The 80,878-nt window shown below is 57.4% G+C and carries 66 protein-coding genes, 6 tRNA genes, 1 pseudogene and 1 riboswitch; of the genes and pseudogenes, 24 read left to right on the top strand and 49 right to left on the bottom strand.

Annotation, left to right across the window (positions count from 1 at the left end; genetic code table 11):
• Positions 1-46: 46 nt before the first annotated feature.
• From ACN1C3_RS27600 to ACN1C3_RS27590, 3 genes are all read right to left on the bottom strand, one after another.
• Positions 47-122, bottom strand: a tRNA-Val gene (locus tag ACN1C3_RS27600).
• Positions 123-310: 188 nt separating this feature from the next.
• Positions 311-387: transfer RNA gene (locus tag ACN1C3_RS27595), tRNA-Asp, on the bottom strand.
• Between the two features lie 18 nt (positions 388-405).
• Positions 406-481, bottom strand: a tRNA-Val gene (locus ACN1C3_RS27590).
• 160 nt (positions 482-641) lie between these two features.
• Here ACN1C3_RS27590 and rdgC point away from each other — a divergent pair.
• From rdgC to sugE, 3 genes are all read left to right on the top strand, one after another.
• On the top strand, positions 642-1,562 hold the full coding sequence (rdgC, locus tag ACN1C3_RS27585; protein WP_419118892.1) for a recombination-associated protein RdgC: 921 nt from the start codon (positions 642-644) through the stop codon (positions 1,560-1,562).
• A gap of 166 nt (positions 1,563-1,728) precedes the next feature.
• Entirely contained in the window at positions 1,729-2,694 is a 966-nt protein-coding gene (locus ACN1C3_RS27580; protein ID WP_419118891.1) for a bile acid:sodium symporter family protein, read from the top strand.
• A 120-nt stretch (positions 2,695-2,814) separates the two neighbouring features.
• Positions 2,815-3,132 carry a quaternary ammonium compound efflux SMR transporter SugE gene (sugE, locus tag ACN1C3_RS27575; protein WP_419118890.1) on the top strand — a complete coding sequence of 106 codons (318 nt, stop codon included), beginning with the start codon at positions 2,815-2,817 and terminating at the stop codon, positions 3,130-3,132.
• A 61-nt stretch (positions 3,133-3,193) separates the two neighbouring features.
• On the opposite strand, the gene ACN1C3_RS27570 is transcribed toward sugE, so the two are convergent.
• The 3 genes from ACN1C3_RS27570 to ACN1C3_RS27560 all read right to left on the bottom strand — a co-directional run bounded on the left by ACN1C3_RS27570 (position 3,194) and on the right by ACN1C3_RS27560 (position 7,637).
• A complete protein-coding gene (locus ACN1C3_RS27570) occupies positions 3,194-5,068 on the bottom strand; it encodes an MFS transporter (RefSeq protein ID WP_419118889.1) in 1,875 nt (624 codons plus the stop codon).
• Between the two features lie 84 nt (positions 5,069-5,152).
• Positions 5,153-6,304: a TDT family transporter gene (locus ACN1C3_RS27565; protein WP_419118888.1), complete on the bottom strand. Its 1,152-nt coding sequence runs from the start codon at positions 6,302-6,304 to the stop codon at positions 5,153-5,155.
• Between the two features lie 121 nt (positions 6,305-6,425).
• Positions 6,426-7,637, bottom strand: coding sequence for an MFS transporter (locus ACN1C3_RS27560; RefSeq protein WP_419118887.1), 1,212 nt, complete (start codon positions 7,635-7,637; stop codon positions 6,426-6,428).
• Positions 7,638-7,728: 91 nt separating this feature from the next.
• Between ACN1C3_RS27560 and ACN1C3_RS27555 the strand changes: the two genes are divergently transcribed.
• Both ACN1C3_RS27555 and ACN1C3_RS27550 read left to right on the top strand, forming a co-directional pair.
• Positions 7,729-8,274: a TetR/AcrR family transcriptional regulator gene (locus ACN1C3_RS27555; protein WP_419118886.1), complete on the top strand. Its 546-nt coding sequence runs from the start codon at positions 7,729-7,731 to the stop codon at positions 8,272-8,274.
• A 138-nt stretch (positions 8,275-8,412) separates the two neighbouring features.
• The gene (locus tag ACN1C3_RS27550) at positions 8,413-11,883 is read left to right on the top strand and encodes a NahK/ErcS family hybrid sensor histidine kinase/response regulator (RefSeq protein ID WP_419118885.1); all 3,471 of its coding nucleotides are present in this window, start codon (positions 8,413-8,415) and stop codon (positions 11,881-11,883) included.
• 112 nt (positions 11,884-11,995) lie between these two features.
• On the opposite strand, the gene rmuC is transcribed toward ACN1C3_RS27550, so the two are convergent.
• Entirely contained in the window at positions 11,996-13,360 is a 1,365-nt protein-coding gene (rmuC, locus tag ACN1C3_RS27545; RefSeq protein WP_419118896.1) for a DNA recombination protein RmuC, read from the bottom strand.
• A gap of 175 nt (positions 13,361-13,535) precedes the next feature.
• Positions 13,536-13,859: a sel1 repeat family protein gene (locus ACN1C3_RS27540; protein ID WP_419118884.1), complete on the bottom strand. Its 324-nt coding sequence runs from the start codon at positions 13,857-13,859 to the stop codon at positions 13,536-13,538.
• Between the two features lie 903 nt (positions 13,860-14,762).
• On the opposite strand from ACN1C3_RS27540, the gene ACN1C3_RS27535 reads away from it, so the two are divergent.
• From ACN1C3_RS27535 to ACN1C3_RS27525, 3 genes are all read left to right on the top strand, one after another.
• Positions 14,763-14,987 (top strand): hypothetical protein, encoded by a 225-nt coding sequence (locus ACN1C3_RS27535; RefSeq protein ID WP_007898912.1) that lies wholly within the window; start codon positions 14,763-14,765, stop codon positions 14,985-14,987.
• Positions 14,988-15,261: 274 nt separating this feature from the next.
• Positions 15,262-15,744 carry a hypothetical protein gene (locus tag ACN1C3_RS27530; protein ID WP_419118883.1) on the top strand — a complete coding sequence of 161 codons (483 nt, stop codon included), beginning with the start codon at positions 15,262-15,264 and terminating at the stop codon, positions 15,742-15,744.
• 145 nt (positions 15,745-15,889) lie between these two features.
• Entirely contained in the window at positions 15,890-17,161 is a 1,272-nt protein-coding gene (locus ACN1C3_RS27525; protein ID WP_419118882.1) for an OmpP1/FadL family transporter, read from the top strand.
• Positions 17,162-17,263: 102 nt separating this feature from the next.
• On the opposite strand, the gene ACN1C3_RS27520 is transcribed toward ACN1C3_RS27525, so the two are convergent.
• The 4 genes from ACN1C3_RS27520 to emhR all read right to left on the bottom strand — a co-directional run bounded on the left by ACN1C3_RS27520 (position 17,264) and on the right by emhR (position 20,398).
• Complete coding sequence (locus ACN1C3_RS27520) at positions 17,264-17,893, bottom strand: CoA transferase subunit B (RefSeq protein ID WP_419118881.1); 630 nt, start codon at positions 17,891-17,893, stop codon at positions 17,264-17,266.
• Positions 17,894-17,895: 2 nt separating this feature from the next.
• A complete protein-coding gene (locus ACN1C3_RS27515; RefSeq protein WP_419118880.1) occupies positions 17,896-18,594 on the bottom strand; it encodes a CoA transferase subunit A in 699 nt (232 codons plus the stop codon).
• Between the two features lie 119 nt (positions 18,595-18,713).
• Entirely contained in the window at positions 18,714-19,598 is an 885-nt protein-coding gene (locus tag ACN1C3_RS27510; protein WP_419118879.1) for a DMT family transporter, read from the bottom strand.
• Between the two features lie 167 nt (positions 19,599-19,765).
• Positions 19,766-20,398, bottom strand: a complete 633-nt coding sequence (gene emhR / locus ACN1C3_RS27505) for an efflux system transcriptional repressor EmhR (protein WP_419118878.1) — start codon at positions 20,396-20,398, stop codon at positions 19,766-19,768.
• 263 nt (positions 20,399-20,661) lie between these two features.
• Here emhR and emhA point away from each other — a divergent pair, with 263 nt between their 5' ends.
• From emhA to ACN1C3_RS27490, 3 genes are read left to right on the top strand one after another with little or no spacing between them, the layout of a single operon-like run.
• Entirely contained in the window at positions 20,662-21,819 is a 1,158-nt protein-coding gene (gene emhA, locus ACN1C3_RS27500) for an efflux RND transporter periplasmic adaptor subunit EmhA (RefSeq protein ID WP_419118877.1), read from the top strand.
• A 3-nt stretch (positions 21,820-21,822) separates the two neighbouring features.
• The gene (gene emhB / locus ACN1C3_RS27495; protein ID WP_419118876.1) at positions 21,823-24,987 is read left to right on the top strand and encodes an efflux RND transporter permease subunit EmhB; all 3,165 of its coding nucleotides are present in this window, start codon (positions 21,823-21,825) and stop codon (positions 24,985-24,987) included.
• Positions 24,984-26,444 carry an AdeC/AdeK/OprM family multidrug efflux complex outer membrane factor gene (locus tag ACN1C3_RS27490; RefSeq protein ID WP_419118875.1) on the top strand — a complete coding sequence of 487 codons (1,461 nt, stop codon included), beginning with the start codon at positions 24,984-24,986 and terminating at the stop codon, positions 26,442-26,444. The genes emhB and ACN1C3_RS27490 overlap by 4 nt, the downstream gene beginning before the upstream one ends.
• A gap of 449 nt (positions 26,445-26,893) precedes the next feature.
• Here the strand turns inward: ACN1C3_RS27490 and ACN1C3_RS27485 are convergent.
• From ACN1C3_RS27485 to ltaE, 7 genes are all read right to left on the bottom strand, one after another.
• Positions 26,894-26,970: transfer RNA gene (locus ACN1C3_RS27485), tRNA-Arg, on the bottom strand.
• Between the two features lie 72 nt (positions 26,971-27,042).
• Positions 27,043-27,119: transfer RNA gene (locus ACN1C3_RS27480), tRNA-Arg, on the bottom strand.
• 108 nt (positions 27,120-27,227) lie between these two features.
• A tRNA-Ser gene (locus ACN1C3_RS27475) sits at positions 27,228-27,318 on the bottom strand.
• 62 nt (positions 27,319-27,380) lie between these two features.
• Complete coding sequence (csrA, locus tag ACN1C3_RS27470) at positions 27,381-27,569, bottom strand: carbon storage regulator CsrA (RefSeq protein WP_002554426.1); 189 nt, start codon at positions 27,567-27,569, stop codon at positions 27,381-27,383.
• A gap of 185 nt (positions 27,570-27,754) precedes the next feature.
• Positions 27,755-28,996: an aspartate kinase gene (locus ACN1C3_RS27465; RefSeq protein ID WP_419118874.1), complete on the bottom strand. Its 1,242-nt coding sequence runs from the start codon at positions 28,994-28,996 to the stop codon at positions 27,755-27,757.
• A gap of 93 nt (positions 28,997-29,089) precedes the next feature.
• On the bottom strand, positions 29,090-31,708 hold the full coding sequence (gene alaS / locus ACN1C3_RS27460; RefSeq protein WP_419118873.1) for an alanine--tRNA ligase: 2,619 nt from the start codon (positions 31,706-31,708) through the stop codon (positions 29,090-29,092).
• 146 nt (positions 31,709-31,854) lie between these two features.
• Positions 31,855-32,859, bottom strand: a complete 1,005-nt coding sequence (gene ltaE, locus ACN1C3_RS27455) for a low-specificity L-threonine aldolase (RefSeq protein WP_419118872.1) — start codon at positions 32,857-32,859, stop codon at positions 31,855-31,857.
• A gap of 215 nt (positions 32,860-33,074) precedes the next feature.
• A riboswitch (FMN riboswitch) is annotated at positions 33,075-33,246 on the top strand.
• Between the two features lie 122 nt (positions 33,247-33,368).
• Between ltaE and ACN1C3_RS27450 the strand changes: the two genes are divergently transcribed.
• A complete protein-coding gene (locus ACN1C3_RS27450) occupies positions 33,369-33,881 on the top strand; it encodes a 6,7-dimethyl-8-ribityllumazine synthase (protein ID WP_419118871.1) in 513 nt (170 codons plus the stop codon).
• Positions 33,882-34,009: 128 nt separating this feature from the next.
• On the opposite strand, the gene astE is transcribed toward ACN1C3_RS27450, so the two are convergent.
• The 14 genes from astE to acs form a co-directional block, all read right to left on the bottom strand.
• The gene (astE, locus tag ACN1C3_RS27445; protein ID WP_419118870.1) at positions 34,010-35,020 is read right to left on the bottom strand and encodes a succinylglutamate desuccinylase; all 1,011 of its coding nucleotides are present in this window, start codon (positions 35,018-35,020) and stop codon (positions 34,010-34,012) included.
• Between the two features lie 12 nt (positions 35,021-35,032).
• Positions 35,033-35,320 carry a topoisomerase II gene (locus ACN1C3_RS27440; protein ID WP_419118869.1) on the bottom strand — a complete coding sequence of 96 codons (288 nt, stop codon included), beginning with the start codon at positions 35,318-35,320 and terminating at the stop codon, positions 35,033-35,035.
• A gap of 64 nt (positions 35,321-35,384) precedes the next feature.
• Positions 35,385-36,731 (bottom strand): N-succinylarginine dihydrolase, encoded by a 1,347-nt coding sequence (astB, locus tag ACN1C3_RS27435; RefSeq protein WP_419118868.1) that lies wholly within the window; start codon positions 36,729-36,731, stop codon positions 35,385-35,387.
• A 186-nt stretch (positions 36,732-36,917) separates the two neighbouring features.
• On the bottom strand, positions 36,918-38,387 hold the full coding sequence (gene astD / locus ACN1C3_RS27430) for a succinylglutamate-semialdehyde dehydrogenase (RefSeq protein WP_419118895.1): 1,470 nt from the start codon (positions 38,385-38,387) through the stop codon (positions 36,918-36,920).
• On the bottom strand, positions 38,384-39,418 hold the full coding sequence (astA, locus tag ACN1C3_RS27425; protein ID WP_419118867.1) for an arginine N-succinyltransferase: 1,035 nt from the start codon (positions 39,416-39,418) through the stop codon (positions 38,384-38,386). The genes astD and astA overlap by 4 nt, the downstream gene beginning before the upstream one ends.
• Before the next feature lie 82 nt (positions 39,419-39,500).
• Positions 39,501-40,520: an arginine/ornithine succinyltransferase subunit alpha gene (gene aruF / locus ACN1C3_RS27420; RefSeq protein WP_419118866.1), complete on the bottom strand. Its 1,020-nt coding sequence runs from the start codon at positions 40,518-40,520 to the stop codon at positions 39,501-39,503.
• A 217-nt stretch (positions 40,521-40,737) separates the two neighbouring features.
• Positions 40,738-41,958, bottom strand: a complete 1,221-nt coding sequence (locus tag ACN1C3_RS27415) for an aspartate aminotransferase family protein (RefSeq protein ID WP_419118865.1) — start codon at positions 41,956-41,958, stop codon at positions 40,738-40,740.
• Positions 41,959-42,334: 376 nt separating this feature from the next.
• Positions 42,335-43,315 carry a transcriptional regulator ArgR gene (gene argR, locus ACN1C3_RS27410; RefSeq protein WP_419118864.1) on the bottom strand — a complete coding sequence of 327 codons (981 nt, stop codon included), beginning with the start codon at positions 43,313-43,315 and terminating at the stop codon, positions 42,335-42,337.
• 122 nt (positions 43,316-43,437) lie between these two features.
• Positions 43,438-44,202 carry an ABC transporter ATP-binding protein gene (locus ACN1C3_RS27405; RefSeq protein ID WP_419118863.1) on the bottom strand — a complete coding sequence of 255 codons (765 nt, stop codon included), beginning with the start codon at positions 44,200-44,202 and terminating at the stop codon, positions 43,438-43,440.
• Positions 44,203-44,229: 27 nt separating this feature from the next.
• On the bottom strand, positions 44,230-45,342 hold the full coding sequence (locus ACN1C3_RS27400; RefSeq protein WP_419118862.1) for a succinylglutamate desuccinylase/aspartoacylase family protein: 1,113 nt from the start codon (positions 45,340-45,342) through the stop codon (positions 44,230-44,232).
• 2 nt (positions 45,343-45,344) lie between these two features.
• Positions 45,345-46,043, bottom strand: coding sequence for an ABC transporter permease (locus ACN1C3_RS27395; RefSeq protein WP_419118861.1), 699 nt, complete (start codon positions 46,041-46,043; stop codon positions 45,345-45,347).
• On the bottom strand, positions 46,040-46,729 hold the full coding sequence (locus ACN1C3_RS27390) for an ABC transporter permease (protein ID WP_419118860.1): 690 nt from the start codon (positions 46,727-46,729) through the stop codon (positions 46,040-46,042). Before ACN1C3_RS27390 ends, ACN1C3_RS27395 begins: the two co-directional genes overlap by 4 nt.
• 91 nt (positions 46,730-46,820) lie before the next feature.
• Positions 46,821-47,597: an ABC transporter substrate-binding protein gene (locus ACN1C3_RS27385; RefSeq protein WP_419118859.1), complete on the bottom strand. Its 777-nt coding sequence runs from the start codon at positions 47,595-47,597 to the stop codon at positions 46,821-46,823.
• A 722-nt stretch (positions 47,598-48,319) separates the two neighbouring features.
• Entirely contained in the window at positions 48,320-50,275 is a 1,956-nt protein-coding gene (gene acs / locus ACN1C3_RS27380) for an acetate--CoA ligase (protein ID WP_419118858.1), read from the bottom strand.
• Between the two features lie 417 nt (positions 50,276-50,692).
• Between acs and ACN1C3_RS27375 the strand changes: the two genes are divergently transcribed.
• A complete protein-coding gene (locus tag ACN1C3_RS27375; protein ID WP_419118857.1) occupies positions 50,693-50,956 on the top strand; it encodes a DUF2790 domain-containing protein in 264 nt (87 codons plus the stop codon).
• A gap of 289 nt (positions 50,957-51,245) precedes the next feature.
• Here the strand turns inward: ACN1C3_RS27375 and ACN1C3_RS27370 are convergent, their stop codons facing one another.
• Positions 51,246-51,743: a hypothetical protein gene (locus ACN1C3_RS27370; RefSeq protein WP_419118856.1), complete on the bottom strand. Its 498-nt coding sequence runs from the start codon at positions 51,741-51,743 to the stop codon at positions 51,246-51,248.
• Between the two features lie 677 nt (positions 51,744-52,420).
• Here ACN1C3_RS27370 and ACN1C3_RS27365 point away from each other — a divergent pair.
• The gene (locus tag ACN1C3_RS27365) at positions 52,421-53,668 is read left to right on the top strand and encodes a ribonucleotide-diphosphate reductase subunit beta (RefSeq protein ID WP_419118855.1); all 1,248 of its coding nucleotides are present in this window, start codon (positions 52,421-52,423) and stop codon (positions 53,666-53,668) included.
• 96 nt (positions 53,669-53,764) lie between these two features.
• Here ACN1C3_RS27365 and ACN1C3_RS27360 read toward each other — a convergent pair whose 3' ends face one another.
• The 3 genes from ACN1C3_RS27360 to ACN1C3_RS27350 all read right to left on the bottom strand — a co-directional run bounded on the left by ACN1C3_RS27360 (position 53,765) and on the right by ACN1C3_RS27350 (position 56,566).
• Positions 53,765-54,652, bottom strand: a complete 888-nt coding sequence (locus ACN1C3_RS27360) for an RES domain-containing protein (protein WP_419118854.1) — start codon at positions 54,650-54,652, stop codon at positions 53,765-53,767.
• Positions 54,653-54,803: 151 nt separating this feature from the next.
• Entirely contained in the window at positions 54,804-55,718 is a 915-nt protein-coding gene (locus ACN1C3_RS27355) for a sce7725 family protein (RefSeq protein WP_419118853.1), read from the bottom strand.
• A gap of 11 nt (positions 55,719-55,729) precedes the next feature.
• Entirely contained in the window at positions 55,730-56,566 is an 837-nt protein-coding gene (locus ACN1C3_RS27350) for a sce7726 family protein (protein WP_419118852.1), read from the bottom strand.
• 554 nt (positions 56,567-57,120) lie between these two features.
• On the opposite strand from ACN1C3_RS27350, the gene ACN1C3_RS27345 reads away from it, so the two are divergent.
• Both ACN1C3_RS27345 and ACN1C3_RS27340 read left to right on the top strand, forming a co-directional pair.
• Complete coding sequence (locus ACN1C3_RS27345) at positions 57,121-57,654, top strand: Bro-N domain-containing protein (RefSeq protein ID WP_419118851.1); 534 nt, start codon at positions 57,121-57,123, stop codon at positions 57,652-57,654.
• Positions 57,655-57,773: 119 nt separating this feature from the next.
• The gene (locus tag ACN1C3_RS27340) at positions 57,774-58,487 is read left to right on the top strand and encodes an HNH endonuclease (protein WP_419118850.1); all 714 of its coding nucleotides are present in this window, start codon (positions 57,774-57,776) and stop codon (positions 58,485-58,487) included.
• Positions 58,488-58,749: 262 nt separating this feature from the next.
• Here the strand turns inward: ACN1C3_RS27340 and ACN1C3_RS27335 are convergent, their stop codons facing one another.
• Both ACN1C3_RS27335 and ACN1C3_RS27330 read right to left on the bottom strand, forming a co-directional pair.
• The gene (locus tag ACN1C3_RS27335) at positions 58,750-62,262 is read right to left on the bottom strand and encodes an alkaline phosphatase family protein (protein ID WP_419118849.1); all 3,513 of its coding nucleotides are present in this window, start codon (positions 62,260-62,262) and stop codon (positions 58,750-58,752) included.
• Between the two features lie 54 nt (positions 62,263-62,316).
• Positions 62,317-63,294 carry a hypothetical protein gene (locus ACN1C3_RS27330; RefSeq protein WP_419118848.1) on the bottom strand — a complete coding sequence of 326 codons (978 nt, stop codon included), beginning with the start codon at positions 63,292-63,294 and terminating at the stop codon, positions 62,317-62,319.
• Between the two features lie 232 nt (positions 63,295-63,526).
• Between ACN1C3_RS27330 and ACN1C3_RS27325 the strand changes: the two genes are divergently transcribed.
• Positions 63,527-64,489 (top strand): hypothetical protein, encoded by a 963-nt coding sequence (locus tag ACN1C3_RS27325; protein WP_419118847.1) that lies wholly within the window; start codon positions 63,527-63,529, stop codon positions 64,487-64,489.
• Positions 64,490-64,516: 27 nt separating this feature from the next.
• Here ACN1C3_RS27325 and ACN1C3_RS27320 read toward each other — a convergent pair whose 3' ends face one another.
• From ACN1C3_RS27320 to bglX (ACN1C3_RS27305), 4 genes are all read right to left on the bottom strand, one after another.
• Complete coding sequence (locus ACN1C3_RS27320) at positions 64,517-65,227, bottom strand: DUF6933 domain-containing protein (RefSeq protein WP_419118846.1); 711 nt, start codon at positions 65,225-65,227, stop codon at positions 64,517-64,519.
• 48 nt (positions 65,228-65,275) lie between these two features.
• Complete coding sequence (locus ACN1C3_RS27315) at positions 65,276-65,638, bottom strand: hypothetical protein (RefSeq protein ID WP_419118845.1); 363 nt, start codon at positions 65,636-65,638, stop codon at positions 65,276-65,278.
• Positions 65,639-65,845: 207 nt separating this feature from the next.
• Positions 65,846-68,116 (bottom strand): beta-glucosidase BglX, encoded by a 2,271-nt coding sequence (gene bglX, locus ACN1C3_RS27310; protein WP_419118844.1) that lies wholly within the window; start codon positions 68,114-68,116, stop codon positions 65,846-65,848.
• Between the two features lie 189 nt (positions 68,117-68,305).
• Positions 68,306-70,597: a beta-glucosidase BglX gene (bglX, locus tag ACN1C3_RS27305; RefSeq protein WP_419118894.1), complete on the bottom strand. Its 2,292-nt coding sequence runs from the start codon at positions 70,595-70,597 to the stop codon at positions 68,306-68,308.
• A 259-nt stretch (positions 70,598-70,856) separates the two neighbouring features.
• On the opposite strand from bglX (ACN1C3_RS27305), the gene ACN1C3_RS27300 reads away from it, so the two are divergent.
• The gene (locus tag ACN1C3_RS27300) at positions 70,857-71,174 is read left to right on the top strand and encodes a helix-turn-helix domain-containing protein (RefSeq protein WP_419118843.1); all 318 of its coding nucleotides are present in this window, start codon (positions 70,857-70,859) and stop codon (positions 71,172-71,174) included.
• On the opposite strand, the gene ACN1C3_RS27295 is transcribed toward ACN1C3_RS27300, so the two are convergent.
• The 3 genes from ACN1C3_RS27295 to ACN1C3_RS27285 form a co-directional block, all read right to left on the bottom strand.
• Positions 71,156-71,713, bottom strand: a complete 558-nt coding sequence (locus ACN1C3_RS27295) for an AAA family ATPase (protein WP_419118842.1) — start codon at positions 71,711-71,713, stop codon at positions 71,156-71,158. The two genes, ACN1C3_RS27300 and ACN1C3_RS27295, sit on opposite strands and share 19 nt — an antisense overlap.
• 92 nt (positions 71,714-71,805) lie before the next feature.
• Positions 71,806-73,350: an amidase family protein gene (locus tag ACN1C3_RS27290; RefSeq protein ID WP_419118841.1), complete on the bottom strand. Its 1,545-nt coding sequence runs from the start codon at positions 73,348-73,350 to the stop codon at positions 71,806-71,808.
• 134 nt (positions 73,351-73,484) lie between these two features.
• Positions 73,485-74,543, bottom strand: a complete 1,059-nt coding sequence (locus tag ACN1C3_RS27285) for an MBL fold metallo-hydrolase (protein WP_419118840.1) — start codon at positions 74,541-74,543, stop codon at positions 73,485-73,487.
• Between the two features lie 203 nt (positions 74,544-74,746).
• Here ACN1C3_RS27285 and ACN1C3_RS27280 point away from each other — a divergent pair, with 203 nt between their 5' ends.
• Together ACN1C3_RS27280 and ACN1C3_RS27275 are read left to right on the top strand one after the other, a co-directional pair.
• Positions 74,747-75,355 (top strand): TetR/AcrR family transcriptional regulator, encoded by a 609-nt coding sequence (locus tag ACN1C3_RS27280; RefSeq protein WP_419118839.1) that lies wholly within the window; start codon positions 74,747-74,749, stop codon positions 75,353-75,355.
• A 191-nt stretch (positions 75,356-75,546) separates the two neighbouring features.
• Entirely contained in the window at positions 75,547-76,086 is a 540-nt protein-coding gene (locus tag ACN1C3_RS27275; RefSeq protein ID WP_419118838.1) for a DUF1003 domain-containing protein, read from the top strand.
• Between the two features lie 33 nt (positions 76,087-76,119).
• Here ACN1C3_RS27275 and ACN1C3_RS27270 read toward each other — a convergent pair whose 3' ends face one another.
• Positions 76,120-77,067, bottom strand: coding sequence for a LysR family transcriptional regulator (locus ACN1C3_RS27270; protein ID WP_419118893.1), 948 nt, complete (start codon positions 77,065-77,067; stop codon positions 76,120-76,122).
• Positions 77,068-77,092: 25 nt separating this feature from the next.
• Here ACN1C3_RS27270 and ACN1C3_RS27265 point away from each other — a divergent pair, with 25 nt between their 5' ends.
• Together ACN1C3_RS27265 and ACN1C3_RS27260 are read left to right on the top strand one after the other, a co-directional pair.
• A complete protein-coding gene (locus tag ACN1C3_RS27265; RefSeq protein ID WP_419118837.1) occupies positions 77,093-77,812 on the top strand; it encodes a CTP synthase in 720 nt (239 codons plus the stop codon).
• A complete protein-coding gene (locus ACN1C3_RS27260; protein WP_419118836.1) occupies positions 77,809-78,132 on the top strand; it encodes an antibiotic biosynthesis monooxygenase family protein in 324 nt (107 codons plus the stop codon). Before ACN1C3_RS27265 ends, ACN1C3_RS27260 begins: the two co-directional genes overlap by 4 nt.
• On the opposite strand, the gene ACN1C3_RS27255 is transcribed toward ACN1C3_RS27260, so the two are convergent.
• The gene (locus ACN1C3_RS27255; protein WP_419118835.1) at positions 78,129-78,458 is read right to left on the bottom strand and encodes a DUF2025 family protein; all 330 of its coding nucleotides are present in this window, start codon (positions 78,456-78,458) and stop codon (positions 78,129-78,131) included. The two genes, ACN1C3_RS27260 and ACN1C3_RS27255, sit on opposite strands and share 4 nt — an antisense overlap.
• Before the next feature lie 239 nt (positions 78,459-78,697).
• Between ACN1C3_RS27255 and ACN1C3_RS27250 the strand changes: the two genes are divergently transcribed.
• Both ACN1C3_RS27250 and ACN1C3_RS27245 read left to right on the top strand, forming a co-directional pair.
• On the top strand, positions 78,698-79,837 hold the full coding sequence (locus ACN1C3_RS27250; RefSeq protein WP_419118834.1) for a glycerophosphodiester phosphodiesterase: 1,140 nt from the start codon (positions 78,698-78,700) through the stop codon (positions 79,835-79,837).
• 65 nt (positions 79,838-79,902) lie between these two features.
• Complete coding sequence (locus ACN1C3_RS27245; protein WP_419118833.1) at positions 79,903-80,217, top strand: PepSY domain-containing protein; 315 nt, start codon at positions 79,903-79,905, stop codon at positions 80,215-80,217.
• Positions 80,218-80,343: 126 nt separating this feature from the next.
• Here ACN1C3_RS27245 and ACN1C3_RS27240 read toward each other — a convergent pair.
• Positions 80,344-80,745, bottom strand: a pseudogene (locus ACN1C3_RS27240) (hypothetical protein); the annotation flags it as partial.
• Positions 80,746-80,878 lie beyond the last annotated feature (133 nt).

The raw sequence follows: 80,878 nt of genomic DNA, 5'->3' as shown, positions 1-80,878 counted from the left end.
GTATTCTAACCGACTGAACTACCGCTGCGCGTAACACTAAAAGTAATGGTGGGTGATGACGGGATCGAACCGCCGACCCTCTGCTTGTAAGGCAGATGCTCTCCCAGCTGAGCTAATCACCCTTCACCTTCGATGCGGGGCGCATTCTCTCACAGATTTTCATAACGTGCTGATTTAAATAATAAATTTATTAAAAAAGCTGAAATCCGACGAAACATTGCGCTTTAACACAAAAAGTAGACAGCAAAAAGCCCGCACTAGGCGGGCTTCCTGTGGTGACCTGGCGTTCAGCGTTCCAGGTTACCGAATATGGCGCAGCGGACGGGACTCGAACCCGCGACCCCCGGCGTGACAGGCCGGTATTCTAACCGACTGAACTACCGCTGCGCGTAACACTAAAAGTAATGGTGGGTGATGACGGGATCGAACCGCCGACCCTCTGCTTGTAAGGCAGATGCTCTCCCAGCTGAGCTAATCACCCTTCACTTTCGGTGTGGCGCGCATTCTACGGAGCGACCCAACCTCTGGCAAGCACTTTTTAAATATAATTTTTTCAGGCCTTCCAAAGGCTTAGGAAGGGTTGGCCTATGGAGCTTCGAAGCGAATAATGCCCCCCTTTGTATAAAGGAGAGATTCACCCCATGTGGTTCAAAAACCTGCTTATCTATCGCCTGACCCAAGATCTGCCTTTTGATGCTGAGGCGCTGGAAACCGCACTGGCCACCAAACTGGCGCGTCCATGTGCAAGCCAGGAGTTGACCACCTACGGTTTCGTCGCGCCGTTCGGCAAGGGCGAAGATGCACCTCTGGTGCACGTCAGCCAGGACTTCCTGCTGATCGCCGCGCGCAAGGAAGAACGTATTTTGCCGGGCAGCGTCGTTCGTGACGCACTGAAAGAAAAGGTCGAAGAGATCGAAGCGGAGCAAATGCGCAAGGTCTACAAGAAGGAGCGTGATCAGCTCAAGGATGAAATCATCCAGGCCTTCCTGCCCCGCGCCTTTATCCGTCGCTCAGCCACGTTCGCTGCCATTGCGCCAAAACAGGGTCTGATCCTGGTCAACGCTTCCAGCCCGAAACGTGCCGAAGACCTGCTGTCGACGCTGCGTGAAGTGATCGGCTCGCTGCCGGTTCGCCCGCTGACCGTGAAAATCGCCCCAAGCGCGACCATGACCGACTGGGTAAAAACCCAAAAGGCTGCGGACGGCTTCTTCGTGCTCGACGAATGCGAACTGCGCGATACCCATGAAGACGGCGGCATCGTTCGTTGCAAACGTCAGGACCTGACCAGCGAAGAAATCCAGCTGCACCTGAGCACTGGCAAAGTGGTGACTCAGCTGTCTCTGGCCTGGCAAGACAAACTGTCTTTTGTGCTCGACGACAAGATGGTGGTCAAGCGCCTGAAGTTCGAAGACCTGCTGCAGGATCAGGCGGAACAAGACGGCGGCGACGATGACTTAGGCCAGCAGGACGCCAGCTTCACCTTGATGATGCTGACCTTCGGCGAATTCCTCCCGATGCTGGTCGACGCACTGGGCGGCGAAGAGCTTCCGCAGGGTATCTAAGAGCCGCCGCACTATTGGGGTGAGCAACGAAAATCTAATGTGGGAGCGGGCTTGCTCGCGATGGCGAACTATCAGTCAACATCACTGTTGAATGTAAGTGCCTCATCGCGAGCAAGCCCGCTCCCACATTGGACCTGTGGTTTTATTGAATAACAAGGAACAGGCCATGCGTGCACTGGCTGCATTGAGTCGCTTTGTCGGAAACACCTTCGCTTACTGGGTGCTGATTTTCGCCGTGCTGGCCTTCTGGCAACCGAGTTGGTTTATCGGTTTGAAAGGCGCCATCGTGCCGCTGCTGGGACTGGTGATGTTCGGCATGGGCCTGACCTTGAAGATGGAAGACTTCGCTGAGGTCGCCCGCCATCCATGGCGTGTCGCCCTGGGTGTCGTTGCACACTTCGTGATCATGCCGGGCGTGGCCTGGTTGCTCTGTCAGGTATTCCACCTGCCGGCGGAAATCGCCGTCGGGGTGATTCTGGTGGGTTGCTGCCCAAGCGGTACTTCATCGAATGTGATGACCTGGTTGGCCCGCGGCGACCTGGCGTTGTCGGTGGCCATCGCCGCTGTCACCACCCTACTTGCCCCGCTGCTGACCCCGGCGCTGATCTGGCTGCTGGCATCGGCCTGGTTGCCGGTATCGTTCATGGAGTTGTTCTGGTCGATCCTGCAAGTGGTACTGCTGCCGATCGTGCTCGGGGTTATCGCCCAGCGCGTGCTCGGTGCACGGGTTCGACATGCTGTTGAGGTATTGCCGCTGATCTCGGTGGTGAGCATCGTGATCATCGTTACCGCAGTGGTTGCCGCCAGCCAAGCGAAGATTGCCGAGTCCGGCCTGCTGATCATGGCCGTGGTGATGCTGCACAACAGCTTTGGCTTTCTGCTCGGTTACTTCACCGGACGTCTGTTCAAGTTGCCACTCGCACAACGCAAATCCCTGGCGCTGGAAGTTGGCATGCAGAACTCAGGCTTGGGCGCGGCACTGGCCAGCGCGCACTTTTCACCATTGGCGGCAGTCCCGAGCGCCCTGTTCAGCGTTTGGCACAACATTTCCGGGGCGCTGCTGTCGACGTATTTCCGCCGGATGAGCGAAAAGCAGGACCGCGAACTGGCCGCTCAACAAGCAACGGACTGATCGGGAAAACTTGATCCCCAGGTTAATAATGGGCACTATACTGCGCATCGCGAGGACGACCTCGCGGCTCAATCGAGTCATTAATCTGGGGACGACCCCGTCATTCGATGGAGGTCCTTCATGTCCTGGATCATTCTGTTTTTCGCCGGCCTGTTCGAAGTTGGCTGGGCCGTCGGCCTGAAATACACCGACGGTTTCAGCCGCCCTCTTCCTACCGCTCTGACCATTGCCGCCATGGCTGTCAGCCTTGGCTTGCTTGGCCTGGCCATGAAAGAACTGCCGCTGGGCACCGCCTACGCGATCTGGACGGGTGTTGGCGCGGTCGGTACGGTGATCGCAGGAATCATTCTGTTTGGTGAGTCCATGGCGCTGTTCCGGTTGGCCAGCGTGGCGTTGATCATTGCCGGGTTGGTGGGCCTGAAGGTCAGCGCCGCTTGAAGCCGTAAAATAGAAACAAAAATGCCCGCAGCGATGCGGGCATTTTTTATGCGCACAGAAACTAGCGAACCGTTCCCCGCAGCTGCCCAACCAACGCCTGCAAGTGCGCCGGCTCCGCGACTTCCACGGCTACCGCCGGCCCCGCCACCAACGTCACCCGCGACCAGAGTCGACGAAAGAGCCCCTTGCCCGGATCGCGACTGAAGAAACTGCCCCACAAACCCTGCAAGGCCAACGGGATCACCGGCACTGGCGTCTCTTCCAGTATGCGAGTCAGTCCGCTCTTGAACTCATTGATCTCACCATCGGAGGTCAACTTGCCTTCTGGAAAGATGCACACCAGTTCGCCGTCTTTCAGGTACTGGGCGATCCTCTTGAAGGCTCTTTCGTAGATCTGAATATCTTCTTGGCGTCCGGCAATCGGAATGGTCCCAGCAGTGCGGAAGATGAAGTTCAACACCGGCAGGTTGTAGATCTTGTAATACATCACAAAGCGAATCGGCCGACGCACCGCACCACCAATCAGCAAGGCGTCGACAAACGAGACATGATTGCAGACCAGCAGCGCTGCGCCCTCATCGGGGATCAGGTCGAGATTTCGATGCTTGACGCGGTACATGGAATGACTGAGCAGCCAGACCATGAAGCGCATGCTGAACTCGGGAACGATTTTGAAGATGTAGGTGTTTACAGCGATGTTCAACAGCGACACCACCAGGAACAACTGCGGGATCGACAACTTGGCGAAACTCAGCAGCACGATCGAAACAATCGCCGAGACCACCATGAACAAGGCATTGAGAATGTTGTTCGCCGCAATCACCCGCGCCCGCTCGTTCTCGGCGGTGCGCGACTGGATCAATGCGTACAGCGGCACGATATAGAATCCGCCAAAAATACCCAGGCCAAGAATATCGATCAGCACCCACCAGGCCGGACCGTAGCTGAGCACCGCGATCCAGTCATTGGCCTGGACGTTCTGCGGGAAACCGCCGGAGTGCCACCATAGCAGCAGGCCAAACACCGTCAGACCGAACGAGCCGAACGGCACCAGGCCGATCTCCACTTTGCGCCCGGAGAGCTTTTCGCAGAGCATCGAGCCTGTCGCGATGCCCACCGAAAACACTGTCAGAATCAGCGTTACCACGGTTTCATCGCCGTACAGCCACTCTTTGGCGTAGGCCGGAATCTGCGTCAGGTAGATCGCCCCGACAAACCAGAACCACGAGTTGCCGACAATCGAGCGGGACACCGCGGGCGTTTGCCCCAGGCCTAGACGCAAGGTGGCCCAGGACTGGCTGAAAATGTTCCAGTTCAGACGCAGCTGGGGAGTGGCCGCTGCTGCCCGGGGGATGCTGCGACTGGCCAGATAACCCAGCACCGCAACACCGACGATCGCCGTGGAAACAATCGGTGCGTAATGACTGGAAGACATCATGATCCCGGCGCCAATGGTCCCGGCCAGAATCGCCAGAAAGGTGCCCATTTCCACCAGACCGTTACCGCCCACCAGTTCATCTTCGTGCAACGCCTGGGGCAGGATCGAATACTTCACCGGACCGAACAACGCCGAGTGAGTGCCCATGGCGAACAGCGCCACCAGCATCAGCGACAGGTGATCAAACATGAAGCCCACCGCGCCGACCGCCATGATGGCGATTTCGCCGAGTTTAATCAGACGGATCAACGCGTCCTTGGCGAACTTTTCGCCAAATTGTCCGGCCAATGCTGAAAATAGAAAGAACGGCAGGATGAACAGCAACGCGCAGAGGTTGACCCAGATCGAGCGGTCACCCTCGATGGTCAGCTTGTACAGAATGGCGAGGATCAGCGACTGCTTGAAGATGTTGTCGTTGAACGCCCCGAGGGATTGAGTAACAAAAAACGGTAGAAAACGCCGTTTGCGAAGCAAGGTGAACTGCGACGGGTGACTCATCTTCCATGTCCCTGAGTGGCTTGGATGCTGTTATTGGAATGTCGATCTTCGATCCAGGCCACAACCTTACCTAATCTTTGCCGGTTATTTTTTTAATCCTGCAATGCACGGCGAAACAAACAGCTCGCCTCGGTAGGCGCCTTGTACGGTTCGTTTTGACACGATCATCCACATAATCGCCAATGCGAGCACCAAGACACTGCCAAATACACTGAAGAACGTCAGGTTCAAGGTGCTGGCCAGCTTCAAAGTGGCCAGAGAATAGACGCCCAGAGGGAAGGTAAAACCCCACCAGCCAAGATTGAACGGGATCCCGGCACGCATGTAACGCAGGGTGATCAGCACTGCAATCAACATCCACCACAACCCCAAACCCCATAGCGTGATCCCGGCCACCAGCCCCAGCCCGGCGGCGATTTCGCCGATGCCTGGCAAACCGTTGGCGGCGAAAATTGCCGGCGCATCGGCGCCCAACAGCAACATGCCCAGCGCCCCGGTACCGATCGGCCCAAGGGCCAGCCAGCTTGAGGCGGCCATATTTTCGTGGGGCAGTTTATGCAGGGCCATACGCAACAACAGGATGGTCAGAATGCTAAAGGCCACCGGCAATGAAAACGCCCACAGCACATAGCTGGTGACCAGCACCACAAGCTGCGAATGGGCATCGAGCAGATGCGGTGCCAGCAAACCGCCGCTGGCCGCTGCGACTTCAGCGGCTACCACCGGCAGCAGCCAGACCGCGGTCATCTGGTCAATGCTGTGCTCCTGGCGGGTGAACATCATGTACGGAATCAACACACCACACGCCAGTGACATGGCCACGTCCAGCCACCACAGGACTTCGGCCAGTTGCACCACGCCCTCGCCCCAACGCGGCACACCGAACAATAAAAAACCGTTGATGATGGTCGCGAGGCCCATGGGGATGGTGCCGAAAAACATCGACACCGTGGAGTGCCCGAAAATCCGCCGGGCTTCATCGAAGAACAGCGCCCAACGTGCTGCGTAGAGACTGCTGAACAAGACAAACAGCACGATATTGAACAGCCATAAACCCTCAGTGAGAGCATGCAATCCGGGGATTTGTACCGGCAATTGGGCCAAGGCTAATGCCAGCACGCCGGTGCCCATGGTCGCGGCGAACCAATTGGGGGTGAACTGGCGAATGACTTCGCGCGGATGCTGCAAATGGCTTAACGGCCGCAAACCGGTGTTGATGCTATTGGGGTATGTCATGGTGAACTCCTGTCCTCTTGTGAGGTGGAGCCCATGTTAGAACCGCTTCGAATATCTATATAACGGGTAATATCTCTAACTGTTATCTATTTAGTAGATATACGAATAAGGCTACCAGCTGCTACAGGGAAATGTGTGGAGCCGGAAGATCCTTCGCCGGACGCTGAAACATCAACCCCAACAACGCACCGAGGGACAGCATAATCAACAGTGCGCCGTATCCATCGGTGGTCGCGATCAGGCCAAAACTGCGCGTCAGGCTCCCCGCGAGCAAAGACGGCAGGCAGAACGCCAGGTAACTGAGCACATAAAACGCCGACATCAACCCGGCGCGCTCATGGGGCAAGGCCAGCGGCACCACACTGCGCAAGGCGCCAAGAAAGCCTGCGCCAAAACCGCTGCCGCCCACCCAGGTGCCAAAGAAAAACAACGGTAGGCTCGCGCTGTGAACTGCGGCCAGGATCAGGACAACGCCGACTGCCAACAGGCTCGCTCCCAGACGCAGCACTTTGTCGGCAGGCCGATTACGCAAGGAGAAAATCGCCACGGCCCCGCTCAGCGTTAACACCGCCACCAGGCCGCCACCGATCAGGTTCGAGGTCGAGCCGGTCGACGCGCGGACCAGCGAAGGCGCCAGCGACAGATAAAAACCACTCATGGCCCAGACCGCAACATCCACCGGCAGTGCCAGCCACAACGCCCGCCGCGCTTGAGGAGGGACATGCAAGGTCGGACGCAGCGAAGCCCAGGCACCCGGTTGCCGACTGACACTTTCCGGCAGACGCCAGACATACAGCGCTTGCAACACAAACAACCCGAATAGAATCCAGTACACCAGCTGCATAGGTTGCGGCGCGAACTCCACCAGCAGACTGGTGCCCATAGCGCCACACGCCATGCCCAGCAACGGCGCCACACTGTTAACCAACGGCCCTTGCTGGCGATCGGTGTCGAGCAACGCCGCACCCAGCACGCTGGTCGCCATGCCGGTGGCAAAGCCTTGCGTTACCCGCGCAGCAATCAACCAGGCCACACTCTCGGCATTGATAAACAGCAGCATCGCCAACATATCCAGTAGCAACGCGGCGAAGATCACCGGTTTGCGTCCGAGGTGATCCGACAGCGAACCGACCGTCAGCAACGCCGCCAGCAAGCTCAAGGCGTAGACGCCGAAGATCAATGTCAGGGTCGCCGAAGAGAACTGCAGCGCCTCCTGATACAGGTGATACAACGGCGTCGGAGCGCTGGAAGCGGCCAGGAAGCTGAGCAAAGTGATCGCAAGGAACAGCAGGCTGGAACGATGTGATACCGAAGTACTGACGGAACTGGACATGGACACGCTCCACTAAAGCTAAAATATTGCTTTTGTGGAGTGTGCTACCCGTGTCGGCTTAAAGCAAATTCTTTGTGTTAAGGTTCGACGCATGGCTATTAAAGAAGGACTTCGCCCAGGCGGCCGCAGTGCCCGGGTGCAGGAATCAATTCATTCAGCGGTCCGCGAACTCCTCGAAAAGCAGGAGCGTTCGACCGTGACCGTGCCACAAATAGCCGTCCGCGCGGGCGTCACGCCCTCGACCATCTACCGGCGCTGGGGCGACCTCTCCACCCTGCTCGCCGACGTTGCCCTGGCCCGCATGCGCCCCGATAGCGAACCGGCCAACACCGGTAGCCTGCGCGGCGACATCCGAGCCTGGGCGGAGCAGTATCTGGACGAGATGAGTTCCGAGCCGGGCCGCACTATCTTGCGCGACGTGCAATGCAGTGCCACACCCGGTTTTTGCGTGTCCATCATCAGCGGGCAGTTGCAGATCATCCTTGAGCGTTACAGCGATAGCAGTGAAATGCTGCCCAGCGTTGATCGCCTGATCAATATGGTCGTAGCGCCGACGGTGTTTCGGATTCTGTTTTCAGCGGCGCCGCTGGCGGCGGGAGAGCTTCATCAGTTGATCGATATCGCATTGCACCAGTAAGGCCCAATCGCGAGCAATCGAGACTCCCCTGCGACACCAGACCGCGCTGAGACCTTGGTCGACACTGACTAACCCCAAACATCATGCGAGACTGTCTAACCGGGCTGGAGTGCCCGGGCGTCTTTGTCCGGAGTTCCCATGTCGCTGTCCAGCGGGCTGATCGCCGCCGTCGCCCTGGCCTATATGGCCATCATGTTCGCTATCGCCTTTTACGGTGACCGCCGCAGTGCGCCGTTACCGCCGCGGGTGCGAGCCTGGGTGTATAGCCTGTCGCTGGCGGTCTACTGCACCAGCTGGACCTTCTTCGGTGCAGTGGGCCAGGCTGCCGAACAACTCTGGTCATTCCTGCCGATCTATCTGGGGCCGATTTTGCTGCTGGTGCTGGCGCCGTGGGTGCTGCAGAAAATGGTGATGATCAGCAAGCAGGAGAACATCACCTCCATCGCCGACTTCATCGCCGCGCGTTACGGCAAGTCGCAGTCACTGGCCGTGGTGGTGGCGCTGATCTGCCTGGTTGGCGTGCTTCCGTACATCGCCTTACAACTCAAGGGCATTGTGCTCGGCGTGAACCTGTTGATCGGTGCAGGTGCAGACGCCATGGGCACCCGCGCCCAAGACACGGCGCTGATCGTTTCGCTGATACTGGCGTTGTTCACCATCGTTTTCGGGACGCGCAACCTCGACGCCACGGAACACCACCGCGGCATGGTCATGGCGATTGCCTTCGAATCGCTGGTCAAGTTGTTTGCCTTTCTGGCGGTCGGCGCCTTCGTCACCTACGGCTTGTACGATGGCTTCGATGACCTGTTCGATCAGGCCATGCTCGCACCGCGCCTGGAAGAGTACTGGAAAGAAACCGTCAACTGGCCGTCCATGGTGGTGCAGACCGGCGTCGCGATGATGGCGATCATCTGCCTGCCGCGACAGTTCCACGTCACCGTGGTGGAAAACATCGACCCGCAGGACCTGCGCCTGGCCAAGTGGGTGTTCCCGGCCTATCTGGCGCTGGCCGCATTGTTTGTCGTGCCGATTGCTCTGGCCGGGCAAATGATGTTGCCAAGCTCCGTGCTGCCCGACTCTTTCGTGATCAGCCTGCCTCTGGCTCAGGCTCATCCAGCGCTGGCGTTGCTGGCCTTTATCGGCGGAGCGTCGGCGGCCACGGGGATGGTGATCGTCGCCAGCGTCGCGCTGTCGACCATGGTCTCCAACGACATGCTGCTGCCGTGGCTGCTGCGCCGGAAAAACGCCGAGCGACCGTTCGAAGTGTTCCGCTACTGGATGCTCTCGGTACGTCGGGTGAGCATTGTGGTGATTCTATTGCTGGCGTACGTCAGCTATCGCCTGCTGGGCTCGACGGCAAGTCTGGCGACCATCGGCCAGATCGCCTTCGCCGCCGTCACCCAACTGGCGCCGGCGATGCTCGGCGCTCTGTACTGGAAGCAGGCCAACCGCCGTGGCGTGTTTGCCGGGCTGGCGACCGGGACATTCCTTTGGTTCTACACCCTGGTATTGCCGATTGCCGCCCTCAGCCTTGGCTGGTCGCTGAACAGCTTCCCCGGTTTAGCGTGGTTGCACAGCAACCCGCTGCACCTGCCGATCACCCCACTGACCCAAGGCGTGGTGCTGTCGCTGGCCGGCAACTTCACACTGTTTGCCTGGGTCTCGGTGTTGTCGCGCACCCGGGTCTCCGAGCACTGGCAGGCGGGACGCTTTATCGGTCAGGAAATCAGTGCACGCCCCAACTCCCGCTCGATGCTGGCGGTGCAGATTAATGACTTACTCAGCCTGGCCGCCCGTTTTGTCGGCGAAGAACGGGCACGTCAGAGCTTTATCCGCTTCGCCTATCGCCAGGGCAAAGGCTTCAATCCGAACCAGAATGCCGACGGCGAATGGATCGCGCACACCGAGCGCCTGCTGGCCGGCGTGCTCGGTGCATCGTCGACCCGCGCGGTGGTAAAAGCCGCCATCGAAGGCCGGGAGATGCAGCTGGAGGACGTGGTGCGCATCGCCGACGAAGCCTCGGAAGTACTGCAATTCAACCGCGCCTTGCTGCAAGGCGCGATTGAGAACATCACCCAGGGCATCAGCGTGGTCGACCAATCACTCAAGCTGGTGGCCTGGAACCGACGCTATCTCGAGCTGTTCAACTACCCGGACGGGCTGATCCGCATCGGTCGACCGATTGCCGACATCATCCGCTACAACGCCGAGCGCGGCCTCTGTGGCCCCGGCGAAGCAGAGGTACACGTTGCTCGCCGCCTGCACTGGATGCGCCAGGGCCGGGCGCACACCTCCGAACGTCTATTCCCCAATGGCCGAGTGATCGAGTTGATCGGTAACCCCATGCCGGGCGGCGGGTTCGTCATGAGTTTCACCGATATCACCGCGTTCCGCGAAGCTGAACAAGCGCTGACCGAAGCCAACGAAGGCCTGGAGCAACGCGTCACCGCGCGCACTCATGAATTGTCGCAACTGAACGTCGCGCTCACCGAAGCCAAGGGCACAGCAGAGTCGGCCAACCAGTCGAAAACCCGCTTTCTCGCGGCCGTCAGCCACGACTTGATGCAACCGCTGAACGCTGCGCGACTGTTCTCCGCCGCCCTCTCCCACCAGGACGACGGCTTATCCACCGAGGCCCAGCAGTTGGTGCAGCACCTGGACAGCTCGCTGCGTTCAGCCGAAGACTTGATCAGCGATCTGTTGGATATTTCGCGGTTGGAGAACGGCAAGATCAACCCGGATCGCAAGCCGTTTGTACTCAACGAGTTGTTCGATACGCTCGGTGCCGAATTCAAAGCTCTGGCACAGGAGCAAGGCCTGAAATTTCGCCTGCGCGGCAGCCGTTTACGGGTCGACAGCGATATAAAACTGCTGCGCCGGATTCTGCAGAATTTCCTGACCAATGCCTTTCGCTACGCCAAAGGCCCAGTGTTGCTGGGGGTTCGACGCAGTGACGGGCAACTCTGCCTGGAAGTCTGGGATCGCGGACCGGGTATTCCGGAGGATAAACAACAGGAGATTTTCGAGGAATTCAAACGCCTTGACAGCCATCAGACCCGCGCCGAGAAAGGTCTGGGACTGGGGTTGGCGATTGCTGACGGACTTTGCCGGGTGCTTGGGCATCAGCTGCAAGTGCGCTCCTGGCCGGGCAAGGGCAGCGTGTTTAGCGTCAGCGTGCCATTGGCTCGAGCGCAAATCAGCGCCCCGGCCAAAGTCGCCGAGCTAAACGGCAAACTGCCGAGCGGCGCGCAAGTACTGTGCATCGACAACGAAGACAGCATCCTGATTGGCATGAACAGCCTGCTGACGCGCTGGGGCTGCCAGGTCTGGACCGCTCGGAATCGAGAAGAGTGCGTCGCGTTGCTTAGCGAAGGCATTCGTCCGCAGTTGGCGTTGGTGGATTACCACCTGGACGACGGCGAGACCGGTACCGGTTTAATGGCCTGGCTGCGCACCCAGCTCGGCGAGCCAGTACCGGGCGTGGTCATCAGCGCCGACGGCCGACCGGAAATGGTTGCCGAGGTGCATGCGGCGGGGTTGGATTATCTGGCCAAACCGGTGAAACCTGCGGCGTTGAGAGCCTTGTTGAGTCGGCATTTGCCGTTGTAGGAGCGAGCTTGCTCGCGATGGACTGAAGGACGACGCGTTTATCCTGCAAGCACGCGTCATCGTTAACGACCATCGCGAGCAATCGAGCGTCGACCGGCTGCTCCTACACACCCTACTCAGGCATCTCCACCAATCCGTCTGCATCAGTCATCGCCCGCTCCAGCAGGTCCGCCGGCAGGCTCTTGCTGGCCCGTGCACCCAGCAGCTTGAGCTGCTCGCTTCGACTGACCAGATTGCCGCGGCCTTCGGTCAGTTTGTTGCGTGCTGCACTGTAGGCCTTGTCCAGTTGCTGCAGGCGATTGCCGACTTCGTCCAGGTCCTGAATGAACAACACGAACTTGTCGTACAGCCAGCCTGCGCGTTCGGCGATCTCCCGCGCGTTCTGGCTTTGTCGCTCCTGTTTCCACAGGCTGTCGATCACCCGTAACGTCGCCAGCAAAGTGGTCGGACTGACGATCACGATGTTGCGGTCGAAGGCTTCTTGAAACAGATTCGGCTCCGCTTGCAATGCTGCGGAAAACGCCGCTTCGATCGGCACGAAGAGCAGAACGAAATCCAGGCTGTGCAAGCCTTCCAGACGCTTGTAGTCCTTGCCGGCCAAGCCTTTGACATGGTTACGCAGGGACAGCACATGCTGTTTGAGCGCCGTTTGACCGATCACTTCGTCATCGGCAACAACGTACTGCTGATAGGCAGTGAGGCTGACCTTGGAGTCCACCACCACCTGCTTGTCGCCCGGCAACATGATCAGCACGTCCGGCTGAAAACGTTCGCCATCCGGACCTTTAAGGCTGACCTGTGTCTGGTATTCGCGGCCCTTCTCAAGGCCCGCATGCTCAAGCACTCGCTCAAGGATCAATTCGCCCCAATTGCCCTGGGTTTTCTGGCCCTTGAGAGCACGAGTGAGGTTGGTCGCCTCGTCGCTCAGGCGCAGGTTCAACTGCTGCAGGCGCTCCAGCTCCTTAGCCAGGGAAAAACGCTCGCGGGCTTCGGCCTGATAGCTTTCTTCAACACGCTTTTCAAACGACTGGATGCGCTCTTTCAGCGGATCGAGCAACTGACCCAAACGCTGCTGACTGGTCTCGGCAAAGCGCTGCTCGCGCTCATCGAAAATCTTCCCGGCCAATTCCGCAAACTGTGCACGCAATTCATCCCGCGAGCCCTGCAGGTCAGTCAGGCGTTGTTGATGGCTTTCCTGTTGTTCACGCAGCTCGGCGTTGAGAGACGCCGCTTGAGCGTCCAACCGACGTAATTCGCTTTCTTTACTGGCGCGTTCGAGGCTCCAGGCGTGGGCGGCGTCGCGAGCGTTATCGCGCTCGATTTGCAACAGTTCGACTTCGCGGCGGACTGCAGCCAGATCAGCTTGCTTGGTGGCATTGGCCTGGCTCAGGTCGCTGATTTCATCGCGACTGGCATCGAGCTGGGCATTGAGCCCCTCTTGCGCGAGTTGAGCGGTGCTCAGACGCTCCTCAAACAGCGATAGCTCGGATTGTCGGGCACTCAAGCGGCGTTGCAGTTGCCACGCCAACACCAAAAGCGGCAACGCAGCACCCGCCAGACCCAGCAATACACTGGTCACATCCATAGCCATAGCCACTCCTGCCGATGGGATAAAGCACGAAGGTTAACCAAGGCGCCGGCCCAGGGACAGCTCAGTCCTCGATCTGACCGAGTTCGCGCTGGGCGAGCCTATCGCCTGCGCGAGCGGCCTGGCGCAGCAGGTCGTGGCCGATCCGCCGATCCCGGGCATTGCCGCACTCACGGCACATCAATTGGCCCAGACGGCTTTGCGCGGCCACCACGCCCTCACGCGCCGGCTGCTTGAGCAAACGCCCGGCGAAGTGTTTGACGCTAGAGTTGTCGCCCAGACGTGGACTGTCGAGCAACCACATGGCAACACGCAACGACAAGCGCTTGGGCGGGTTAACACTTGGAGGTGTGGAGGTGGCGGAAAGTGATACTGAGCGAAACTTCATAAAGCACTGTGGGGCAGATCAGAAGGCGCGCCACTCTACTCCTTTTTTCGTACGGGTAAAGCCGAAAAAACCTGCACGCCCGTGCTAGAGCAAGCGCTTGGGACAATCCACAGAAGCTGTGGATAACTCAGTGGACAACTGTCCTTGAACTCCCTCAAACCCCCACGGTGTGGGGCCTGCAGTCAAACTGACGATTTTTTCACCAGCAAAAAAAACCGATGTTTTTCATTGACTTAAATTTTCGTTACAGGCAGTGATGGCTCAAGAACGCGAGATGACAGCACTGTGACGGGTCGCACAACTAATGTGCACAAGTACCCTCGAAGCGGTTATATCAGCGCACTTTTTTGGCACACTGTGTAGGAAGAACTCAGTGGCAAACCTCCCAAACGGAGCCTTTCAATCCTTCCGGGCTTTTGGCGATCCGCAGCTTTTTTTGCCTATCACACTTCCTTTCTCAAATTCAATGCGTTAGTATCCGCGGCGTTAGTACCAAGCTGAAAGTCAATTACGGTCGAACAAGTCCCCCGGTATACCTTCCCTAAAGAGAAGCTTCTACCGACAACACGGGATCGACCACCTCGATGGTTTCCAGGTAAAACTTGCGACGACACTGCCTTTGAATTGAATGCAAAGGGTGTTGCGAAGTTCTCATACTCTGACCGAACCAACCTGCAGATTGATCAGGATCTCCACCCTGGGCCCAGAACCTTTGCCCTTGATGTGCTGCCTGCCCTCCTAAGTACCTACCTGCCAGCCCAAGCGCGCATAAATCAAAGTGCTTCTAACTGGCTGCTTTGTTCCAGTCGGGTTCTTCGTCAGACCAATGGTGGTCGACGTTACTGGAACGTTTTAACGTTGCACGGTTCTTATCCGTGTCATTTGTAGGAACACCAGATAACTATGTCTACTCAAATCCACACTCAGGATGCCATTCGCACCCTCACCAACGCTTTTGCACCAATGAACTGCCTGATCATGGCCGCTCGCAAAGGCTGCTTCAGCTTCACCCTGGTCAACGAACACGGCATCGCTCGTCACAGCGAACGCCTGTACCCCGATCAATACTCCAGCGCCGAGCCGCTGCAGGCCGTGATCGAGCGTACCCGTCAGGCACTGGTTGCCTGATACGCCAGAACGCTGAAAATTCAAAACCCTGCCTGAAAAGCAGGGTTTTTTATTGCCCAAAGTTTCTGTTTCAACCGAATCGGCTTAAGCACCAACGGATATAACGGTTATAACTCGAAGCCGGAAATATTTTAAAAACAGTCCTTTACGGCACGAATATGACACTACACTTCAACTCAAGCGGCATGATCCGCTTCTGGCGGGTCTGAACCGAACCACTGCTGCCAAGCCCCCCCTCAGACCTCGCCTACCAATTACGCGTTTGGAGGGCCTCATGGGTATCGCTGCCAGCGAACTGTGTCGTTACGTGATCCGCCCGACGCTGATCTACCTTGGACGCCACAGCCAGAACGCTGAATCATTGCTGCTGGGTATCGCCGCCAGCCAATCCGCACTCGGCTCTGCCCTTCACGACCGCCGTGGACATGGCCTGTACCGTATAGCCGAACCGCGCCACAAGGCACTCTGGGACGATTACCTGGCCCTCGATCCAGAGCGCGCCAGTCTGGTTCGCGGACTGGCCAGCCAACATGCCTTCCTTAGCGGGCCACACATCGAACTCACCGTTAACCTGCGTTACGCCACCGCCATTGCCTGGCTGTTGGTAGAAGAGCAAAACACGCCCCTGCCCGAAGCAGATGACCTGCTGGGAATGGCCCGAATCTGGCGCCAGACATTTCAACCTCAAGGCCGCTTAAGGGACTTCACCTACGCCTGGCAAACCTGCGTATCACCTCTGAATCAAATCGCCTGCTGATCGGAAAATTCGTGAGCTCTCGCGAAAATCCCGAAAAACGGTCTGATTGTCCTACAAAACCGCTCTATCTCAAGCGATACAGCCTATAGCGCAGAAGCGAAAATGTTGGTAATTTTCGCCCCGGTGATCACCAGGAGTTCTAATAATGAAAAAAGTAATGCTCAAAACCACCCTTAGTCTTGCCGTTACGTTGGCATCCACGCAGATTTTCGCAGCTGGCTTTGCCGTCAACGAACAAAGCATCAGCGGGATGGGCACTGGTTTCGCTGGACGATCTTCTTCTGCCGATGATGCAAGCACAATTTTTGGTAACCCTGCCGGCATGTCCCGCCTCAAGCGTGCACAAGTCACCGGTGGTGTCGCCATGATCGACGCTCACACCGATATCAGAAACGCAAGCTCCAGCCCTAACAGCGGCACCAACAATGGCGACATGGTGCCGCTCATTGCCGTTCCTATGGGCTACTACGTTCAGCCAATCGACGATCATTGGGCGTTCGGTATCGGCATGTACGCGCCATTCGGTCTTGTAACGGACTATGAGAATAGTTTTGCCGGCCGTTATTTCGGCAGCAAAAGCAAAGTTACGGTTACGACCTTCCAACCCACTGTCAGCTATGCGTTCAACGACAAGGTTTCCATCGGCTTCGGTCCGACCATCAACCGTATTGACGGCACCCTGAAGTCCAATCTGTCGATTACCCAGGCCGCGCCGGACGGCCAGGTCAAGATCGAGGGTGACGACACCGCGCTGGGCTATAACGTCGGCGTCCTGGTGCAAGCTACTGACGCCACCCGCGTGGGCCTGACTTACCACTCCAAAGTGAAGTACAAGCTCGAAGGCAACACCAAGGTGAACTACGGCGTGCTGGGCCTGATCGGCCAGAGCACCAACCAGAAGTATGATGCCTCGCTGGATATCACCACCCCTGAATCCGCAGACCTTTCGATTACCCACGAGCTGAACGACCAGTGGACCCTCTACGCAGGCAGCACCTGGACGCGATGGAGTCGTCTGAAAGAAATCACCGTCGAGAACAAAGGCGTACAACCGGTTCTGGCAGGTCAATTCAGCACCATTACCGAAGAACAAAACTGGCACGACACCTGGGCTCACGCCATCGGCGCTGCCTACAAGCTGAACAAACAATGGGTACTGCGTACCGGCCTGACGTTTGATCAGGCGCCCACCAACAACGTCGACCGCTCCCCGCGCATCCCGACTGGCGATCGGACGATTTTCAGCCTCGGTGCCGGCTGGAGCCCAACTGATGACCTGACCATCGACGTCGCTTATTCCTACCTCAAGGAAGAAGACGTCAAGATCAACAACAGCAACAACCGCGGCCAGTCCTACAACGCTGAGTACTCCAACTCGGCAAACGGCTTGGGCTTGGGTGCGACCTACCGCTTCTGATTCACCGCGAGCCTGAACGGCTCGCCAGCTGAATTGAAAAAGCCCCGCTCTCTTGTACAGAGGCGGGGCTTTTTTGACGGAGCAATTTGTCAGGCGACAGCGCTAAGGTATAACCCGGCACCCGGTCGCTGCTTGTAGCTCTTCCATACTCACACCAGCCGCCAGTTCGACCAGTTTCAGGCCTTGCTCGGTCACGTCCAGCACCGCCAGATCAGTAATGATCCGATCGACCACGCCTACCCCGGTCAACGGCAGGTCACAGTTTGTGAGCAACTTGTGGCTACCGCCCTTGGCGGTGTGCTCCATCAGCACCACCACGCGCTTGACGCCAGCTACCAGGTCCATGGCCCCGCCCATGCCCTTGACCATCTTGCCGGGGATCATCCAGTTGGCCAGATCGCCTTTCTCCGACACCTGCATGGCACCGAGAATCGACAGATTGATATGCCCGCCACGGATCATGGCGAAGGAATCGGCGCTGTTGAAAAAGCTGCTGCCAGGCAACGTGGTGATGGTCTGCTTGCCAGCGTTGATCAGGTCAGGATTGATTTCATCTTCAAGCGGAAACGGACCGATGCCGAGCAAACCGTTTTCACTTTGAAGCCAGACGTCCATGCCTTCGGGAATGTAATTGGCCACCAGGGTCGGCAAGCCGATGCCCAGGTTGACGTAGAAACCGTCCTGCAATTCTTGAGCGGCGCGTTGCGCCATTTCTTCACGAGTCCAGGCCATGATCAGGCGCTCCGCACAGTGCGTTGTTCGATGCGTTTTTCCGGGCTGGCATTGAGCACCAGACGCTGTACGTAGATTCCTGGCAAGTGGATCTGATCGGGGTCCAGCTCGCCGATCTCAACGATCTCCTCCACTTCGACAACACAGACTTTCGCCGCCATCGCGGCCAGCGGGTTGAAGTTGCGAGCTGTCTTGTTGAACAACAGATTGCCGGACTTGTCGGCCTTCCAGGCTTTGACCAGCGCCACGTCGGCGCGTAGCGAACGCTCCATCACGAACCACTCGCCATCGAACTCACGAGTTTCCTTGCCTTCTGCCACCAGAGTGCCGTAACCGGTCTTGGTAAAAAACGCCGGAATGCCCGCACCACCGGCGCGAAGTTTTTCCGCCAAAGTGCCCTGCGGGGTGAACTCCAGCTCCAGCTCGCCGGCCAGGTACTGACGCTCGAATTCTTTGTTCTCGCCAACGTATGAAGAAATCATCTTGCGGATCTGCCGGGTGGTCAGCAGTTGACCCAGACCAAAACCATCGACGCCTGCGTTGTTGCTAATCACCGTCAGCTCGCGCTTGCCGGTGTCGCGCAGGGCGGCGATCAAGGCTTCAGGAATACCGCACAACCCAAAGCCACCGACTGCGAGGGTCATGCCGTCTTCGACGAGACCTTGCAGGGCGGATTCAGCACTCGAGTAAATCTTGTTCACTTATTCTTCCTCGAATTCACCATGACACACACGCATGCGGCCACGGCCTGTTTGCTCGGGCCGGGAGAAGGCAGAGCTATCTGCAACTGCCCTCCCCCGATTTTCGGTACTTCGTCAGCTTAGCGCTTGCGCTGCCCCCAGGCCACGGCCAGACCACTCAGGCAAATCACCGCAATACCGATAATGGCGAACGTATCTGGCGTATGGTCAAAGATAAGATAGCCGTACATCCCGGCAAACAGGATCTGCCCATAACTGAACGGCGCGAGCATCGCGGGAGCAGCATGACGGAACGCTTGGGTCAGCAGCATGTGGCCCAGCATGCCGCAGGTGCCCAGACCAATCATAAACAGACCGTGAAGCAGGGTCGGCGTGCTCCAGAAGAACGGCAGCAACGCGCTCATGATCAGACTGTTGAGAATACCGGTAAGAAAGTTGCTGGTGGTCGGGCTGTCGATGCTGCTGAGCTTGCGGGTCAACAATTGATAGAAGCCAAAGCACAACGCAGAGCCCAGCGGCAGCAAAATCGCTGGTGTGAACAGCGCGCCGCCCGGCCGCACAACAATCAACACCCCGACAAAACCGGCCAGCACCGCCAACCATTGGCTGCGCGTTACCTGTTCGCCCAGCAGCGGGACGGACAATGCGGTAACCAGCAAAGGGGCGAGAAAGTTGACCGAGGTGGCTTCCGCCAGCGGGATATAGCGCAAGCCCGTGGTGAAGAACAGGCTGGTGCCGATCAGGCACAACGCGCGGAGAAACTGAAGTCCGGGGCGCTTGGTGCGCACCACTGCCGAAAAACCGGTGCGCGGTACGAAGATCACCAGCATCAACAGCGTGTGCACCACATAACGCGCCCATACCACCATGACGATGGGATAAAACCCCGACAAGTACTTGGCCAGCGTGTCGTGACTTGCAAACAGCAAAACCGCCAGGCAAATCAGTGCGATGCCTTTGACCGGTTGCTCAGCTCCCTTGAACAGCGGGGTGTTCACACTCATTCACACACTCGCAACAAATCCCCTACAAAATACATAGCTCGCTACCTATCAAGACAGCGCTAGCCCGTATATAAAGGTACCCTATCGAAACAAGGCAAACGAACAATTGACCTTCGCTCGCCTTACCTTAAGTGTTGACACAACTGGATTCAATTACGCATTTTGTCTTAATTGCGCAGGCTAGGGCTCAAGCGCAGCATATCCAATCCGGTATCGACCCAACGCTCTGCTTCTGTGTGCAGTTGAAAGCTGTCAGGAGCCAGCAGCCATTGGTAAAGGATGCCGTCGATGAACGCGTGCATACTGATCGCAGCACGGGCCGTATCGAGATTATCGGGAAGCTGGCCCCGGTTCACCGCATTGCGCAACGCCAGACCGATACGCACATTGCACTCCAGGCTGGCGGTGCGTCGTTGTTGGCGCAGATCGCACATTTCATCGGTGAATTCGCACTTATGAAACAGAATCTCATTAATGCGTCGGGTCTTCGGGTCCAGGGCAACTTGATGAAACAAATGAATCAGCAGCTTGCGCATGCAACCCAACGGGTCGAGTTCCTCTTCATTTTCACTGGCCTTGGCCATCTCATCCAGCGGCTCATGCAAGGTGTCGAGCATGGCCTGAACCAGATCCGCCTTGTTGCTGAAATGCCAATAGATGGCTCCACGCGTGACGCCGGCCAACGCCGCGATGTCCGCCAGCGTGGTACGCGCCACACCGCGCTCGTAAAAGGCTTTCTCTGCCGCTTCGAGTATCTGGCTGCGGGTTTCTTGAGCTTCCTCTTTGGTACGACGGACCATGGCAGTACAACCTCAATCGGGATCTTTCAGCGACGTTTTGAAGATCATCTGGATAAATATGGGGCGACGTCTTTTGGGTCTCGTCCCCGGCTTACAATTCACACCTTTAACGACTTTTGTAACGGGATCGTTACTTGGCCAAGGTTTACAAACAACCATGAACGTAAGTATATTGCTTAGCAAGCTACTTATCCACTCAGCGCATCTTTTTTACCTTTCCACCTTTCTTGTGCGCATTTTGCGCGCCTGACCCGAGGCTCTTCATGCAATTCAAGCCAGCTGTTACCGCTCTGGTTACCGCCGTCGCCCTGGCATCGCTGCTCAGCGGATGTAAAAAGGAGGAGGCAGCACCTGCCCCGCAAGCCCCTCAGGTCGGCGTAGTTACCCTACAACCTCAAGCCTTTACCCTGACGTCCGAGCTTCCGGGCCGCACAACGGCGTACCGCATGGCGGAAGTCCGCCCTCAGGTCAACGGCATCATTCTCAAGCGTCTGTTCAAGGAAGGCGGCGACGTCAAGGCCGGCCAACAGCTGTATCAGATCGATCCGTCGGTCTATGAAGCCACCTTGAAAAGCGCCGAAGCCAACCTGCAATCCACCAAATCGATTTCCGATCGCTATAAACAGCTGGTCAACGAGCAAGCCGTAAGCCGCCAGGAATACGACACTGCCATCGCCAATCGTCTGCAATCGGAAGCCAGCCTGCAAAGCGCACAGATCAACCTGCGCTACACCAAAGTGCTGGCGCCACTGTCCGGGCGCATCGGCCGCTCCTCAGTCACTGAAGGTGCGCTGGTCAGCAACGGCCAGACCGATGCCATGGCGGTGATTCAGCAACTCGACCCGATTTACGTCGACGTGACTCAGTCATCGGTAGAGTTGCTCGAGCTGCGCCGCGAACTGGAAAGCGGTCGCCTGCAAAAGGCCGGCGACAATGCGGCCATGGTCAAGCTGACTCTGGAGGACGGCAGCCAATACAAGCAAGACGGCAAACTGGAGTTCTCTGAAGTCTCGGTCAACGAAACGACCGGCTCTGTGACCCTGCGTGCCGTGTTCCCGAACCCCGATCACACCCTGCTGCCGGGCATGTTTGTCCACGCGCAATTGCAGACCGGAGTGAACGCAGCCGCGATTCTCGCCCCGCAACAAGGCGTGACCCGCGACCTGAAAGGGACTCCGACGGCGCTGGTGGTCGGTCCAGACAACAAGGTCGAACTGCGTCACCTCAAGGCCAGTCGCACCGTCGGCAGTCAATGGCTGATCGAGGATGGCTTGAAGGCGGGCGATCGTCTGATCACCGAAGGCCTGCAATTCGTCAAACCTGGCATTGAGGTCAAGGCCAGCGAAGCGACCAACGTTGCGGAGAAAAACCCGTCCCCTGCACAGGCATCAAACAATGCTGCAGGCGGCAAAGGGGAATAAATCATGTCGAAATTTTTTATCGACCGTCCGATTTTCGCTTGGGTAATTGCCCTGGTGATCATGTTGGTCGGGGCTCTATCGATCCTCAAACTACCGATCAACCAGTACCCGAGCATCGCACCTCCTGCGATCGCCATCTCCGTGACCTACCCAGGCGCTTCTGCACAGACCGTGCAGGACACCGTGGTGCAGGTGATCGAGCAGCAGCTCAACGGTATCGACAACCTGCGTTATGTGTCCTCGGAAAGTAACTCCGACGGCACCATGACCATCACCGCGACCTTCGAACAAGGCACCAGCTCCGATACCGCCCAGGTTCAGGTCCAGAACAAACTGAACCTGGCCACCCCGCTGCTGCCGCAAGAAGTGCAGCAACAGGGCATACGCGTGACCAAGGCAGTGAAAAACTTCCTGCTGGTGATCGGCGTGGTGTCGCGCGACGGCAGCATGACCAAGGACGACCTGTCCAACTACATCGTGTCCAACATGCAGGACCCGATTTCGCGGACAGCGGGTGTCGGTGACTTCCAGGTGTTCGGTGCCCAGTACGCCATGCGTATCTGGCTAGATCCGGCCAAGTTGAACAACTACAACCTGACCCCGGTGGACGTCAAAACTGCCATTGCCGCCCAGAACGTCCAGGTGTCTTCCGGCCAGCTCGGCGGCTTGCCTGCCCTGCCCGGCCAGCAATTGAACGCCACGATCATTGGCAAGACCCGCCTGCAAACTGCCGAGCAGTTCAAGGAAATCCTGCTCAAGGTCAACAAGGACGGCTCCCAGGTGCGCTTGAAAGACGTCGCTGACGTCGGCTTGGGTGGTGAGAACTACAGCATCAACGCCCAGTTCAACGGCGCCCCAGCCTCCGGTCTCGCGGTGAAACTGGCAACCGGCGCCAACGCCCTCGATACCGCCAAGGCCCTGCGCAAGACTGTCGACGACCTCAAGCCATTCTTCCCTGAAGGCATGGAAGTGGTGTTCCCGTACGACACAACGCCCGTGGTGACCGAGTCGATCAAAGGCGTGGTTCACACCTTGGTCGAAGCGATCGTGCTGGTGTTCCTGGTGATGTTCCTGTTCCTGCAAAACTTCCGCGCTACCGTCATCACTACCATGACCGTACCGGTGGTTCTGCTGGGTACGTTCGGGATCCTCGCGGCGTTCGGATTCAGCATCAACACCCTGACCATGTTCGGTATGGTGCTGGCCATCGGCTTGCTGGTGGACGACGCCATCGTCGTCGTGGAAAACGTCGAACGGGTCATGAGCGAAGAAGGCCTGTCACCCAAGGAAGCCACCAAGAAATCCATGGGCCAGATCCAGGGTGCGCTGGTCGGTATTGCCCTGGTTCTGTCGGCGGTACTGCTGCCTATGGCGTTCTTTAGCGGTTCGACCGGGGTGATCTACAAACAGTTCTCGATCACCATCGTTTCGGCCATGGCGCTGTCGGTAATGGTCGCCCTGATCTTCACTCCGGCGCTCTGCGCAACCATGCTCAAGGCGATTCCGAAAGGTGAGCACGGTGTACCGAAACGCGGCTTCTTCGGCTGGTTCAACCGCAACTTCGACCGTGGCGTCAAAAGCTACGAGCGCGGTGTTGGCAACATGCTCAAGTACAAGGCTCCATACCTGCTGGCCTACCTGGTCATTGTGGTCGGCATGATCTGGCTATTCACCCGTATTCCGACCGCGTTCCTGCCCGAAGAAGACCAAGGCGTACTCTTCGCCCAAGTACAAACCCCGGCCGGCTCCAGCGCCCAGCGCACCCAAGTGGTCGTGGATGAAATGCGCGAGTTTCTGCTGCGTCCCGGCAAGGATGGCGGTGAAGGTGATGCCGTAGCGTCCGTGTTTACCGTGACCGGCTTCAACTTCGCCGGTCGTGGCCAAAGCTCGGGTATGGCCTTCATCATGCTCAAGCCATGGGACGAACGTAACGCCGACAACAGCGTGTTCAAGGTCGCGGCCCGTGCTCAACAGCACTTCTTCACCTTCCGTGACGCCATGGTGTTCGCTTTTGCGCCACCGGCGGTACTGGAACTGGGTAACGCCACCGGTTTCGACGTATTCCTGCAGGACCGTGCCGGTATCGGTCACGACAAGCTGATGGCAGCACGTAACCAGTTCCTGGGAATGGCCGCGCAAAGCAAAGTGCTCTCGCAGGTGCGTCCGAACGGGCTGAACGACGAACCGCAGTACCAACTGACCATCGACGACGAACGCGCCAGCGCCTTGGGCCTGACAATGACGGACATCAACACCACCCTGTCGATCGGACTGGGCAGTAGTTATGTCAACGACTTCATCGACCGTGGTCGTGTGAAAAAGGTCTTTATACAAGGTCAACCCGGCTCCCGCATGAGCCCCGAAGACATCAAGAAATGGTTCGTACGCAACGCTAGCGGCACCATGGTCCCGTTCTCGGCTTTCGCCAAGGGCGAGTGGATTTACGGCGCACCCAAACTGTCACGCTACAACGGTGTCGAAGCCATCGAAATCCTAGGTGCCCCAGCGCCCGGCTACAGTACCGGTGAAGCCATGGCCGAAGTCGAGGCCCTGGCCAAGAAACTGCCAGCGGGTGTCGGTATTTCCTGGACGGGTCTGTCGTATGAGGAGCGTCTATCCGGCTCGCAAGCGCCAGCGTTGTACGCGCTATCGCTGCTGATGGTCTTCCTCTGCCTGGCAGCACTGTACGAAAGCTGGTCGATCCCGATCGCAGTCATGCTGGTGGTTCCCCTGGGGATTATTGGTGCCCTGCTCGCTACCAGCCTGCGTGGCCTGTCCAACGACGTGTATTTCCAGGTCGGCTTGTTGACGACCATCGGTCTGGCATCGAAAAACGCCATTCTGATCGTCGAGTTTGCCAAGGAGTTGCATCATCAGGGACGCAGCCTGACCGAAGCGGCCATTGAAGCCTGCCGGATGCGTCTGCGACCGATCATCATGACCTCGCTGGCATTCGTCCTTGGTGTGGTGCCACTGGCAATCTCCACGGGCGCAGGCTCGGGCAGCCAGCACGCGATCGGCACCGGTGTCATTGGCGGTATGATCACCGCGACTGTTCTGGCGATTTTCTGGGTACCGCTGTTCTTTGTCACCGTATCGTCCATGGGCCAAAGAAAAGTCGCGGACGAACCCGACACCCTTTCAACTGCAAACGAGGCTGGCCAATGAGCAAGTCGCTACTCTCTTTAGCAATTGCCGCGTTTGTGCTGGGTGGTTGCTCGCTGATACCTGATTATCAGCAGCCAGAAGCACCCGTCGCGGCGCAGTACCCGCAAGGTCCTGCGTACTCGCCGACAGAGGCCGCCAACAGGGCGGCCGCTGAACAAGGCTGGAAGCAGTTTTTCCATGACCCGGCGCTGCAACAGCTGATTCAGACCGCTCTGGAGAACAACCGCGACCTGCGCGTCGCAGCCCTGAATATCGACGCCTTTGCGGCTCAGTACCGTATCCAGCGCGCCGACCTGTTCCCGGCCGTGTCCGCGACCGGCAGCGGTAGCCGTCAACGTACTCCGGCGAGCCTGTCGCAAACCGGCGCAGAACGCATCACCAGCCAGTACTCAGCAACTCTGGGTATCAGCGCCTACGAGCTGGACCTGTTCGGTCGAGTTCGTAGTCTCAGCGAGCAAGCGCTGCAAACGTACTTTGCCACCGAGGAAGCGCGTCGCAGCACCCAAATCAGCCTGGTGGCCAGCGTGGCCAACGCCTACCTGACCTGGCAAGCCGACAAGGAACTGCTGCAGCTGACCAAGGTCACCCTGGGGACCTTCGAGCAGAGCTACAAACTCACCTTGCGCAGTAACGAAGTCGGTGTGGCCTCGGCGCTCGATCTGAGCCAGTCGCGCACGTCCGTGGAAAACGCACGGGTGCAATTGGCGCGTTATACCCGTCTGGTAGCACAGGATGAAAATAGCCTCACGCTGTTACTGGGCACCGGGGTTCCGGCCAACCTGCCGGGCGGTCAACCGCTGGCCGATGACCTGCTGAGTGAAGTACCCGCCGGCCTGCCGTCTGACCTGCTACAGCGCCGCCCAGACATCCTTGAAGCCGAACACAAGCTCAAGGCTGCCAACGCCAACATCGGCGCGGCGCGGGCAGCGTTCTTCCCGAGCATCAGCCTGACGGCCAACGCCGGTACCGCGAGCCCGGACCTGTCCGGTCTGTTCAAAGGTGGTTCAGGGACCTGGTTGTTCCAGCCGCAAATCAATCTGCCGATCTTCAATGCTGGCAGCCTGAGAGCGAGCCTGGATAACTCGAAAATCCAGAAAGACATCACCGTGGCGCAGTACGAAAAGTCCATCCAGACCGCCTTCCAGGAAGTCTCCGATGGCCTGGCCGCACGCCAGACCTTCAACGAACAGTTGCAGGCCCAGCATGATCTGGTCAGCGCTAACCAGGATTACTACCGTCTGGCCGAGCGTCGTTATCGGATCGGTGTCGACAGCAACCTGACTTTCCTCGACGCCCAGCGCCAGTTGTTCACCTCGCAGCAAGCATTGATCGCCGATCGTCTTTCGCAGCTGACCAGCGAGGTCAATCTGTACAAGGCCCTCGGTGGTGGCTGGAATGAACAAACCGCGCAGAACACGCCGGTTCCTGAGGAAGCACCGAAGCTGAAGCTTTTCTGACTGTTCGCTTAGGGGTTGTGGACCAATCCCTGACCAACAAAAAATCCGGAATCTGATAAAGATTCCGGATTTTTTTTGCCTGTTGCACAGGATTTTGAAATTGTTTTGGAGGTGGACGGATAACCGCTCGGAAAACCTGAAGTATTGACCGGGTTCACCGTCGAGCGCGTTGCGCCCCCACGAACGCTGAGAGCCCTTGCTGACGTACTACGCCTAAGTTACGCAGGGAAGCTTGCGAGACTGCTGTAGCGCACCACAGATGCATCTGGAGAGGTGTGGGTTCGGCTTGCACGACCAACAGGGTGGCTGTGCTTTGCGTGGCTGGCGCATCGTCGCCATCACTTCCACCGGGGCCCATCGAAGAACTACACGACAGCGCCAAACCCTTCCATAAAACGCACACATAAAAAAACGCCCCGAGCCGTTAAGCTTGGGGCGTTTTTCATGTTTGGTGCACTCGACAGGATTCGAACCTGTGACCGCTCGGTTCGTAGCCGAGTACTCTATCCAGCTGAGCTACGAGTGCATTTTGTGTTTGATAAACCAGATCACAACTGGTTGAAGCAAGTTGCTCACATTACTGCAAACAACCCTTAAATGGTGCACTCGACAGGATTCGAACCTGTGACCGCTCGGTTCGTAGCCGAGTACTCTATCCAGCTGAGCTACGAGTGCATTTGTTGCCGCGCATTATAGTCCGTTGAATCTTTTTGTAAAGCGCTTTTTTCTAGTAATTTCAACAACTTACCGAAGAAGCCAGATTACAACGTACTAAATAAATAATGGCGGAGAAGGGGGGATTCGAACCCCCGACACCCTTTTGAGGTGTACTCCCTTAGCAGGGGAGCGCCTTCGGCCACTCGGCCACCTCTCCGCAACACGGGGCGTATCTTAACCAACCTTTTCCCCGTTTGCAAACATAAAAAACGATAAAAATTAATGGCTTGGTTCTTCGTCCTTCTCTTTCTTTATACGCAGGTAAATTTCCTCACGGTGAACAGCCACCTCTTTCGGGGCGTTGACACCAATGCGCACTTGATTTCCTTTGACGCCGAGCACGGTCACAGTGATTTCGCCATCACCAATAATCAGGCTTTCTGCGCACCGACGAGTCAGAATCAGCATACCTTTCTCCTCACGCATTTCATTTCAGGGACAACAGTCTGCAAAAAAAAGGCACTCGACCCACAACCAAAGCGGTCGCAGCCCTACATGCCTAAGTATTGACTAGCGCGAGCAAAAGAACAGTTTTCAGTCGCACCTATCAAAAAAACGAAGGGCGCGGATAACCGCGCCCCTCAGACAACGCATCACTCGCCCGTTCGGGCCGGTGCGTCCAGCTCGAAAGCTGTGTGCAGAGCGCGCACAGCCAGTTCCAGGTACTTCTCTTCGATGACGACCGAAACCTTGATTTCCGACGTCGAGATCATCTGGATGTTGATGCTCTCTTTAGCCAGCGCTTCGAACATGCGGCTGGCAACGCCTGCGTGAGAACGCATGCCCACACCGACAATCGACACCTTGGCAATTTTGGTATCGCCTACCACTTCACGTGCACCGATTTCCTGCGCGGTGTTTTCCAGGACCGTCTGAGCAGCCTGGTAATCATTGCGGTGAACCGTGAAGGTGAAGTCGGTGGTGTTATCGTGCGCCACGTTCTGCACGATCATGTCGACTTCGATGTTCGCGGCGCTGATCGGGCCGAGAATCTTGAAGGCCACGCCCGGAGTGTCTGGCACACCACGGATGGTCAGCTTGGCTTCATCGCGGTTAAAAGCGATGCCGGAAATGATCGGCTGTTCCATGGATTCCTCTTCATCAATAGTAATGAGGGTACCCGGACCCTCCTTAAAGCTGTGCAGGACGCGCAGCGGAACGTTGTACTTGCCGGCAAACTCGACCGCACGGATCTGCAACACCTTGGAACCGAGGCTGGCCATTTCCAGCATCTCTTCGAAGGTAATCTTGTCCAGGCGTTGAGCCGCAGACACGACACGCGGATCAGTGGTGTAGACACCGTCCACATCGGTGTAGATCTGGCACTCGTCAGCCTTCAAGGCCGCAGCCAGCGCCACGCCAGTGGTATCGGAACCACCACGACCCAGGGTCGTGATGTTGCCGTGCTCGTCGACGCCCTGGAAACCGGCGACTACAACCACACGGCCGGCCTTCAGATCACCACGGATCTTCTGGTCATCAATCTGCAAGATACGCGCTTTATTGTGCGCGCTATCGGTCAGAATCCGCACCTGATTACCGGTATACGAAACCGCCGGCACGCCACGCTTGATCAGCGCCATCGCCAGCAGCGCGATCGTCACTTGCTCACCGGTAGAGACAATCACATCCAGCTCGCGGGGAACCGGTTGATTGTCGCCACTGATTTGCCTGGCCAGATCGATCAGGCGGTTGGTTTCGCCACTCATCGCGGACAGCACAACCACCAGGTCATCACCGGCTTCGCGGAATTTCTTAACCTTGTCAGCGACCTGCTCGATTCTCTCGACAGTGCCGACCGAGGTGCCTCCAAACTTCTGTACGATCAAAGCCATTTCAAAGCCGCCTCAGCCCATGAAGGGCACCCATTAAACATTCAAACTGCAGCTCCAGAACCCGCCACTAGACGACGGGCCCGGCACGGAGCCTTAGATACCCTGCTCTACAAACGGCACGGTCAGGGCCAGTGCTGCATCCAGCGCGCCAGCGTCGATACCGCCGCCTTGCGCCATGTCCGGACGACCACCGCCCTTCCCGCCCACTGCCGCAGCGGCTTGCTTCATCAAATCACCGGCTTTGAGTTGGCCAGTCAGGTCTTTGGTCACGCCTGCAACCAGTACGACCTTTTCCTCATGGACACTGCCGAGCAGGATCACTGCGCGGCCGAGTTTGTTCTTCAATTGATCGACCAAGGCCAACAGCGCCTTGCCGTCCTGACCGTCCAGACGCACGGCCAGCACTTTCACACCTTTGACGTCCAATGCCTGCGCCGACAGATCATCACCGGCTGCGCTGGCGGCCTTGGCTTGCAGCTGCTCGAGTTGTTTCTCCAGCAGACGGTTGCGCTCAAGCACAGCCAGCAGTTTGTCGATCAGGTTGTCGCGACTGCCTTTGACCAGGCTCGCGGCTTCCTTGAGTTGTTCATCAGCGGCGTTCAGATACGCCAGCGCCGCAGCACCGGTGACCGCTTCAATACGACGAACGCCAGACGCCACACCGCCTTCGCTGATGATTTTCAGCAGGCCGATGTCGCCAGTGCGATTGGCATGGATACCGCCGCACAGCTCGACGGAGAAATCACCGCCCATGCTCAGCACGCGCACGCTGTCGCCGTATTTCTCGCCAAACAGCGCCATGGCGCCTTTCTGCTTGGCGGTTTCGATATCGGTTTCTTCGGTTTCAACTTCGGTGTTGTTACGCACTTCGCGGTTGACGATGTCTTCCAGGGCTTTCAGTTGCTCTGGCTTGATCGCTTCGAAGTGGCTGAAGTCAAAGCGCAGGCGCTGACTGTCGACCAGCGACCCCTTCTGCTGCACGTGCTCGCCCAATACCTGGCGCAGCGCGGCGTGAAGCAAGTGAGTCGCGGAGTGGTTCAGCGAAGTGGCGTGACGCACGTCGGCCTCAACCTGAGCCTCAACCGGTGCACCGACAATCAAGCTGCCGGAAGCCAGTACGCCGTGATGCAGGAACGCGCCACCGGTTTTGGTGGTGTCGCGCACGTCAAAGCGCGCAAGACCTGCCTGTAAATAACCGCAATCACCAATCTGGCCGCCCGACTCAGCGTAGAACGGGGTCTGGTCAAGAACCACAACGCCCTCTTCGCCTTCGCTCAGCACGTCGACCGATTGCCCGTCTTTATAGAGAGCAACCACTTTGGCCGAACCGCTGGTGGCTTCGTAGCCGGTGAACTCGGTGGCCACATCAACCTTGACCAGGCTGTTGTAGTCCATGCCGAACGAGCTGGCGGAACGCGCGCGCACGCGCTGGGCTTCCATCTCGCGCTCGAAACCTTCTTCGTCGATCGTCAGGCTGCGCTCACGGGCGATGTCGCCGGTCAGGTCCATCGGGAAGCCGTAGGTGTCGTACAACTTGAACACTACGTCGCCCGGAACCACGTTGCCTTTGAGCTCGGCCAGATCCTGCTCGAGAATCTTCAGACCCTGTTCCAGGGTCTTGGCGAACTGCTCTTCCTCGGCTTTCAGGACGCGCTCGATGTGCGCCTGACCCTGTGTCAGTTCAGGGAAAGCATCGCCCATCTCGGCGACCAGCGCGGCAACGATCTGATAGAAGAAGCTGCCCTTGGCGCCCAGCTTGTTGCCGTGACGGCAAGCGCGACGGATGATCCGGCGCAGCACATAGCCGCGACCTTCGTTGGACGGCAGCACGCCGTCAGCGATCAGGAAACCGCAGGAACGAATGTGGTCGGCGACCACTTTCAGCGAAGCCTGGCTGTCATTGGTGCAACCGATGGCCTTGGCTGAAGCGCTCAGCAGGCTCTGGAACAGATCGATTTCATAGTTCGAGTGAACGTGCTGCAGAACGGCACTGATCCGCTCCAGGCCCATACCGGTATCGACCGAAGGCGCTGGCAGCGGATGCAGCACGCCATCAGCCGTGCGGTTGAACTGCATGAACACGTTGTTCCAGATTTCGATGTAACGGTCGCCGTCTTCTTCCGGCGAGCCCGGTGGGCCACCCCAGATGTCGGCGCCGTGATCGTAGAAAATCTCGGTGCAAGGACCGCACGGGCCGGTGTCGCCCATGGTCCAGAAGTTGTCGGACGCGTACGGCGCGCCTTTGTTGTCGCCAATGCGGACCATACGTTCAGCCGGAACCCCGACTTCCTTGGTCCAGATGTCATAGGCTTCGTCATCGCTGGCGTAGACCGTGACCCAGAGCTTGTCCTTGGGCAAGGCCAGGACAGAGGTCAGGAAGGTCCAGGCGAAGGTGATCGCGTCACGCTTGAAATAATCACCGAAGCTGAAGTTACCCAGCATTTCAAAGAACGTGTGGTGACGAGCGGTATAGCCGACGTTTTCCAGGTCGTTGTGCTTGCCGCCAGCGCGTACGCACTTCTGGCTGCTGACGGCGCGGGTATAGGCGCGCTTTTCCTGGCCCAGAAAGCAGTCCTTGAACTGGTTCATCCCCGCGTTAGTGAACAGCAGGGTTGGGTCGTTGCCCGGAATCAAAGAGCTGGAGGCTACACGGGTGTGGCCTTGCTCTTCGAAGAAGCGAAGGAAGGCTTCACGGATTTCTGCGCTTTTCATTAGGTTCTTCCACGGAGACTGCGGCCAAAGGCCTGTGCAAAACGTCAATAGACGGAGCGACGGCAAAGGGCCGCATTATATCGGCGTTAGTGACTAGGTACAGTGTGTTTGTACGATACAGACAGTCAATTGGACGGCCAACACCATCAGTTGCGAGAAAAAGCGATGAAAGTCGCTACAACCTGCTCAATCTGCGCCCGACTGACGTCCAGATGGGTGACCATCCGCAACCGCGGGGCCGCACTGAGTTTGATCCCGCGCTCACCGGCGAAGGCTTTCAGCGCTTCTGCTTTGTCACCGAGTTGAACATAAACCATATTGGTCTGCACCGGTTCAACCGTGTAACCCGCCTTGCGTAAGCCTTCAGCCAGCAACTGAGCGTTGGCATGGTCATCGGCCAAGCGCGGGACCTGATGGTCCAGCGCATACAGCCCCGCCGCAGCGAGAATACCGGCCTGACGCATGCCGCCACCGACCATCTTGCGCAGGCGCCGCGCCTTGCCAATCAACTCGGACGTGCCGCACAGCACCGAGCCAATCGGCGCGCCGAGGCCTTTGGACAGGCAGACCGACACCGAATCGAAATGCTGAGTGATCTCCCGCGCGTCGACGCCCAGCTTGACCGCAGCGTTGTACAACCGCGCGCCATCCAGGTGCAGTGCAAGACCATGCTCCTGGGTAAAACTGCGCGCTCGGGCCAGATACTCCAATGGCAGGACCTTGCCTTGCATGGTGTTTTCCAGGGCCAACAAGCGCGTGCGGGCGAAATGGAAGTCGTCCGGCTTGATCGCAGCAGCCACCTGCGTCAGGTCCAGCGAGCCATCAGCCTGGACCTCCAGCGGCTGCGGCTGGATCGAACCCAGCACGGCCGCCCCGCCACCTTCGTACTTATAAGTGTGTGCCTGCTGGCCGACGATATATTCGTCGCCGCGCTCACAATGGGCCATCAGCCCCAGCAGGTTGCTCATGGTGCCAGTGGGTACGAACAGCGCTTGAGCAAAGCCCAGACGCCTGGCCAGCTCGGTTTCAAGCCGGTTCACCGTGGGATCTTCGCCGTACACGTCATCACCGGTGGCGGCCGTTGCCATTGCGTGGAGCATCCCGGCAGTCGGTTGGGTCACTGTGTCGCTACGAAGATCGATAACTCTCATGTAACAGGCCTCGGCAATGGGACGCGAACGTCGCCGCTAAATGGGAAAATCCCTTTCGAACTCGATTACTGCGGTCATCGCACTCGATAATCAAGACTCCAGGTAAGAAAAGCCTGATCAAGCCAACGGAAAATTCGATTCATATCATCAGAAAGCAGCGATGCACTGTTCAGAAATATATGTTAAAAACTCACCGCTGCCAGAAATCCTGGTGGCAACGTTCTCAGGGCGGGGTGTAACTCCCCACCGGCGGTAATTGCGCGCAATGCGCATAGCCCGCGAGCGCTTGGTGACACGAACAGCTTGGGCAGTGTGCGTCGGCAAGGTCAGCAGACCCGGTGTGATCCCGGGGCCGACGGTCATAGTCCGGATGAAGAGAGAACGGGATTGGCGCCAAAGGGCCGTCTCAAGGCTTTCGTGCATGTCACTGCAGGATTGACCGGAACGTACCCTTAAATCCCCTTCGATTCATAACGCCCTGTTTTTCACACAAACAGGAGTCAGAACAGATGCAACCCACCGCAATCGATAGCAAAAGCAAAAGCCACCACGGCGAGCGCGTCGCGTTTATTCAGGCCTGCTGGCACAAGGACATTGTCGATCAGAGCCGTAAAGGCTTCGTCGCCGAAATGCTCATCCAGGGCTATCAGGAAAGTGATATCGATTTCTTTGAAGTCGGCGGCGCCTTTGAAATCCCGCTGCACGCCAAGCTGCTGGCCAAGTCTGGCCGTTACGCCGGCATCGTCGCTGCCGGGCTGGTGGTGGACGGCGGAATCTACCGCCATGAGTTCGTCGCCCAGTCGGTGATCAGCGGCCTGATGCAGGTTCAGCTGGAAACGGAAGTGCCGGTGTTCTCGGTCGTACTGACCCCACATCACTTCCATGCGGGCGAAGAGCATCAGAAGTTCTTCTTCGAACACTTCGTGCATAAAGGTCAGGAAGCGGCGAAGACGTGTGCCGATACCTTGCACAAGACCCGTGTATTGCGCCGTCATGAGCAACAACGGGCAGTAGCGGTTTAAACACAAGACCTGTGGGAGCGGGCTTGCTCGCGATAACGGACTGACAGTCAACATCATTGTTGAATGTTAAACCGCTATCGCGAGCAAGCCCGCTCCCACATTAGATTTTCGTCAGCAGCGAAACCCGGTTAAGCCAGGTTTTCGCCTGTGGTTGGCACGATCAGAATCCCTGCCCGCAAGCCATTCTTCACCTTCGGGTTAGGGAAAATGATCCGCGCGCCCTCTTCTTCGACGATCCAGCGTGTCTGGGCGATGTCTTCGGCCAACAGATAACCCACTTTCAGCTCCGAGAAGTTCTCGACATCCGTCGGCAAATGCAGGTGGAACGTATCGCTGTGCTTGATGATTTCCCGCGCCACGCTGAACAGCTGCAGACCGTCCAACCCTTCGTCAGCCAGCGACGGCTCGGTGCCTTCGATGATCTGCTTCAGGCGATTTTCCAGGCGTTCGACGTTAACCCCTTGGTTCTGCCCAAACGGCCGGGCTTTGCCCAACTCAAGGGTGAAGGACTCGGCGCCAAGTTTGTCATAGGTGTAAGAGCTGAAAACGATGGAAGGCTTGTTCTGCAACAGCACCGCTTCCATACCGGCGGCGCGCAAACGGACCAATTCCTGGCGTGAATGCTGACGACCTTCCTTCCAGGGATACAGCGCGAACTGTTCGATCTTCGAGCCGCGAATCGCGGTGTGCAGGTCGTAGTGCAAGCGGCTGCGATCCGGCAGGCTGAAGAAGCTCGCTGCCAGGCGCTCCAACTCGCAAGCGCGCAGGGCTTCCGAACCACTCGTCAGTTCGTGACGGCCGTTGAACAGCCGGTTGACGTCCTGCTCGATATAACGCTCGCCGTGGCGCATGGCCTCGGGGTTGCCGAACAGGAACAGAATGCGTGCGCGTGGCTTCAACTCACCACGGGCGATGTCATGCAACAGACGATCAAGTAGCTCGATCGGTGCCGTCTCGTTACCGTGGATGCCGGCTGACAACAGCACGTCCATGCCATTATCGCGAGCCTCGGGGGGCCGGACTTCCAGCGCTCCTTCGCTCAGCCAGCGCATCCGCACGCCTTCGACAGTCAGTTGAGTCTTCTCCGCCGGTTCGCGGCCGGCGAGGGTCAGTTCAAGCAGTTTGCCGAGGGCGAGCATAGAGCAATTTCCTTAGTGGTCGTGCGCGCAATCAGGGCCGTGCACGTGGTCTTCGTCACCGACTTCAGCCGGTTCCATTTCCAGTTGCAGACTTACCAGATTAGTCGCCAATGGGCGCAACAGTATGTTCGCGTATTCGGCGTCGCCTTCTTCAACATCCACGCCGATCAGCAACTGGCCGCGGCCATCGTGCTGAATCCACAATTCCTTGCCTTGCCACATCACCGCAACGCGGGTGCAGGAAGTTTCCAGCTGAGTGCCGTCGGTGTCTTCAAGGATCAGCTGCAGGGTATCGCTCATTATTACGCTCTCATCTGGAAATAAAGCTACGCGCCCGGCTCTGCTTGAACCGCACGCGTGGCTTTCAATTGATCTGGAATGGATAAACCGCGCCCAGTTTAAGGATTTGTGTCAGTTCATCCAGTGCCGTCCGGCACTCAAGCAACAATTGCGGGTCCGCCAGATCGGTTTCGCTCAAGCGGTCGCGGTAGTGCTTGTCGACCCATTGGGTCAGCGTGTCGTACAACGGCGCGGTCATGATAACCCCTGGGTTGACCGCCGCCAGCTCGGTTTCATTCAGCGCGACACGAAGACGCAGGCACGCCGGGCCACCACCGTTCTGCATACTTTGCTTGAGGTCGAAGACTTTTACTTCGCGGATCAGACCACCCGAGCTGGTCAGCCCTTGCAGGTATTGCCAGACGCGGTCGTTGTTCTGGCACTCTTGCGGCACGATCAACAGCATTGAGCCGTCGGCGCGCGACAGCAGCTGGCTGTTGAACAGGTAGGAACGCACAGCGTCTTCTACCGACACCTGGGAACGCGGCACACAGATCGCTTTGAAATTACCGCCGCGCCTGGCCAGCTTGCCCTGCAATTCAGCCAGCATCTGCTCGGTGTCGAGGAACGCGTCCTCGTGATAGAACAGCGCCTCGCCGTTGCCCACCGCGATCACGTCGTTATGGAACACGCCCTGATCGATCACCGATGGATTCTGCTGAGCGTAGACCACACCGTCATCGCTCAAGCCGTGCAGGCGTGCGACCGCTTGCGAAGCTTCAAGCGTCTGGCGCGCCGGGTACTTTTGCGGTGCCGGGTAACGGGTATCGAACGCGCTGCGACCGAACACGAAGAACTCGACACCGGCCTCGCCGTATTCACGGCAAAAGCGTGTGTGGTTGGCCGCGCCTTCGTCACCGAACTGTGCCACTGCCGGCAGTGCGGCGTGGTGGGCGAAGTGCTTCTGGTCAGCGAACATCGCCCCCAGAACACGGCTGGTGGTCGGGTGCTCAATGCTGCGGTGGTATTTGCAGTTGAGGTTGGCGGCGGTGAAATGCACGCGACCGTCAGCGGTGTCGGCGCTTGGGCTGACTGTGGCGGCGTTGGCCACCCACATGCTCGAGGCCGAGCAGCTGGCGACCAGCAACGGCATCGCCTGCTTGGCCGCTTGCTCGATCACTTGAGCATCGCTGCCGCTGAAACCCAGGTTACGCAGTGCCGCCACATCCGGGCGTTCTTGCGGAGCCAGGACGCCTTGTTGAAAGCCCATTTCCATCAGCGCTTTCATTTTCGCCAGGCCTTGCAGCGCCGCTTCCTTGGGATTGGAGGACTGCTGGCTATTGCTCTGGGACGCGACGTTGCCGTAGGACAGGCCGCCGTAGTTATGGGTCGGCCCCACTAGACCGTCAAAATTGACTTCATAGGATTTCATCAGCGAGGCTCCACGAATCTGTTGTTATAGGCATCAGTAACTAACTGTTCAGTGCGACCGAGTCGCGGCCATCGCGAGCAAGCCCGCTCCCACAAGAGCTGCGCTGCACCTGTGGGATTGGCAAGCCCGCTCCCACAAGGACGATGCAAAACCCCTGTGGGAGCGAGCTTGCTCGCGATGGCGGTCTTACGACATGCGTACGCCCGGCGTCAGCGCGGTCGGCAACGTCAGGCTCGGTGTTTCCAGCGAAGCCACCGGGTACGCGCAGTAATCGGCCGCGTAATAGGCACTGGCGCGATGGTTGCCCGAGGCGCCCACGCCACCGAATGGCGCGCTGCTCGCAGCACCGGTCAACTGCTTGTTCCAGTTGACGATACCCGCACGGCTTTCCAGCCAGAACTGCTGATAGCGCGCCTCGGAATCCGACAGCAAACCAGCCGCCAAACCGTATTGAGTATCGTTGGCTTCAGCGATCGCCGCCTCAAAATCCGCGTAGCGGATCACTTGCAGCAATGGACCGAACAGTTCTTCGTCCGGGCGATCGCTGACGGCGGTCACGTCGAGAATACCGGGGGTCAGCAACGCGGCCTGGGCCTGCGGCTGGGTCATTTCCAACAGCGCCACCGCGCCGTTACCGAGCAAGTGCTCCTGAGCATCCATCAACGCACGGGCGGCGCCGAGGGAAATCACCGAGCCCATGAACGGCGCTGGTTGCTGGTCGAACGCACCGACTTCAATCGTCGAGCTGACCGCCACCAGACGCTCCAGCAGTGTGTCGCCCCAGGCGCCTTGCGGTACCAGCAAGCGGCGAGCACAGGTGCAACGCTGACCGGCAGAAATAAAGGCCGACTGAATAATGGTGTAAACCGCGGCGTCGAGGTCAGCAACCTGATCGACCACCAGCGGGTTGTTGCCACCCATTTCCAGCGCCAGGATCTTGTCCGGGCGACCGGAAAACTGTTGATGCAAATGGTTGCCGGTGCGGCTGGAGCCGGTGAAGAACAAACCGTCGATGCCCGGATTGGCCGCCAGAGCGATCCCGGTTTCGCGAGCGCCTTGCAGCAGGTTCAGGACGCCAGCCGGCAAACCGGCTTCGATCCAGCACTTGACCGTCAGCTCGGCGACTTTCGGGGTCAGCTCGCTGGGTTTGAACAACACACTGTTACCGGCCAGCAACGCCGGAACGATATGACCATTAGGCAAGTGGCCCGGGAAGTTGTACGGGCCGAACACCGCCACTACACCGTGTGGCTTGTGGCGCAATACGGCGGTGGCGTCGCCCAATGGGCCGCTCTTCTCGCCGGTACGCTCGCGGTAGCTTTGCACCGAGATGGCGATCTTGTTGATCATGCTGGTGACTTCGGTGGCTGATTCCCACAGCGGCTTGCCGGTTTCTTCGCCGATGCAGCGGGCCAGTTCGTCGGCGTGGCTTTTCAGGCTCGCAGCGAAGGCTTCCAGCACACTGATGCGATCTTCCAGCGAACGTTTGGCCCAGGCAGGAAACGCCTGACGAGCAGCCTGCACGGCAGATTCGACTTGCGCGACGTTAGCGCCGTTACCGGACCACACCACTTGCTGGGTCACCGGGTTCAGCGATTCGAAGGCTTCGCCCTGGCCTTCCAGCCATTCACCTGCGATATAAAGCGTGCTCATTATTTCGACTCCCGAGAAACTGGCTGGGCCGACAACGGCACAGCACGTACCTGATCGCCGGCATTGAGTTTAAGGCGTTTGGCGGTCAGTTGATCGACCACCAGAGTGCCCGCGGCGGAACGTGCTGGAGCGGCAGTGATCCGGCAGTCTTCGCGCTTGCGGTTGTGAATCAGGAATGGCGTAGCGTCGTCACCTGGGGTGCCAATGGCCAGCACCAGCGCCTGACTGTCGCGCACTGCGCGGATCTTGCCGGTTTCGCACTCCACTGCCGGGCCGGCGTCGAAAATATCGACGTAGCCTTGATAGCTGAAGCCTTCGCTTTTGAGCATCGCCAGCGCCGGTTCGGTGTCAGGGTGAACCTTGCCGATCACATTGCGTGCGTCCTCAGAGAGGAAGCAGGTGTACAACGGGAACTTCGGCATCAGCTCGGCGATGAACGCCTTATTGCCCACGCCGGTCAGGTAATCAGCCTGGCTGAATTCCATTTTGAAGAAGTGCCGACCCAGGCTTTCCCAGAACGGCGAACGCCCGGCTTCGTCGGACATGCCGCGCATTTCGGCGATGATCTTGTTGCCGAACAGTTGCGGGAATTCAGCAATGAACAGCATCCGCGCCTTGGCCAGCATGCGGCCGTTGAGGCCACTGCGGTAATCGGCATGCAGGAACAACGAGCACAGCTCGGAGTTGCCGGTCAGGTCATTGGCCAGGAACAGCGTCGGGATCTCGCGGTAGATGTTCAGCTCTTGGGAAGCGCTGACGGTCAGACCGACCCGGAAGTTGTACCAGGGCTCACGCAGGCCAACTGCGCCGGCAATCGCGGAAATGCCCACGACGCGACCGTTGTCGTCTTCAAGCACGAACAAATAGTCCGCATCACCGCGCTCGGCTTCACCGCGAAAAGTCTTTTCCGCCCAACCGACCCGATGCGCCAGGCGCTCTTCGTTGGCCGGCAAGGTGGTCAGGCCGGTGCCAGTGCTGCGGGCAAGTTCAATCAGAGCGGGTAAATCGCTGCTGCGTACGGGACGAACGATCATGCTATCTCCTCAAACGGGCCGCTTGCGCCACCCGTGAAACTCACTGCTTTCTAGGCACTCTTTATAGACATGGCAGCAGGCTTTAAACCGCCACCAGGCGCACGCTGGCACCTTCGCCGACGCCCAGGGCTTCGGCCGCGTCAAGATCCAGGGTCACGGGCTTGCCCGGCGCGTAGTCAAGCTCGAGCAATACCGCGCGGTAATCCTGCAACTGGGCGTTGGCCACCAGGTATTGACGACCGGCGCCTTTGACCGGTTCGCCGATTTTCACCGGGACCACACGGCTCTGAGCGATCGAACGGATCCCCGAAACACGGGCGTGCAAGGTCGGGCCACCGTCGAAGATGTCGATGTAGTGATCCGTTTCGAAGCCTTCGCGCATCAGAATGTCGAAAGTGATCTGCGCCCGCGGATGCACCTGACCCATCGCCTCTTGGGCGGAGTCCGGCAGCAGCGGCACATAGATCGGGTAATGCGGCATCAGTTCTGCGAGGAACGTCCGGCTTTTCAGCCCGCACAGACGCTCGGCGGCAGCATAGTTAAGGTCGAAGAAGTTACGGCCGATGGCGTCCCAGAACGGCGAATCGCCATTCTCGTCGCTGTAACCGACGATCTCGGTCACTACCGAATCAGCGAAACGCTCCGGGTGGCTGGCGACGAACAGTAGACGACCACGGGAATTGAGTTCCGACCACGCCGAACCCACCAGCTCCGGGACCACATAGAAGCTGGTCAGCAGGCTGTTGCCAGTCAAATCATGGCACTGGGAAAGCACGTGGATCTTGTTATGAATCTTCAGCTCACGGGAGGCGTGAACGAAGGTTTCATTACGGAAGCTGTAGAACGGCTCGGAGTAACCGGCCGAAGCCACGATCGCTGAGCAACCGACCAGTTTGCCGGTGGCCGTGTCTTCGAGAACGAAGAAGTAGCTCTCTTCACCGTTGAAGCTGACTTCGGCAGCGAACGAGGCTTCGGACGCGGCGATCTTGTCGCTCAGGCGTTCGACATCATCCGGCAAGGAGGTGACACCAATCGGGCTGTCCGCAGCCAGACGCTGTACCTCGCCCAGATCAGCCATTTGCGCGGGGCGCATCACCAGCATGGTGTCACTCCTTACTCTCGAAAAAACTCACAGAAGAAAATATCCCGAGCCGCACCTTGAGGAGACTGTGGGAGCGAGCTTGCTCGCGATTGCGTCCTGTCAGACAACAAAGATGTTGGCTGTCAGGCCCTCATCGCGAGCAAGCTCGCTCCCACATTGATCCGGCCCGAAACAAAAATTGGGTTCGACGCCTGAAAGTCAGGCGTCGAAATAACTATCAGGCTTGAGTCAGTTTCGCCACGGCGCGTTCGAAACGCTCCAGGCCCTGCTCGATTTCAGCGTCTTCAACCACCAGGCTTGGCGCGAAACGAATCACGTCCGGGCCGGCCTGCAGGATCATCAAGCCTTCGCGTTCAGCTGCGTTGAACACGTCTTTAGCCTTGCCTTTCCAGGCATCGCTCAGGACGCAGCCGATCAACAGACCCAAACCGCGAACTTCAGTGAACAGGCCATATTGCTTGCCGATCTGCTCCAGACGAGTCTTGAATTTGTCGTGCTTGGCTTTGACGCCGCTCAGCACTTCTGGCGTGTTGATCACGTCAATCACCGCTTCCGCCACAGCGCAAGCCAATGGGTTGCCGCCGTAAGTGGTGCCGTGAGTACCGACCACCAGGTGTTTGGCCAGCGCTTCGGTGGTCAGCATTGCCGCGATCGGGAAACCGCCGCCCAGGCTCTTGGCGCTGGTCAGGATGTCCGGGGTCACGCCGTAGTGCATATAGGCAAACAGCTCGCCGCTGCGGCCCATGCCGGTTTGCACTTCGTCGAACACCAGCAGCGCGTTGTGCTCATTGCACAGCTCGCGAGCGCCTTGCAGATAAGCCAACTCGGCCGGCAATACACCGCCCTCGCCCTGAACCGGTTCCAGCACCACAGCGCAGGTCTTGTCGGAGATGGCGGCCTTCAGCGCTGCCAGATCGTTGAACGGCACATGAGTGATGCCAACGATTTTCGGGCCGAAGCCGTCGGAGTACTTGGACTGACCGCCCACGTTCACAGTGAACAGCGTGCGACCGTGGAAGCTGTTCAGCGCGGCGATGATTTCGTATTTTTCAGAACCGAAACGGTCATGAGCAACACGACGAGCCAGCTTGAAAGCGGCCTCGTTGGCTTCGGCGCCGGAGTTGCAGAGGAACACGCGCTCGGCAAAGGTAGCGTCGATCAGCTTATGGGCCAGGCGCAGGGCCGGCTCATTGGTGAACACGTTGGACACGTGCCACAGCTTGTTCGCTTGTTCGGTCAAAGCACCCACCAGCGCAGGGTGTGCGTGGCCCAATACGTTAACCGCGATCCCGCCGCCGAAATCGATCAGCTCACGACCCGACTGATCCCAGACTCGGGAGCCGGCACCGCGCACAGGAATGAAAGCAGCAGGCGCGTAGTTGGGAACCATTACCTGGTCGAAATCGGCGCGTTGCACCGGAGCATGCTCAACGGACATCGGAGTCTCCTGAAGAGGAACGCCTGCCTGAAACTGGCAAGCGATGGGGGGATTGTAAGGACAGTTTTCAGCTTGGCCTTGCCGCCAAGCGACAACTTCTTATAGCGCCAAACCCGGTTTTGCCCGGGTTTATGGCAATGCGACAAATAGCGTCGCAAAGGCGCAGTTTAAACTGCTGGCGGGGGATAGCGGCAGGGTTGAAGAATTTGATTTACATAGCGGTTGAGAGGTGCGGCGCAAGTGATGGCCTCATCGCGAGCAAGCCCGCTCCCACACTGAATCGCGTTCAGGCATCAATCTGATGCCCACGGCAGATCTAATGTGGGAGCGGGCTTGCTCGCGATGGCGATAGCAAAGACACAATATATCTTGAGACTCAGCCGCGCTCTGAAGGCACCGACGACAATTCAAACGGGCTACTACTACGCCGTTGGTTGCGGTCTTCCCGTGGCGTGGCGCCGAAGAAGTTGCGGTAGGCGCTGGAGAAGTGCGGCCCCGAGGAGAAGCCGCAGGACAAACCGATCTGAATGATCGACTTGCTGGTCTGCATCAACATTTGCCGGGCCTTGTTCAGGCGCAGCTCCAGGTAGTACTGGCTCGGCACACGGTTGAGGTACTGCTTGAAGATCCGCTCAAGCTGCCGACGGGATACGCACACGTGCTGGGCGATTTCGTCGGTGGTCAGCGGCTCTTCGATGTTCGCTTCCATCAGCAACACGGCTTGCGTGAGCTTCGGATGGCTGGAGCCTAAACGATTCTGCAACGGAATGCGCTGACGCTCGCCGCCTTCACGAATGCGCTCAACCACTAACTCTTCGGAGACCGCGCCAGCCAGTTCCGCGCCGTGGTCACGGGCCAACACCGCCAGTAACAGATCAAGCACCGACATCCCGCCACACGCGGTCAGGCGATCACGATCCCAGTCGAACAGATGGCTGGTGGCAATGACTTTCGGGTAGCGCTCGGTGAAATCATCCTGCCAGCGCCAGTGCACCGCAGCGCGGTAACCATCGAGCAAGCCCAGTTGCGCCAGTGGGTAAACACCTGCGGACAAACCGCCGATCACACACCCTGCACGTACCAGCTGCTTGAGCGCACTGCTGAGCGCCGGCGCGATGGCTGTCGGCGGTTCATCCGCCAGCAAAAACAGTTTCTGAATGCCTTCGAGCTTGCCGGCCCAAGGTTCGCCTGGCAATTGCCAGGCCCCAACGGCCGGCAGTTCGGCCTGCAGAAACGAGAGTTCGTAAACAACATCCGGATGCACGCGCTGAGCAACACGCAAGGCCTCCTCAGCCAGCGCCAGCGTCAAGGCTTTAGTGCTGGGCCAAATCAGGAAACCAATTCGATGGGCAGTCATGGCGTGCAATCCGAAGCGAAAACAGTGTTAAAAGCCGAAGGCGGCAGCAACCAAATTAGACCATCTGGCGCGCGGTGCGCAGCATGACCTAATTGGGTGCGTAACGGGAGCGTTAAACGGTATTACTTCAAGCTGCCCGATAGAAACTGCTGCAGACGTTCAGATTGCGGGTTGACCAGCACTTCACGCGGGTTGCCGCACTCTTCCACGATACCTTTGTGCAGGAACACCAACTGGTTCGACACTTCGCGAGCGAAGCCCATTTCGTGAGTCACCACGACCATGGTCCGGCCTTCCTGAGCCAAGGCTTGCATCACCTTGAGCACGTCGCCGACCAGTTCCGGGTCGAGTGCCGACGTCGGTTCGTCGAACAACATCACTTCCGGCTCCATCGCCAGCGCACGGGCAATCGCTACGCGCTGCTGCTCGCCGCCGGACATGTGACCCGGGTACGCATCCTTACGATGGGAGACGCCGACCTTGGCCAGGTAATGCTCAGCCTTTTCCCGGGCTTCTACCTTGGACATACCGAGTACGTGCACCGGCGCTTCCATGATGTTTTCCATCGCGGTCATGTGCGACCACAGATTGAAATGCTGGAATACCATCGACAGCCGCGAGCGCATGCGCTGCAGCTGTTTCGGGTCGGCAGCCTTCAGCGCGCCGTCCTTGTTCGGTACCAGCTTCAACTCTTCGTTGTTGAGCAGAATCTTGCCCGCGTGGGGCTGCTCGAGCAGGTTGATGCAGCGCAGGAAAGTACTTTTGCCGGAGCCACTGGAGCCGATGATGCTGATCACATCGCCAGCTTGAGCTGCCAGGGACACACCCTTGAGCACTTCGTGACTGCCATAGCGTTTATGCAGGTCTTGGACTTCAAGTTTGTACATGCGGTCGGTTCTCACAAAAACAGTCAGTCAGTCGTTGAGCAAGCGCCCGTGACGCAGCGCTTCGCGCCCCGCCACCTTGGCCAGCCAGAAACCAGGTTGGGCATAACGTAGCCGTTCTACGGCAAACAACACGCCGGACGTGCCAGCACACACGATGCTGACCCGGTCGGATAATGGATCAATCACTTCAAAAATCGGCTCGCCCGCTTCGACCCAGCTACCGGCCGGGCGCAGAAAGCTCACCACGCCAGGATGCGGCGCGAGCAACAACTCAGTGCCTTCGAACGGCATCGCCTCGCACGCTTCCTGCTGCGGGGCCGGCCACTCACCAGCAATCAAACCTTGCTCGGCGAGGAATGCCAGAATGCCTTCGGCGTGAGCCTCGGCTTGCGGGCGACCGGTATCGGCCTGACCACCCAATTCAAGGGTGGTCGCCAGGCAGGCCAGAGGAATCTGTGCCTGCGGGAACATCCGCGACAAGCGCAGCCACGGCAGCGAACAGGCTTCGTCAAAGGAGTTGCCGCCGGACTCTTCCGCCAACAGCCCGACGCGCACATTCAAATGCGCAGCCAACGAACGCCATTGCGGCCAGTGTTGCGGCAAGGCGTACATGTGCAGCGCGGCCTCGGCATCGCAATGCAGATCGAGCACCACATCCGCCGTGCAAGCATGGCTCAGCAGCACTCGCTGCATGCCTTGCAACGGGCTGGCCGCTGGCGGCAGTGCCGCCAGCGCATCAGTCATGGCCAGACGGATCAGCTTGATATTGGCGTGAGGATCATCCCCCAGGCACCCTTCCAGTTGCGCGGCCACCGGCTCGCTCAGCTCGAAAAAGTCCCGGTTGAAATTCTTGCCACTGCCAAACTCGAAACGCCCTTGATGACTGCCTTGCAGCAGTTGACCGAGGCCCAGCGGGTTCGCCACCGGCACCAGTTCGATCACACCGTTCAAGGCGCCCTGCGCTTCCAGCTCAGTCAGGCGCTTTTTCAGCTCCCAGGCAGTGCGCATCCCCGGCAGTTCATCAGCGTGCAGGCTGGCCTGGATATAGGCTTTGCGCTCGCCGCTGCCGAAGCGGAACACCGATACATGGCGTTCGCAGCCCAAGGGGCTCCACGGCAATGGATGATCGATACGTTCCATGATCAGGCCTTGCGCGGGGCCATGTAGCCCAACCAGCGGTGCTCAGCCATTTTGAACAGGCGCACCAGAATAAACGTCATGCACAGGTAGAACACGCCTGCGGTGATATAGGCTTCGAACGGCAAGTAGTACTGAGCGTTCACTGTGCGCGCGGCACCGGTGATGTCGATCAGGGTCACGATGGACGCCAGGCTGGTGGTCTGCAGCATCATGATCACTTCGTTGCTGTACTGCGGCAGCGCCCGGCGCAGGGCCGACGGCAGCAGGATGCGGCGATACAACTTGTAGCGCGACATGCCCATGGCCTTGGCCGCTTCGATCTCGCCGTTAGGTGTAGCGCGCAGGCTACCGGCGATGATTTCGGCGGTGTAAGCGCTGGTGTTGATGGCAAACGCCAGGCAAGCGCAGAACGTCGCGCTCGACAGCCACGGCCAAAGGAAGCTCTCACGCACCGCTTCGAATTGCGCCAGACCGTAGTAGATCAAAAACAGCTGCACCAGCATCGGCGTGCCGCGGATCACATAGGTGTAGAGCCAGGCAGCCATGTTCACGGCCGGCTGCTTGGAGACGCGCATCAAGCCCAACGGCAAGGCACACAGCAGACCGAACAGCAGCGACAGCGCGAGCAATTTCAGGGTGGTCAGCAAGCCGCCGAAGTACAGCGGCAGAGCCTCCCAAATGACGTTGTAGTCGAAGATCATAGATCAGCCGCCCTTACGCCTACTGAGTAGCGCTTCTCAAGGTGACGCAATGCCAGCAACGAGACACTGGTGATAACCAGGTACATCGCCGCCACTGCGAGGAAGAAGGTGAAAGGCTCACGGGTGGCATCTGCCGCCTGCTTGGCCTTGAACATCATGTCTTGCAGACCCACCACCGAAATCAGCGCGGTAGCCTTGGTCAACACCAGCCAGTTATTGGTGAAGCCCGGAATCGCCAGACGAATCATCTGCGGCACCAACACCCGGAAAAACACCTGAAAACTGTTCATGCCGTACGCCATGCCGGCTTCTGCCTGGCCCTTCGGAATCGCCATGAAGGCCCCACGGAAGGTTTCCGACAGGTACGCACCGAAGATGAAGCCCAGGGTGCCGATACCGGCGGCCAGCGGGTTCAAGTCAATGTAATCGTTGAAGCCGAGCAGCGGCGCAACGCGGTTGAGCAAATCCTGACCGCCGTAGAAAATCAGCAGGATCAGCACCAGATCGGGAATCCCGCGGATCACCGTGGAATACAGATCGCCCAGCCAGGCCAGCCAACGTACCGGCGACAGGCGCAATGCGACCCCGATCAGACCCAGAACGATAGCCAAGGCCATGGACGACAAGGCGAGCTGAAGCGTCAGCCCTGCGCCATCGAGGATGACAGCCCCGTAGCCTTTCAACATGATTCAGGTCCTCGAAAGTTGGGATGAAAAAATGGTGCAAACCTCAGAGATCCTGTTGCTTGCACCATTTCGGACTTACCGCTGCGACGTATTACTTGCCGTAAATGTCGAAGTCGAAGTACTTGTCCTGGACTTGCTTGTACTTGCCGTTCGCACGGATGGCAGCGATGGCAGCGTTGATCTTGTCCAGTTCAGCCTTGTCGCCTTTGCGTACTGCGATGCCGATGCCGTCACCGAAGTACTTCTCGTCGGTGAATGCCGGGCCAACAAAGGCATAACCTTTGCCAGAGTCGGTTTTCAGGAAGCCGTCATTCAACAGGGTAGCGTCTGCCACAGTGCCGTCGAGGCGACCGGCCGCCACGTCCAGGTAGATTTCGTTCTGCGAACCGTAAGGCTTGATTTCAGCACCCAGCGGAGCCAGGACTTCGCGAGCGAAACGCTCGTGGATCGAACCGCGCTGCACGCCGATGTTCTTGCCTTTGAGCTCGGTCAAGTTATCGCTGACCTGAGTGCCGGCCTTCATCACCAGGCGAGCCGGGGTGTTGTAGTACTTGTTGGTGAAGTCCACGGACTTCTTGCGATCTTCAGTGATCGACATGGACGACAGGATCGCGTCGATTTTGCGCACTTTGAGTGCCGGGATCAGACCGTCGAACTCTTGCTCGACCCATACGCACTTGACCTTCATCTCTTCGCACAGGGCGTTGCCGATGTCGTAGTCGAAACCCACGATGCTACCGTCTGGCGCTTTCGATGCGAATGGAGGGTAAGCCGCCTCGATACCAATTTTCAGAGGCTTTTCATCGGCGAATGTCGGCAAGGACAGCACGGACAGTGCTAGGGCGCCAAGAAGCACGAGTTTCTTCATCGTAGGACTCCATCGGTAAAGGGCGAAAACGGCAGAGTGAGCGACAGCCCAATATGCGGATGAATAGAACGGGGAAGCGGTGCTGCGTCTTCATGCTGAATTCAACACTGAATTCAACGTTAGCAACGACGAGCGAGTGATTGGCATTCTAACGACAGGCCCGAAGCCGATATTTCTTCAATGCGACAACAATTTACAGAAGCACTGAGAAAGCCGATCGAGCACATTGACAGCCCTGCAAGTTTATGCGAGAGCAAAAGACGTAAAACCAATCTATGCTGCAAATAGCGGGCCTATTATTCGCAAACCCTTCTATTCCGGCAAGCGCAGCGTTCTATCTTATTTTTCACGCGGGTTGAAGCGGCCTCAAAACGGGGCTTTACGTTTCGCTTTGCCCCGAAATAAATTGTGCGGTTACACATTTGGTTACTTGAAAGGCAGCAGGTAACAGTAGAAGGGTTCCTACAGCAAACCGATAAATATTGGGTCGAGCCCTACTCCACCGGCGCCTGACAAACCTATATCGCGAGCAAGCCCGCTCCCACATTGGATCTGCGTCGAGCTCAGATCTTGAGCACTACGATGATCCAATGTGGGAGCGGGCTTGCTCGCGATAGCAATAGACCAGCCAACCCAAACTTCAAATCGTTCAAAAACCCCGACCCGCAAAAAAGCCCCACCCGGCTCAACACCGGATGGGGCTCGATGACGCTGAACTCGCCTTACGCGGCGTTCATGGTCTTGTGGGTGTCGATCAAATGCTGCACCACACCTGGATCCGCCAGGGTGGAGATATCCCCCAGACCGTCATATTCCGCCGTGGCAATCTTGCGCAGGATACGGCGCATGATTTTCCCCGAACGGGTTTTCGGCAGGCCCGGCGCCCACTGGATGACATCCGGCGAGGCAATCGGACCGATCTCTTTACGCACCCAGTTCTTCAACTCCAGACGCAGCGCTTCGCTTGGCTCTTCGCCACCGTTGAGGGTGACGTAGACATAGATGCCCTGCCCTTTGATGTCGTGCGGCACACCGACCACCGCCGCTTCGGCGACTTTCGGGTGAGCGACCATCGCGCTTTCGATCTCGGCGGTCCCCATACGGTGACCGGAGACATTCAGCACGTCATCCACACGCCCGGTGATCCAGTAGTAACCGTCTTCATCGCGACGAGCGCCGTCGCCGGTGAAGTACATGCCACGGAAGGTCTTGAAGTAGGTGTCGACGAAGCGGTCATGATCGCCATACAGCGTGCGCGCCTGGCCTGGCCACGAATCAAGGATCACCAGATTGCCCTCAGCGACGCCTTCAATGATGTTGCCCAGGTTATCCACCAACGCAGGCACCACACCAAAGAATGGCCGCGCGGCAGAACCCGGCTTGAGCGCGTGAGCACCCGGCAGCGGACTCATCAGCGTGGCGCCAGTCTCGGTCTGCCACCAGGTATCGACGATCGGGCAGCGCGACTGACCGACGTTTTTGTAGTACCAGTCCCAGGCTTCCGGGTTGATCGGCTCACCGACCGAACCCAGCAGACGCAGGCTGCTGCCATCGGCGCCCTCAACAGCGGCTTTGCCCGAGGCCATCATCGCGCGGATCGCGGTCGGCGCGGTGTAAAGGATATTGACCTTGTGCTTGTCGACGATCTTCGCCACCCGGGTGATATCCGGATAGTTCGGCACGCCCTCGAACAGCAAAGTGGTCGCACCATTGGCCAGCGGGCCATAGACAATATAGGTGTGGCCGGTGACCCAGCCGACGTCGGCGGTGCACCAGTAGATTTCGCCCGGACGGTAGTCAAACACCCGCTCATGGGTCATCGCGGCGTACAGCAGATAACCTGCGGTGGTGTGCTGCACGCCCTTCGGCTTGCCGGTGGAACCGGAGGTATAAAGGATGAACAGCGCTTCTTCAGCGCCCATTTCTTTCGGCGCACACACGGTGCCCGCCACTTTCATCAAGTCTTCGTACCAGATGTCGCGATGCTGGTTCCACTTGATGTCGCCACCGGTGCGCTTGCACACGATGACCTTCTGAATGCTGCTGGTTTCCGGGTTGGTCAGCGCATCATCGACGTTGGACTTGAGCGGGATTTTCTTCCCGGCACGCAGACCTTCGTCAGCGGTGATCACCACTTTGGATTTGCAGTCGATGATCCGACCGGCCAGGGCTTCCGGCGAGAAACCACCGAACACCACCGAGTGAATCGCGCCAATCCGGGTGCACGCCAGCATGGCGACCACAGCTTCCGGAATCATCGGCATATAGATAGTCACCACGTCGCCGCGGTGCACATCCTGGCCGCGCAGGGCGTTGGCGAACTTGCAGACTTGTTCGTGCAGCTCGCGGTAGGTGATGTGGCGGCTTTCGGCCGGGTCATCGCCCTCCCAGATGATCGCCACCTGATCGCCGCGCTCGGCGAGGTGGCGGTCCAGGCAGTTATAGGAGACGTTCAGGGTGCCGTCGGCAAACCATTTGATATCGACATGGTGATCGTCGAAAGAGGTCTGCTTCACCGTGGTGAAAGGTTTGATCCAGTCGAGGCGCTTGGCTTGCTCGCGCCAGAAGCCGTCCGGGTTGACCACCGACTGCTGGTACATGGCCTTGTAGGTCGCCTCATCAGTCAGCGTAGTGGCCGCAACCTCGGGACGAACGGGATACAGAGAAGCCGCACTCATCTTTCTTACCTCGGTGACATAGTTGTTGTTGTATGCCCCAGTTGTAGCCGGGGCGGGCCTATAGAACCATTCGACGATGGTAGTAACAAGCCCCTACAAAATGCCGCGCTTACCCCTCAAGCCGCTCAATCCCGGTGCATGCAGCGGTTTCCACCCCGTGAAAAAAGGGGCGTTTCGACGTCTGCGAGGTCGTTTTTCAGGGGATTGTTACAAGATTTGCCAATAGTCTTTATCAAAAGCACGGCTATATGAATGACATTCCGACGCCTAAAATCAGCCTCGCCAACAACGGCAATGTGATTAACCCAGTTGCAGCCCCCACGAAGGCACGTTAATCCAGATCTTCTTTTTAAAGTTCCACACGCAACCTTAAAAGGGTTGCGTGATCCCTCACGACCCGAGAAAGGTAAAATTGAAATGAAAGCTTTACTCGTTCTAGCCCTCAGCAGCGTTTGCGCCACCGCCATGGCTGCCGAGAGTGCGACAGACGTTGCCGGCCAGCAAACACCGGTCGAGGAATACACTTACTCCACCCATCTGGACATCGCCAAAGTTGTATCGATGAGCGAAGTTCCGAATGTCTGCGAAGTTGTACCGGCCCGCATGGAATATGAAGACTCCAAAGGTCAACGGCATATTCTGCAATACAGCGTAATGGGCAATGGTTGCTCTAACGGTTAAACACCCTCGTTAGACCCAGACGCTCTTTACCACTGCCGGCCGCAAGAAATCACTCTTGCGGCAAAGATGCCCGGATGCACACCCGACCACGGGACTGTTGCACAGCATCGCCTAATGAAGTGCGACCACGGCACTCGCACTCAGCTGATTCATCACCGTTCGATCTACCGCACTGCGCAGCCTGTTGGCTGCAGAAGCAAGGAACGTCGAGCACATAACATCGATTTATTCGATTATTTTTAGCATATTTTTGCGCTTTTTAATCGAAATGGTCCGAGTAGTATGACCTTCACACCCACTGAACAAAACGAACAACACCGGAGCCACCCTCATGAAAACCAAACTGATCATCGCCCTGACCCTCTCCATCCTGGCCGCCAACACCTTCGCGGCTGATGGCAGCGACCACACCCTCGCCTCCGATGGCTACGATCACACCGGCTCTGCTGCCTTTGCTGCAGATGGCTTCGACCACACCGGTTCTGCCGCTGTCGCCGCTGACGGCTTCGATCACACCGGCTCCGCCGCTGTTGCTGCTGATGGCTTCGACCACACTGGTTCTGCCGCTGTCGCTGCTGATGGCTTCGACCACACTGGTTCTGCCGCTGTTGCCGCTGATGGCTTCGACCACACCGGCTCTGCTGCTGTTGCCGCTGATGGCTTCGACCACACTGGTTCTGCCGCTGTTGCTGCTGATGGCTTCGATCACACCGGTTCTGCCGCTGTTGCTGCTGATGGCTTCGACCACACCGGTTCTGCCGCTGTCGCTGCTGATGGTTCCGATCACACTGGCGCCAGCCACCTCAGCTAATAGCTGACCGCGACGTCACAGCCCGGCCTCGGCCGGGCTTAGTTGTTTCTGGAGGAACAAAAATCCCTGCAACTCACATACAACTTGTGGGAGCGGGCTTGCCCGCGAAGACCGCGCAGCGGTCAAATCTCAAAAACAATCCACCACCCGAACTGAACACAATTCCCTCACCCAGTCCCGCCAGAATCCCTACCGCTACCGCCGCAACGCCACTCCACCGCGTTGCCGGCACAACCCAATGACCTCCCCTCCCCCAATACCCAAAAAACTCATAACCCCAAGCAAAAAAAAATCTTCTGCGGTCAAAGCCCTATAAACCCTTGCTCCGCCTTAAAAAGCCCCTCGACGGCCGATCCCTATGCCACTTCGTCGCACCACAGACGCAAAAAAACACCTATAATGCCGCGGTAAATCGGGCCTGCAACATCCCCTTACAGCAGGGGAAAGCAACGCTGAGGCCACCGCAGGAGCAGACAACATCATCTCCGCCCCTCAGCGACTTCAGGACACCCGTACACATTTCTGTTTTTTGCCTGCGTACTGCTGCAACTAACGATTCCTTTAGATCCAACGCGGCCAGCAGGCCGTGTGAAACGCCAACCATAGTGTTTTTCACACGGGCAATCTGGCCCTCACGCAGGAGACGACACGTCATGCTGAGCTGGGACGAATTCGACAAAGAAGACGACGAAGTAGCGGTCAAGGGCGCCAACGCCGGCCACGCTTCTGAAGCCAACATGGACCGCCTCGACACCGCTGGCGGTGCCGCAGCTCAAGAAGCTCGCGCCGTCACCGCCACCGACTCCGCCGCGATCATCCGCGCCAAGGCCGCTCTCGATAACCTCGACATCGCCGAAGGCCTGGCCGAGCTCGAAGGCGCTTCCGCCCGTGTTGCCGTCGACGAAAAGCGCATGATCAACTGCCGCGCCGACCTGAACCAACTCGTCCCGTTCAAATACGACTGGGCCTGGCAGAAGTACCTGGACGGCTGCGCAAACCACTGGATGCCGCAAGAAGTCAACATGACCGCCGACATCGCCCTCTGGAAAGACCCGGAAGGCCTGACCGACGACGAGCGCCGCATCGTGATGCGCAACCTCGGCTTCTTCTCCACCGCCGACTCCCTGGTTGCCAACAACCTGGTGCTGGCCGTGTACCGCCTGATCACCAACCCGGAATGCCGCCAGTACATCCTGCGCCAGGCGTTCGAAGAGGCGATCCACACCCACGCCTACCAGTACTGCATCGAATCGTTGGCCATGGATGAAGGCGAGATCTTCAACATGTACCACGAGATCCCATCGGTCGCGAAAAAAGCCACCTGGGGCCTGAAATACACCCGTTCGATCTCCGATCCGAAGTTCGAAACCGGCACCGTCGACACCGACAAAGAACTACTGCGCAACCTGATCGCCTACTACTGCGTTCTGGAAGGCATCTTCTTCTACTGCGGCTTCACCCAAATCCTCTCCATGGGCCGCCGCAACAAAATGACCGGCGTCGCCGAGCAGTTCCAGTACATCCTGCGCGACGAATCCATGCACCTGAACTTCGGCATCGACGTGATCAACCAGATCAAAATCGAAAACCCGCATTTGTGGGATGCTGAAATGAAGGAAGAGGCTTCGCAGATGATCCTGCAGGGCACTCAGCTGGAAATCGAATACGCCCGTGACACCATGCCGCGCGGCGTACTGGGCATGAACGCCGCGATGATGGAGGACTACCTCAAATTCATCGCCAACCGTCGCCTGAGCCAGATTGGTTTGAAAGAAGAGTACCCAGGGACGACTAACCCGTTCCCGTGGATGAGCGAGATTATGGACTTGAAGAAAGAGAAGAACTTCTTCGAGACTCGGGTTATTGAGTATCAGACTGGTGGGGCGTTGAGCTGGGATTGATTCCTGGAGCTCGCACCAAAAAGGGAGCTACCGCAAGGCAGCTCCCTTTTTATTTATGCAAAGCAACAATATTTGACTAGAACACTCTTATAACTTTCAACCATCCACATGAAATTCATGCTGAGTTCGGACCACTCTTCCTGTTAATGGCTCACACGCCTCAAATGACTCATCACTAAAAATCACAAAATTTTTCCCCGAACCAAATGAGCTTTTAAAAATAATCCCTTGGTATCCAGAAAAAGATTTCACAAACTCACAAATATACTGGGTCGGAATATATTCCAAATGCGACTTTTCGGGCAAAACAGGCTTCGACAATTCAAATGAAAACCGCTCTAACAACTCAAGAAAACAAAGTACATCTTCTGTCTGATTTTCTTCAAACGCTACAGAGGAGGACTCTGAACGCGGATTAGTCAAATCCAACAATTTCAAGTCGCACCCCAAAACAAACTCAGAAATATAAACTGTACTGGCATTACTCGGTCTTACTTCAGCAATACAAGTATCTCTATTTTCTGCAAGATACAAGTAAGGGATACCTACTGGATTTGCTCTTCCACCTGAGGCTATGGTCTTGCCCGGCATTCCCATTTGGCTTTTATTAAGTGGCTGGTCTGAGACTCGCGCCCTAAAAAGGCGTACACCAGCCTCTAAACTATAGGAAAGCTGAGCTAGCAAGCCTGAAAAAACACCAAATTCCGGGCTTGCGCCTGCTGGGGTAAGTATCTTAGATATCACCGTATTTCTTGGAAAAAATCTATTTTCGTGCTTCAACTCTTCCTTGAACTCTTCCCACTGCATCGAGTACCTTGACGTATCGAACTTAAATCTGTACTTCCCACTTGCAATCTCATCACCAAAAATACCAAGAACCAACTCACTCGCACGATCCCCGACCGAGTCACTCAATAACCCAAAGTCTTTAATAAGGATAGAGTCAAGACTTCTTCCATCCGCAGCCAACTCCAGACTGTACATAACAACTTCTAACCTTGAGGAAAGAACCTCAGGCACTACGCATGGAACTCTATTCGAACCACAGAATGAACAGTTACCTAGTTCACTACCAGAAAGAACCTCGACTATCAGAGCCGAGTCAGAAAAGCAATTGATGCAGCACCTAGCCATATCAAAGCTCTCCAACATAACTGCATGTGGTTTCGATATGATGTTTAACTGATACTTTTTTTACAAAGCCAAGTCCGGGAAAGTGACCTGACGCGGACAAGCCTATAAATTCAGCCAAACCAGAAGTTGCGGTAATTTTTCCCGGATTATCTCTTACAAAGGCGATAAGCTTATTTAATGCATCTTTGAATTTACCACCGGGGTTGGCGGGAGACCTATCATCATAGGAAGAAAAATGCCTCACATGCATGGAATCGAACTCTGCTCGATTTATATATGACAAGTGAATAGTGACGACATAGGCCGGGCCGCCCGACTCAGAATACTCCTCACTTAGTATTGTGAAATCACCAAACCCTACAACATTTTCCCGTGTTTTATATTCTGAGTGAAGCCCGGGAAAATAGGAATACTCCTCATAATCAGAGTTCTTCGACTGTTTATCAAAAAAATCGCCATAAACTACTTTATTACTAAGGCGTTCAAATGCAACCTTATTCAGTTTTTGCTCATTGACAAGCGTGCAGACTGAGCTATTTACAACATCAATTAATGGCTGATCAACCCCATTCTCGAGATAGACCGCTGCTGTTCCGCTAAATGTCTTAAATAGCTCAATAGCATTAGCATCCGTTGGCCCCTTAATTTTCACACAAGGAACGTACATACCATCGACACTTTCAAGATTCCCACTAACGTTATGATGGCCGCCTAAAAAATCTCCGAGACTTGGATTCACAACAACCAAAGGCAATATACCTTTACTAGCCAGCTGTTTTATCGTCCTTTCCAACGGAGCAATGCTCGCCCTAACAGGCTCTATGACCGGCTTCAGAACATTTGCCGCAACAAGTTCCGACAATTCACGAAGGGCAATGAGTTCATTCTGCTTACCTCTTAGTATTGGATAATACATTTAAATCCCTTTTAAATGGGTGAGTTTAATATACGAAGTAGGTTCTTTCTTTTTGCGTGAGACATTTTGAGACGCAATCCAGCCATTAAAAGCTGACTTGGCAGCTCAAGCGAAAACTCTTTATCAGCTCGCCGAGTCTTTTTTAAAGTACTACAAAAAGCGGACCTTAATAAATCATTGTCGGCTTGAAAGAAAACCGACTCACACCAATGAAAAATTTCGGTATTTACAAGATCCGGAGCGACGCCTGAAAGCATTGATGCAATTTCAATATATTCATTTTTTCGAAGCGATCTAATCAAAACCCCAGGGTCGATTTTATTTTTATTTTGTGTAGCAACTCTAACCTCAGACAAAGTATTCCGACCGGTCAAAACAATTAACCCGACACTTTCATCAACATTATCAACAACAAATTTCTTATGCCCTTCAGCGACCACCACATAGATCTTATCAAAAATCTTCTTATAAGATTTTAGCTGATCATTCAGACGAGAAAAATTATCTAACTCTGATTTAATTTCATAACAGGTACTGCTACCGTTCAAAATTACACAATCAGCCTTGCTATTTTCAACTCTAAACTCAGAGAGCAATGTTGCCGTAGACAACTTATGCTTACCCAACACAATCTTATTAGCAACTACATTCTTAAAAAAATACTCAGACCTATAATTTTTACTTAGATCTTTATAACAGGCCTCGAACACATCGACTGGTGTAAAAGCACTAGGGAGAACTTCCGAATAAAACGACGAAGCCCCCTCGATTTGAGAAATATCCCCACTAGCAAGATTCTCGATACATTTACTCGAAAAAATCTTACTTAGTTCTCTGAAATTTTTCATTTTACTACTATTGCTCTTCTGAACGTTTGAGCGTTCTAATTTTCAAATCAAATAAAGGAGTTATCATGCGAGAAACCCGGCTAAAGGTCTAAAACGATGAAACTACAGCAATCCGTATAGCGACCACAAGCACATAGGTTCCAAGGCGTCATACAGAATGTATTTTTCATCTGTATGGGCTATCCGTCTGACGTAGAACGCCAAATCCTCCTGCTTGACCATCAGAGTCATTCCTCCTAACCTCGCTACCCGGTGCCTAAGAAACACCTCACACAGCGGACTGACCGCACCCGACAGAAGCGGCTTTTTTGTGCCTACGGTATCCCCGTGCGCATCAAAAGATCTCTGTTATGCCGGGAGTGGACGAATACAAGACCCGCAAGGGGAATATGTCCGGCCTGCTGTGTGGGGTTTCTTAACTCCCGGCACCCAGCCCTAAGAAAGCTGAAATCACACAGAGGTAAAGGATATGCCTAAAAATCTCACCTTCCCCGCGAAGGTAATTCGCTGCACCAGCACCAAATCACATGCGCTTCCGCCTCAGGAGGCCCGCCATGTCTGAGCCCTTCACCCCCACTGTCTTCACCCGCCACAACCTCCACCTTCACGCCCTACTCCTCGAAAACCAGCCATGGTTCTGTGCCCGCGATCTAGGTCGGCTGATGGGTGTGTATCTAAACGAACGCATGGTCAGCAAGCTCGACGAGGATCAACGGCAAACGCTGACGATTTGTTTCCACGGTCAGTCGGAAAGAATGCTGATGCTCAGTGAGTCCGGCGTGTACGCGCTGCTGGTGTATCACTACGCGCCGGGGCATCGGTTGTTGCGGGAATGGTTGACCCATCAGGTGGTGCCGACATTGCGTGATGCGCGGCAATCGCGAACAGCAGATCGGCCGATGTTGAGTTTGTTGGATTGGCCGGAGATGTCGTTGAGTCTGTTGCATTGGCAGGATGAGGGCTGGATTCGGTTGCGAGACATGCCTTATTTGCTGCTCAACCGGACGCGGCGGCGGGTGCCGGTGGTTAAGCCTTGGTGGCGGAAATTAGCGGAGTTGTTTCAGTCGTCTAAGCATTCTGTGGGTTAGAGCAGCGATGCCTTCTTAGGAGCAGCTGAGAGTAAATTCTGTCTTAGCTGTAGGAAATTTCGTAGACGCCGTAATGGCCACTCAGTATCGTCCGAGGGTTCCCAACCCTCGGCGATTGTATGGATACTGGAAAGAGCAACAGCGACTGGAGCGACTCGGAGATACAGGCTGCGGTCGACGCCTATCTGAGCATGCTGACACGCGAACAGAACGGTCAGAAGGTCAATAAGGCCCATGAGAATCGCGTCCTACGCGAGGGCGCCTTATCGGGTCGCACCAAAGGTTCGGTTGAGTTTCGGATGCAGAACATCTCCACCGTGTTGGTGCAAATGGACCGTGATCGCATTGAGGGATACAAACCAGCCAAAAATGTCGGCGCGAATGTTGGACGCAGTATTCGCGAAGCGCTTAACGCTCAAAACACTTTGACGCCTGACGACTTTGCCCCAACGGCTGATGAGGCAACCCTAGAGCGCCGCGCCGCCAAACTTGAGAAGCAACCACTTAAGGGTGAGCCGAAGGGAATATTGAAACCACTGCAAGCCCCCACCACCGGCAACTCTTATGTACGTGATCCTGAGGTGAGAGCCTGGGTACGCAAAGAGGCTAACGGTATCTGCGAGGGCTGCGGCCAACGGGCTCCGTTTGAAAAGGATGGCAGACCGTTTCTTGAGGTCCATCACGTTAAGCATTTGGCTCAGGAAGGTTCGGATCGTCCAAGCAATGCTGTGGCGCTTTGCCCGAACTGTCATCGGCGTTGTCACCACTCAAGCGATAAAGATGATTTCACCTTGTCGCTTTATACGAAGGTGAAGCGATTGAAGCGCGAGTGATAGTCGTTTGTTGCTCGACCTCATTTCACCTGTTGAGGTTGCTGCTGACAGGGAGATCGCCTTCGCGAGCAAGCCCGCTCCCACATTAGAATTTTCAGTGGACATATTATTTGTGTACGACTGCGATCCAGTGTGGGAGCGGGCTTGCTCGCGAAGGCGGCGACTCGGTCTCTGAGGAAGGCAAGACAGCCACTCCCACATTGAATGGGGCCGCAGGATCATCCTGCGGCCCTTTTCTTTGGCCGTAACAAGGGCTACGAGGTCACCCCCCAACCCCACTAATCCGCCACGGACACACCGCCTCCCTCACCCCACTCGGCCCAACAATCTCCGGCGTCTGCCCCAGTGACCTCGCACTCAGCACACTCCCCACCCGCGCTATCAACTGATCAAAGCCCAAGCTCGCATCGTCCTGATGAAGTTTGCGCAGTTGTTCCACCAGGGCGTAGGTGAAGGCGCCGTAGCTGTTGGAGCCGACTTGGTATTCGCTGGCTTTTTCGTTTTCTCTGGCGGCGTAGAGCATCAGGGGCATGTAGGGGCCGTGGTGGCCGTAGAGTTTGCCTTGGCGCAGGAATTGGGCTTTTTTGTCGGGGCGCAGGGCGGTGGCGGCGCCTTGGGTGCTGCGGGTGCGGGTGAGTAGGCGGGATTTGCTGTCGTGTGCGCTGAAGTCGCGGCCGTCGCTGTCGGCAGCATACACCCGGCGGTCCCAGTCGCCGGCGTAGGGGTCCCAGCGCAGCATGCGGTGGCGAATGTCGCTGGGCGGGGTGATGCCGCGCACGCGGCCGGTGCCGCGGGTCATGCCGCCGGCGTAGCAGCAGTCGAACATGACCGTCAGTTTGGCGCCGTGGCCGTCCGGGTCGAACGGCAGGTGGCTGTAGAACTGACGGAACAGTTTGTCGGTGAAGTGGGTGTTTTCGTCGTCCCAGTCGAAGTCGTAGAGCACCAGGGTTTCGTCCATGCGGTCGGCTTCGCCACTGCTGCTGTAGGTCGGCAGTTGGGTGCCGTGGCCGGAATAGAACAGCACTCGCTCGTCTCCGGCGTGGGCGCCTTCCACCAGCCATTCGAGGCGCTCGACGAAGTTCGCCCGCGTCGCTCGGGCGTCGTGCAGCAAACGAATGTCGCCGGCGTCGTAGCCGCTTTCCTGGAGCATGCGGCTGATCAGGTAGGTGTCGTTGATGCAGCCGTCGAGGCGTGCGCTCGGGTCGGGGTAGTCGTTGATGCCGACCACCAAGGCGCGACGTTTGCGTTGGCCGCTGCGGGACAGGAACGCCGGCACTTCCAGAATGCGAGCCGCTACCACGTCGCGGGCCAGTTGTGGCCATAGGCTGGTCTGGCTTGTAGGGGCTGACAAATAGGCCTGGGCTGCATGGTTGAGGTCGAGCAGGTCATCACGCAGCGGCACGCTGAACTCGGTTTGCAGGTCGATGCGCGCCGAGTCCGGTGAGGTGATCGGCCGGGCCAGCAAGCCGTCGTTGGGGTTATAGAGGTGGAACCAACGGCGGATGCCTCGACCGTTTTCGCTCAAGCGCATGACCCGCCCGCCCCACACTTCGCGCATCACCAGCGGCAGCGCAATGGGCGAGCCGAAGCTGACGAACACCCGGCCGTCGATGCGCTTGAGCGCCGAGCCTTTCTTGGCCACCGAGCGGCGCAAGGCGTCGTAACCGATCAGGCTGCCCAGCCCTTGGGCGAAGATAATCTGCGGGTCGAACGCCTCGATCTTCGCCAACAGGTGCTGGGTCAGTGCGGTGCGCAAGTCGGCGTCTTCGATCCACTGCACGATGGCGCCGACGGTGGTGCGCAGCATCTGATTGACCGGCAGGCCCCAACTGCCGAAGGTCTCGTCGGCCTTGCCACTGGCGTCTGCCCGCAACATCGCCAGGCCTCGGGTGATCTGGGCGAAGTCCGGCCCCTCCTTGAGCTGATCATCAAAGGGTAGAAAATCAATGTCTTGGTCATCGATGACGCGACCGTTTTGCGCCAGTTGGCTGCGGATCAGCGTGCGCCATTGTTCCTGCCAGTTCGCGTCGGTGCAGCCCTGCCCGCTGGCGGCCTGCGTGAATCCCACACCGGGCAGGCAGAGGACTCGCAGTCGCGCGGGCGCAACACCCGGACCTGGCCCGGCCTGCAAGGCTTTGCTGACAGGCTGCGCAGCGGCTGGAGCGGGGGCGGGTTGGCTGTACGCGGTGACCATCAGGTCTTGCAGACGCCGCAGTTTCGCCTCCAGGTTGTCCGCACTCGGCGCGGCGGACGTGAGGGCGGCCTGGCCGGGATCAACCAGTGCGCGGGTGCGGTTGTCGAGGAAACTGCTGACGCCCTGAGCGCTGTTCTTCCAGATCTGCTCCGGATCAAGACCGTCGAGGTAACCCGTGGCGCTGTCCACCACCTGCCGGCTGAGGGTCGCAAGCTCAGACTCGATCAATGGCAGCCCTGCGCGGCTTGGCACTGCGGTGGGTGCCAATTGCAGCGCAGGGGTTACGCCGGCGGCAGCGCGCCAGATCGGCGCATTGCCGAAGTGCTGGGCCGCCACCACCCTCGGGCCGAGGGCGCTGCGCGGCAATTTGAAATGATCGCAAAGAAAGGCCAGCAGACTGGTGTGATCGTAGTGCTGCGCCTGGATGCCGTCGTTCCACGGGATCAGACCCGGCTTGAGCCATGGCGAGGCCAGGATCGCCGGTACACGGATACCGAGTCGAGTGAAGGGCTTTGGCCAATCGACATCGGACTTCGCATCAGGCGAAACACAGGTCGGTGGCACCACATGGTCATGGAAGCCGCCGTGCTCGTCGTACAGCAGCACAAACAGCGTCTTGTTCCACAGGTCCGTGTTGGCCGACAAGGCATTGAACACCTCGCCGACAAACTGATCGCCAAAGCGCAGGTCTTCCGGTGGATGATGCGACACGTTGGGCCCGAGCTTGCCGTTGAGCAGGCCATAGCTAGGCTCGATCCAGGAGAGTTCGGGGAGTTTGTTACCGGCGACATCCGACTTGAAGTCGTCGATGCTCAGATGCTGCAAACCGCCCTTGACCAGCGCCGCCAACGGGATGGCACCGTCGGAATAAATGCGCACATCGTGGCCCTTGTCCCGCAGCAGCGAAAAAATACTGTCGCCGCCAAACTGCGCAATCAGGCTTTTGATACCGGCCAGCACGGTACCCGTGGACGGCATCAGCACGTGACCATTGCAACTGCCGAGCATGGCAAAAAACCGGTTCGGCCAGGTCGGGCCCGGCACCGACGCAAACCAGCGGTCGCACACGGTGAAGTTGCGCGCCAACCCCTGGATCGCCGGCAGCGGATCGGTGGCCGGCGTGGCGCCAAACGGGATGTAGTTCATCGCCCGCTGGGCCATGGATTGCGACCAGGTTTTGTACACCTTCAGGTCCGTGCGGGCCTTGTCGTAGGCGTCCTGCGCAAAGCCATCGAGCTTGGGTGCGGTCAGGCTGGTCTTGAGTGTCACGTCCAGTTGTTTCACCACATCGACGAACTCATGGCCAAGGTCGAAACCTTCGCTGTCCTTCGCAGGTGTTGCCGGTGGCGAGGGTGCGGGCGGCGCCCACAGGGCGAAGTAGTCCGCAGACTCCGGCGCTTGGGTGATCACGATCGAACCGCCACTGGCCAGCGTCAGCGGATTGGTGCTGGGCGCGTTGCGGTCAATACCCTCGCACGCAGTATTGATGCTTTTGTAATCACCCAGCAGATGATCGAAGGAACGGTTTTCCATCATCAGCACGACGACGTGCTCAATCTCGGCGGGCCAGTTGTTCGGCATGTTGCGCTCCCTGAAGTGAATTCCCTGATTTCGATGTCTCTGGTTTCAAAGCACTCAAGGCTTGGGCGGCTGGACGGTTTTGCTACCCGTCAGGCGAATCATCTGGCTCAACACCTTGAACCAGAAGTCGCCACCCAACGAGACCGCTAGCGCCGCCGTCATGACCCCAAGCAACCAGTAGCCGAACCAAACCGTTTTGTTTTTCTGATCGTGCTGTAAAAATGCTGGCCGGTTATTCCAGCCGATAGCGCCCTGAGGCAACGCCTGCAAACTGCTCAACGCCGAGTCAAACTGGCACTGGGCTTTGTCGTCCCGGCTCGCGCAGACTTGATCGAGCGTAGCTGGCGAGTTGTCTTTCACCAGACTGCTGGCCATCTGCATGCCCGCCGCCCGCAAGGTGTCATTGCGTACCAGGCCTTGCATGAGGTCGAACGCGTTGACGTTGAGCACCAGGCAAATCACCAGCGAACAGGCCAGCGACACGACTTTGGCATTGCGCCGCGTCCAGCCTTCGGCGCGGTCCATGACCGCATTGATCCAGTGCTCCAACCTTGTTTTGAACGAGCACAGGAGTTCCTGTGCAGTCGTGACCTTGGCTTGGGCCGCTGCGAGTAGTGTCGAGAGTGCACGACGCAGATGGTCCGAAGGAATTTGCGCGATGCCCTTGGCCAGCGCTTCGTTGAGTTGCTCAAGCGGGATATCCAGCACCGTGGTGTCGTCTTTGCGCAACAGTAGATCGATGACGACCTGCGCCAACATTCCCGGGTCCAGGTAGCTGGGACGTTTGCCGGGCGGCGCCATGGCCTTGATCACCGGGTGATCAAGTACCTGCTGGAAGAAGTCCAGGTCCTTATCGGTCAGCGCTTTCAATTTGCCGGTGAACAGCAGTTTCAGCGCTTCGTAGAGGTACGCCGCCCTGACTTTCTGGAAGAAGGATTGAATGATTTCAGTAAGGGTGGTGATGCAGATTCCGAGCAGTGTGAACAGCGCCAGGATCCCGAGGATGGCGTCCAGAACGACCGATCCAAACATCCCGACCTCCTTGTTGGCACGGCTAACGACAGGATGGGCAATCAGCTCGGGATGGCACCTTATGACAAGGACGGGAGCACTGCTGCCACTGCACAACGCTAGTTAAGGTATTGGGTCTTGTCCATTCGTGAGCACATTCCGCCCAATACCGGCCGCAAGCGTGAAAGAGTGAGTGCAGCCCAAAGCCTCACCCGCTATTAATAGGCCATCCCCTCTCAGGATCAGCGAGCCCATGAAATTCGACAACGCCTACTGCCTCAGCCTCGACGAAAAGCTGTCGATCTATGACGTGCGGGATTTGAATTTCGACGAGACGATGGCGTTCGATTCGGCCAAGGAAAGCTTTCAGTGCCCTAACGATGAATGCCGCACGGCGTTCGATGCGCAGAATGTGTTGGGTACGTTCAATGCGAAGAACGTCAACTATATAAGGACGCCGCATTTCAAGAATGTGCCCAGCACCCGGCACGTTGAAGGTTGCCCTTACGTCAGTCTCAAAGCCTTGGCGACCGGGCTGGATGCCGAGGGCGATAACGATCGGGAGGAGCATTTCCCGTCGGAGTTGCTGCTGACTCGTCGCCAGTACGTGCGTAAGCCACCGGGCGCGGCGGCAGGTATTGCCTCTCCACAGGATGAGCTGAAGACGCCGCTGGCGAACACCGCGACGGAGCACACGCCCCGTGAAACAGCGCCGGACAAGACCAGCGTGTTTGCCCATCCGGTGGAATGCTTTGTGTCGAATTTCGATGACAAGGACACCCTCAAGCGCATGCCGCTGAAAATTGGCGAGCACACGGCGTCTTACGGGGCATTCTTCAAGAAGATCGAATACCTGCAAGACAACAAGGGGCTGATTTACTGGGGCAAGATCAAGGAGATCAAGGACTACAAAACCAGCTTCCGGATCGATTTCGAGAAGAAGGTCTGGGTCGACAAGAAACCTTACTCAGTGAACGTTTACCTGAGCAAACACCTGATCGAGAACTACCGCAAACGCAAAGCCTTCCTGGAGGAGATCAAGAGCGCCATTGACAGCGAGCGGGCGCTGTATTGCTTCTTCTATGGCGTGACGCCGGAGTTGAAACACGTGCCGAGCAAGAAAAACCCCGAGCAGACGTTCGGGGTGTTCAGTGGCGATATCGAGAATCTGGACCATTTCATCATTCGCGAGGCGCCGGGGTTGGAGGGGAAGTAGCAAGCCAGACAATCCCCTGCGGGGGTTTTAGATACCCAATTCAGCTTTGCGAAGCGCCCACTCTTGAGCATAACTTTCTCTGTTCAGCTGACTGCGCAGCTCACGAGCCTCTTGGGCACTTGCCTCGCTGGCCCCACAGAATTTCTGTAACCAGTGGATCAGCATTTCCTCATCAGGAAAGTAGAGGTCTTGATGGCCCTTGCTGCCTCGAGGGGTTCGGTTGGTCCAGATGTCATAGCCTGACGCGGCCACTTCATCCGGTAGCAGACACCCTGCGTCGGCGGCGTACTCTTTGAATATCCATACTATTTCGTTGAGATGCCCCTGAGCACTCCGGTCGCTGCGCCGGTAAAAGCTGAACTCGCGATTGAAATCCGTGAAACGCTCATGCATGGATGGGTACTCGACCCACTCCAGCACTCCACTCTGCATCGCATGATCCAGCATGTTGTTCATCCAACGCTGAGTGAAGGCCTGAACAAAGCCGTCTACATCGGCTTTTTTCATCTCGGCGAATATCATGCAATAACGTGTTTGCAGGTGAATCGCCAGTAGTACGTGCTTACGCTGGACGGTAATGGCATGCACCAGCCATTGCGAAAGCTCTAACTTCGAGTCACCCGCCTGATCGTCGGCAATAGTGGCCGAAGGCGGACTCTGGACCGGCGTAATTTTTTTGCCCTTGTGAACACGACTGAAAAAGTCGCTGGCCGCCTCGGTGCAGTTGAAGACCAACATTCCCTTTCCTCTTTGATAAATGTCCGTACTCAGAACGACTCCCGTCCGTCACTCCTGGCGCACGATTTCTTCAACCCACTTCAGCTCGTAGGGCTGTCTGACGACGCTCTTCAGGTCGCGCAATGTGTCTTCACTGAGCACCGACAACTCGGCGTCGGTCAGCAAATTGTACATGACCATAAAACGCAAACTCATGACTGCGGATGAGCGACTGAAGTAGTCGAAGGCTCGAACCATGTCCTTGTTCCGGTTGTGTACCAGGTCATACAACATTCCATACCGGGCATGTGCGGAGAGTGCGTTGTGTTGGCTGATGGTTTCAGCGTCGCCAAGGACACCCTGACAGAAACGGTCCAGGGCCAATAGCCTCAGAGATTTGAACTTTTTCCAATCGCTTTCAGATATTTCCATGAGGTCCTCCTACGGAAGTCCATGAATAGGGAAACGAGCATGTGCTTATTCTTGCGGCAATTGCAGGGTCCTTCCACCCGATTTTTTTCTGATCACGTTGTAGGGCAATGTCCTGCGGCACACCCGTCACTGGGTGGGGGGTTAAGCTTCTACACGGTCCGTAGCAGCTGCCGAGGAGTGTGTGCATAACTGACCACTGCCTCGGCCCTACAGCAGCTCAAAACTCTGCTCTTTCACATCCTGAGAATCCAGCCCGATTTGCACCCGAAACTCGCCCGGCTCGGCGGCGTATTTCAACTGTGCATTGAAAAACTTCAAGTCGCTCTCATCAATGCTGAAGTGGACAGCTTTCTCCTCCCCAGCTTTAAGCATGACTTTTTGAAAGTTTTTCAATTCTTTGACCGGGCGACTGACGGATGCAACGACGTCTCGGATATACAGTTGAACGACCGTTTCGCCGTCGCGCTTGCCGATGTTTCGCACGGTGACGCTGGCATCGACGTTGCCATTGCCGTTGCTCTTGAGTGTTTGGGTCGACAGGGTGACTTCAGACACGCTGAAACGGGTATAGCTCAGTCCATAGCCAAAGGGATAAAGCGGACCATAGGATTGATCGAAATATTGAGACGTGTAGTTGCGAGGCCCACCCGCTATGTAGGGGCGACCGGTGTTCAAGTGGCTGTAGTAATTCGGGATCTGCCCCACGGAACGTGGAAAGGTGATGGGTAGCTTGCCGGACGGGTTGTAGTCACCAAACACTACATCGGCAACGGCGTTACCCCCCTCAGAGCCGCTGTACCAGGTTTCCAGAACCGCATCGGCCTGCTCCTGCTCCTTGCCGATGGACAGTGGACGGCCGTTCATCAATACCAGTACCAGCGGCTTGCCGGTGGCCTTCAGGGCGGCGATCAACTCACTCTGGCGCCCAGGCAGATCAAGGCTGGTTCGACTTGCCGCTTCATGAGACATGCTGCGGGGCTCACCCACCACTGCAATCACAACATCGGCTCGCTGTGCAGCCTTGACCGCTTCGTCAATCATTTCTGCTGCTGGACGAGGGTCGATCTCGATTCCGGACGCTCCCAAGTACTTAACAACCGCCTTATCCTCCGTGAGATTGGCTCCTCGGGCATAGATCAGCGAGCCCTTATTCAGAGCGCTTTTCAGGCCGTCGTAGATCGTCACCGATTGTGAGGCCATGCCGCTTGCTGACCAACTGCCCATAATGTCGACTGTACTTTTTGCTAACGGCCCTATGAGAGCAATCGCGCCCTCTTTCTTTAGAGGCAAGAGCCCATTTTCATTTTTCAGCAGCACCAATGTCTTGCGTGCCACTTCACGGGCCTGCGTCCTGTGCAGACGGTTTTCGGCGTTGATATCGGCAGGGTCTTCACTGGCAACGCCGATGCGTCGGTAAGGGTCTTCGAATAACCCCATGTCGTACTTGGCACCCAGGACTTCGCGCACCGCGTTATCAATATTGCTCTGAGAAATAGCGCCAGACCCAAGCAGTCCGGCTAGCTCCTGACCATAGAAGGTGTCGCTCATGCTCATATCAATGCCAGCCCTGATTGCGAGTTCGGCAGCTTCGCGGCCATTCTTCGCAACACCATGCTGAACCAACTCGGCTATCGCACCATGGTCACTGATAGTGAGTCCCTTGAAGCCCCACTCTTTGCGAAGCAGGTCTTGCATCAACCACGTATTGGAAGCTGCTGGTACGCCATTTATCGAGTTAAGCGCCACCATCACCGCTCCCGCGCCACCGTCAATCGCCGAGCGATAGGGCGGCAGGTACTCCTGGTACATCTTGGCTAGACTCATGTCGACGGTGTTGTAGTCGCGTCCACCTTCGACAGCACCATACAACGCAAAGTGTTTAGCACTGGCCATGATGCTGTCCGATGCACTCGGGCTTTTACCCTGGAAGGCCTGAACCATCACTTTGGCAATGCGGGATACCAGATAGGTGTCTTCACCGAAGCCTTCGGATGTGCGCCCCCAACGAGGATCACGGGCGATATCTATCGTTGGTGCAAAGGTCAAATCTATACCGTCCGCACTGGCTTCTTTCGCCGCCGTTCGACCGCTCAACTCAATAGCGTCCATATCCCAGCTGGAGGCCAATGCCAGGCCAATGGGAAAAATGGTTCGATGGCCGTGTATCACGTCCCAGCCGAAAAACATCGGTATTTTCAGGCGGCTACGCTGAGCTGCGTCCTGCATGGGCCGGTTTTGGTAACGGGTCACAGAACCGAACGTACCACCGATTCGCCCGGCAGTGATCTCCTGGCACATCCTTTCAGGAGTCATGTTGTCACCAATAGCTATCAGCCTCAGTTGGCCGATTTTTTCTTCTAAGGTCATCTGTTTAATCAGGTTGGTAACGAAGGCATCTTTGTTTAAAGATGCCGTATCGGCCAGGACCGGCAGGCTTATAAAGCTGATCAAGATACACAGCAGACGTACTCTTTTCATAATGCCCTTCCTGGGAAAAAACTGTTATGGCACACACCCACTACTTGCCTTAAAAACGAGGCCTTTCCTTGTATTGAAATCAGGAGGGGTGACATTCAATCACTGCTGTTGATTTATTGTTAATAAGTCTGTTGAGCTTCTAGGTGGCGCTGCCACCAATACCGAGGCATGTGGCGAACTATCAATTTTTCAATGCAGCTCAAAACTACCCACCTTCACATTCTGAGAATCCAGCCCGATCAGCACCCTGAACTCACCGGATTCCGCCGCGTACTTCAACTGCGCGTTGTAAAACTTCAGATCATTCTCGCTGAGGGTGAAATGGATGACTTTCTCTTCCCCAGCCTGAAGCATGACCTTCTCAAAGCCCTTCAACTCCATGACGGGGCGACTGATGGAGGCGATCACGTCCCGAATATAAAGCTGCACAACCGTCTCGCCCTCCCGCTGTCCGATATTTTTCACGACGACGCTCGCACCCAGCGTATCGCCGCGCTCCAGGCGTTTGCTGGTCAACGTCACCTCGGACACACTGAATTGCGTGTAGCTCAGGCCGAAACCAAAGGGGTAAAGCGGGCCGAACGCCTCGTCGAAATAGCGAGAGGTCGCTGCGCGAGGATTATCCGCCAAGGGTGGCCGGCTGGTGTTCAAGTGGTTGTAGTAAGTCGGAATCTGGCCCACGGAGCGCGGGAATGTAATCGGCAGTTTTCCGGAAGGGTTGTAGTCTCCAAACAGCACATCAGCGATCGCGTTGCCGCCTTCGGTGCCGCTGTACCAGGTTTCCAGAACAGCATCTGCGATGACTTGTTCCTTGCCGATGGAAAGTGGACGGCCGTTCATCAGGACCAGCACCAGAGGTTTACCGGTGGCCTTCAGCGCTTTTATCAGATCGGACTGATAGCCTGGCAATCCCAGGCTCGCACGGCTCGCGCCTTCATATGACATGCCGCGGGACTCTCCGACCACCGCGACGACGATGTCGGCCTGCTCAGCGACCTTGACCGCCTCCTCGATCATTTGTTGCGCAGGGCGTGGATCGACCTCGACATCGGACGGGTTGGCGCCGGGCTGGTTCAGATAGTTGAGGACCGATGGGTCATCCGTGATATCGGCGCCCCGGGCGTACAGTAATCGGGCTGGGTCACCCAACGCATTGGCGATACCGTCATAGACCGATACCGCCTGCACCGGCGAGCCGATGGAGCTCCAGGTCCCCAGGATATCGAGACGGCTTTTCGCCAAGGGCCCGACGACGGCCAACACGGCGTCCTTCTTGAGCGGCAGCACATTGGCCTGGTTTTTCAACAACACCAGACTCTTGCGCGCGACTTCACGGGCCTGTGCCCGGTGTAGGCGGTACTCGGCATTGATATCTTGCGGATCTTCATTGGCGGTACCAATTCGCAAGTAGGGATCTGAGAAAAGCCCCAGATCGTATTTGGCACCCAGCACTGCTTGCACCGCCTCGTCGATTTCCTCTTGCGAGACATCTCCTGATTTCAACAGTCCCGGCAGCTCATTGCGATACAGCGTGTCGTCCATGCTCATGTTTACCCCTGCCTTGATTGCCCGCATGGCGGCCTCACGGCCATCGCGCGCCACGCCATGGGTAACCAATTCGTTGACCGCATCGAAATCGCTGATGATCAGACCTTTGAAGTGCCACTGCTTGCGCAACAAATCATGGATCAACCAGATATTGGAGGTGGCGGGCGTACCATTGATTGCGACGTAGGTCAGCATCATGGCCCCCACGCCAGCCTTCACCGCAGCACGGTAAGGGGGCAAATAGTCTTGATACATCCTGGGCAAGCTCATATCGACCGAGTTGTAGTCGCGGCCGCCCTCCGTCGCACCGTACAACGCAAAATGCTTAGCGCTGGCCATGACACTGTCCGCTGCACCCAGTGTCGACCCTTGCAGCGCGTTGACCATCACTTGGGCATACCGCGAGGCCATATAAGAGTCTTCGCCCAGACCTTCAGACATCCGTCCCCAGCGCGGGTCTCGGGTGATATCGACCATGGGGGAGAACACCATGTCCAGGCCATCGGAACTCGCCTCCTGCGCCGCGATGCGTGCGCTCAAAGCGACGGCGTCCATGTCCCAGGTGGAAGCCAGACCAAGGCCAATCGGAAACAACGTGCGATGACCGTGAATGACGTCGTAGGCAAAGAACAAAGGGATTTTCAAACGACTGCGTAAGGCGGCGTCCTGAAACGCTCGGAGATCCGAACGGCCAGCCACATAAAAGAGGCCACCTACTTGCCCAGAGGTAGCCTCTTCAAGAAATGTCTCTTGAGGCATTTGCTGGCCGATACAGTTCAGTCTGAGCTGGCCGATTTTTTCTTCGATAGTCATGCGCTGCATGAGATTGGCGATGAACAATGCTTTGTCATCCCCGGGAACGGGCCCCACCTCAGCCCACGCCGACTGACAAAGCAGCAGAATGAACATGCCCACCAACGTTGTCATTTTCATTTTGTCCGTCCTCGGACCAACAACAAGGTTGTTGAGCCATAGACTCGGCCAATGGAAATCAATGTCTACTGGCACCCCATACTCATCATGATAGTCATCGAGGGGCCTGGGACATATCGGTGTTGGGGCAAGCGCCGACGGCCTGTCAGAGCGAAAAAAATAGAATCGATCAAAAAAATGAGTTTGATCCGGGCATAAAACAACTGTACAAAAACACAGTATTTTATTGAATCGCCACTCTCGAGCCCCGGAGAAAACCATGGCCTCTCTTGCGATGAAAATCACCCTCGAACGTATCGCCCTTTATCAATTCACCCCCGAACACTGCGCACAGGCCCGCGAGCTATTGGGCTGGAGCCTAGAGCAGCTTTCTCAAGAATCCGGGGTGTCAGTAGACGCCATACAGCGCTTTGAAGCCAGAGACGACTTGCTGGATGTTACGCGTCTGGCCCTGGCGTTTCGGCTGGAGGCAGAAGGATTGGTGTTTTTCCCAGGCTTTGCGCCGGGTAGAGGCATGAACGTCAAAGGCTCCACGCCTGATCCGGTCGGGCGGGCTGATTATTCGATGATTGAGTGATGCAGCGTATCCAACACCTGCCCCACCAATGCCTCAACCGAACACTGCGTTGAATCCACCCGTATCACTGGGCAGTTCAGCGTTTCGATCCAGGTTTCATGTCGGCGCAGGCTGCGGGTGCCGTGGTCGCCTTTATCATAGCCGGCGGCCCAGGTGAGGAAGGTTTGGGTGGCGGTGTAGCGTTCGCCGCCGTTGAAGACCTGTTCACCGTAGCGTTGAAATTCCCGAGCGCGCAGGCGGTGTATGCGAATCTCGGGATCGAGGCGAACGAAAATGGCGTGGGTAAACGCAGGGATTATCGGGTCGCCCCAGCCACAGAGGGAACCGGACAGCACCCAGCTCTCCAGACCCGTGACACATTCTTGCAGCAATTGAATACGTTCGTCGGGGGTCCGTTTGCTGCTGAAGGGGCTCTCAGTACTGTGCCAGTAGAAGGCGTCCGAGTCGAAATGGGCGATACCCAATCGCTGGGCCAATGCCTGGCCCAGCGTGGTGGTGCCAGAGCCGGAGGCACCGAAAAGGTGGATTTTGTATGTCATGGTCCGTTCCTGACGAGGTGCTTCCACTTTTGATGCACCATGGTAACTCTCCGGTTCCTCCGTTGGCAGCAGGCTCCAATCGACGAAACGACCTACCTGAAAGTTGGGACTTGTCGCGCTAGAGAGGCTTGTTCATAGCTATAGGCAAATGCCAGGAGCCTTTCGTCGCTCCAGCGCTCGCCAAAAAAGAAAACCGAGGCTGGCAATCCATCAGCGTCGATACCCGAGGGCACCATGATGCCGGGGTAACCAGCCAAGGATGCGACGTTCATAGCGGGTGATTCAACATCAGAAATCAATGCTTCCAGGTTGTGCTTTGCCATCAAGTCATCAATGACCTGTCCATTTTCACTGTTGATTGATCGCCAAAGATCGTTATAGACCGCCTCGTCGAAAGCAATACCGCTTAACCCTTCGAGCCCCTCTTGCCCATACCCCTCAGGCCCAGGATTTATCCTGTTGAAATCAACAAGGTCTTGCACTGTTTGAATGGCAAGGCCAGTGCGGTTTGCAAGGTAGGCAGGAAGATCGCGCTTGAGCCCCATAAACATCGCCTGATCGACACGCGCGCCATCATTGGGATCGTGAACTTCTGTGGGAATCAAAATGGCGCCTGCCGCACGCAGGGTGTCCAGCGCCTGGGCAAATTGCGGATCTTTTTTCGACGCATCGCTACCTGGCTCGAATTTATTGGGATAACCGATGCGCCGCCCCTCCAGGGCGCCTGGAGTCAGGTTTGCGGTGTAATCCTTTTCGCCATTCGGAACACTGGCACTCGCCGGATCAGCAGGATCAAAGCCCTGCATCGCATTCAGCAACAGCGCGGCATCAAACACAGTGCGCGTCATCGGGCCTGGCGTATCCAGCTTGCGCGTCACAGGAATAATCCCGGATCGGCCCAGCAGGCCCACCGTTGGTTTCAGCCCGACTACACCGTTCACAGAGGCCGGGCAAACAATCGAGCCAGAGGTTTCCGTTCCCACCGCCAATGGGGCAAACCCTGCGGCTACGCCAGCGGCAGACCCCGTGCTGGAGCCGCAAGCAAAGCCATCGAGTAGATGGGGGTTCTTCGTCTTCCCACCCCGCCCGCTCCAACCGTCGGGTAGACCGTTCCCGCGAAAGTTCGCCCACTCACTCAGGTTGGTCTTCCCCAGAATGATCGCCCCTGCGTCTCGCAGCTTCTGAACGATAAAAGCATCTTGAGCCGCTGGTTGCCCCACCATTGCCAACGACCCGGCGGTCGTCTGCATCCGGTCACCGGTGTCGATATTGTCTTTGAGCAAAATCGGTATGCCATGCAACGGGCCACGAATTCGTCCTTCCTGACGCTCACGATCCAGCGCGGCGGCAATCGAGACCGCATCCGGGTTGAGTTCAATGATCGCGTTGATCATCGGTCCTTGCTTATCCAGTGCACTGATTCGATCCAGCAGGTGCTCGACCAACGCAACGGATGTCAGTCCGCTGCGGGCCATTTTTTCACTGATTTCGCTGACACTGGCATCTTCGATGCCTTGCATCAACGTGAGGTCGGGGTCGGGCGTTTGGGCATGACTCACGCCCCACGCCCCTAGAAAAGTACTGAACACGGCAATCTTTATGGCTGCCGCCAAACCATTTTCAAAGAATCCCTTCATGTGTAGACGTCCTGTCAAAGTTGAATGACGAGTGATTTATTCACTCTCTCAATCAGCCTAAGGCAGGACTCGGGATAGCTCCCGAGTACCCTTCCCCTTCACGTGTACGACTATTCAACCAAACGCGCAGTCTGTCAGGTCAGCGCGCGGTGCTCCGAGCACGTCTCGCTTTCGACCTCCAACCACCAAGCCCGCCCACGCTGGGGTTGGGTCAGGTTGAACGCTTCGCCCATTTGCGGCGTGGTAATGGACACATTACGTTCCCAGGCCAAGGCCAGAATGCGGTCGAACGGTTCGTGCCAGGCGTGCATCGACAGGTCGAAGGTGCCGTTGTGGATTGGCAGCAACCAGCGACCTTTGAGGTCGATATGTGCCTGGAGGGTTTGCTCTGGCTGCATATGGATATGCGGCCAGTCGACGTTGTAGGCGCCGGTCTCCATCAGCGTCAGATCAAACGGACCGTATTGTTCACCGATGCGTTTGAAGCCATCGAAATAACCAGTATCACCGCTGAAAAAGATCCGGGTGTCGCCATCGATCATGACCCAGGATGCCCACAGTGTGCTGTTGCCATCGAACAGCCCGCGGCCGGAAAAGTGTTGCGAGGGTGTGGCGATGAAGCGAATACCGTCCACTTCAGTGCCCTGCCACCAATCCAGTTGGCGCACCTTGCTGGCATCGATGCCCCATTTGATCAGCGTATCGCCCACGCCCAGCGGCGCGAGGAAATACCGGGCTTTGTCGGCCAGTTTGAGAATGGATTGATGGTCGAGGTGGTCGTAATGATCGTGGGAAAGGATCACCGCCTCAATCGGTGGTAATGCTTCCAGGCTAATAGGCGGCTGATGAAAGCGCCGCGGTCCGGCCCATTGCACCGGCGATGCACGCTCGGCAAAGACCGGGTCGGTCAGCCAGAACTTATCGTGCAGCTTGAGCAGCACGGTCGAATGGCCGAGACGGAACACACTGTGATTCGGCGCGGCCAACAGCGCTTCGCGGGTCAGGGTTTGAACCGGGATAGCGCCGGCCGGGCGGGTATTACGCGGCTTGTGGAACAGCATGTTCCAGAATATCCGCAAGGTTTTGCGAAAGCCTTCGCGCGGTACTGTCGCGTGGTTACGGTAATGACCTTCGTCTTGCAAAGACGCTTTGAGGCTGGGGGCGCCGTGGGCGCGAGATGAGAGAGTGGCCATGATTGATGTGACTCCAAGGAAAACCGTGAGGTTCCGGTGTTCCGTTGTTGGATGATAACTGGCCAATGCATGCACGCTTCAGCCGAAAACTCTATTTCTTCACTGCGCATTTACACTGCACCGTGTAGTTTCTAGATTGCAACAAACGAGAGACTAAGTAAACTACCGAGTGTAATTTCAATTTCCCCTGCCGAAGCCAATTTATGACAGCTGCGCTGCGCCTCACCGACCGAAAACGCGAAGCCATCATCCAGGCGGCCATTGTCGAATTCCGTGCCAATGGTTTCGACATCACCAGCATGGACAAGATCGCCGCCACGGCTGGGGTTTCGAAGCGCACGGTGTACAACCACTTCCCCAGCAAGGAAGAGCTGTTCGCCGAGATCCTAAATAAATTATGGACCAGCATCAGCGCCCAGCCGGATACGGTCTACCGCAACGATCTCCCGCTACGCGGGCAACTGGAAGAGTTGTTACGGGCAAAACTGTACCTGCTGGCGGACAACAACCTTCTCGACCTGGCGCGCGTGGCGATCGCTGCCACTATCCACTCTCCCGAGCGGGCTCAGGACATGGTTGCAAGGCTGGGGGAGCGTGAAGAAGGCCTTACTGTGTGGATTCGCGAAGCCCAGGCCGACGGCAGATTGAAACCTGTTGACCCGTGTTTCGCCGCACAACAGGTGCAGGGGCTGATCAAGGCGTTCGCCTTCTGGCCACAAATCTCCATGAACCAGCCAGCGTTGTCGCCCGAGATGCAGACCACCGTCGTGGAATCGGCGCTGGACATGTTCCTGGCCTGCTATCAGCGGTAGTCAGTTGGTCGCTGAGGCATTACCAGGCTCCATCGGGCGGTTGAAGCACACTGATTATTGCGCTTGGAATAAATGACACTATTCATGCGGTTTATCCAATGAGCAGCGATGCCAAATAAAATACGACAAAGTGTTTCTGAATAAGTCGAGGCTATAGTAGGCCCCAGTCCCACCGCATTGCAGAGAGCACCATGAACTCAGCCAAACCCGAAACAGAGCTCCCCGATAATATCGATCACCTGCGCTTTCACCGCCCTCACGCCCACCTGGCCCCGACCTTCGGCACCGACCGCTTTGCCCTGAGGGCCGAAGCCTTTGCGCGTTTCTTCGGGACGCCGACTTTTCTGGGTGCACAAACGCTGATCGTGGTCATTTGGGTCTGCCTCAATCTGTTCGGCGTGACCCATTTCGACCTCTATCCCTTCATCCTGCTCAACCTGGCGTTCAGCCTGCAGTCGGCCTACGCTGCGCCGCTGATTTTGCTGGCGCAAACACGCCAGGCGGCTCGCGACAAAGCCCAGACCGACGCCGACGCCAAGCACCGTGAGGCCCTGGCCACCGCCAACACCAAGCGCCAGGCACAAGCGGCGCACAACACCGCGCAGTTAATGGAATTGCTTGAGCAAAACACCCGCTTGACTGAGATGACCAAGTCGCTGACCGAGCGTATTGAAAACCTGACCTCCGAAATGCATCAGCATTTTGTGCGCAAGGATGAGCCCAAGGCTTGAGCTCGCAAAGACTCTATGAAGTGAAAATGGGTCTCACTTGGGCAACCGCACGCTACGCGCCAGCTCATCAAATAGCGTCACCACCGAGCGCAAGGCGCGGCAGTCGGGGCGGGTCAGGAGCCATAGACGGGTGTCGTAACCGTGCAGGGGCTCACTCAAGGGTTGCAGCCCCGATTCACCGATCAGGAAGTCTGGCAGCGCTGCGACGCCCAACCCGGCACGCACCAGTTCAGTGACCGACAGCATGCTGTTGCAGCGGTAACTCGGCAGTACGCCGGGCAATTGCTGACGGCGCCAGGCGACAGTGGGATGATCCGGCAGGAAGTCATCCGGGGCGATCCAGACCAACCGAGCCAGATCACAGGGGTCGACCGATTGCAGGTAGGCCGCACTGGCGCAAACCCGATATGACACCGCGCCCAGACAGCGCCCGACCAGATGTTCCGGAGGTGCGCTGGTCAGGCGCAACGCGATATCGGCGTCGCGGCGGCTGAGGTTGGCAAAATCGTTGGACGTACTCAACTCGATGCTCAAGGCCGGGTACGTCGGCATGAATTGCGCCAGAGCCGGTAACAGCAAACCTTGCAGGACCGAATCGGTGCAGGTCAGGCGGACCGTGCCGCTAATGACTTCCCCGCCCTGCTCCACGCCAATACGCGCCGCTTCCAACGCTTGCTCGGCACGTTCAGCCTGCTCGGCCAAGGCTTGTGCCATGCTGGTCGGCAGATAGCCTGCACGGCTTTTTTCGAACAGTTCCTGACCCAAGGCGGCTTCCAGTCTGCGTACTGCACGGAATACCGTCGAGACATCGACCTTCAACAGCGCCGCTGCGCGGGCCAGAGAGCCGCCGCGCACCAGCGCCAGGATCAGTGACAGGTCTGGATAATCGAGTTGATAGTGCGCTGGTGCATTGAACACTTGGGTAAACGCCAATATTAATTGCGTGAACGCCAATCTATAGTGGGTTCCAGGAATCAACAAGCCTTGGTCACACCGGGAGAACTCCATGGAAACCACTTCAGATATGCCCCCCATCCACATCGCTCTGATCGGTGACTACGACCGCGAAGTCATCGCCCACCAGGCCATCCCGCTGGCACTGACCATGGCGGCCGAGAGTGCTGGTCTGAAGGTGCAGTTTGAGTGGCTTCCCACCGATAGCATCACATCGGCTACCCCGTTGAACGGCTTCGACGGTTTCTGGTGCGTACCTGCCAGCCCTTACCGCGATAGGGACGGCGCACTGCTGGCTATCCGTTATGCCCGCGAACAGCAACGACCGTTTCTGGGAACCTGCGGCGGCTTTCAACATGCGGTACTTGAGTACGCACGCAATGTGCTCGGCTGGGCCGATGCCGAGCATGGCGAAACCTCACCGGATGCCCCACGCGCCCTGCTCACGCCATTGAGTTGCTCATTGGTCGAGGCCGTTGACAGCATCCATCTGGTTGAAGGTTCGCTGATCGCCAACGCCTATGGCGCACTGGAAATCCGCGAAGGCTATCACTGCCGCTATGGCGTCAATCCCGAGTTCGAAACGCAATTGCTGACGCGAAGCCTGTGTGCCACCGGGCACGATTCGACAGGTGATCTGCGGGCCGTCGAGCTGCGCGGCCATCCATTCTTTGTCGCTACGCTGTTCCAGCCCGAACGCGCCGCATTGGCCGGCACGATCCCGCCGCTGGTCAGTGCATTGCTCACGGCCTGCGCGAGGGACCGGGCATGATCGCCAAGACGCCAGCGGCGCCCTACTACGCGGTGATTTTCACTTCGCTGCGTACCGAGGGGGATCAAGGTTACGGGCAAGCCGCCGAGCGCATGGTCGAACTGGCCCGTGAGCAACCGGGGTTTCTCGGTGTAGAGTCGGCCCGGGGTGAAGACGGGCTCGGCATCACCGTGTCTTACTGGGCCAGTGAAGCCGCGATCCTCGCCTGGAAACATCACGCCGAACACACTGAAGTTCGCGAACAAGGGCGCGCGACCTGGTATGAGGCTTGTCATACGCGGGTGTGCAAAGTTGAGCGGGCTTACGCGTTCGAGCGTTAGACCGTCTGCACCAAACTGCGCAGCGCGCAGATTTCCGGCACGTCCTCGCGGCGCATGTAGACCCGCAGCGGCTCGGTGATGTTGATGCGGTCGTCGATGTTCTGGTCCAGCAACAACTGGATCAGCTCACGCTTGAGGGTCATGGTTTGACCGTCCGCAGGTTGCCAGACGAACTCGCTGGTGGGGATGATCGCGTCATCGGCGACGTCCATACCGAAGGAGTCTTCGCTGAAGCGGACGATATGCTGACCGGTCTTGCGATTCAAACCGACGAAACCTTTGAGTTGGTCGGCGGCCTGGCAGATAAGCTGGGAAGTGATGCGCATGGTAAACCTCACGGTAGATCCCGAAGGACAGGTGATCGATGGTTTACACACAGGGCAAGAAAGGGTTTCCCTCTGACGGGGAAACTGCCGGGCCAAAGAGTACTGCAAAGGACCGCACAAAAGCGCTGAAAGAATGCCCTTCACACAGGTTTATGTCGGTTTCGCGATAGCGCAAGCGGCGCTCAGTTGTTAGAAAGGTACTTCTTTGATATCGCTCTCCACGAAAGGACTTCGAGAATATGCCTGCCACCTTCCGCAAAAGCGCCCTGTTGCTAAGCCTGATGCTCAGCCCGATGCTCGGACTGGCCCAGGCACAGGCCGCCAGCCAGCCGAGCCCTACCGCCTTGGCCACTGCAACGGGCATCCCGCACCCGGCAGTGATTGCCCACCGTGGCGCGTCCTTCGATGCACCGGAATCCACCGCAGCCGCTTACAAACTGGCGCGTGACCTGGGTGCCGACTACCTGGAAATGGACCTGCAACGCAGCAAGGACGGCGTGCTGTTCGCCCTGCATGACAACAACCTGCAGCGCACCACCGACGTCGCGAGCAAATTCCCCGAGCGCAAGGACAGCCCCGCCAACGAGTTCACCTTGGCCGAACTGAAAACCCTGGATGCCGGCAGCTGGTTCAACAAGGCTTACCCGGACCGCGCCCGCCCGGCCTATGTCGGTCTGAAAATCCTGACCCTCGACGAAATCATCGATATTGCTCAAGGCAACCCGCAGCACAAACCCGGGCTGTACATCGAGACCAAAGAGCCAAAGCAGTTTCCGGGCATCGAAAGCGACCTGAAAGATAAATTGCAGGACCGTGGCTGGCTGAGCCCGGCCGGCTCGAAACTGGCAAAAAGCGATTTAGCGGTCGGCCAGGGTAAAGGCAAAGTCGTGCTGCAAACCTTTGAGAAGAGCAGCCTGGAACTGCTGCAAAAGGAAATGCCACAGGTACCGAAAATCCTTCTGTTGTGGGTCGGGGAAGGCAGTATCGAACCCAAATCCAACGTCACTTTCGCCGCCAGCGGTGAGAAGGACAAGGCCGCTTACTACGCCAAACAGGAACCCAAGGACAAAGCCGAATTCGAGAAATGGGTCGACTACGCCAAGGCTCAAGGCGCCATTGGCACTGGGCCTTCGGCAGCGCTGACCAAGGGTGGCGATCAAAGCTATTCGGATCTGGTGCAGCCGTGGATGAACACCTTCACCCACGACAAGGGTCTGTTGGTGCATGTCTACACCATCGACGAACCGGTGGATTACAAGAAGGTGATGGACGCCGGTGTCGATGGCATCTTCACCAACCGCGCCTCCGAGTTGCTCAAGTACTTCAAACGCCCCGCTCCAGCCAGCGTCGTGCAATTGCTTGAGGCGAACGGCTATTAAGGGTGAATTAAGTTCGGCGCGCTATGGTGCCCCCACTTAAACAGTTCACCCCAAGGAATGACCCGATGAAATCGTTGACAGCCCTGTTCGCCGCCACTGCCTTGACCCTGAACGCCGGCCTGGCCCAAGCCGACGTGCGCCCTGATCTGATTCCAGTCCTGCTCAAAGCCGGCACCATCATGGATCTGGAAAAACTTAACCAGGCCGCCCTCGCCGAGCATCCAGGCACGACAGCAGCCAACATCACTGACACCGAGCTGGAGCAAAATGGCGCGAATTACGTCTACCAGGTCGAAATACGCGACGCTAAAGGTGTTAAGTGGGACGTGAACCTGGACGCCAAGAGCGCTCAGGTACTAAGCAATAAACAAGACAAGTAAGCAGATCACAGCAAAAGCCGCGCAGCCCTCAGGTCGCGCGGCTTTTTTGCATGCGCTGATTTACGTAGCAGCAGGCTTCGCCAGCTGCTACGGAGGATAAGCGCTGCGTTCACCCGATTTTCAGCATTACGCCGAGGTGCTGACCAGCGAGCCCGAGGTGCTGCTGTTCGACTCTTGCAAGGCTTGCAACAGCGCAGCAGTAGCGGTCTGCAAGGAGCCTGAAGTGGTTGCTATCTGCGACTGCGCGGCGGCCACGTCTGCGGCTTTTGCGTCTTCGCTTTTCTGACTCGCCTGCGCGGCTTGAAGCTGTCGCTGTTGCTCCTGCAGTTGCTTTTGCAGTTCAGCAATCTGCTTACGCAGGGCCTTCACCGAATCCGATTCTGAGCTGCTCGAACTGCTGCCGCCCGAGGCCGGTGCGCCACCTGCTGCGGCCTTCGACGTGTCGGTGGCCGAAGCAGTGCCTGCCGTCGTTGCGGACGTGCTGTCGGTCTTGCTGGTATCGGTGCTGTCGCTGGTCGCGACTTTGCTGGAGGTCCCTCCGTGTCAGGCTACCTGTCGCCCTTGTAGATTGACTCATTCATTCAAGGGGGCGAAGGTGCATAGCAATGTCTAAACGTTACACCAACGACTTCAAAGACTGGGCTGTACAGCAAATGATGCC

The sequence above is a fragment of the Pseudomonas sp. H11T01 genome (assembly GCF_048515765.1).
Lineage (GTDB): Bacteria > Pseudomonadota > Gammaproteobacteria > Pseudomonadales > Pseudomonadaceae > Aquipseudomonas.
The sequence above is the reverse complement of the archived record's forward strand: the minus strand, read 5'-3'. Positions and strand labels throughout refer to the sequence as shown.

Coding starts and splice junctions, on each gene's coding strand:
- rdgC (WP_419118892.1), top strand. CDS start 642: ATGTGGTTCAAAAACCTGCTTATCTATCGCCTGACCCAAGATCTGCCT.
- ACN1C3_RS27580 (WP_419118891.1), top strand. CDS start 1,729: ATGCGTGCACTGGCTGCATTGAGTCGCTTTGTCGGAAACACCTTCGCT.
- sugE (WP_419118890.1), top strand. CDS start 2,815: ATGTCCTGGATCATTCTGTTTTTCGCCGGCCTGTTCGAAGTTGGCTGG.
- ACN1C3_RS27570 (WP_419118889.1), bottom strand. CDS start 5,068: ATGAGTCACCCGTCGCAGTTCACCTTGCTTCGCAAACGGCGTTTTCTA.
- ACN1C3_RS27565 (WP_419118888.1), bottom strand. CDS start 6,304: ATGACATACCCCAATAGCATCAACACCGGTTTGCGGCCGTTAAGCCAT.
- ACN1C3_RS27560 (WP_419118887.1), bottom strand. CDS start 7,637: ATGTCCAGTTCCGTCAGTACTTCGGTATCACATCGTTCCAGCCTGCTG.
- ACN1C3_RS27555 (WP_419118886.1), top strand. CDS start 7,729: ATGGCTATTAAAGAAGGACTTCGCCCAGGCGGCCGCAGTGCCCGGGTG.
- ACN1C3_RS27550 (WP_419118885.1), top strand. CDS start 8,413: ATGTCGCTGTCCAGCGGGCTGATCGCCGCCGTCGCCCTGGCCTATATG.
- ACN1C3_RS27540 (WP_419118884.1), bottom strand. CDS start 13,859: ATGAAGTTTCGCTCAGTATCACTTTCCGCCACCTCCACACCTCCAAGT.
- ACN1C3_RS27535 (WP_007898912.1), top strand. CDS start 14,763: ATGTCTACTCAAATCCACACTCAGGATGCCATTCGCACCCTCACCAAC.
- ACN1C3_RS27530 (WP_419118883.1), top strand. CDS start 15,262: ATGGGTATCGCTGCCAGCGAACTGTGTCGTTACGTGATCCGCCCGACG.
- ACN1C3_RS27525 (WP_419118882.1), top strand. CDS start 15,890: ATGAAAAAAGTAATGCTCAAAACCACCCTTAGTCTTGCCGTTACGTTG.
- ACN1C3_RS27520 (WP_419118881.1), bottom strand. CDS start 17,893: ATGGCCTGGACTCGTGAAGAAATGGCGCAACGCGCCGCTCAAGAATTG.
- ACN1C3_RS27510 (WP_419118879.1), bottom strand. CDS start 19,598: ATGAGTGTGAACACCCCGCTGTTCAAGGGAGCTGAGCAACCGGTCAAA.
- emhR (WP_419118878.1), bottom strand. CDS start 20,398: ATGGTCCGTCGTACCAAAGAGGAAGCTCAAGAAACCCGCAGCCAGATA.
- emhA (WP_419118877.1), top strand. CDS start 20,662: ATGCAATTCAAGCCAGCTGTTACCGCTCTGGTTACCGCCGTCGCCCTG.
- emhB (WP_419118876.1), top strand. CDS start 21,823: ATGTCGAAATTTTTTATCGACCGTCCGATTTTCGCTTGGGTAATTGCC.
- ACN1C3_RS27490 (WP_419118875.1), top strand. CDS start 24,984: ATGAGCAAGTCGCTACTCTCTTTAGCAATTGCCGCGTTTGTGCTGGGT.
- csrA (WP_002554426.1), bottom strand. CDS start 27,569: ATGCTGATTCTGACTCGTCGGTGCGCAGAAAGCCTGATTATTGGTGAT.
- ACN1C3_RS27465 (WP_419118874.1), bottom strand. CDS start 28,996: ATGGCTTTGATCGTACAGAAGTTTGGAGGCACCTCGGTCGGCACTGTC.
- alaS (WP_419118873.1), bottom strand. CDS start 31,708: ATGAAAAGCGCAGAAATCCGTGAAGCCTTCCTTCGCTTCTTCGAAGAG.
- ltaE (WP_419118872.1), bottom strand. CDS start 32,859: ATGAGAGTTATCGATCTTCGTAGCGACACAGTGACCCAACCGACTGCC.
- ACN1C3_RS27450 (WP_419118871.1), top strand. CDS start 33,369: ATGCAACCCACCGCAATCGATAGCAAAAGCAAAAGCCACCACGGCGAG.
- astE (WP_419118870.1), bottom strand. CDS start 35,020: ATGCTCGCCCTCGGCAAACTGCTTGAACTGACCCTCGCCGGCCGCGAA.
- ACN1C3_RS27440 (WP_419118869.1), bottom strand. CDS start 35,320: ATGAGCGATACCCTGCAGCTGATCCTTGAAGACACCGACGGCACTCAG.
- astB (WP_419118868.1), bottom strand. CDS start 36,731: ATGAAATCCTATGAAGTCAATTTTGACGGTCTAGTGGGGCCGACCCAT.
- astA (WP_419118867.1), bottom strand. CDS start 39,418: ATGATCGTTCGTCCCGTACGCAGCAGCGATTTACCCGCTCTGATTGAA.
- aruF (WP_419118866.1), bottom strand. CDS start 40,520: ATGCTGGTGATGCGCCCCGCGCAAATGGCTGATCTGGGCGAGGTACAG.
- ACN1C3_RS27415 (WP_419118865.1), bottom strand. CDS start 41,958: ATGTCCGTTGAGCATGCTCCGGTGCAACGCGCCGATTTCGACCAGGTA.
- argR (WP_419118864.1), bottom strand. CDS start 43,315: ATGACTGCCCATCGAATTGGTTTCCTGATTTGGCCCAGCACTAAAGCC.
- ACN1C3_RS27405 (WP_419118863.1), bottom strand. CDS start 44,202: ATGTACAAACTTGAAGTCCAAGACCTGCATAAACGCTATGGCAGTCAC.
- ACN1C3_RS27400 (WP_419118862.1), bottom strand. CDS start 45,342: ATGGAACGTATCGATCATCCATTGCCGTGGAGCCCCTTGGGCTGCGAA.
- ACN1C3_RS27395 (WP_419118861.1), bottom strand. CDS start 46,043: ATGATCTTCGACTACAACGTCATTTGGGAGGCTCTGCCGCTGTACTTC.
- ACN1C3_RS27390 (WP_419118860.1), bottom strand. CDS start 46,729: ATGTTGAAAGGCTACGGGGCTGTCATCCTCGATGGCGCAGGGCTGACG.
- ACN1C3_RS27385 (WP_419118859.1), bottom strand. CDS start 47,597: ATGAAGAAACTCGTGCTTCTTGGCGCCCTAGCACTGTCCGTGCTGTCC.
- acs (WP_419118858.1), bottom strand. CDS start 50,275: ATGAGTGCGGCTTCTCTGTATCCCGTTCGTCCCGAGGTTGCGGCCACT.
- ACN1C3_RS27375 (WP_419118857.1), top strand. CDS start 50,693: ATGAAAGCTTTACTCGTTCTAGCCCTCAGCAGCGTTTGCGCCACCGCC.
- ACN1C3_RS27365 (WP_419118855.1), top strand. CDS start 52,421: ATGCTGAGCTGGGACGAATTCGACAAAGAAGACGACGAAGTAGCGGTC.
- ACN1C3_RS27360 (WP_419118854.1), bottom strand. CDS start 54,652: ATGTACAGTCTGGAGTTGGCTGCGGATGGAAGAAGTCTTGACTCTATC.
- ACN1C3_RS27355 (WP_419118853.1), bottom strand. CDS start 55,718: ATGTATTATCCAATACTAAGAGGTAAGCAGAATGAACTCATTGCCCTT.
- ACN1C3_RS27350 (WP_419118852.1), bottom strand. CDS start 56,566: ATGAAAAATTTCAGAGAACTAAGTAAGATTTTTTCGAGTAAATGTATC.
- ACN1C3_RS27345 (WP_419118851.1), top strand. CDS start 57,121: ATGTCTGAGCCCTTCACCCCCACTGTCTTCACCCGCCACAACCTCCAC.
- ACN1C3_RS27340 (WP_419118850.1), top strand. CDS start 57,774: ATGGATACTGGAAAGAGCAACAGCGACTGGAGCGACTCGGAGATACAG.
- ACN1C3_RS27335 (WP_419118849.1), bottom strand. CDS start 62,262: ATGCCGAACAACTGGCCCGCCGAGATTGAGCACGTCGTCGTGCTGATG.
- ACN1C3_RS27330 (WP_419118848.1), bottom strand. CDS start 63,294: ATGTTTGGATCGGTCGTTCTGGACGCCATCCTCGGGATCCTGGCGCTG.
- ACN1C3_RS27325 (WP_419118847.1), top strand. CDS start 63,527: ATGAAATTCGACAACGCCTACTGCCTCAGCCTCGACGAAAAGCTGTCG.
- ACN1C3_RS27320 (WP_419118846.1), bottom strand. CDS start 65,227: ATGTTGGTCTTCAACTGCACCGAGGCGGCCAGCGACTTTTTCAGTCGT.
- ACN1C3_RS27315 (WP_419118845.1), bottom strand. CDS start 65,638: ATGGAAATATCTGAAAGCGATTGGAAAAAGTTCAAATCTCTGAGGCTA.
- bglX (WP_419118844.1), bottom strand. CDS start 68,116: ATGAAAAGAGTACGTCTGCTGTGTATCTTGATCAGCTTTATAAGCCTG.
- bglX (WP_419118894.1), bottom strand. CDS start 70,597: ATGAAAATGACAACGTTGGTGGGCATGTTCATTCTGCTGCTTTGTCAG.
- ACN1C3_RS27300 (WP_419118843.1), top strand. CDS start 70,857: ATGGCCTCTCTTGCGATGAAAATCACCCTCGAACGTATCGCCCTTTAT.
- ACN1C3_RS27295 (WP_419118842.1), bottom strand. CDS start 71,713: ATGACATACAAAATCCACCTTTTCGGTGCCTCCGGCTCTGGCACCACC.
- ACN1C3_RS27290 (WP_419118841.1), bottom strand. CDS start 73,350: ATGAAGGGATTCTTTGAAAATGGTTTGGCGGCAGCCATAAAGATTGCC.
- ACN1C3_RS27285 (WP_419118840.1), bottom strand. CDS start 74,543: ATGGCCACTCTCTCATCTCGCGCCCACGGCGCCCCCAGCCTCAAAGCG.
- ACN1C3_RS27280 (WP_419118839.1), top strand. CDS start 74,747: ATGACAGCTGCGCTGCGCCTCACCGACCGAAAACGCGAAGCCATCATC.
- ACN1C3_RS27275 (WP_419118838.1), top strand. CDS start 75,547: ATGAACTCAGCCAAACCCGAAACAGAGCTCCCCGATAATATCGATCAC.
- ACN1C3_RS27265 (WP_419118837.1), top strand. CDS start 77,093: ATGGAAACCACTTCAGATATGCCCCCCATCCACATCGCTCTGATCGGT.
- ACN1C3_RS27260 (WP_419118836.1), top strand. CDS start 77,809: ATGATCGCCAAGACGCCAGCGGCGCCCTACTACGCGGTGATTTTCACT.
- ACN1C3_RS27255 (WP_419118835.1), bottom strand. CDS start 78,458: ATGCGCATCACTTCCCAGCTTATCTGCCAGGCCGCCGACCAACTCAAA.
- ACN1C3_RS27250 (WP_419118834.1), top strand. CDS start 78,698: ATGCCTGCCACCTTCCGCAAAAGCGCCCTGTTGCTAAGCCTGATGCTC.
- ACN1C3_RS27245 (WP_419118833.1), top strand. CDS start 79,903: ATGAAATCGTTGACAGCCCTGTTCGCCGCCACTGCCTTGACCCTGAAC.